87 protein-coding genes, 3 tRNA genes and 2 pseudogenes (1 of these 92 running past the window's edge) are annotated in these 115,343 nt (G+C 70.4%); 46 read left to right on the top strand and 46 right to left on the bottom strand.

Annotated features, from left to right (window positions below):
• Positions 1-235: 235 nt before the first annotated feature.
• Positions 236-469, top strand: coding sequence for a hypothetical protein (locus EDC02_RS24115; protein ID WP_123603911.1), 234 nt, complete (start codon positions 236-238; stop codon positions 467-469).
• A 67-nt stretch (positions 470-536) separates the two neighbouring features.
• Here the strand turns inward: EDC02_RS24115 and EDC02_RS24120 are convergent, their stop codons facing one another.
• The 4 genes from EDC02_RS24120 to EDC02_RS24135 all read right to left on the bottom strand — a co-directional run bounded on the left by EDC02_RS24120 (position 537) and on the right by EDC02_RS24135 (position 5,135).
• Positions 537-2,039, bottom strand: a complete 1,503-nt coding sequence (locus EDC02_RS24120) for a recombinase family protein (RefSeq protein ID WP_233606259.1) — start codon at positions 2,037-2,039, stop codon at positions 537-539.
• 114 nt (positions 2,040-2,153) lie between these two features.
• The gene (locus EDC02_RS24125; RefSeq protein ID WP_123605102.1) at positions 2,154-2,606 is read right to left on the bottom strand and encodes a SigE family RNA polymerase sigma factor; all 453 of its coding nucleotides are present in this window, start codon (positions 2,604-2,606) and stop codon (positions 2,154-2,156) included.
• Positions 2,607-3,121: 515 nt separating this feature from the next.
• Positions 3,122-3,586: a GNAT family N-acetyltransferase gene (locus EDC02_RS24130; RefSeq protein ID WP_123605103.1), complete on the bottom strand. Its 465-nt coding sequence runs from the start codon at positions 3,584-3,586 to the stop codon at positions 3,122-3,124.
• A 28-nt stretch (positions 3,587-3,614) separates the two neighbouring features.
• Positions 3,615-5,135, bottom strand: coding sequence for an LLM class flavin-dependent oxidoreductase (locus EDC02_RS24135; protein ID WP_123603913.1), 1,521 nt, complete (start codon positions 5,133-5,135; stop codon positions 3,615-3,617).
• A gap of 133 nt (positions 5,136-5,268) precedes the next feature.
• On the opposite strand from EDC02_RS24135, the gene EDC02_RS24140 reads away from it, so the two are divergent.
• The 6 genes from EDC02_RS24140 (at position 5,269) to EDC02_RS24165 (ending at position 13,376) form a co-directional block, all read left to right on the top strand.
• Positions 5,269-5,841, top strand: coding sequence for a MarR family winged helix-turn-helix transcriptional regulator (locus tag EDC02_RS24140; RefSeq protein ID WP_123603914.1), 573 nt, complete (start codon positions 5,269-5,271; stop codon positions 5,839-5,841).
• A 43-nt stretch (positions 5,842-5,884) separates the two neighbouring features.
• Positions 5,885-6,619 (top strand): VWA domain-containing protein, encoded by a 735-nt coding sequence (locus EDC02_RS24145; RefSeq protein ID WP_123603915.1) that lies wholly within the window; start codon positions 5,885-5,887, stop codon positions 6,617-6,619.
• A gap of 211 nt (positions 6,620-6,830) precedes the next feature.
• On the top strand, positions 6,831-7,049 hold the full coding sequence (locus tag EDC02_RS24150; RefSeq protein WP_148083589.1) for a hypothetical protein: 219 nt from the start codon (positions 6,831-6,833) through the stop codon (positions 7,047-7,049).
• A 149-nt stretch (positions 7,050-7,198) separates the two neighbouring features.
• A complete protein-coding gene (locus EDC02_RS24155) occupies positions 7,199-10,267 on the top strand; it encodes an AAA family ATPase (protein WP_123603917.1) in 3,069 nt (1,022 codons plus the stop codon).
• 186 nt (positions 10,268-10,453) lie between these two features.
• The gene (locus tag EDC02_RS24160) at positions 10,454-13,045 is read left to right on the top strand and encodes a caspase family protein (protein ID WP_123603918.1); all 2,592 of its coding nucleotides are present in this window, start codon (positions 10,454-10,456) and stop codon (positions 13,043-13,045) included.
• Positions 13,046-13,148: 103 nt separating this feature from the next.
• Positions 13,149-13,376 (top strand): hypothetical protein, encoded by a 228-nt coding sequence (locus EDC02_RS24165; RefSeq protein ID WP_148083590.1) that lies wholly within the window; start codon positions 13,149-13,151, stop codon positions 13,374-13,376.
• A gap of 1 nt (position 13,377) precedes the next feature.
• Here EDC02_RS24165 and EDC02_RS42430 read toward each other — a convergent pair whose 3' ends face one another.
• On the bottom strand, positions 13,378-14,025 hold the full coding sequence (locus EDC02_RS42430) for a LuxR C-terminal-related transcriptional regulator (RefSeq protein WP_199757749.1): 648 nt from the start codon (positions 14,023-14,025) through the stop codon (positions 13,378-13,380).
• Between the two features lie 319 nt (positions 14,026-14,344).
• On the opposite strand from EDC02_RS42430, the gene EDC02_RS24175 reads away from it, so the two are divergent.
• Positions 14,345-15,406, top strand: coding sequence for a hypothetical protein (locus EDC02_RS24175; protein WP_199757750.1), 1,062 nt, complete (start codon positions 14,345-14,347; stop codon positions 15,404-15,406).
• 78 nt (positions 15,407-15,484) lie between these two features.
• On the opposite strand, the gene EDC02_RS24180 is transcribed toward EDC02_RS24175, so the two are convergent.
• A tRNA-Ser gene (locus tag EDC02_RS24180) sits at positions 15,485-15,574 on the bottom strand.
• Between the two features lie 90 nt (positions 15,575-15,664).
• On the opposite strand from EDC02_RS24180, the gene deoD reads away from it, so the two are divergent.
• Positions 15,665-16,372 (top strand): purine-nucleoside phosphorylase, encoded by a 708-nt coding sequence (gene deoD / locus EDC02_RS24185; RefSeq protein ID WP_123603920.1) that lies wholly within the window; start codon positions 15,665-15,667, stop codon positions 16,370-16,372.
• A 68-nt stretch (positions 16,373-16,440) separates the two neighbouring features.
• Here deoD and EDC02_RS24190 read toward each other — a convergent pair whose 3' ends face one another.
• From EDC02_RS24190 to EDC02_RS24205, 4 genes are all read right to left on the bottom strand, one after another.
• Positions 16,441-16,914 carry a nucleoside deaminase gene (locus EDC02_RS24190; protein WP_123605106.1) on the bottom strand — a complete coding sequence of 158 codons (474 nt, stop codon included), beginning with the start codon at positions 16,912-16,914 and terminating at the stop codon, positions 16,441-16,443.
• Between the two features lie 85 nt (positions 16,915-16,999).
• A complete protein-coding gene (locus EDC02_RS24195) occupies positions 17,000-17,632 on the bottom strand; it encodes a tRNA adenosine deaminase-associated protein (RefSeq protein ID WP_123605107.1) in 633 nt (210 codons plus the stop codon).
• A gap of 176 nt (positions 17,633-17,808) precedes the next feature.
• The gene (locus EDC02_RS24200; RefSeq protein ID WP_148083591.1) at positions 17,809-18,009 is read right to left on the bottom strand and encodes a hypothetical protein; all 201 of its coding nucleotides are present in this window, start codon (positions 18,007-18,009) and stop codon (positions 17,809-17,811) included.
• A 23-nt stretch (positions 18,010-18,032) separates the two neighbouring features.
• Positions 18,033-18,365, bottom strand: coding sequence for a hypothetical protein (locus EDC02_RS24205; protein WP_123605108.1), 333 nt, complete (start codon positions 18,363-18,365; stop codon positions 18,033-18,035).
• Between the two features lie 251 nt (positions 18,366-18,616).
• On the opposite strand from EDC02_RS24205, the gene EDC02_RS24210 reads away from it, so the two are divergent.
• Positions 18,617-19,615: a prephenate dehydrogenase/arogenate dehydrogenase family protein gene (locus EDC02_RS24210; RefSeq protein WP_123605109.1), complete on the top strand. Its 999-nt coding sequence runs from the start codon at positions 18,617-18,619 to the stop codon at positions 19,613-19,615.
• 8 nt (positions 19,616-19,623) lie between these two features.
• Here EDC02_RS24210 and mtnA read toward each other — a convergent pair whose 3' ends face one another.
• Positions 19,624-20,613, bottom strand: a complete 990-nt coding sequence (gene mtnA, locus EDC02_RS24215; RefSeq protein ID WP_123603922.1) for an S-methyl-5-thioribose-1-phosphate isomerase — start codon at positions 20,611-20,613, stop codon at positions 19,624-19,626.
• A 51-nt stretch (positions 20,614-20,664) separates the two neighbouring features.
• On the opposite strand from mtnA, the gene EDC02_RS24220 reads away from it, so the two are divergent.
• Complete coding sequence (locus tag EDC02_RS24220; protein ID WP_123603923.1) at positions 20,665-21,750, top strand: PHP domain-containing protein; 1,086 nt, start codon at positions 20,665-20,667, stop codon at positions 21,748-21,750.
• A 168-nt stretch (positions 21,751-21,918) separates the two neighbouring features.
• Here the strand turns inward: EDC02_RS24220 and EDC02_RS24225 are convergent.
• A pseudogene (locus tag EDC02_RS24225) lies at positions 21,919-22,758 on the bottom strand (DMT family transporter); the annotation flags it as partial.
• A 59-nt stretch (positions 22,759-22,817) separates the two neighbouring features.
• On the opposite strand from EDC02_RS24225, the gene EDC02_RS24230 reads away from it, so the two are divergent.
• Positions 22,818-24,485: a DUF885 domain-containing protein gene (locus tag EDC02_RS24230; protein ID WP_123603924.1), complete on the top strand. Its 1,668-nt coding sequence runs from the start codon at positions 22,818-22,820 to the stop codon at positions 24,483-24,485.
• Between the two features lie 60 nt (positions 24,486-24,545).
• Here the strand turns inward: EDC02_RS24230 and EDC02_RS24235 are convergent, their stop codons facing one another.
• From EDC02_RS24235 to EDC02_RS24245, 3 genes are all read right to left on the bottom strand, one after another.
• Positions 24,546-24,953, bottom strand: coding sequence for a four-helix bundle copper-binding protein (locus EDC02_RS24235; RefSeq protein WP_123605110.1), 408 nt, complete (start codon positions 24,951-24,953; stop codon positions 24,546-24,548).
• Positions 24,954-25,062: 109 nt separating this feature from the next.
• Positions 25,063-25,809: an ATP-binding protein gene (locus tag EDC02_RS24240; protein ID WP_123603925.1), complete on the bottom strand. Its 747-nt coding sequence runs from the start codon at positions 25,807-25,809 to the stop codon at positions 25,063-25,065.
• Positions 25,806-26,171: an STAS domain-containing protein gene (locus EDC02_RS24245; RefSeq protein ID WP_123603926.1), complete on the bottom strand. Its 366-nt coding sequence runs from the start codon at positions 26,169-26,171 to the stop codon at positions 25,806-25,808. Before EDC02_RS24245 ends, EDC02_RS24240 begins: the two co-directional genes overlap by 4 nt.
• A 259-nt stretch (positions 26,172-26,430) precedes the next feature.
• On the opposite strand from EDC02_RS24245, the gene EDC02_RS24250 reads away from it, so the two are divergent.
• Positions 26,431-26,871 (top strand): DoxX family protein, encoded by a 441-nt coding sequence (locus EDC02_RS24250; RefSeq protein WP_123603927.1) that lies wholly within the window; start codon positions 26,431-26,433, stop codon positions 26,869-26,871.
• A gap of 127 nt (positions 26,872-26,998) precedes the next feature.
• Here EDC02_RS24250 and EDC02_RS24255 read toward each other — a convergent pair whose 3' ends face one another.
• Entirely contained in the window at positions 26,999-31,384 is a 4,386-nt protein-coding gene (locus EDC02_RS24255) for an ExeM/NucH family extracellular endonuclease (RefSeq protein ID WP_123603928.1), read from the bottom strand.
• A gap of 159 nt (positions 31,385-31,543) precedes the next feature.
• Complete coding sequence (locus EDC02_RS42435) at positions 31,544-31,666, bottom strand: hypothetical protein (protein ID WP_255500538.1); 123 nt, start codon at positions 31,664-31,666, stop codon at positions 31,544-31,546.
• A gap of 58 nt (positions 31,667-31,724) precedes the next feature.
• Between EDC02_RS42435 and EDC02_RS24265 the strand changes: the two genes are divergently transcribed.
• Together EDC02_RS24265 and EDC02_RS24270 are read left to right on the top strand one after the other, a co-directional pair.
• Complete coding sequence (locus EDC02_RS24265; protein ID WP_123603930.1) at positions 31,725-33,686, top strand: PhoX family phosphatase; 1,962 nt, start codon at positions 31,725-31,727, stop codon at positions 33,684-33,686.
• A 135-nt stretch (positions 33,687-33,821) separates the two neighbouring features.
• Positions 33,822-36,170 carry an esterase-like activity of phytase family protein gene (locus tag EDC02_RS24270; protein WP_123603931.1) on the top strand — a complete coding sequence of 783 codons (2,349 nt, stop codon included), beginning with the start codon at positions 33,822-33,824 and terminating at the stop codon, positions 36,168-36,170.
• 108 nt (positions 36,171-36,278) lie between these two features.
• Here the strand turns inward: EDC02_RS24270 and EDC02_RS24275 are convergent, their stop codons facing one another.
• Both EDC02_RS24275 and EDC02_RS24280 read right to left on the bottom strand, forming a co-directional pair.
• Positions 36,279-37,106 carry a helix-turn-helix transcriptional regulator gene (locus tag EDC02_RS24275; protein WP_123605111.1) on the bottom strand — a complete coding sequence of 276 codons (828 nt, stop codon included), beginning with the start codon at positions 37,104-37,106 and terminating at the stop codon, positions 36,279-36,281.
• Between the two features lie 263 nt (positions 37,107-37,369).
• A complete protein-coding gene (locus tag EDC02_RS24280; RefSeq protein WP_123603932.1) occupies positions 37,370-37,609 on the bottom strand; it encodes a DUF397 domain-containing protein in 240 nt (79 codons plus the stop codon).
• A gap of 326 nt (positions 37,610-37,935) precedes the next feature.
• Here EDC02_RS24280 and EDC02_RS24285 point away from each other — a divergent pair, with 326 nt between their 5' ends.
• From EDC02_RS24285 to EDC02_RS24295, 3 genes are all read left to right on the top strand, one after another.
• On the top strand, positions 37,936-38,202 hold the full coding sequence (locus EDC02_RS24285) for a hypothetical protein (RefSeq protein WP_123603933.1): 267 nt from the start codon (positions 37,936-37,938) through the stop codon (positions 38,200-38,202).
• A 244-nt stretch (positions 38,203-38,446) separates the two neighbouring features.
• Positions 38,447-39,595, top strand: a complete 1,149-nt coding sequence (locus EDC02_RS24290; RefSeq protein ID WP_123603934.1) for a hypothetical protein — start codon at positions 38,447-38,449, stop codon at positions 39,593-39,595.
• On the top strand, positions 39,589-40,764 hold the full coding sequence (locus EDC02_RS24295; protein ID WP_123603935.1) for a 4-hydroxybenzoate 3-monooxygenase: 1,176 nt from the start codon (positions 39,589-39,591) through the stop codon (positions 40,762-40,764). Before EDC02_RS24290 ends, EDC02_RS24295 begins: the two co-directional genes overlap by 7 nt.
• Here EDC02_RS24295 and EDC02_RS24300 read toward each other — a convergent pair.
• Complete coding sequence (locus tag EDC02_RS24300; protein WP_123603936.1) at positions 40,746-41,702, bottom strand: 50S ribosomal protein L11 methyltransferase; 957 nt, start codon at positions 41,700-41,702, stop codon at positions 40,746-40,748. The two genes, EDC02_RS24295 and EDC02_RS24300, sit on opposite strands and share 19 nt — an antisense overlap.
• Positions 41,703-41,784: 82 nt before the next feature.
• Here EDC02_RS24300 and EDC02_RS24305 point away from each other — a divergent pair, with 82 nt between their 5' ends.
• The 3 genes from EDC02_RS24305 to EDC02_RS24315 are packed head-to-tail and all read left to right on the top strand — an operon-like array spanning position 41,785 to position 44,303.
• Positions 41,785-43,014: a nucleotide disphospho-sugar-binding domain-containing protein gene (locus EDC02_RS24305; protein WP_158632281.1), complete on the top strand. Its 1,230-nt coding sequence runs from the start codon at positions 41,785-41,787 to the stop codon at positions 43,012-43,014.
• Positions 43,007-43,489, top strand: coding sequence for an NUDIX domain-containing protein (locus EDC02_RS24310; RefSeq protein WP_123603938.1), 483 nt, complete (start codon positions 43,007-43,009; stop codon positions 43,487-43,489). The genes EDC02_RS24305 and EDC02_RS24310 overlap by 8 nt, the downstream gene beginning before the upstream one ends.
• A complete protein-coding gene (locus EDC02_RS24315; protein ID WP_123603939.1) occupies positions 43,437-44,303 on the top strand; it encodes a Dam family site-specific DNA-(adenine-N6)-methyltransferase in 867 nt (288 codons plus the stop codon). Before EDC02_RS24310 ends, EDC02_RS24315 begins: the two co-directional genes overlap by 53 nt.
• On the opposite strand, the gene EDC02_RS24320 is transcribed toward EDC02_RS24315, so the two are convergent.
• Positions 44,292-45,170 carry an SDR family oxidoreductase gene (locus tag EDC02_RS24320; RefSeq protein WP_123603940.1) on the bottom strand — a complete coding sequence of 293 codons (879 nt, stop codon included), beginning with the start codon at positions 45,168-45,170 and terminating at the stop codon, positions 44,292-44,294. The genes EDC02_RS24315 and EDC02_RS24320 overlap by 12 nt on opposite strands.
• Positions 45,171-45,307: 137 nt before the next feature.
• On the opposite strand from EDC02_RS24320, the gene EDC02_RS24325 reads away from it, so the two are divergent.
• Complete coding sequence (locus tag EDC02_RS24325) at positions 45,308-45,769, top strand: helix-turn-helix domain-containing protein (RefSeq protein ID WP_123603941.1); 462 nt, start codon at positions 45,308-45,310, stop codon at positions 45,767-45,769.
• 75 nt (positions 45,770-45,844) lie between these two features.
• Here EDC02_RS24325 and EDC02_RS24330 read toward each other — a convergent pair whose 3' ends face one another.
• Positions 45,845-46,609, bottom strand: coding sequence for a DUF5995 family protein (locus EDC02_RS24330; protein ID WP_123603942.1), 765 nt, complete (start codon positions 46,607-46,609; stop codon positions 45,845-45,847).
• Between the two features lie 236 nt (positions 46,610-46,845).
• A complete protein-coding gene (locus EDC02_RS24335) occupies positions 46,846-49,947 on the bottom strand; it encodes a LuxR family transcriptional regulator (RefSeq protein ID WP_123603943.1) in 3,102 nt (1,033 codons plus the stop codon).
• Between the two features lie 157 nt (positions 49,948-50,104).
• Here EDC02_RS24335 and EDC02_RS42860 point away from each other — a divergent pair.
• A pseudogene (locus EDC02_RS42860) lies at positions 50,105-50,800 on the top strand (adenylate/guanylate cyclase domain-containing protein); the annotation flags it as partial.
• Positions 50,801-50,941: 141 nt separating this feature from the next.
• Here EDC02_RS42860 and EDC02_RS24345 read toward each other — a convergent pair.
• Positions 50,942-51,613, bottom strand: a complete 672-nt coding sequence (locus EDC02_RS24345; RefSeq protein WP_123603944.1) for a trypsin-like serine protease — start codon at positions 51,611-51,613, stop codon at positions 50,942-50,944.
• Between the two features lie 582 nt (positions 51,614-52,195).
• On the opposite strand from EDC02_RS24345, the gene EDC02_RS24350 reads away from it, so the two are divergent.
• The 3 genes from EDC02_RS24350 to EDC02_RS24360 all read left to right on the top strand — a co-directional run bounded on the left by EDC02_RS24350 (position 52,196) and on the right by EDC02_RS24360 (position 53,779).
• Positions 52,196-53,494 (top strand): multidrug effflux MFS transporter, encoded by a 1,299-nt coding sequence (locus tag EDC02_RS24350; RefSeq protein WP_123603945.1) that lies wholly within the window; start codon positions 52,196-52,198, stop codon positions 53,492-53,494.
• Between the two features lie 86 nt (positions 53,495-53,580).
• A tRNA-Ser gene (locus EDC02_RS24355) sits at positions 53,581-53,671 on the top strand.
• A 35-nt stretch (positions 53,672-53,706) separates the two neighbouring features.
• Positions 53,707-53,779: transfer RNA gene (locus EDC02_RS24360), tRNA-Arg, on the top strand.
• Positions 53,780-54,181: 402 nt separating this feature from the next.
• On the opposite strand, the gene EDC02_RS40385 is transcribed toward EDC02_RS24360, so the two are convergent.
• On the bottom strand, positions 54,182-54,388 hold the full coding sequence (locus tag EDC02_RS40385) for a hypothetical protein (protein WP_158632282.1): 207 nt from the start codon (positions 54,386-54,388) through the stop codon (positions 54,182-54,184).
• A gap of 1,704 nt (positions 54,389-56,092) precedes the next feature.
• Between EDC02_RS40385 and EDC02_RS39700 the strand changes: the two genes are divergently transcribed.
• Positions 56,093-57,307 (top strand): hypothetical protein, encoded by a 1,215-nt coding sequence (locus EDC02_RS39700; RefSeq protein ID WP_148083592.1) that lies wholly within the window; start codon positions 56,093-56,095, stop codon positions 57,305-57,307.
• 373 nt (positions 57,308-57,680) lie between these two features.
• Here the strand turns inward: EDC02_RS39700 and EDC02_RS24370 are convergent, their stop codons facing one another.
• From EDC02_RS24370 to EDC02_RS24380, 3 genes are read right to left on the bottom strand one after another with little or no spacing between them, the layout of a single operon-like run.
• Positions 57,681-60,302, bottom strand: a complete 2,622-nt coding sequence (locus EDC02_RS24370; protein WP_123603946.1) for a pPIWI_RE module domain-containing protein — start codon at positions 60,300-60,302, stop codon at positions 57,681-57,683.
• Positions 60,286-63,621, bottom strand: a complete 3,336-nt coding sequence (locus tag EDC02_RS24375) for a hypothetical protein (RefSeq protein WP_123603947.1) — start codon at positions 63,619-63,621, stop codon at positions 60,286-60,288. The genes EDC02_RS24370 and EDC02_RS24375 overlap by 17 nt, the downstream gene beginning before the upstream one ends.
• Positions 63,618-64,946, bottom strand: a complete 1,329-nt coding sequence (locus EDC02_RS24380; protein WP_148083593.1) for a hypothetical protein — start codon at positions 64,944-64,946, stop codon at positions 63,618-63,620. Before EDC02_RS24380 ends, EDC02_RS24375 begins: the two co-directional genes overlap by 4 nt.
• 379 nt (positions 64,947-65,325) lie before the next feature.
• Between EDC02_RS24380 and EDC02_RS24385 the strand changes: the two genes are divergently transcribed.
• From EDC02_RS24385 to EDC02_RS24410, 6 genes are all read left to right on the top strand, one after another.
• On the top strand, positions 65,326-66,408 hold the full coding sequence (locus EDC02_RS24385) for an ImmA/IrrE family metallo-endopeptidase (protein WP_123603949.1): 1,083 nt from the start codon (positions 65,326-65,328) through the stop codon (positions 66,406-66,408).
• Between the two features lie 752 nt (positions 66,409-67,160).
• Complete coding sequence (locus EDC02_RS24390; protein WP_123605112.1) at positions 67,161-68,318, top strand: serine/threonine-protein kinase; 1,158 nt, start codon at positions 67,161-67,163, stop codon at positions 68,316-68,318.
• A 66-nt stretch (positions 68,319-68,384) separates the two neighbouring features.
• Positions 68,385-71,348, top strand: a complete 2,964-nt coding sequence (locus tag EDC02_RS24395; RefSeq protein ID WP_233606261.1) for an SNF2-related protein — start codon at positions 68,385-68,387, stop codon at positions 71,346-71,348.
• Positions 71,345-76,849 (top strand): hypothetical protein, encoded by a 5,505-nt coding sequence (locus EDC02_RS24400; RefSeq protein ID WP_123603950.1) that lies wholly within the window; start codon positions 71,345-71,347, stop codon positions 76,847-76,849. The genes EDC02_RS24395 and EDC02_RS24400 overlap by 4 nt, the downstream gene beginning before the upstream one ends.
• Positions 76,846-83,571, top strand: coding sequence for a DEAD/DEAH box helicase (locus EDC02_RS24405; protein WP_123603951.1), 6,726 nt, complete (start codon positions 76,846-76,848; stop codon positions 83,569-83,571). The genes EDC02_RS24400 and EDC02_RS24405 overlap by 4 nt, the downstream gene beginning before the upstream one ends.
• On the top strand, positions 83,568-85,862 hold the full coding sequence (locus EDC02_RS24410; RefSeq protein ID WP_123603952.1) for a UvrD-helicase domain-containing protein: 2,295 nt from the start codon (positions 83,568-83,570) through the stop codon (positions 85,860-85,862). The genes EDC02_RS24405 and EDC02_RS24410 overlap by 4 nt, the downstream gene beginning before the upstream one ends.
• Before the next feature lie 493 nt (positions 85,863-86,355).
• Here EDC02_RS24410 and EDC02_RS39705 read toward each other — a convergent pair whose 3' ends face one another.
• From EDC02_RS39705 to EDC02_RS24425, 3 genes are all read right to left on the bottom strand, one after another.
• Positions 86,356-86,742, bottom strand: coding sequence for a hypothetical protein (locus EDC02_RS39705; protein WP_148083594.1), 387 nt, complete (start codon positions 86,740-86,742; stop codon positions 86,356-86,358).
• An 87-nt stretch (positions 86,743-86,829) separates the two neighbouring features.
• Positions 86,830-87,222, bottom strand: a complete 393-nt coding sequence (locus EDC02_RS24420) for a winged helix-turn-helix transcriptional regulator (protein ID WP_123603954.1) — start codon at positions 87,220-87,222, stop codon at positions 86,830-86,832.
• A 242-nt stretch (positions 87,223-87,464) separates the two neighbouring features.
• Positions 87,465-87,764 carry a hypothetical protein gene (locus EDC02_RS24425; protein ID WP_123603955.1) on the bottom strand — a complete coding sequence of 100 codons (300 nt, stop codon included), beginning with the start codon at positions 87,762-87,764 and terminating at the stop codon, positions 87,465-87,467.
• Positions 87,765-88,041: 277 nt separating this feature from the next.
• On the opposite strand from EDC02_RS24425, the gene EDC02_RS41845 reads away from it, so the two are divergent.
• From EDC02_RS41845 to EDC02_RS24490, 13 genes are all read left to right on the top strand, one after another.
• Entirely contained in the window at positions 88,042-88,668 is a 627-nt protein-coding gene (locus EDC02_RS41845; protein WP_233606263.1) for a hypothetical protein, read from the top strand.
• A 134-nt stretch (positions 88,669-88,802) separates the two neighbouring features.
• Positions 88,803-89,540, top strand: a complete 738-nt coding sequence (locus EDC02_RS24435) for a hypothetical protein (protein WP_370461489.1) — start codon at positions 88,803-88,805, stop codon at positions 89,538-89,540.
• Between the two features lie 5 nt (positions 89,541-89,545).
• Positions 89,546-90,232, top strand: coding sequence for an SAF domain-containing protein (locus EDC02_RS24440; RefSeq protein WP_148083595.1), 687 nt, complete (start codon positions 89,546-89,548; stop codon positions 90,230-90,232).
• Positions 90,233-90,239: 7 nt separating this feature from the next.
• Entirely contained in the window at positions 90,240-91,031 is a 792-nt protein-coding gene (locus tag EDC02_RS24445; protein WP_148083596.1) for a hypothetical protein, read from the top strand.
• The gene (locus EDC02_RS24450; RefSeq protein WP_233606264.1) at positions 91,032-92,321 is read left to right on the top strand and encodes a CpaF family protein; all 1,290 of its coding nucleotides are present in this window, start codon (positions 91,032-91,034) and stop codon (positions 92,319-92,321) included. It begins immediately after the preceding gene.
• A 4-nt stretch (positions 92,322-92,325) separates the two neighbouring features.
• On the top strand, positions 92,326-93,192 hold the full coding sequence (locus EDC02_RS24455; RefSeq protein ID WP_123603959.1) for a type II secretion system F family protein: 867 nt from the start codon (positions 92,326-92,328) through the stop codon (positions 93,190-93,192).
• Positions 93,189-94,061, top strand: coding sequence for a type II secretion system F family protein (locus tag EDC02_RS24460; protein ID WP_123603960.1), 873 nt, complete (start codon positions 93,189-93,191; stop codon positions 94,059-94,061). The genes EDC02_RS24455 and EDC02_RS24460 overlap by 4 nt, the downstream gene beginning before the upstream one ends.
• A 45-nt stretch (positions 94,062-94,106) precedes the next feature.
• On the top strand, positions 94,107-94,319 hold the full coding sequence (locus EDC02_RS24465; RefSeq protein WP_123603961.1) for a hypothetical protein: 213 nt from the start codon (positions 94,107-94,109) through the stop codon (positions 94,317-94,319).
• 29 nt (positions 94,320-94,348) lie between these two features.
• Positions 94,349-94,768, top strand: coding sequence for a TadE/TadG family type IV pilus assembly protein (locus EDC02_RS24470; protein WP_123603962.1), 420 nt, complete (start codon positions 94,349-94,351; stop codon positions 94,766-94,768).
• Positions 94,765-95,262 carry a TadE family protein gene (locus EDC02_RS24475; protein ID WP_123603963.1) on the top strand — a complete coding sequence of 166 codons (498 nt, stop codon included), beginning with the start codon at positions 94,765-94,767 and terminating at the stop codon, positions 95,260-95,262. The genes EDC02_RS24470 and EDC02_RS24475 overlap by 4 nt, the downstream gene beginning before the upstream one ends.
• Positions 95,255-95,716 carry a hypothetical protein gene (locus EDC02_RS24480; protein WP_148083597.1) on the top strand — a complete coding sequence of 154 codons (462 nt, stop codon included), beginning with the start codon at positions 95,255-95,257 and terminating at the stop codon, positions 95,714-95,716. The genes EDC02_RS24475 and EDC02_RS24480 overlap by 8 nt, the downstream gene beginning before the upstream one ends.
• Before the next feature lie 37 nt (positions 95,717-95,753).
• Positions 95,754-98,969, top strand: coding sequence for a BTAD domain-containing putative transcriptional regulator (locus EDC02_RS24485; RefSeq protein WP_123603965.1), 3,216 nt, complete (start codon positions 95,754-95,756; stop codon positions 98,967-98,969).
• On the top strand, positions 98,966-99,949 hold the full coding sequence (locus EDC02_RS24490; RefSeq protein ID WP_123603966.1) for a DUF2637 domain-containing protein: 984 nt from the start codon (positions 98,966-98,968) through the stop codon (positions 99,947-99,949). The genes EDC02_RS24485 and EDC02_RS24490 overlap by 4 nt, the downstream gene beginning before the upstream one ends.
• A gap of 707 nt (positions 99,950-100,656) precedes the next feature.
• Here EDC02_RS24490 and EDC02_RS24495 read toward each other — a convergent pair.
• The 15 genes from EDC02_RS24495 to EDC02_RS24565 form a co-directional block, all read right to left on the bottom strand.
• Positions 100,657-101,022: a hypothetical protein gene (locus EDC02_RS24495; RefSeq protein WP_123603967.1), complete on the bottom strand. Its 366-nt coding sequence runs from the start codon at positions 101,020-101,022 to the stop codon at positions 100,657-100,659.
• Complete coding sequence (locus tag EDC02_RS24500) at positions 101,019-101,483, bottom strand: DUF4262 domain-containing protein (protein WP_123603968.1); 465 nt, start codon at positions 101,481-101,483, stop codon at positions 101,019-101,021. Before EDC02_RS24500 ends, EDC02_RS24495 begins: the two co-directional genes overlap by 4 nt.
• Positions 101,484-101,840: 357 nt before the next feature.
• Entirely contained in the window at positions 101,841-102,599 is a 759-nt protein-coding gene (locus EDC02_RS41850) for a hypothetical protein (RefSeq protein WP_233606265.1), read from the bottom strand.
• 229 nt (positions 102,600-102,828) lie between these two features.
• A complete protein-coding gene (locus tag EDC02_RS24510) occupies positions 102,829-103,026 on the bottom strand; it encodes a hypothetical protein (RefSeq protein ID WP_123603969.1) in 198 nt (65 codons plus the stop codon).
• 299 nt (positions 103,027-103,325) lie between these two features.
• Entirely contained in the window at positions 103,326-104,930 is a 1,605-nt protein-coding gene (locus EDC02_RS24515) for a VWA domain-containing protein (RefSeq protein WP_123603970.1), read from the bottom strand.
• 25 nt (positions 104,931-104,955) lie between these two features.
• Entirely contained in the window at positions 104,956-106,101 is a 1,146-nt protein-coding gene (locus EDC02_RS24520) for an AAA family ATPase (protein ID WP_123603971.1), read from the bottom strand.
• Between the two features lie 218 nt (positions 106,102-106,319).
• Positions 106,320-106,931: a hypothetical protein gene (locus tag EDC02_RS24525; protein WP_123603972.1), complete on the bottom strand. Its 612-nt coding sequence runs from the start codon at positions 106,929-106,931 to the stop codon at positions 106,320-106,322.
• A gap of 34 nt (positions 106,932-106,965) precedes the next feature.
• Positions 106,966-107,280: a hypothetical protein gene (locus EDC02_RS24530; protein ID WP_123603973.1), complete on the bottom strand. Its 315-nt coding sequence runs from the start codon at positions 107,278-107,280 to the stop codon at positions 106,966-106,968.
• Positions 107,281-107,673: 393 nt separating this feature from the next.
• Entirely contained in the window at positions 107,674-108,033 is a 360-nt protein-coding gene (locus tag EDC02_RS24535) for a hypothetical protein (protein ID WP_123603974.1), read from the bottom strand.
• 124 nt (positions 108,034-108,157) lie between these two features.
• Positions 108,158-109,288: a hypothetical protein gene (locus EDC02_RS41855; protein ID WP_233606266.1), complete on the bottom strand. Its 1,131-nt coding sequence runs from the start codon at positions 109,286-109,288 to the stop codon at positions 108,158-108,160.
• Between the two features lie 240 nt (positions 109,289-109,528).
• Positions 109,529-110,206: a hypothetical protein gene (locus EDC02_RS24545; protein ID WP_123603975.1), complete on the bottom strand. Its 678-nt coding sequence runs from the start codon at positions 110,204-110,206 to the stop codon at positions 109,529-109,531.
• 430 nt (positions 110,207-110,636) lie between these two features.
• A complete protein-coding gene (locus EDC02_RS24550) occupies positions 110,637-112,829 on the bottom strand; it encodes a hypothetical protein (RefSeq protein ID WP_123603976.1) in 2,193 nt (730 codons plus the stop codon).
• Positions 112,830-112,972: 143 nt separating this feature from the next.
• On the bottom strand, positions 112,973-114,127 hold the full coding sequence (locus EDC02_RS24555) for a M23 family metallopeptidase (RefSeq protein ID WP_123603977.1): 1,155 nt from the start codon (positions 114,125-114,127) through the stop codon (positions 112,973-112,975).
• A gap of 146 nt (positions 114,128-114,273) precedes the next feature.
• The gene (locus EDC02_RS24560) at positions 114,274-114,603 is read right to left on the bottom strand and encodes a hypothetical protein (RefSeq protein WP_123603978.1); all 330 of its coding nucleotides are present in this window, start codon (positions 114,601-114,603) and stop codon (positions 114,274-114,276) included.
• 283 nt (positions 114,604-114,886) lie between these two features.
• A protein-coding gene (locus EDC02_RS24565) for a hypothetical protein (RefSeq protein ID WP_123603979.1) crosses the window boundary here: on the bottom strand, positions 114,887-115,343 show its end. 584 nt of this gene lie beyond the right edge of the window; 457 of the gene's 1,041 nt are visible here — the last part of the coding sequence; its start codon lies off the right edge, out of view; it ends in the stop codon at positions 114,887-114,889.

Raw genomic sequence — 115,343 nt, forward strand, 5'->3', positions numbered from 1 at the left:
CTGGGCTCTCCCGATCCATGTCGACCCCTGCCGGATAGGCCGTGAACAGGGGTTACGGGTAGCGCGGGTGGTAACGCCCGCGAGTCATTGTCACTCATAGGAAGGCGATCAGTCATGAACAGAACACAGCGGACCCGACGAGCGGCATTCACAGCGGAGGAAGATGGCCACAAGCCAAACACCACGTAACCCGCATCGTCGCCCACGAGGCGACCGGGGGACGCTCAACCGCGCAGTGACCCCGGATGGCGACCCCACCCCCGCCGACAACCCGCACGCCGCCACACCCGGCCATCCGGACGCCCGGGGGACGTTACCGATGGCTCGCCACCTGATCGACCCGGCGACCGAACACGAGATTCAGGCACTCGCCCGGACCGCGCCACCGATGACCCCGGACGTTGCGATCCGGATCGCCCGGATGCTGCGGTGGAACGAACGCGACACCACCACCGACCGGGCTGCCTGACATGCAAACGCCGGACGGGTCGACCCTGCTGGGATCGGCCCGCCCGGCGCTCATGTCGTCCAGCGGCCTACGCCGCGTTCTCCTCGACCTCCGGGCCAAACCGCCACGCCCATTCGAGGCGGTGAGCGCCGAACGGCTGACGGGTGCCCTTACCTGCCTGCAACAGCTTGATATCAGCCACGGTACGGATGATCTCCCGCTTCACCGCAACCTCATCACCCAGCTCAGCCCACTTCCGAGCGGCGTGCTCCCCGATCATCCCGCGCAGCACCGGCGGGATGCCGGCTTCCTGCGCCCGTGCCTCGTGCTCGGCGATCTGCGCCGACAGCCCTTTCTCCGCGCGGGCGTAGGCGATCGCGGACACCTCGCCTTCCTCACCCAGCTTGCGCCAGTCCTCCAACTCCGCGCGCAGCCGGGCGGCCTCAGCGCGGGCGTGCGCGGCCTGCTCGTCCCCGCCGGACAGGGCCGACAGCATCTCTCCGGTCTCCGGCAACGACAGCCACGCCACGACGACCCGTTGGACGTACTCGTCCAGGAACTCCGCTTTCACAGCGGCGCACCGCCTCCGCAGGCAGGAGTACACCCGCCCCTCCCAACCGTGGCGGCTGACCTGGTGGGACGAGACCGGACTGCCGCACACCCCGCAGCGGACGATGTAGGACAGCAGGTGGACGGCCCGTCCGGCACGGGTGGTCGTCCGGGACGGGTCCTCCAGCAGGCGGACGCACGCCCAGTAGAGGTCCTCGTCCACCAGCGCGGGCCAGATGCCGTCCCCGATGACCTCGCCGCGGAATACCCGCTTACCGATGTAGGCCGGGTTCATCACGTGCTTGCGGATGATCCCGCGCCGCCACGTCGACCCCTGCGGGGACGGGATGCCCTTGGCGTTCAACTCGTCCTCGATCGTGATCAGCGGAACCCCGGCAGCCACCTTCGTGAAGTTGTCCCGCACCACCCCGGCGTGGCTGTACTCGGTCACCGTCCCATCCGCCGCCACCGCCGTGCGGATCTCGGTGTCCGGCTCCTGCCGCACCAGCGCCTTCGTCCGCTGGTCGTAGATCCGCCGATAGCCGTAGGTCACCTTCCCATGCGGACGGCCCGCCTCGGCCGCGCCGACGACGCCGCGCAACACGTTGTCGCGGATCGAGTCGGCCAACCACTCCGCCTGCACGGCCTGGAAGCCGAGCATCATCCGGTCGTTCTTGTCCCGCAGGTCGAACAGCACCCCACCGACGAGCCAGAAGTTCAGGCCAACCTCGGTGCACATGTCCCGGATCTTCACGTACACCGCGAGGTCACGTTCCCGCCGGGAGATCTCCCAGATCACCAGCACGTCGCCCTTGCCCGAGCGGATCCGCTCGATCAACAACTCGAACTGCTCGCGCTCCCTCGTGGCGTGCCGGCTCGCCGACCGGTGGTTGTCGGTGAACGACCCTGCGTCGGTCCACGACCGCTTCGTGATCTCGGCAAGGTTGATCTTGCCCTGGTCGCCGACGCTCTTGCCCTGTTCCTTCTTGTCCTGACTGGCCCGCTGGTACCGCAACGCCCGCACCTCCGCGCCGCCAGCCAACAACGCGTCCTTGCTGTCAAACCGAGCCCGGTTCCCGGCCCGCGATCCCCGCCGTACCATCGGATCGTCCCCTGTTCAATCGATGCCCCTAGCTGTTAACATCGACCTTAGCATCTAACGACCCTTGGGAGTGCCGACCGAACAGCCCAGTACCTCCGCGGCCTCGATCAGGCTCAGGTCCTCCCAGTACCGCAGCACCAATGCGGCCCGTTGCCGTCGTGGCAGCTGGGAGAGCGCTCGCATGATCAGCATCCGTTGCTCTGGAGCTGGCGGCGACTCGGCCGTTGGCTCCGGCGGCGCGCTGGTCAGCCGTTCCAGTTTCCGCCAGAGCCTGCGCCGCTCGTTCAGATAGGTACGCGTGACGATCTTCCGTACGTAGGCGTTGATGGGCTCCGTCCGGTCGACGCGTTCCCACGCCAGGTACAGGCGAACGAACGCCGTCTGCGCCAGGTCTTCCGCCTCGTGCCAGTCGCCGCAGAGCAGGTACGCGGTGAAGCGCACCTGCTCCGCATGGGTCGCGACGTATTCGCTGAACCCGGCATCCTTGTCATGCGAACCGTTCGTCAACGGCAGCACTTCTCCTCAGGATCAGGGGGACCTGCGACGGATCCGGCCGCTTCGGCTCCCCCACACGGGATGTGGCCGGGCTACTTGGCGGGGCTTGCCTCCGGCGCAGCCGTAACCTCGATCGGAGGTAGCGGAACGGGAGACACCTCCGGCCCCTCGGCACATCCTCCCTCGGCACCGGAGACACCAGCGGCTCAGCCGAAGCCGGGACCGTGACGGATGGTTTGGGCTCGTTCACCGGCCCGTCGGAGGACATCGCGGCGATCGCCGGCACCGCGTAGGCCAGCGCGACCGCTACCCCCAGCAGCGCGAACACGGCAGGCTTCTTCGACAAAGTGACCTCCTTGGCGGGTCGGACCGACGGTTGCCGGTCCCTTTCCACCCTTTCCCACACGGCTACGGGCTGGGAGGTTGCACGTCGTGCCGCAATCGTCGTCGACCTGACGGGCCGGGGCCCGCACCGCCATTCCCGCTGCCGCTGACCAGCCCGAGTTGGAGGTGGGTCGTGCCTCAGGTCACGTCAGCTCGCGGGTCATGAACGCGCTGTTGGGATCATCGACATAGGCGCCGAAGGGTGGGCAAGCGACGAAGCCCGCCCTCGCGTACAACGTCCTCGCCGGGACGAAGAAGTCCATGCTTCCGGTCTCCAGCGAGATACGGCGGATGCCGCGTCGTCGCGCGTCCTCAATGAGGTGGTCGAGGACGCGCGCGGCGATGCCCTGGCCGCGTCGTCGTGGATCCGTCCGCATGCTCTTGATCTCCTCGTGCGCCGGCCCCACCTCGGCCAGGGCACCCGTGCCCACAAGTTCGCCACCTGTCCGGGCGACCCACAGGCGGACTCCCGGCGCCCGCAGCCCGGAAAGATCCAGCGCGTGTCGGCTCTCGGCAGGTGCCGTCGGCGCGAGCTCGTCGAGATGTGCCTGCAGGAAGACGCCGAGCTCCGGATCAGCGAAGTCGGCGCGCTCGATACTCAGCCGCATGACGGAGATCCTGCCGTTCCCGTGCCGGTCACCCCACACCGAACCGGGCGAGCGGCTCGACCAGCTCACGTTCCTCGTAGGACAGGTGGGACAGCAGGGTGTCGGTGAGCAGGTCGACGGCGGCCTTGACGTCGCCGATCCGGTCCGGCTCGCTGACCAGGGAGACCAGCGCCCGATCGACCCGTTCCAGCACGTCGTGGATGATGTGGTGCTCCTCCGACAGCCGGTCGACCACCGGCGCGAGCCCCGGGTCGGCCCGGCGCAGCTGCGGCAGCATGCCGATGTCCTCGATGGTGTGGTGGGTGGTCACCACCCGGCAGTACGACTCGCAGTAGGCGCCGAGGGTCCAGTTGTTCTGCCGCATGGTCATCGTGTTGATGTGCGCCCGGGCACCGCCGGCGGTCATGGTGCCGGCTGCGACCTGGTCGATCAGGTCGCGCACGGTCCGCAGCTCCTCGCGCAGATGATCGTGTACGTCGATCAGGTGCTGCCCGGCGGCCCGCTGGGCGGGACTGTAGGTCAGCGTCGGGTCGGGTGGCGGGGCGGTCGGCCGGGTCGACTCGTCCCAGACGCGTTCAGCGCTGAGGCGTACCCCGTCGTCGGGGGTGGGGGTGATGCCGGCGGCTGCGGGGGCCGGGGCGACGGGAACCGAACCCGCTGCTGCGGCACTGCGGCCGGCGGCGACCAGGTCGCGGACCGCCGGCACCACCTCGGCGGCGAACCGGCGGATCATGTCCGGGTCGTCGCTGGCCAGCAGGTAGCCGCTGAACCCCTGGTCCAGGGTCAGTCCGGTGAGCTGCTCGGCCCAGTCGGCCGGCGTACCGGTGAGGAATCCGGCACCGCTGCCGAACGTACCGCTGATGTTGTAGAGCCGGCGGACCGCGGCCGGGTCCCGCCCCGCCTGCCGGGCCGCCGCGTCGATGGCCGCGTTCATCGCGGGTAGCTGCTCCGGCGACGCGTACGGGCTGCTGGGCAGCCAACCGTCGGCGAGTCGACCGGTGACCCCGAGCATCCGCTTCTTGTACGCGCCCAGCCAGATGCCGATGGGGTGGGCGGGCGCCGGACCCGGATGCACGCCCCATACCCGGTGGTGGCGGCCGTCGACCTTGACGGTGCCGCCGTCGGCGTCCCAGACCGAGCGAATGATCTCGATGCCCTCCTCGAGTGCCTGGACGCTCTCGGCCGGGGTGAGCCGGCCGCCACCCATCGCCGCGATCGCGTCCCAGAAGGCACCGGCCCCGAGGCCCAGCTCGACCCGGCCGCCACTGAGCAGGTCGAGGCTGGCCGCGCTGCGGGCCAGCATCGCCGGCTGCCGCAGCGGCAGGTTGGCGACGTTCGGCGCGACCCGGACCCGGGTGGTGCGGGCCGCGATCACCGACAGCAGGGTCCAGGTGTCCAGGAACCGGGCCTGGTACGGGTGGTCCTGCACGGTCACCAGGTCGAGCCCGGCCTCCTCAGTCAACTGGGCCAGCGCCAGGGCCCGGTCGGCCTGCTCGGCGACCGGTGTGATGAAGGTGCCGAACAGCAGGTCGTGTCCGTAGTCAGCCATGTCGTTCGCTCCCCGCGACAGCAGTCATGCGTACGGATCACAAGATAGTCTGCCGAGCAGACGATCGTCAGTGTGACTCTTCCGACGTGAGGATGGTCGACGGGGGCAGACGAGCCGGCGATAAGCTCGGCGTATGCCTCGTCCCGGTGAACGCACGGGTCCGGGCCCGGGCCCGGGTCCGGGCACGGGCCCGGGCCGCGCCGCTGGCGGCGGCGATCTCGGCTGGGCGCTGGGCGTGGTCTTTCGGGCGTACGTCAAGAGCAGCAGCGCCGTGCTGCACGACCTGCCCGGCGGGCCGCGCGGGCATCAGGTGCTGGCGGCGGCGGTCGAGGCCACGCCGGAGAGTCAGATCTCGCTGGCCCGTCGGCTGGGCATCGACAAGACGGTGATGACCTATCTGATCGACGACCTGGAGCGCGCCGGGCTGGTCGAGCGACGGGCCAACCCGGACGACCGACGGCACAAGACCATCGTCGCGACCGACCACGGGCACCAGGTCTGGTCGGCGACCCGGGACCGACTGGAGCAGGCCGAGGGGCACCTGCTGGGGCCACTGCAGCCGACCGACCGCGAGGCGCTGCGGTCGCTGCTGTTCCAGCTGGCCGACCAGGCACAGGCCGTCGATCCGGTCGTCGACACCTGCCAGATCGTGTCCGACATCGCCACCGACGGCCAGCCGCACGAGCCAGCGGATGGTCCGCGCTAAGGTTCGTCCAGCTCGGCCCACGCCCGTCCGTCAGACCTGCGGCATGACGGACGGAGGAGCCGATCGATGCGCCGGTCAAGACAACAGCCTGCTGCCGTTCTATCTGGTCGTCGACGTCTCGGTTTCGATGGCGATGGACGGCAAGCTGGAGGCGGCGAACGAGATTGTGCCGGCGCTCGTCGACGCGCTGGCGCGGCACCCGGTCGTCGCGGCCCGGGTACGGTTCGGGCTGATCGACTTCTCCGACCACGCGGAGGTACGGCTTCCGCTCGGTGACCTGCTGGCTCCCGGGCTGGTTGCGCCGGTCCTCACCGTACGCGGCGGCACCTGCTACGAGTCGGCGTTCACGGCCACGCGGGACGAGATCGAGTCGGACATGGCACGGTTCGCGGCCAGCGGAGAGACCTCACACCGGCCGACCGTCTGGTTCGTCAGCGATGGCAGGCCCACCGACTCGCGGTCCGCCTGGCAGGCGGCGTTCGCCGAGCTGACCTCGTCCAGCGCCCGCCCGAGCGTCGTCGCATGCGGCGTGGACGAGGCGGATCCCCGGATCATCAGGTCGCTGGCCCATCCGGCGACCGGATCGGGACGGATGGCGTCGTACCTGATGGTGCCCGGCTCCGATCCGGCCCGGACGATCGCCGGGATCGCACAGGTGCTCATCGCCAGCGTCGTCAGGTCCGGCTACCGCGCGGTCGGCGACGCCGGACCGGTCCTGCCCGACGGGCCGGATCTGCCGCCCGGGGTGCAGCGGCTCGACCCGACCGGCCCCGGGTGATGGTGGCCTCGGCTGCGGGCGACGGCGGCCCGGCCCCGGCTCGGACCGGCTACGGTGATCTTGTTACGGTGATCTTGATTGTCGTCAGGCCGTCAACTGAACGGCCAAGGTCGGTTGTCCGTCAGGTTCGGATATGACACGAACTCTTGACAATGTCCGAGGGGCACACCAATTCCGGAGAACGGGGCCAATGATCGCGGCGGAGGTCTCGATGGTCGACGATCGATCCGGCGGACCGGTGCCCGATGACGGGCTACCAGCCGAAACCCGACAACGCATGATCGAACTACTCGCCGCCGAGTTCGGCACGGCGTGGCAGACCGCTGTGGCCAGCGGCGCGGACCCTGACGATCTGGCCGAGTACGTCGACGACCGCCGTCGTACCGTGGAATCGATTCCGCAGCCGGACGACCTCGACGATTGTCGTTAGCCCGGACAGCGCAGCGCAACGGCGCACCATCGCGTCCGGCCGACCGGACCGGCATTTCCCGGTGGCCGCTGGGTCAGCATCGGCCACCGAATACGATGTGACACGCGGCGGCGGCTGACAGTCCCCATTACTCGCGCCACCATGGACACATGGCGACGGCGTACGCATCTGCGCAGTTTCCGGCAGCGGGTGGATCTTTCATCGGCCGCGCCGCGGAACGCGCCCAGCTGACCGGGCTGCTGACCGAGGCGGCGGGCGGTGCCGCCGCGACGGTCTTCGTCGCCGGTGAGGCGGGCGTCGGAAAGAGCCGGCTGCTCCAGGAGTTCGCCACCGAGGCCCGCTCGGCGGGTCGCACCGTACTGCACGGCGCCTGCATCAACCTCGGTACCGGCGCGCTGCCGTACGCCCCGTTGATCGACGCCCTGCGGCGGATCGTCCGGGAACGCGGCGAGCAGCGGGTACGCGAGCTGGGCGGCCCGTCCTACGCCGAACTCAGCCGGCTGGTGTCGGACTTCACCGGAGTCGCGCCCCTCGGCGAGTCGACCGCACAGCTACGGGTGTTCGGCGCGGTGCTGCGGATGCTCGACCACTTCGGCGCGCACGCACCGACCGTACTGATCTTCGAGGACCTGCACTGGGCCGACCCATCCACCTTGGACCTGATCTCCTATCTGGCCCGGGCGCAGACCGACGAGCGGATCCTGCTGGTGCACAGCTACCGGTCGAACGACCTGGACCGGCGGCATCCGCTGCGGACGCTGCTCGCCGAGCCGGACTTCATCCGCCGGATCCACCGGCTGGAGCTGGCCCGGTTCACCCGCGCCGAGCTGGAACGGTTCCTGACCGCGTCGACCGGCGGCTCGGTGGACCGGCCGCTGCTGGACCGGTACTACGAACTGTCCGACGGAAACGCGTTCTTCGCCGAGGAACTGGTGGTCTCCGGGGTGTTGACCGATCCCGCGTCCACCCGACTGCCCAACTCGCTGAGCGAGATCATGCTGTCCCGGGTCGAACTGCTCGACGACGCCGCGGCCGACGTGCTGCGAGCCGCAGCAGCCGCCGGGCGGCGGGTCAGCCACCGGCTGCTGGCGGCCGTCTGCGACCTGCCCGATCAGCAACTGATCAAAGCGCTGCGGCAGTGCGTCGCCCAGCACGTTCTCACCATCGACGCCGCCGACGACACGTACGTCTTCCGGCATGCCCTGCTGCGCGAGGCGGTCTACCAGGAACTGCTGCCGGGTGAACGGGTCGGGCTGCACCGCGCGCTCGCCACTGCCCTCACCGCGGACCCGGGGTTCAGCCTCGCCGAGGATCTCACCGCAGCGGCCGAACTGGCCTACCACTGGTACGAGGCCAGAGCGCTACCGGAGGCGCTGACCGCCGCCGTCCGTGCCGGCGAGATGGCGGTACGGGTCCACGCGTTCCGCGAAGCCGAACAGCACTACCAGCGGGTGCTCAGCCTGTGGTCGCGGGTCGACGATCCGCAGCGACGCACCGGCCAGCCGCATTGGCGGGTGCTGGCCGCCGCCGCCGACACCGCCCGGTGGGGCGGTCGGGTCGAGCAGGCACTGGAACTGATCCGCGCCGCGATCGCCGAGGTGGACCGGGCCGCGATTGCCGAGGTGGACCGGGCCGCCGCCCCTCGCTACGCGGGTGAACTGCTCGAACGCCTCGGCAACTACCTCTGGGAAGCCGGTGAGTACGGCGATTCGCAGCAGACCTACCGGGCGGCGGCGCGGGCGCTGGCCGGGCAGCCGCCGAGCGCGGTGAGCGCTCGGGTACTGGCCGCTGTGGCGATGGCCGAGGTTCGCGAGGGCCGGTACGCCGAGGGTGCGCGGGAAGGTGCCCACGCCGTCGAGATGGCCCGGGCGGTGCCGGCCAGGGCCGAGGAGGGCCGCGCGCTCAACACCCTGGGCATGGCGTTGACCATGCTCGACCAGCCGAGCGACGGCATGGCCAAGGTACGCGAGGCACTGCGGATCGCCGAGGAGGTCGACCACCTGGAGGACCTGTTCCGGGCGTACGGCAACCTCGCGGTGGCGCTGGAGCACGTGGGGCGGCTGACCGACTCGGTCCAGGTCGCCCTCACCGGGCTGAAAGTGGCCCGCGAACGCGGGCTGGAGCAGGCCCGCGGCGCCGGCGTGCTGGCCAACAACGCCGCCGCGACGCTGGTACTGCTCGGCCGGTGGGACGAGGCGGCCGCGGTGCTGGACGACGTGCTGCGGGCCAGGCCGCTACGGGGCACCCTCTACCCCCGGCTGACCCTGGCCGAGATCCGGCTCGCTCAGGGGTCCTTCGACGCGGCCGCCGATCTGCTGGCCGACGTACAACTCGTGGACCGGCCGACCACCGACCCCCGGTTCGTCGGACCGCTGTACGCCTGTCTGGCGGAGCTCGCCCTGTGGCGGGACGACCGGGCCGGGGCGGATGACGCGGTGCGAGCCGGCCTGGCCGCGCTGGACGGCCAGGCCAACATCCTGGAGCTGACCCGGATGTACGCCGTCGGGCTACGGGCCGCCGCTGACGAGTGCGAAGTGCTGCGGACGCAACCCGAGCGCGACCCGGTCCGGTTGTCGGCGGTTGTCGCGTACGCCGAGCGGTTGGCCGACCAGGCGCAGGCCGACCAGGCGCAGGCCGACCAGGCGCAGGCCGACCAGGCCGGGGTTTCGCAGGTACGGGTGTTGCGTGACCTCTGCCTGGCCGAGCTCGCCCGGGCCCGGGGCACCGCCGACCCCGACGCCTGGGCGGCGGTGGCCCGTGGCTGGTCGATGCTCGGTCGGTCCTACCCGGCGGGCTACGCCTACTGGCGGGAAGCCGAGACCGCGCTCGACGCCGGCGACCTGGCCCGCGCCGGATCGGCCGCCCGGTCGGCCTGGCAGACGACCGAGCCGCTGCCGGCCGGGCCGCTGCGTACCGAGATCGAGGCGATGGCCCGCCGGGCCCGCATCCCCCTCGACCCTGAGCTGCCGGAGCCAGCCGACGACACCGCCGGGCCGGCAGCACGGCCGTTCGGTCTCACCGCCCGCGAGTTGGAGGTGCTGTGCCTGCTCTGCCTGGGCAGGACCAATCGGGAGATCGCCACCGAACTGTTCATCACCGAACGCACGGCGGGTGTCCACGTGTCCAACCTGCTCAAGAAGATGGCGGCCAACAACCGCAATGCCGCCGCCTCGATGGCCCATCGGCTCCGGCTCTGCACCGATCGCGATTCCGGATAGACCTCCGTACGGCGCCGTCGCGCCGAACGTACCGGTAGCTCGTCCTATCAGGTCGGAGCCGGTCGCCACCGGGCGAGCCGAATGTGACCGTACGCAAAAGATCGTAGGCACCGAGTGATGACGCCACCGGTGCCCGAGCCGTAAAGTCCACACCGGATCTGCTGGGCAACCTTTCAGGGGGTAGCGGTGACGCGGAGAGCATTGCTGGTCGGTTCTCAGACCGACGGCCTCACCGGAGTGCACAACGATGTCGAAACGATCGCGGCGGCGCTCGACGGGCGCGGGTTCACCATTTCCTGTCTCACCGGCGACGATGCCACCCGGGCCGGAATCCTCGCCGGCTACCAGAAGCTAATCGGACAGAGCACGGCGGACGATACCGTCCTGTTCTACTACAGCGGTCACGGCGGATACGCGCACGCACCGGATCCGGCCAGCGAGGAGCCGGCCACCGACGACCCGGCCAGCCAGCCGACGCCCGGGCGACGGCCGGCCGATCTGCAGTTCATTGTGCCCACCGACTACTCCCCATCCACCGAGGGCGAGTTTCTGGGCATCACCTCGGTCGAGTTGTCCGTGCTGCAGGCCCGGCTGACCGAGGTGACGCAGAACGTGGTGGTGGCCTTGGACTGCTGCCACTCCGCCCACCAGTCCCGCGACCCCGACCTGCGGGTCAAAGGCCTGGACCGGCAGTCGACCACCCGGTACGAGCAGATCAGCCGGCACCTGGCGGCGCTGCGCCGGGACGGGCTCGCGGTCGACCGGCGGGTAGCGACCGGCAACCCGTACTCGGTGCGGCTGGTGGCCTGCGCTCCCGAGCAGTTCGCCTACGAGTACCGCAACGGTGCCGGGCAGCGCACCGGAATGTTCACCGAGGCGCTGATCCAGGCACTGGCCGCCGCCGAGGACCTTCCGGTGACCTGGTTCACGCTGATGGAGACGGTACGTCGCCAGGTGCTGCGCCGGGCGTCGAACCAGCGGCCCGAGGTGGAAGGGCCGTCCCGCCGGCTGCTGTTCTCACTCCAGGAGACGGACCCGATCGCCGGCCTGCCGGTGGCCCCCATTCCCGACGGTCGGGTGGTCCTGCCCGGCGCGCCGCTGCTCGGCGTCGAGCTGCACGACGAGTTCACCGTGATGCCGGCCGAGCTGCCGGTCGACGAGGAGACCAGCGTCGGCACCGCCGTCGTCGACCGGCTCGGGGCGCTGGCGGCACAGGCCGAGCTCACCCTGCGTACCGGCTGGTCCGAGGTGCCGGCGACAGCCCGGGCGTACCGGACCCGCAGCGCCGCGCCCGCGCTGCCGGTCCGGGTGACCGAACCGGACGCCGCCGACCTCGTCGCCGCGATCCGGACCAGCACCCTGGTCCGGCTGGCCGATGCTGACGAGCCGTGCACCGTGGAGGTCCGGCCCGATCGGGCCGGCAACTACCAGATCCACGACCGGACCGGTCCGCTGCACAGCCCCCGCCCGGCCGGGCCGGGCACCGCCGCCCGGCTGCTCACCGACCTGGAACGGGTTGCCCGCGCCACCGGACTGCGGGCCCTTGGGGAAGACCCCCGGTGCGCCCTCGACACCCCGTTGACCTTCGAGTGGGGCCGGGTCGTCGACGGCGTCGAGGTGCCGATGCGGTCCGCCGGCGAGGTCGTGCACGACGGCGACCAGGTGTACGTACGGGTGCGTAACGGCGGCACCGAGACGGTCTACGTGTCGCTGCTCGACATCGGTGTCTCCGCCCGGATCGAGAATCTCACCAACTTCGCGCCGTCCGGGTTCCGGCTCGAGCCCGGCAAGGAGTACCTGGTGGGGTACGACGCCCTGAGCGGCGTACTGCGTGGTGTGCGACTGAACTGGCCGGCCGGCATCGTGCCGGCGGCCGGGCGGCCGGAGACGGTCCTGCTGATCGCCACCTCGCAGCCGCAGGACGTCGGGCTGCTCCAGCAGGACGGCATCCGCACCGCCGACCGCGCCGAGGTCCGCCGCCGCGTCCCGCGTCGCGACCAGTCGCCGCTGGAGCGGGCACTCGACCAGCTGGGCAGCGGCGGTATGCGGGAGATGTCCAACGACTTCGCCCCGGAGGTGCGCTACGCGCTGCGTACCATCGATTTCAGCCTGAGTCCGACGGCACGGCCGCCGGCCGAGTCGGTGCGGTTCCTGATCGACGAACGCCCGGACCGGTCGCGGATGCTGTTCCGGGCCCGCGGCGGCGCGGCGAGCACTGTCGCGGTCCGGCTGGACGAGGTGCTGGTGCACCGTAACCGGGCGCTGCGCAGCGCCGACATACGGGTCGACGCGGTGGTGCTCACCGGCACCACCGACGACGGCGGAGCGGTGCCGTACCGGGCGGAGACGGCGCGGTTCCGCAACGTCCGCGACGGTGAGCGGCTGCCGTTGGACCGGATGCTGGTCTACCACGGTCGGGCGGTGGACTACCTGGACCTGGCGGTCTGGGTGTCCCGGGACACCGGGGACAGTCGGGCGCTGAGCGACCTGCTGCGCGACGAACTCAACGGCCCAACTGTCCAGGCGGCCGGTGCGCAACTGATCGGGCTGGCCGTGGCCGCCCCGCAGGCCGCCGCCGCGGCCGCCGCGATCGGGGCGGGTGCCGTGGTCGTCAACCTGGCGTACCGGCTGCTGCTGGACGCGGTCGGCGACAGCATCGGCCTGTACCGCACCTCCCTGCTGGCGACCGAGGAATTCGGCGTCGGCCGGCACCCGGCCGTGGGAAATCTGCGGGCGCAGGACTTCTCGTTCTCGTACACGGTCGAAACGGTCGACTGACCAACGCCTCCGCCGGATCACCGGTACGCAGTTCTGCTAATTACGCCCGGCGCCCGGCGGTGCTGAAATATCCGTACGGACAACCGACTGAAAGGTGGAAATCATGGCTCGTAAGCGTGTGATCGTCGATGGGTCCGAGTGGGAGATCCCCGAGTCGAACCTCGACCCGATCCTCTTGAGCATCCAGACCGCCATGGAAACCGGTTCGGTGGTCAAGCTGGAGCTGCTGGACGGGGCCGACCGGCCGGTGACGGTCTACCTCAACGGCCGGACCGCGGTGACCGTGGTCGTGGACCTCGGCCTCGACCCCCGCCCGAGCGAGATGTCCTGACTCACCCGTCGCGACGGCCGGTGACGGCCAGCGCGTCCGGCGGCGGGAGCAGGCCCAGCCGTTGGGCCCGCAGCACGGTGGTCAGCCGGTCGGAGGTGCCGAACTTGCGGTACATCCGCTCCTGGTGCTTGGCCACCGTACGCGGCGACAGCAGCAGCCGGTGACCGATCGCCCGAGCGGTCAGACCGTCCGCGAGCAGCCGCAGGATCTCCTGCTCGCGGACGGTCAGCCGAGGCAACCGCACGGGCGGCACGGCCGCCCCCGGCCGGTCGGCAAAGGTGCACCCGGCCGCCGACTGCGGCCGGCTCCACGACTCGGCCAGGGTCCGGATCGCGGCGAGCTGGCCGGCGGTACGCCGGACCGGCTGCGTACCGGCCCCTGGCCGGGTACCGGACAGCCCGCTCGGCGGGGCGGTACGCGGGCCGGTGGTGCTCCACCGCCAGTGTCCGTCCCGGCGGGCCAGGTCGCCGAGGGCCAGCCCGAGCTGGACCAGGGCGCGCAGCAACACCGGGTCGCCGGCGGCGGCCGCCGTCAGCAGGGTCCGGGTGGTCGGCTCAACCGGCCCGGGAAGCACCAGGTCGAGCAGCCGGTCGGCGGGCTCGGCCCGGTGGGCGGGGTGGTCCGGCAGGGGAGGAAGCGTGGTGGTCATCGCAGCGGCTCCTGATGTGATCGGTCGACGTGCGGGTCGGACACCGGCACATCGCCAGCTTCGCCGCGCCCGGCGACCGTTCCATCGGGGGAACTACGTAGTCGCACCAGTACGCCATACATAGATCCGGCCGGGCACCCCTTATATCTGCACCGGCCGACAATTCGCCCCCACTACTACGCACTATTACGGCAACGGGCTCCGATCGCTTCTTGAGTCAGCGACGCAGCGGATAGTTTTTGACCCGTACGCATGTAGCCGATCATCTTCCACACACCTTTCTGATGATTTGGTGGCTTACCGGAAAGGACAGATACCGATGGCCAGTGCGAGCGTGGCTGTCCGGGCCGCCGGCGCGTCGTCCGGGCGTACCGCCGCGTCCGGGCGTACCGCCGCGGAAGACCACGTCCGGGACCTCGCCCGACGGGGCATCCTGGCGGACCGCGCCAGGGCGGCGTCCGACGCGGAGCGCGGGCTGCTCCGCACGGGTGGGTACACACTGGTCTGGCCGGTGGTGTTCCAGCGGCTGACCCGCCGGATCGAACTCGCCCGGGGACACCACACCTGCGCGTCGTCGGTCCACCGGCTGGAAGCCGACTGCCTGGACAAGTTCCACGACGACGTCGAGGCGGTCCTCGACGACCTGCTGGCCAACGCCAAGGTCCCGGTGGTCAACCTGGAAGGGTGGATCGCCCGGCGGATCGGCCCGGCCACCGTCGACGCGCATCGCCGCCGACGCGGCGACCGTGGCGCGTTGCAGCGACCCCGGCTGCCCGGATGGCTCAAGACCGACCTCGGCCAGGACCCGTGGCTGCTGGCCCTCGCCGTCGAGGTGCTGGTCTGGGTGGGGATCCCGGCCACGGCCGGAGTACGGGTGTGGCCGCTGTCCGCGTGGGCAGACCGCCGGGCCGCCGCCACCGGGCACTGTGGCGGCGGCGAACGGGAGGTGACGGCCGACCTCGACCGGGTGCTCGCCGCGATGCGCAAACGTCCGAAGTGGTACGCGGACTTCGTCGAACGACCACTTGGCCGCAAGCACGCCCCGGTGCTGCCGGCCGCCCGGGGCGGAACCGGTCCGGCTCGCGAGACCGACCACCTGCAGCCGAGGACGCCGGACGAGGCGGACGAGGCCCGGTTGACCGAGTTGGCGTCGGTCGCGGTGACGGCGATCGAGGCGCAGCTGCGTCGAGGCGCCGACCCCCGGTGCGCGGTGGTCGCCGTACTCCGCTCGGTGTTCGACACCGGCACGGGTGCCGAGGAGATGGACCGGCCGCCCGGTGGTGGACCGGCCGCGGACGAGCGGGTCGCCGCCCTGCTGGCCGACTCTGCGGCGATCGACCGGATCGCCAGCGCCGTCGTCGAGCTGATCGCCGACCGGTGAGGACCGGTGCGCCGAAACGCCCGGCCGGTCCTCGCGGACCTGCCGGGCGTTCAACTAGCAGGATGGTCGCCTGCTCAGTGGCGGTGGCGGCGGGATTTGAACCCGCGGAGGGCGTGAACCCTCACACGCTTTCGAGGCGTGCTCCTTAGGCCACTCGGACACACCACCGCCGAGTAGGCTACCCGAAGCGCCGGCCGGCCGTCACGGCGGTCCCGCCCGAGCGCGGGCAGCGCCGGCCGCACTGGCAGGATCATGGCTATGAGCACGCACATCGGAGCCAAGCCCGGCGACATCGCCGAGCGGGTCCTCATGCCCGGGGACCCGCTGCGCGCCAAGTGGATCGCCGAGAACTTCCTCGAGGACGCCACCTGCTACTCGAACGTGCGCGGCATGTTCGGCTTCACCGGCCGGTATGCCGGGACGCGGGTGTCGGTGCAGGGGTCGGGGATGGGCATGCCGTCGGCGTCGATCTACGCCCACGAGCTGATCAACGAGTACGGGGTGCGGACGCTGATCCGGGTCGGCTCCTGCGGCGCGCTGGCGGAGGACCTGCAACTGCGGGACGTCATCGCGGCAAACGGTTCGTCGACCGACTCGAACATGAACCGGGTGCGCTTCGCCGGGCTGGTCGACTACGCCCCGGTGGCGGACTTCGGCCTGCTGCGTACGGCGGTCGACGCTGCCCAGCGGCACGGCGTCGACCTGCGGGTCGGCCCGGTCCTGGCCGCCGACGCGTTCTACACCGACCGGCCGGACCTGTACGACACGCTGGCCGATTACGGGGTGCTGGCGGTCGAGATGGAGTCGGCGGCGCTCTACACCATCGCCGCCCGGTTCCGGGCCCGCGCGCTGACCATCCTCACCGTGAGCGACCACATCCGTACCGGCGAGAAGATGAGCGCGGACGACCGGGAGCAGACCTTCAGCGAAATGGTCCGCATCGCGCTGGACACCGCGATCGCCTGACGCCGCCAGGGATCGGCCGACGATACCTGCGGACCGCCCGGCTCGACGAAGAACGCCCGCGGTGCGGCTCAGCGGAAGAACGCCCGCAGCGCGGCGGCGCACTCGTCGGCCAGCACCCCGGCGTACACGGTCGGCCGGTGGTTGAGGCGGCGGTCGCGCACGACGTCCCACAGCGATCCGACGGCACCGGTCTTCGGCTCCCACGCGCCGAAGACCACGGTCGAGATCCGGGCCAGCACCAACGCGCCGGCGCACATGGTGCACGGCTCCAGGGTGACCACCAGAGTGCACCCGTCGAGCCGCCACCGGCCGAGCCGGGCGGCGGCCCGGCGCAGCGCGAGGATCTCGGCGTGCGCCGTCGGGTCGCCGGTCAGTTCGCGTTCGTTGTGGGCGACCGCGAGTTCGCGACCGGCCGCGTCGTAGACGACCGCACCGACCGGCACGTCGGCCGCACCGACGGATACCCCGACCGGGCCGACCGGCGCCTGTCCCGGGCCGGCGTCGGCGGTTGGCTCGCCGGCCACCGACAACGCCCGCCGCATCCAGCTCTCGTGCAGCGGGTCGCGGTGCCGCCGGGCCGTCGGCACGCCGTCGCCCCGCCCGGTCACGCCGTCGCCCCGCCCGGTCTCATGCCTCGCGCAACTCCTCGATCTCGTCGCCGCAGCCGACCGTCTGGCAGATCTCGGCGGTCATGTCGGCCGGCAGCATGCCGTCACGGGCGCACAGTGCCAGCAGCCGTCGGGCCGACAGGCCGAGGTCGGCGAGCAGGTCGGCGTCCCCGACCGGCTCCGCGTCCGGGTCGGCGGCCGGCTCATCGTCGTCGTCCTCCTCGTCAGCCAACGCGTCGACGTCGTCGGAGTCGTCCAACGGGTCGCCGATCAGGTACCCGCCGGCGCTGGAACCGGCCGGCGCGGCAGCGGCGGCGGACATCGAGCCGCCGCCGGCACCGACCACGACCGGTTCGAGGTCGACCTCGACGGCCGGGGTACGGATGTCGCCGATCAGCAGCGCGCCCAGCCGCGACTCCTCGGCGAACGCGGCGTCCGAACTGAAGATTCGCAGATCCTCGCCCTCGTCGAGGCGCAGGATCACCAGGTAGCTGTCGTCCGATTCGACGAACAGCAGTGACACCTCGGCGTCGGGATCGACCTCACGGAGCCGGTCGACCACCTCGTCGATGTCGGCGACCCCACCGAGGTCGAGCTCGGCGCCGGACCAACCGGCCGGGCCGCGTACGGCAGCGGCAGCAAAATAGGGCACGGTCCCCCCAATGGTCCCTGCGGTCACCGGGCGGCGCGGCATCCCCGCCGCCGTCGGCGACCGCCGATTCTGTCGTCAGAATGACGGTATCGGCTCAGGTCGGTCGTTGACCCCACAACGCCCCGAACAGTCACTGACCGGCAGGGACGGGTGCGCGACAGCGCGTCGGCGTTCGGTCAGTTGACCAGTCGGCGGGCCGCGATCAGCTGGCGCAGCTGCTGCCCCCGGACCTTACGGGGCCGGACCCGTTCGCGGCCGAGCTTGGCTCCGGCAAGCTCGGCGAGGATCTGCAGTCGGCGCCGATTCCGCTCGGGATCGAGCCGGTGCCCAGTGTTGGCCATGCCGCCGAGCGTGCCGACCGTCGCCGCGTTCGTCAAGCCCGGGATTCGCCCGCCGCCGGTCACCACAGTGGCCAGTCGCCGGTCGCCGCCCAGTGTGTGGCGAGCGCCACAGTCGTGATGCTCCAGCCGGCCGACATGGCGAGCGCGATGCCGGTCGCCACGCCCCGGTCGCCGACCCGGGCGAGCAGGATCGCGACGGCCCAGGCGAGTACGCCGCAGAGCAGCGTCGACAGGGCGTACCCGCGCAGGTCCTGGCCGATCAGGCCGGTCAGCAGCAGCCACAGCGCGGTGGCCAGCGCCCCGAGTGCGACGGCTCCCGGGCGTACCGGGTGCGGCTCCCGGTAGGTCGGCCGGGACGGGGCCGGTGGCCGCGCGGGCATGGCCGGAAACATCCCCGGCGGGTACGGGTGCTGGCCGCGCGGTGGACCCCAACCGGCCGCCGGCGGGTGCCAGCCGGCCGGCGTACCGGGCCAACCGGGCGGGCTGGTCGGTGCGGGTGACGGCCAGTCGATCGGCCGGTCCGGCATCTCGTCCCTCCCTCCTGCGGCGGGGCGGCGGCTCGTGACGGTCCACCGCCGTGCCAGTCAGCGTACCGACGACGGCTGCCCGATCGCGCCCTGGCTCGATGTGGCAGAGTCACCGCGTGCGAGTGGCGGTGATCGGGCTGGGGCTGATCGGCGGTTCGGCGCTACGCGCGTTCGCCGCCGCCGGACACCGGGTTTTCGGGTACGACGCCGATCCCGCGACCCGGGCCACCGCGCGTACCGCCGCCGCGCGGGCGGCACTCGGCGCGCGCTGGCAGGTCGCCCCGACGGTACGGGACGCGGTGGCCGACGCCGATCTGGTGCTGTTGGCGGTGCCGCTGCCGGCGGTGGGTCCGGTGCTCGACGAGATCGCCGCGGTCGGCTACTCCGGGCTGGTCACCGACGTCACCTCGGTCAAGGAACCGGTGCGGCGGCTGGTCGACCGGCGGCTGCACCGCCAGCACGACCGGACCGCCGGGTTCGTCGGCGGCCATCCGATGGCCGGTCGGGAGACCTCCGGGTTCACCTCCGCCGATCCGGAGCTGTTCACCGGCTGTGCCTGGGTGCTCTGCCTGGAGCCGCCGGTGACCTCGGTCGACGACTGGCTGACGGTGGCGACAGCGGTGACCGGGCTGGGCGCCCGGGTGGTACCGGCCACCGCCGAGGAGCACGACCGGGCCGTCGCGGCGATCAGTCACGTACCGCATCTGCTCGCGACGGCGCTGGCCGCCACCGCGGTGACCGACCCGCTCGCCTGGTCGTTGGCCGCGGGATCGTTCCGGGACGGCACCCGGGTAGCCGCCAGCCGACCGGAGTTGGTGGCGGCGATGTGCGGCGGCAACGCCGGGGCGGTCCGGGCCGCCCTGGACGAGGTGCTCTCCGCGCTGGCGGCGGCCCGGGCGGCGCTGGACGCGGACGATCCGGTGCAGGCTCTGGTGCCGTGGCTGGCCCCGGGCAGTTCGGCGCGGATCGGTTGGCCGCCGCAGCCGGGCCGGCCGCTGGAACTGCCGGCCCGGCCGGACGCGCTGCTGCGGCTGGGTCGGGCCGGCGGCTGGGTCACCGCCGTGGCCGACGACCGACGTACCGTGACGGCGGTCCGGCCGGCACCGGTCGACTGACCGACGGGTCAGATCCGTTCGCCCCGGTCCAGCCGGACCACCCGGCGGTCAGTGACGACGGCGGTCACCAGGTCGGCGGGCGTCACGTCGAAGGCGGGGTTGACCGCGCCGGCCCCGGCCGGTGTGGTCCGGGTAGCGGCGAAGCTGACCACCTCGGCGGACCCCCGGTCCTCGATCTCGACCTGCGCGCCGGTCGCGGTCGCCGGATCCACCGTCGATTCGGGAGCCACCACCACGAACGGCAGTCCGGCCCGGCGGGCGCCGAGCGCATGGGCGTACGTGCCGATCTTGTTGATCGTGTCGCCGTTCGCGCAGATCCGGTCGGCGCCCACGACGACCGCGTCGACCAGGCCACGGGCCATCAGGAACGGCCCGGCCCCGTCGACGGCGACCCGGAAGTCGACCCCGGCCCGGTCGAGTTCCCAGGCGGTCAGCCGGGCACCTTGCAGCAGCGGCCGGGTCTCACTGGCGATCACCGACTCCAGCCCGCCGCGCCGGTGCAGTTCCACGACGACCCCGAGCGCGGTACCTCCGGTGACCGTGGCCAGCGCACCGGTGTTGCAGTGGGTCAGCAGCCGGCACCGGGATGGGCAGAGCTGCCCGAGCAGGTCGGCCCCGAGCCGGGCCATCGCCACCGACGCCGCCTCCTCCTCGTCGCGCAGGGCCACCGCTTCGGCAAGTACGGCCGACGGGCTCTCCGCGAGCCGGGCCGCCGCCCGGTCGACGCCCCGGGCGAGGTTGACCGCGGTCGGCCGGGCGGTGCGCAGCCGGTCGACGGCGTCGGCCAGCCGGTCCGGCTGGTCGTGGTGCAGCCGCGCGGCCAGCGCCACCCCGAGGGCACCGGCCACGCCGAGCGCCGGCGCGCCGCGGACCGCCAGGGACCGGATCGCGTCGACCACCGCCTCGACGGTGGACAGCCGCAGTACGGTGGTCCGGTCGGGCAGCGCGGTCTGGTCGATGATGTCGATGGCGTCGTCGACCCAGTCGATGGTCCGCATGCGACGACCTTAGTCGGCTCCGGCCGGGCGACAGTACCGCCGAAGGGACCTATGGTGACCGGTGTGAGCGATGCCCGGGACCCGATCGCCGACCTTCGTCGGATCGCCTTCCTGCTGGAGCGGGCCAATGAGGCGACCTACCGGGTACGCGCGTTCCGGTCCGCCGCCGCGGCACTGGCCGGACTGCCCGCCGTCGAGCTGACCCAGCGGGCCGATGCCGGCACGTTGACCGAGCTCACCGGGGTCGGCGAGGTGACCGCCCGGTGCGTGGCCGAGTCGCTGGCCGGCGGGGAGCCGGTCTATCTGCGCCGGCTGCTGGCCACCGAGGGCACCGACCTGGACGAGGCGGCGGCGGCACTGCGCGCCGCGCTGCGCGGCGACTGCCACACCCACTCGGACTGGTCCGACGGCGGTTCGCCGATCGAGGAGATGGCGTTGGCCGCGGTCGAGCTGGGCCACGAGTACCTGGTGCTGACCGATCATTCGCCCCGGCTCACGGTCGCCCGCGGGTTGACTGCCGCCCGGCTGCGGCGCCAACTCGACCACGTCGCGGCGCTCAACGCCGCCCTGCCGGAGGGCTTCCGGATCCTGACCGGCATCGAGGTGGACATCCTGCCGGACGGCTCCCTCGACCAGTCCGACGAACTGCTCGACCGGCTCGACGTGGTGGTCGGCTCGGTGCACGCCAATCTGCGTGACGACCGGGCGCGAATGACCCGGCGGATGCTGACCGCGGTCGCCAACCCCCGGCTGGACATCCTCGGTCACTGCACCGGCCGGATGGTGACGTCGCGGCCGCCGGGGGTGACCGGCCCGGGCGACCGCGGCCACCGGCGACGGTCCCGGCCGCCGAGTGACTTCGACGCCGAAGCGGTCTTTGCCGCCTGCGCCGAGCACGGCAAGGCCGTCGAGATCAACTCCCGGCCGGAGCGGCAGGACCCGCCGAAGCGGCTGATCCGGCTAGCGGTCGAGACCGGCTGTCTGTTCGCCATCGACACCGACGCCCACGCGCCGGGTCAGCTCGACTGGCAGCGGTTCGGCTGCGCCCGGGCCGCGCTCTGCGGTGTCGACGTCGACCGGGTGGTCAACACCTGGTCGGCCCGGCGACTGGTCGACTGGGCCGCCGCCCATCACTGAACCGCTGTCCGGCAGCGGGCCGCCGGACAGCAATGAGCCGCTGTCCGGGACCGTGCCGCCGGGCAGCGGGCCGGAACGGGCCGGTCGGGGCAGCCCGGTGCCCTGTGCGATGGCCACTCCGGCCAACACGATCAGCGCCCCGACCGGCTGGTGCCAGACCAGCCGCTCGCCGAGGACCGACACCCCGGCGGCGACCGCGACGACCGGCACGACATAGGTGACGGTAGCCGCCGTACTGGCACCGACCAGCCGGATGTTGCGCATGTGGATCACGAAGGCCAGGCCGGTGCCGACCGCCCCGAGGACCAGCACGCTCACGATCACCGTCGGGGAGAGCCGGGTCGGCGTCGGCGGGGCCCCGGCGACGATCGGCGCGACGACGGCCAACTGGCCGGTGGCCAGGATCAGTTGGGTCGCGGCGAGCGCGACGCCGCTGTCGGACCGGCCGGCGACGAACCGCTTCTGGTACGGGATCGTCGCCCCGTAGCAGGCGGCCGCGCCGAGACACATCAACTGCCCGGCGAACTGTCCCCCGCCGACACCCTGCCAGACGCCGAGCACCACCAGCACGCCGACGAAGCCCAACCCGGTGCCGGCCAGCCGGCGGGCCGTCATCGTCTCGGTGCGGAACACCAGCGCCGCCAGCGGCAGGGCGATCAGCGGGGTGGTGGCGTTCCAGATGCCGGCGAGCAGCGACGGGATCCGCTGCTCCCCGTACCCGATGAGGGTGAACGGCAACGCGACCCCGATCGCGGCGACGACGCACTGGTGCAGCCACAGCTGCGGATCCCGGGGCAGCCGGTCACCGATCAGGGGCAACACGATCAGCAGGGTGAGCGCACCGGCGGCGACCCGGGCCAGGGTCACATGGATCGGATGCAGCTCGGCGACCCCGATCTTGATCAGCAGGAAACTGGTGCCCCAGATGCCGGCGAGCAGCAGGAAGCCGGGCAGCCAGCTGGCGAGCCGGGGACCGGGTGGTGGGCCGGCCGGGCCGGTGTTCCGCATGCCCGTACCCGCCTCTCGGATCCGCCGGCCCCGCCGGCCTGCCGCGTAGGGTCATCAGCATGGGACGTGTGGATGACATCAGCAACAGCTTTGTCGAGCGGTGGGCGCGGCTGAATCCGATCGGAGCCACCTACATCGGCGTCGACGGGTACGACGACCAGCTCGACGACCTGTCACCGGACGGGTACGCCGAACGCGCCACCCTGACCCGCGACACGTTGCGGCAGCTCGATGTCGCCGACCCGGAGTCGGAGGCCGAGCGGGTGGCCCGGGACGCGATGGCGGAGCGGCTCGGCCTGGAGCTGGCCCGCTACGAGGCGGGCGAGGAGACCAGCGAGCTGAGCGTCATCACCAGCGGTCTGCACCAGCTGCGCCAGGTCTTCGACCTGATGCCGACCGAGGGCACCGAGGCGGTGGCCAACATCGCCGCCCGGCTGGACAACTATCCGCAGGCCCTGGACCAGGTACGGGTCACCCTGCTGGACGCGGCCCGGGCCGGGCACGCGGCACCCCGGGCGCAGATGCTCAAGGTCGCCGACCAGTGCGATGTCTGGACCGACCCGGAAGCGGACGACTTCTTCCACGCCCTGGTCGGCCGGCTGGCCGCTCCGGCCACGCTCACCGCGGACCTGCGCCGCGCGGCCTCGGCGGCCACTGCGGCGACCATCGCGTTCGGCCGGTTCCTGCGTACCGAGCTGGCCCCGTTGGGGCGGGACACCGAGGCCGCCGGACGGGACCGCTACGAACTCGCCTCCCAGTACTTTCTGGGCGCACGGATCGACCTGGACGAGACGTACGCCTGGGGATTCTTCGAGTTGGACCGCATCGAGCAGGAGATGCGCCGGGTCGCCGCCGAGATCGCCGGGCACGGCGCCAGCATCGACGACGCGGTACGCGCCCTGGACGCCGACCCAGCGCGGACCATCGCCGGTGGTGCGGCGTTCCGCGACTGGATGCAGGCGTTGGCCGACAAGGCCATCGGGGACCTGCACGGCTCCCATTTCGACATCCCGCAGCAGATCCGGCGGATCGAGTGCTGCCTCGCGCCGACCAGCGACGGTGGCATCTACTACACCGGGCCGAGCGAGGACTTCTCCCGACCGGGCCGGATGTGGTGGGCGGTGCCGCACGGGCTCACCGAGTTCTCGACCTGGCGGGAGGTGACCACCGTCTTCCACGAAGGGGTGCCCGGGCATCATCTGCAGATCGGTCAGACACAGGTCCGTGCCGATCTGCTCAACCGGTGGCAGCGGCTGCTCTGCTGGTGTTCCGGGCACAGCGAGGGTTGGGCGCTGTACGCGGAGCGGCTGATGGACGAGTTGGGTTACCTCGCCGACCCCGGTGACCGGCTCGGCATGCTGGACGGTCAGGCGCTGCGGGCGGCTCGGGTGATCGTGGACATCGGCCTGCACCTGCAGTTGACCATCCCGTCGAACTCGTTCAACTTCCATCCCGGCGAGCGGTGGACTCCGGAGCTGGCGTGGCAGTTCCTGCGGGCGCACTGCCAACTGCCGGACGAAATTCTGCGGTTCGAGCTGGACCGGTATCTCGGCTGGCCGGGGCAGGCGGCGGCGTACAAGGTCGGGGAGCGGATCTGGCTGCAGGCCCGGGCCGACGCCCAGGCCCGCAAGGGTGCCGCCTTCGACCTCAAGGAGTTCCATCAGGCGGCGCTGAACCTGGGCGTACTCGGTCTCGACCCGCTGCGGACCGCACTGGCCCGGATCTGACCGCCTGCCCGACGGGCCGCGCCGATGGCCGGGCTGGGCCGATGGCCGGACGGTCCCGGCTCAGCCGAGCGCGGCCATCAGGTCCCGGCAGGCCTGCTCGCACCGACGGCAGGCCTCGGCGCAGACCTGGCAGTGCTCGTGCTCGCTGGCGTGTGCCTGACACTCCTCGCCGCACGAACGGCACGCCTGGATACATGCCTGCAGCATCACCCGGGTGGTGTTCGCGTCGTAGCCGGTGTGTCGGGAGAGCACCCGGCCGGTGGTGGCACAGATGTCTGCGCAGTCGAGATTGGTGCGGATGCATTTGACCAAATCGGCGACCATGTCCTCACTCAGGCACGCGTCGGCGCAGGCGGTGCAGGCCTGAGCGCAGTCGAAGCAGGCGTCGATGCAGTCGGCGAGTGCCCGCTGGTCGACGTGTCCCAGATCGAGCGGATAGGTTTCCAGCATCTCGGTTGCTTGCGTCATCGTGACCTCCACAGGTGTGACCGTTGAGGTCGGGTACCCGCTGCCCGGCCCAACTAACACCGGCCCAACTAACACCGGCCCGGCCGACACCGGTCGGGCGCCGGCCCGGTCAGTCGGGCAGCCGCAGTGCCGCCCACACCGTCTTGCCGTCGGCGAATCCGGCGTACCCCCAGTCGCTGGCGAGCGCCTCGATGATGGCCAGCCCTCGGCCACGGCCGGGTGCCGGCCCGGGCCGGGGCCCGGTGGCCGGTCGGGGCAGCTCGGCAGCGCGGTCCCGGACGCTGATCCGGATCGCTCCGGCCTGCCGGGTGGTGGTGACGTCCAGCTCGGTGCCGGCGTGTTCGACCGCGTTGCTGACCAGCTCGGAGCCGATCACCATCGCCTCGTCGACCAGAGTGGTCAGCTGCCACGAGCGGCAGGCACCGCCGATCAGCCGGCGGGCCTGTCCCGGTGAGTGCGGGTGCGGGGGCAGGTACTCGTGCCACCGGTACGGCGACCTCGGAGCGGATTCGACCAGTTTGGTGGCGTCGATCACGCTGTCCTGCACACTCACCAGACCGCTGATGCTGTGCCGGGCGAGCCGGCCGGTGGGTGAGTCGGGCCGGGCGCACAGGTGCACCACCGGACGGTGGCTGGCGTCGCCGCCCTGGACGATGGCGAAGACCCGCAGCCCGATCGGGCTGGCCACGGTCACCTCGTCCAGCTCGACGAGCAGCGCCAACGGCTCCTCCAGCAGGCAGCGGCGCAGCACCGGGGCGAGCCGGACCAGTTCGGTGTCGGTCAACGCACCGGTCAGCCGGACCCGGGTGACACCGTTGGCGAAGTCACGCGTCACCAGCCAGGTGAGGGTGTTCACCCGTGGTTCCCGTTGTCCGGTCTACCACCGTAGACGGTTCCGGTGTGGTCCTGCGGCGCGATGCCCAGCAACGGCGCGACTCCGGTCACCCGCAGCACCCGGGCGACGATCGGCCGCGGGTTGCGGACGATCAGGATCTGGCCCTGGCCGGCGGCCGCATGGTGCGCGTCGACGAGTTCCTTGACCGCACTCGAATCGATCAGTGTGACGGCCTCCAGGTCGACGACGATCCAGGTCGCCTGCTGCCGGTCGACCGCCCGAACGGCGGTGCTGAGCTCTCCGGTGGCGGTCATGTCCAGCTCGCCGGAGGCTTCGATGACGCAGTGCCCGGCTTCGGGTGACGACACCCGGATCTCGTGCATGCTGGCTCCGTCTGGCGGGTCGCGACTCCGACCTGCGGTGGCGCCCGTGGGCCCGCGCGGCGGAGTTGGGCTGCTCGAAGCGCCCAGCCTACGCGACGCCACCCGAATGCTGGGGACAGACCGGGAGACCGCCGACCCAGGTTAGCGGATAACCTAGTCGGCCCTCACACTAAGTGAGAAATCGTTGACTGGATTTTATTTCGGTCGATACGATCCGGGCGCCGTGGGACCAGTGTTCCCAAGTTCACGAGGAGTCCCCATGCCCGTATTCACCCGCCTGCCGGAGATCGTCCCCACACTGTTCCGCGTGGTGGTCGGTCTGCTGTTCACGCTGCGCGGTGCCGCCTCGATCTTCGGGATCTTCGGCGGCTTCCGGGGCACCGGCGAGGCACTGGAGATCGGCGTCTGGCCCGGCTGGTGGGCCGCGCTGATCCAGCTTGTCGGCGGCCTGTTGGTCCTCACCGGACTCGGTACCCGGGTGGCCGCCGTCATCTGCTCCGGATCGATGGCGTACGCCTACTTCGTGGTCCATCAGCCGGATGCGCTGCTCCCGCAGAACAACGGCGGCGAGCTCGCCGCGCTGTTCTGCTGGGCGTTTCTGCTGGTGGCCGCGCTGGGGCCAGGCCGGTACTCGCTCGACGCCATGCTGGCTCGACGCCGTACGGCCGCCGTTGCCGCCCCGGAGCCGGCGACCGTCTGACCACACGGCGGTAGCCGGAACCCGGCAAGACCGGTACGGCCCGGCGGACCAGTCAAGGTCCGCCGGGCCGTACCGTTTCTCAGGGCGCTTCTCAGCACTGCTTCTCAGTGCTGTCGAACCGGGCGGCTCACAACCGGGCGCACTGCCCGGACACCGGGCCCTGCACCGTGTTTACCCGGTCCTCGTCGACCGGCATCGGGCTGTTGCCCTGGCAGTGCAGCGGGCCACGAATCGTGTTCCCCGCAACGACCACCGGCAACTCGTCGTGCTTGTTGTTGACCAGCCGGACCGGACCGGAGATGTCAGCGCCGTCCAGCCGCAGACCGCCGTCACCGCCAGTCACCTCCAGCGGGCCTCGGATGGTCATCCCGGTCAGCGTCACCGCCCCGGTCGCCCGCAGCAGGGCCAGCGGCCCGGAGACGCTCGTACCGGTGAAGCTCACCGCCGCCGGACGGTTCGCGGTGAGCGGACCGTTGACCGCACCGTCGGTGGCGATCAGCGTCGCCCCCGGGCGGACCGTGACCGGACCGTTGACCGTCGCCGACTCCAGGCAGTAGGTCATCTCCGCCTTGACGATCAGCCCACCGTCGTGCGTGCCGGTGACCGTCACGTCGCAGGTCGGTTCGGGCTGGCCGATCGCCGACCGCGACTCGGGGTCCGCGGTGATCGGCGAGTTCTCGGCGAAGTACGCGACCAGCATGGTCAGGTCGTTGTCACCGGTGGTGGAGGTGTCGGTGCCGTCGGCCAGGGTGGTGAAGTTGTCGCCACCCGCCGCCAGGAACGAGTTGACCGTGACCCGGTAGGTCCCGGTCGGCGACACCGGCTGACCGTTGAGGGTCATCGAGGTGATCCGCTCGCCCTGCGGCAACGTCGGGTCGTACGTGTAGAAGAAGCCCTCCGACACGCCGAGCCACAGCAGCGGACGCGACGCCCCGGCCGGCTGCCACTGCTCCTCCAGCACCTGCTTGACCTGGGCACCGGTGTAGGTCCGGGTGACCATGTCGTTGGCGAACGGCTGGGTCGAGAACGCCTCCGCGTAGGTGATCACCCCGTCCTCGCCGTACAGCAGGTCGGCGCGCAGCCCACCCGGGTTCATGAAGGCGATCTGCGCACCACCCCGACCCGGCTCCCGGGTCCCGGCGAGCTGAACGTCGGCGATGAAGTTGCCGAGCACCGACTCCTTGCCCCGGTCCTCGTTGCCGTTGGTGTATGCCCGGGTGATGTCGGCGGTGACCGAACCCAGCGGCTGCTGGCCGAGCACGTCGGCGTTGGCCTTCGCCGCCGCCACGATGTCGGCGACCTCCTGGTTCACCGGCGCGCCGACCACGTCGACGATCTCGACGGTGTCCGTCTCGACCGTCCCCGCCTCGGCGTCCACCTGCAGCACCACCCGGCCGAGCTTCTTGCCGTAGTCCTCGGCCTGCAGCACCGGCCGGGTCTCGTCGGTGCCGGGCACCGGCACCTCGAAGGCGTACGGCTGGTGGGTGTGCCCGCTGAAGATGACGTCGATCTCCGGCACGGTCCGGGTGAACGGGCCGAACACCGGGTCGTTCATCAGCGCCTCGGGCGAGTCGATGTGCTCGGTGGCCGCGCCCTCGTGGGTGAGCAGCACCACCACGTCCGCCTCGCCGTTGCTCTCGTCGCCGTCCTTGAGCGCGGTGGCGACCAGGTCGGCCTCGGGTGCCGGCGGGCGGAAGGTGAGCCCGGCGATGCCGTCCGGGCTCACCAGCGAGCCGGTCTGCTCGGTGACCACACCGATGTAGCCGACCCGGATCCCGCCGATCTCCTGCACGTGGTAAGCCGGCAGCGCCCGCTCGTCGTCGCGGTACACGTTGGCACCCAGGTACGGGAAGTCCGAACGCGGGATGACCCGGTCGGTCAGGTCCACCATGCCCTTGTCGAACTCGTGATTACCGACCGCAGCCACGTCGAGACCGGCCGCGTTGAGCGCGTCGAGGGTCGGATTGTCGTCGTCGATCGCCGAGATGAACGTCGACGCTCCGATGTTGTCTCCGCCGGAGACGAACACCGTGTTCGGATTGGCCGCCCGGTACTGGTCGACCAGCCCGGCCACCTGGGCCGCACCGCCGACCGGTTGGCCGTCGACCGTACCGACGGATTCGAGCCGGCCGTGGAAGTCGTTGATCCCCAGCAGCTGCAGCTCGACCGGACCGTCGGCGCCGGTGTCCAGCCCGATGATCATCGGGTTGTGGTCGCTGGCCCGGAACGGACCCGGGTCGAAGAAGGTCGGGAAGCCGTTGTACTGGAAGGCGTACGACTCGACCGCGTTGATCTGCCAGACGTCGGCCCCGGTGACCCGGGTGGCCAGCGACGGCGAGGCCAGCGCGTGGTCCAGCGAACCCGACTCACCGGCGAACACGTAGGTGCTGCGTCCGGTGTCGTTCAGGTTGACGTAGTCGGCGTCGTAGAGGGCCCGCATCGGGTCCTCCTGGGTGTACGAGTTGAAGTCGCCGAGCAGCAGCACGTTGTCGCTGCCGCTGTCGGCGACCAGCCCGTCGACGAAATCGGCCAGCGCGGCGGCCTGCCGGGTCCGGTCACCGTTGTACGCGCCCTGTCCGTCACCGGTGTCGACGTTGTCGCCGGTCGGCGGCGTCGAGGTGCTCTTGGACTTGAAGTGGTTGGCCACCACGGTGAAGGTCAGCTCGTCGGCGGTGAAGGTCTGCGCGATCGGCTCCCGCGCGTTGAACCAGACGCTCTCGTCGTCGACCGACCGGGACGGCCCGACCGGGGTCACCGCAGCCGGCTTGAAGATGATCGCGTTGCTGATGAAGTCCTGCTGGGCGGTGCCCGGCAGGTCCGCCGGGGAGCGGACGTAGTCCCAGGTACCGGCACCGTCGGCGGCGTTCAGCGCGCCGACCAGCCGGATCAGGGCCTTCTCCGGCTCGCCCGGCGCGAACCGCACCGAGTTCTCGATCTCCTGCAGGCCGACCACGTGCGCGTCCAGCGCGGTGATCGCCGCGACGATCTTCGCCTCCTGCTTGGCCAGCGCGGCCTCGTCCGCCGCACCACGCGCGTCGCCGCCGAAGTGGACGAAGTAGTTCAGCACGTTGAAGCTGGCCACCCGGATGTCGCCACCGACGGACGCCGGGGCGGCGGTACGCGGGTTGGTCGCCTTGAACGTGGTCCGCTCGGCGGCCGGCGTGTCCGCGTCGACCGGCAGGGTGGGCTGCAGCCGCCACTCGTCGAAGCCGTACGACAGCACGCTCGGCCCGAACGCCTCGACCGAGTCGCCGACCCGCAGCGGCTGGTCCGGCGAGACGTACGGCGGGGCGATGCCGGCGCTGGCCAGGTTGGTGGTCCGGGCGTCGTCGACCAGGATCCGGTTGAGCAGGTTGTCGGTGGCGATCTGCTCGGCCTGGGCGCTGCCCGGCTGCGCCACGTCGGTCGGGATGACCGCCGGGGTGTCACCGGCGGTGAGTACGACCTCGCCGTACCGGTTGGTGTTGTAGACCTCGGCGACGGCGTAGTCGCCGACCGGGGCCACCAGCATCGACTCGACGGACTCCCGGTCGCCGGCGGCCAGCGGCAGGGTCAGCGCGACCGGCGCGGGCAGCGGGTTGTCCCGGTCGCAGACCTGCACGTCGGGCCGCGCGCCGATGCTCACCTGGGTCAGTCCGAAGTACTCCCCGGCGTTGCCGGTGACCCGTACGCGGTCGCCGATGGTGACACCCGGGTGGTTGGCCGGTTCGCCGGTCAGGTAGACGAAGAGGCCGTCGCTGGCGGTGCCGGCGGCAACCGTACGGGACCCACCGGTGCCGGCGGTCTGCAGGTAGACGCCGTTGTAGCCGCCGACGCGGTGGTCGGCGACGACGATGCCTTCGACGGTGACCTCGGTGCCGGCCAGCGGCGTGCTGTCACCGGTGCCCTGCACCTCGGCGATGCTGTGCGTCACCGCGACGTCGCAGCCCAGCTCGGGGTCAGGGTCCGGGTCGCCGCCACCGGCCCCGTTGCGGACGCCGAAGGTGTCGGCGGCCGGCTGCTGCCAGTCGCCGTCGACCTTCTGCAGCGAGTGCCCGACCGGGGTGTCGGAGGTCTCGGCGACGCCGATGTCGACGCTGGTCGCACCGTCCGCCGGGCCACCGGCCGCAGTCAGGGTGCCTTCGTAGCTGAGGAACTCGACGACGGCGCCGGCCGGGTCGACCAGGGCCACCCCGTCCGGGGACCCGTTCTGGATCCCGTTGGCGGGGTATCCGGCGACGGCGACACCGGCGGCGGCGACCGTGCCGCCGAGCGTACGGGTGTCGTAGACGGTGCCGTTGGATCCGTTGTAGAGGACGATCTGCCAACCGGTCAGGTCGAAGTCGACCGGTGCCTCGATCTCGATCGCCTCGCCGGTGTCGGTGCCGGCGTTGTCGTAGTGGATCTCGCTGATGAACGGGTCACCGGCGGCTGGTGCGGCCATGGCGGCGGCGCTGCCGGGCACGCTGAGCGCGCCGGCCCCCACGACCGCGGTGATGATTTTCCAGGTGGCTATGCGTCTGTGCTGGCGCATGTAGGCGTTCCTCCGGTCAGAGGGTGAGTCCAGTAAATCTAGGAGACGCGGGTTTCGAAGCACAGACGGGTCGGTGGTGACCCGTTAAACATTCGGGTCCCGTTACCCCTTCGTGACAAGGGACGGTTCGGCGACGCCCCAGGTCAGGACATCGATCGTTCATCTCGACGTCGCCGTCAGGTCGCACACGCGTTCGCGGGCGGTCCCGGTCCGCTGCATACCGTCCCGGGTGCCGGCGACGCCGTCCAGCCCGGACCCGTCCCTGGCAGATCCGGTCCGCACGCCGCACACGGTATGGCACCGGACCGGGCGGCCCGCTTCCGACCGAGCGAGGATCGACATGTCAATCGACCATGACAGCCACGTCCACACCGACCCGGACGACATCAGCTCGAACCCTTCCGGCAACCGTCCGTTCCACGAGGTGCTCGCCGCCCGTGCCGGCCGCCGCGACATCGTCCGCGGCGGTACGGTGATCGCCGCCGCGGCCTTCCTCGGTGCGGCCGGCGGCGCTCTCGGCACCGACACGCCGGCCAGCGCCGGTGGCCACGGGCACGGGCGTGGCAAGGGCAGGCCCGGCCGACGTGGTCTGCTCGGTTTCGACCCGGTACCGCCGAGCACCGACGACGCCATCACCGTCCCGCCGGGCTACACCGCCGACGTGCTCATCCCGTGGGGCACCCCGCTGCGCAGCCGGGGTCCGGCCTGGCGCAAGGACGCCACGAACACCGCCGGTGACCAGGCCGAGCAGGTGGGCAGCCACCACGACGGCATGCACTTCTTCCCGCTGGGGCGCGGCCCGCTGGGTAGCCGTCGCGGCCTGCTGGTGCTCAACCACGAGTACGTCGACCGGACCCTGCTCTACCCCGACGGCGACGCGGAGATGACCCGGGAAAAGGTCGACAAGGCGCTCGCCGGCCACGGGGTCAGCGTCGTCGAGGTGGAGCTGTCGCGGGGCCGGTGGCGCAACGTCGACTCGCGGTTCAACCGCCGGGTGACCGGCACCACCCCGGTCGCCTTCTCCGGACCGGTGTCCGGCCGGCACCCGGCGCTGCGCGCGAACAACCCACCGATGGGTACGTTGAACAACTGCTCGCACGGGGCCACCCCGTGGGGCACCTACGTGACCTGTGAGGAGAACTGGAACGGGTACTTCGGCACCGAGGATCCGCAGTGGTCGCCGACGCCGGAGCAGGCCCGGTACGGGGTCAACGCCGCCGGGTTCGGCTACCGTTGGCACCTGGCCGACCCGCGCTTCGACGTGGCGCGCAACCCGAACGAGTTGCACCGCTTCGGGTGGATGGTCGAGATCGACCCAATGAACCCGCGGTCCACCCCGGTGAAGCGGACCGCACTCGGCCGGTTCAAGCACGAAGGTGCCACCTTCTGGGAGTCGCGCGGTCGGGTCGTCGTCTACAGCGGCGACGACCAGGACGGCGAGTACCTCTACAAGTTCGTCGGTGACGGTCCGTGGCGGATGCAGCGGGCGCTGGGCCGCAGCCCGTTGGACCACGGCACGCTCTACGTCGCCCGGTTCGACGACGACGGCAAGGGCGTCTGGCTGCCACTGGAGCACGGAAAAGGTCCACTCACCAGGGCGAACGGCTGGCAGGACCAGGCCGACGTGCTGCTGCGGACCCGGGAGGCCGCCGACGCGGTCGGCGCCACCGCGCTGGACCGCCCGGAGTGGGTGGCGGTCAACCCGAAGAACAACGACGTCTACCTGACCCTGACCAACGGCACCGGCTGGCCCGGTGAGGTGAACCCGCGCACCCCCAACCCGTACGGGCACATCGTCCGCTGGCGGGAACGCGGCTGCGACAACACCGCTACCAGCTTCGAGTGGGACGTGTTCATGCTGGCCGGTGACCCGGCGTACGACCCGCAGGTGCGGCTCGACGAGACGAACATCTTCGGCTCGCCGGACGGGATCTGGTTCGACGGCGACGGGCGGCTGTGGATTCAGACCGACGTGTCGAACTCGACGCAGAACCGGCCGGACCGGGGACACGACAACATCGGCAACAACGCGATGCTGGCCGCCGACCCGCGTACCGGGGAGATCCGGCGGTTCCTGGTCGGCCCGCGCGGCGCGGAGATCACCGGGGTGGTCACCACCCCGGACCAGCGGACCATGTTCATCAACGTGCAGCATCCGGGCGAGTCCACGACGTACTGGGGCAGCCCGACGCCGGAGGACCCGCGAGCGGTGAGCAACTGGCCCGACTTCGACCCGGCTGGCCGGCCCCGGTCGGCGACCGTGGTCATCCGCAAGGCCGACGGCGGGGTCATCGGCAGCTGACCGCCCCTGTCCACCCCTGCTCATCATTCGAGCCCGACGTACGGGCTCCGGGAGCCGCGGCCGATCTCGCCGACCGGTCGCGGCTCCCGTCGTATCCCGCCAGGACTACCCCCTCGACCGCATCGGAGCCCAGGCATGCGTACCCGAAGAAACCCGGCGGTGCTCGCCACCGCCACCACCGCCGCTGTCCTCTGCGCCGCCGTCGCGCTGACCGTTGCGCCCCCCGGTGGCGCGGCGGCCGGTCACCGTCCCGTCGGAGGCGGATCCGCCGTCTTCGACCGCACCGCCACCTACCCGGTGTTCCACAACCGACCGGCCGGCGAGGACCCGACGGCCGAGACCGTCGCGGAGATCTCCACGGTCAGCCCGGACGGTCGGACGATGATCTACACCGACGCCGCCGGGCGGCGGGTCGGGTTCCTCGACATCACCGACCCGCGCAACCCCCGCAGTCTCGGCACCCTCTCGCTGGCCACGCTCGGCAACGCCGAGGACGAGCCGACCTCGGTCGCGGTGGTCGGCCGGTACGTGCTGATCGTCGTCAACACCAGCGTCAGCTACACCGCGCCGTCCGGCCGACTCGACGTGGTCGACCTGGCCAGCCGTACCCGGGTGCGCAGCATCCCACTCGGCGGCCAGCCCGACGCCATCGAGGTCAGCGACAACGGCCGTTACGCGGCGATCGCGATCGAGAACGAGCGGGACGAGGATGCCACCCCGCTCGGCGGCGACGAAGGCGACCTGCCGCAGCCGCCGGCCGGGTTCCTGCAGATCGTCGACCTGACCGGTCGCCACCCGGCAACCTGGTCGACCCGTACGGTGTCGCTGACCGCGGCCGATGGCAGCGCGCTGCCCGGTCTGGTCGCCGCCGGGCTGGACACGCCGGCCGACCCGGAGCCGGAGTACGTGTCGATCAACGGTCGTGACCAGGTCGCGGTGACCCTGCAGGAGAACAACGGGGTGGTGCTGGTCGACCTGCGCAGCGGGCGGATCACCAAGGCGTTCAGCGCCGGGACCGCCACGGTGACCGGCATCGACACCGCCGACGACGGGGTCATCGACCTGACCGGCGCGTTCACCGGCCTACCCCGGGAACCGGACGCGGTGGCCTGGATCGACGACCGCTACCTGGCGACCGCGAACGAAGGGGACTGGAAGGGCGGCACCCGGGGCTGGTCGATCTTCGACAGCCGGACCGGCCGGGTGGTCTGGGACGCCGGTAACTCCTTCGAACACCTGGCGGTGCGCCACGGGCTGCACAACGACAACCGGGCCGACAACAAGGGCACCGAACCGGAGGGCATCGCGGTCGCCACGTTCGGCCGCACCCGGTACGCCTTCATCGGCTCCGAACGGAGCAACTTCGTCGCCGTCTACGACCTGACCAGACCGACCAGGCCGGTGCTGCGCCAGGTGCTGGCGACGACCAACGGCCCGGAGGGGCTGCTGCCGATCCCGTCCCGCGGCCTGCTCGCGGTCTCCAGTGAGGTCGACGACGCCGAGGCCGGGGTACGCGCTGCGGTGAACCTGTTCCGGCTGGGTACGGGCACCCCGTCGTTCCCGACGCTGGTCTCGCAGACCAGCGGCTGGGGCCCCGACCGGGCGCCGATCGGCTGGGGCGGGCTCGGCGCGCTCACCGCCGTTCCCGGCAAGCGACACCAGCTGTACGCGGCGAGCGACGCCCTCTACTCGCCGACCCGGATCTACACCATCGACACCCGACGCAGCCCGGCGCGGATCGTCGACGATCTGGTGGTCCGTGACGCGTCCGGCGAGCCGGCCGGCTACGACGCCGAAGGCCTGTTCGCCCGGCCGCAGGGCGGCTTCTGGCTGGTGTCGGAGGGTGCGACCGGTGCCGCCAACCAGCTGGTCCGGCTGGACCGCTCGGGGGTGACCCGACAGGTCGTGTCCCTGCCCGACGAGGTGGCCACCGGGCTCGGCAGCCAAGGGCTGGAGGGGGTGACCGCGCTGACCGACCGGCGTGGCCGGGAGCAGGTGTGGGTGGTGTTGCAGCGGGGCGTGGCCGGTGATCCGGCCGGGGTGGTCCGGCTCGGCCGCTACGACGTACGCGGCGGCACCTGGGCCTGGTTCGGATACCAGCTGGAGAGCACCGATGTCGCCGGCGACTGGATCGGCCTGTCCGAGATCACCTCGGTCGGCGACGGCCGGCTCGCGGTGATCGAGCGGGACAAGCTCAGCGGGCCGGCCGCCCGGGTCAAGCGGATCTACACGGTCGACGTACCGACCGGCGACCCGGCCCCCGGCCGGTTGCCGGTGCTGCCGAAGCGGCTCGCCTACGACGTGCTGCCCGACCTGCGGGCCGGCAACGGGTGGACGCAGGAGAAGCTGGAAGGGCTCACCGTCGGCGGGGACCGGCAGGTGTACGTGGTCACCGACAACGACGGGGCCCAGGACGCCACCGGCGAGACGGTGTTCCTCCGGCTCGGCTCGGCCGACCGGGTGTTCGGTCGGGGTCGACGCTAGTCCGGCCCCGGGTCGCCGGCGGGTCCGGCACCGGGTCGCGGGCGTGGCACCTACGGTCGCGCCCGCGACACCGGGCTGTCGACCCAGCCCAGATCAGGGTCTGTCGGCTCAGGTCAGGTCACGCAGGATCTGGTGGAGCAGGTCCTGGGTACGGGCGGGCGGGTCGGCCTCGACGCAGAGCCGCTCCATCGCGGCGGCGTAGTGGTCGACGTCCTCCCGCTTGTCCAGGTAGATCGCGCTGGTCAGTTGTTCGATGTAGATGATGTCGGGCAGGTCCTGGTCGGCGAAGCGCAGGATGGTGAAGGCTCCGCCGGCGGCCGCGTGCCCGCCGGCGTCGAACGGCACGACCTGCAGCCGTACGTTCGGTAGCTTGGTCGCCTCGATCAGGGCGCTGATCTGGTCGCGCATCACGGCCTGGCCGCCGATCGGCCGCCGCAGCACCGCTTCGTCGATCACCGCCCACAGGTTCGGTGGCTGCGGCCGACGGAGCAGATCCTGACGCTCCATCCGCAGCTCGACCCGGCGTTCCACTTCGTCGGCCGGGGCCCGACCGTGTCCGAGTAGGACCACCGCACGGGCGTAGTCGCGGGTCTGCAGCAGGCCGGGTACGAACTGGACCTCGTAGCTGCGGATCATCTTGGCGGCCGCCTCCAGCCCCAGGTAGGACTGGAACCAGCTGGGCAGGATGTCGCCGTACCGGTGCCACCAGCCGGGCGTGTTCGCCTGCCGGGCGAGCCCGAGCAGCGCTGTGCGTTCCCGCGAGTCGGTCACCCCGTAGAGGGTGAGCAGGTCGGTGACGTCGCGTTCCTTGAAGCCGACCCGGCCGAGCTCCATCCGGCTGATCTTCGATTCGGAGGCGCGGATGTGCCAGCCGGCTGCCTCCCGGCTCACTCCCTGGCTCTCCCGGAGCCGCCGCAACTGCGCGCCGAGCAGCATCCGCAGCACGGTCGGCCCAGTCGCCGATCCGCCATCTGGCTGGGCCGTCATCGTCACCCACCGACCTCCGGACACCGTCACGTCGTATGGCAGCTACTCTTGGCGAGTAAGCATGCCATGACCTGAGGGTGATCCCTAAGGCCCCGTCGGTCCGGTCCGACCAGTGGACACCGCCGGCCCGGACGGTCGTCACCGATTACACCCAGGGATCGGTAGCCGTTCCGGATCGGCCCAGCGGATCAGGCCCCCCGGCGGGATCGATCCTAGCGAATCAGGTCGTCGAAGTCACCGTCCCGGGCGCCAAGGATGAACGCCTCGATCTCGGCACGGGTGTAGATCAGCGCCGGACCGTCCGGGAAGCGGGAGTTACGCAGAGCAATCCCGCTGCCACCGGGCAGCCGGGCAAGCTCGACGCAGTTCCCGCTGGGGTTGCTGCGGCCACTCTTGCGCCAGGCGAGGGTCGGCAGGTCGGTAATTGGAACGTCACTATCCGGCTTATGCATACATACAATCCAAATCGGACATTGTCGCAACAGACGTAGGACTCCAGGGTCAGCCGCGCCTCGTCGCGGAAGGGTCAAATGCACGTGCATCTGCTCTTGCGCCTGCAAGGTATTGCGAGCATGATAGCGCACGTGAACTTGTATCCGGCGGTTTACCCACCGTGATGAATAATCGGACATTCGATGACATCACCCCCGATAAGGCCAGGGGCGGCGTAGACGATGATGCACGCAGAGTCACCAATCTGCGGGCCGGTCAGCTGCCTCCGGCGTCATCCGACGGCAGCAGCCACGAGACACACCGCGCGCAGCGAGACAGGAGGGCGATGAGCATGCCGGCTCCCATCCTCAACCCCAACCAACGCGACCCCCGGGACGTCTACCCGACCGACCGGTACCAGCCGTCCGACCCGGTCTGGGTCTACCGCGGCGGCACCTGGTGCGCCGGGATCGTCGAGACCGCCTCAGCCGGCGCGGCGACCGTCACCTACCGCCCCACCGGCTCGCGTGGCACCGGGGTGGACACCATCACCGCGCCGTACGTGCTGCCACGGGCCGAGACCGACCCGATGCTGGACCGGGTGCACCGTTGACGGTCGCCCGCCCACCGGACGGCCCCGACCGCCCCGCCGGTCGCCCGACTCAATATCGCGCCGCTGACGTGCACAAAGTCACCACTCAGTAGGCGAAAAACTACACAGGGATTGACAGCAATCAGAGCAGCCGCGAGAATTTGCGAGCATTGTGGATCACCGGCGGCGCGGTGAATAGGCCACTCCGCCGGCACGGTATTGCGACACCGTACCCATGCCCGGAAGCCACCAGAAGGGCTGCCCTGTGTCTGATGGCGCACTATGCCTACCCTATCCGGAGCTGCTGCCGGCGAACCGGCACCGACTCCGCGCGGCGATCGCCGACGGCCCCCACACCTCGGCCCCGGAGCCGCTCGACAGCGTTACGTCGGGCGGCCGGGTCGACCCAGCATCCGTCGACTACCAGGAAGTCGACTACCAGGAACATGACCGCTACTTCCAGATCCGCCGTACCCGCCAAACGCCGGAATCGGCGTTTCTCCACGCCTTGGCAATAGCGCATTTGGCAGTTCGAGAAAACGTCGACGAAAATGGGCTTTCCCAGCTCAGCGACGGTTACATCGCCCAGCTGTGGCTCGGGCTGGAAAGCCTGTACCGGTACGCGGGCCACGACATCGGCAACCAGCCGACCGGCGTTTTCGACCAGCCCGTCGAACGCCCGCTGCGCCACCCGCAGTCGGACGGTACGGACCCGGATGACTCCGACGCCGCCGCCGACCGTTGGCTGATCGGTCACCAGTTCTTCTTCACCCTGATGCAGGGGGCGATCACCGGGCTGAACTGCTTCCTCGGTGCCAGCGCCGACGGCGACGAGGCCGAGGCGCGCGCCGCGCTGCGGGTCGCCACGGCGTTCATGCGCAGTTCGGCGGCGGCCTTCCGATTCACCTCGGACTTCTCACCGGTCGACTACGAGCGACTGATCCGTCCGGCGATGGCACCACCTGCGGTGCGGGCCGGCTTCAGTGGACTGCAGACCCGCGACCACGCCCACCTCATGGCGCTGTTCACCGAGGTCCGCGCGATGCGGTCCAAGATCGGCCCGGCCCGATTGGGTAGCGCCTTCGACGAGTTCGTCGAAGCGACCGTCGAGGCGTACGAGGCGCACCAACTGATCTGCGCCCGGTTCGGCGGCGATGTGCTGCCCAGCCTGCGGATGGCCGCCCGGTCGGCGGGGCGCAGCACGTCTCCGGGGGTGCAGGTGGTACGGCAGATGATGCGGGCCCGGCTGTTCGCGCTGCACGGCAGCCACCGGGACCGGACCGACGGGGGCGGGACACCCGGTGGGCCCGAGTGCGGGACGCCGGACACCGGTCCGGGTGGCCACGGAGGCGGAACGCCCGGCGCGGACGCCGGTGGGCAGGTCGACCAGCCGGCCGGCGGTGACCGGTGCTGAACGAGCGTACCCAGGTCGGCGTCATCGGCGCCGGACCGGCCGGGATGCTGCTGGCGGTGCTGCTGCGCCGGGCCGGGGTGGACTGCGTGGTGCTGGAGCGTCGGGACCGCGAGTACGTCGCCAACCGTGCCCGGGGCGCCACCGTGGAGCACCGGGTGGTCGACCTGCTGCGCCGGCACGACCTGGCCGGCAACCTGCTGCGGACCGGCGCGGTCGAGGACGCGGTGGAGTTCCGGCTCGGCGGGCGGCGCTACCCGGTCCGCTACGAGCCGCTGGCGGGCGGCCGCAGCCACTACATCTACCCGCAGCAGTTCCTGGTCCGCGATCTGGTCGACGCCTACCTCGCCGACGGCGGTGACCTGCGGTTCGAGACCGCGGCGGAGGCGATCGACGACCTGACCGGGCAGCCCCGCATCCGGCTCGCCGACGGCCGTGAGCTGCGCTGCGACGTGGTGGCCGGCTGCGACGGCGAGTACGGCGTCGCCCGGCGGGCCATCCCCGCCGGGGCGCTGCGTTGCGCCGACTACCAGTACGACTACGCCTGGCTGTCGGTGCTCGCCGAAGCCCCGCCGTCCAGCGACTGCGTGATCAACGCCCTGCACGAGTCCGGGGCCTGCGTACATGTCCGCCGGACGCCGACGGTCAGCCGGTTCTACCTGCAGTGCGGGCGGGACGAGACCCGGGCGGACTGGCCGGACGAGCGGATCTGGAAGGAGGTCCGGATCCGGCTGGCCCTGGACGAGCCGTGGACGCTGCACACCGGGCCGGTCACCGACACCGGCACCGTCCGGATGCGCAGCCTGGTCTGCGACCCGATGCGGTACGGGTCGTTGTTCCTCGCCGGCGACGCCGCGCACATCGTTCCGCCGGTCGGTGGCAAGGGCTTCAACCTGGCCCTGGCCGACGCGCAGGAGCTGGCGCTGGGGCTGATCGAGCGGTTCACCACCGGCGACCACCGCCGGTCGGACGCCTACTCGCAGCACCGGCTGGCCCGCATCTGGCGGGCCCAGGAGTTCGTGCACTGGATGATGGACCTGGTGAACACCCCCGGGTACGGCACGGCCGACGCGGCGTTTCTGCACCGGGTGCAGGCGGCGCGGCTGACCCGGTTGGTCGACTCACCGGCCTACCTGGCCGCGTTCCTGGAGGACTACGTCGGGTGGTGGTGACTGAGGACGTTCGTCGCCCGCCACGTCGCACCGGTGCCGAAGACCAGTTCCTGCCCCGGGCCGACGTGGCGCGGGCCGGCCAGCGGGCTGTACGACTCGCTGGTCCACAGCGGCACTCCGGCGTACCGCAGCTGCTGGGTCCAGATCACCCCGGTCAGCCGCCCGGCGGCGGTCGCGGTGAGCCGTACCCGGTCGGGGAATCCGTCGAACGACGACGCCTGGTAGTCCACCGTCACCCAGTCCTCGGCGGCGGTGAGCAGCCGCACGTCGCCTCGCGGGAAGCGCAGCGCGCCGGACCGGGTCGGCGACCGCCAGGCCGGGACGACCCCCTTGGCCGGCCGGGCGGCGCGCATCGCGACCCCGTCGCGGACCGCGTCCACCAGCGGCTGGAAGTCCCAGCCGTACGCGCCCTGCAGCGTCTCGGTGGCCTGGGCCAGGTCGACCAGCTCGGTCGGCAGGTCCCAGTCCAGCCGGTCGCAGCCGGTGGCCAGGTAGCGCACCTCGCCGGGCAGCACCCGGCAGTCGGCCGTGCCGAACCGGCGACGCAGCTCGACGACCAGCCGGGAGCGCTCCTCGTCCAGCAACGGGTTGTTGGTGTGGATCATGCCGAGCAGCACGTCGAACCGGCCGCCGAGGTCCTCCGGGTCGAGATCGGCGAGGTCGGACTCGACGAAGGCGATCCGGTCGGCGACCCCGTTGTGCCGGGCGATCCGCTCGGCCATGCCGACATGGTGCCGGTCGACCGCGACCACCTCGGCGGCGCCCGCGTCGGCGGCGATCAGCGCGAGCAGTCCGCTGCCGGTGCCGGCGTCGAGCACCCGGTCACCGGGCCGCACCGCGCTGCGGACCGCGCGCTGCACGTTGTGCCCGCGGTCGATGCTCAGTAGCAGTCGCAGGTGCAGCTCCGGCGTGAACGGGATGTCCGTCGGCCCAGCCATCGGTGAACTCCCTCTCGCGAAACCGGATCAATCACGATAAATTATCCATTGTCGACTCATGTGTCAACCGGAAGGTTCCTCGGTGCGCGTCCTGTTCACCAGCCCGCCCGGAGTCGGGCATCTCTTCCCCACCGTGCCGCTGGCCTGGGCGTTGCGGGCCGCCGGCCACGACGTACTGGTCGGCACCGCCGCCGAAGGACTGGCCGGCGCGGCCCAGGCCGGTCTGCCGGCGGTGGACGTCGCCCCCGGCGCCCCGATCGCCGCCGTGTTCGGCACCGGCACCGGCACCACCGCCGAACTGGCCGCCCGGATGCGCGAGCGGGGCCGGCGGATCGCCGCTGCCGGCAGCCGTACCGACCCGTTGCTGCTGGAGACCTTCGGGCGGGTCTCCGACCTGATGGCGGACGGCACGCTGACATTGGCTCGCTGGTGGCGGCCGGATCTGGTGGTGCACTCCCGGCTCCATCCGGCCGGGCTGCTGGCCGCCCGCGCGCTGCGGGTGCCCGCCGTCGAGCACGGATTCAACCTGTTCCGCGAGGAGGCGCTGGCCGCCCGGTTCCTGCCGTACCTGGCGGCGGCGTACGAGCGCAACGGCGTACCGCTGGAACTGCCCGACCGGGTGGTCCTGCACCTGGCGCCGGCGGAGCTGATGATCGGCGACGGCGACGGATGGTCGATGCGGTACGTACCGTACAACGCCGGCGGTGCGCTGCCGGACTGGCTGCGCCTGCCCACCGCGCGCCCCCGGGTGCTGATCACCCTCGGCACCGTGGTGCCGGCGCTGGCCGGGTTGACCGGTCTGCGCCGCACCATCGACGCCGCCGGGCAGACCGACGCGGACTTCGTGCTGGCCCTCGGCGCCGACGCCGACGTGGCCGCGCTCGGGCCGCTGCCGGGCAACGTCCGGCCCGCCGGCTGGCTGCCGCTGCACCAGGTGCTCGCCGGCTGCTCCGCCGTGGTGCACCACGGCGGCTCCGGGACGATGATGGGCGCGATCTGCTCCGGGGTACGGCAGCTGGTCCTGCCGCACGGCGCCGACCAGTTCGGCAACGCCGACCTGGTCCGACGGCACCGGCTGGGCCTGGGCTGCGCACCCGAGGAGGTGACCCCGCAGCTGCTCGCCGAACTGCTGGCCGAGGACGGTCCGGCCAGCGGGGTGGCGGACGCGGCCGAGCTGATGTCGAGGCTGCCGGCACCGGCCGAGATCGCCACCCGACTCGCACATCCGGGTGGAATCGACCGCCACGCCGATGAGCTTGCGGCACTGACTCCCGCCGCCGGCGGTTCGGCCGCACACTGGACCGATGGGTGACGTCGCCGCGGTGCTACTGGTCGATCCGGCGGGTTCCGTCCTGCTGCAGCTGCGGGACGGCAACGCGCCGAGCCATCCGCACGCCTGGTGCGTGCCGGGTGGGCACTGCGAGCCCGGGGAGACACCGGAGCAGACGGCGCTGCGCGAACTCGCCGAGGAGACCGGGTTGCGGCCCGAGCACGGGTTGCGGTTGTTCTGCCGCCGGCAGCTGAACCCACAGCGTACGGCGCATTACTACTTCGGCTCGACCCGTGCCCGGCAGTGCGACGTCCGGCTCGGCGAGGGTGCCGCGATGGAGTTTCTCCGGCCGGACCAGATCAGCGACGGCCGGCCGTTCGCTCCCGGCTCGGCGAGCCTGCTCGCCGAGTTCCTCGCCTCGCCGCACTACGCCTGGCGGGTCACCGCCCCGTATGATCCGCTCCATGATCCGGACCGGCGCCAGGTCCGCGCGCTCCACCACCAGGGCGGACGGTAGGTCGTTCCTCAAGTGGGCGGGCGGGAAGACCCGGTACGCCGCCGCCCTCGTCGCCGCCGCGCCGCCGTTCACCGGCAGCTACCGGGAGCCGTTCCTCGGCAGCGGGGCGGTCTTCTTCGAGCTGGCGCCGCAGCGGGCGGTGCTCAGTGACGCCAACCCGGAGTTGATCGTCTGTTTCCGGGAGGTCGCCCGCGACCCCGAAACGGTGATGCGGCTGCTGGACGAGCAACCGAACACGCCGGAGCACTTCGCGGCGGTCCGCCGCCGCTCGCCAGCGGACTGTTCCGATCTGGAACGCGCGGTCCGGGTGATCTACCTGAACAAGACGGCGTTCCGTGGGCTGTGGCGGGTCAACCGGCGGGGCGAGTTCAACGCACCGTACGGCGCCTACGACCGGCCGTACTACAACCGGCGGGTGCTGCTGGACGCCGCGCACGCGCTGGCCGGCGCCGAGCTGCGGGTGGCCGACTTCGCCGAGCAGCTCGACGAGGCCGCCGCCGGCGACTGGGTCTACCTGGACCCGCCGTACGTCCCGCTCGGCGGCTGGGCGGACTTTCGGCGGTACACCTCGACGCAGTTCGGGCCGGCCGATCACGTGCGGCTGCGGGACGCGATGGTACGGGCCAGCCGGCGCGGCGTCCGACTGACCCTGACCAACAGCGACACGCCGTTCGTGCGGGAGCTGTTCGGCGCGGATTTCCTGATCGCCCGGATGGCGACCCGCCGGGACATCAACCTGCAGTCGGCGAAGCGGGGCAGCTGGGATCTGCTCGTCACCAACTACCAGCTGCCGGACGGCGAATCAGCCCGGTAGGCCGGCGAGGGTGGCCCGGACAGCTTCGCCGAGCGACGTGGTGGGCCGGCCGATCAGCCGGGCGAGGTCGCCGCTGTCGGTGGTCAGGTCGCCCCGGGAGATGCCGACGTCGGAGGCGGCCAGCATGCTGGCGAACGCCTCCGGTACCCCGGCGTCGGTCAGCGCCTTGGCGTACACGTCGGCCGGAAGATCCTGGTAGCCGACCTCCCGCCCGCTGTGCCGGCTGATCTCGGCAGCCAGCTCGGCCAGGGTGAACGGCTCGTCGCCGCCGAGCTCGTAGACAGTGCCGGTGGCGACGGCGGGTGCCGGGGCGGTCAGCACCGCGGCGGCGGCGGCGGCGAAGTCGGCCCGGGTCGCGGCGGCGACCCGACCCGAACCGGCGGCGCCCAGCACGCTGCCGGTGGCGAGCGCCTGCGGCAGCACCGATCCGGTGTAGTTCTCCAGGTACCAGCCGTTGCGCAGCAGTACGTACGGCAGGCCGCTGTCCCGGATCATCTGTTCGGTGGCGAGGTGTTCGGCGGCCAACGGGACGCTGCTGGTGTCCGCCTTGAGGATGCTGGTGTACGCGATCAGGTCGACTCCGGCCGCCGTCGCCGCCGCCACGGCGTTGCGGTGCTGGTCGATCCGCCGGCCGACCTCGCTGCCGCTGATCAGCAGCAGCTTGCTGGTCCCGGCCAGGGCCGGCCCGAGGGTCTGCGGCTGGTCGTAGTCGCCGTGCCGGACCTGTACGCCGCGCGCGGCGAGGTCGTCGGCCTTGTCCGGATTCCGTACGACGGCGACGATCTGCGCCGGTGACAGTCCGCCGTCCAGCAACTCGTCGACGACCAACCGACCCAGCTGGCCGGCGGCACCGGTGACAGTGATCATGTCAGCTCCCTACGTCCCTGTGGGGCGGCCCCCACGATCGCCCTTGCCCACCAGCCTGCACTAACTTTTTGAAAGCGCAAGCGAACTGGTAAGTGCTGTGGTCTATTCGACACATCACTGGGAGATACCCTGGAAACATGGCCAGCCGGTCCGCGCCCGCGCCCGCGCCGCACACCGAACCCTGCCCGCCGACCGACCACCCGCCAACCGACGACCTGACGGCCGACGACCCGACGGCCGACCTGGTGACCGACGTCTTCGCCCGCGACTGCCCATCACGAGCCATCCTAGACCACATAACAGGCAAATGGGGCACACTGGCGCTGGCTGCCTTGTTCGCCGGCAACTACCGGTTCAACGCGCTGCGCCGCCGGGTCGACGGCATCAGCGAGAAGATGCTGGCTCAGACCCTGCAAGCGCTGGAGCGCGACGGGATGGTCGTCCGGGACGTCCAGGCCACCATCCCGCCCCGCGTCGAGTACAGCCTCACCCCGCTCGGCCGCGCCGTCGCCGGCAAGCTGGCCGACCTGATCGAGCTGGTCGAACGCGAGATGCCGACGGTGCTCGCGGCCCGGGACAGCTTCGACCGGACCGCCTGACCACGGTGCCCGCCAACAGCGGGTACCACCGGCAGCGGGCCGGCCGGCAGCCGGCCGGGCGTCACTGGAGCAGCGTCACTGCAGCAGGCTGCCCACCGGCGAGAGCAACGCCCAGCCCAGGAAGGCGGTATGCCGGTCCATCCGCAACCGCTCACTCTCCAACGTCGTCGGGTCGTCCCGCATCGGCCACATCCGGGCCGCATCCCGCCAGGCGATGTCCCGGGTAAACTCCACCAACCGGTTCTGGTACCAGTCGTCGACCTGCCCGTTGAGCCGGTCGAGGCAGATCTGCCAGCTGCTCAGGTAGCTGCGCCGCAGCTGCGGGATCCGGTCGAAGAAGATCTCGTTGATGTAGAGGTAGTCGCGGTGCTGCTCGGCGTTGTCCGGGCCCGACCCGAGCTTGGCCCAGGTGCTCATCAGGGCGAACGGTAGGTCGTAGTTGATGTGCGCGTTCACCCCGGCGGCGGCCGACGGCAACGACCGTACGCTCTCGTCGCGCAGCCGGCTGAACAGCACCTCCCAGGCCGCCGGGGTGTCACCCCGGTTGCCCCAGCAGCGCAGCGCCGCGAAGTACCGCTCCGCGAACTCGATGTCCAGCAGGGTGAGGAAGGCAGGGTCGGCGAACTCACCGGCCTGCAGCCGCTCGTCGATGGTGCTGGTGATCACCCAGTAGAGATGGTTGAAGTCGGCCACCGGATTGTCGCTGTCACTCGGCGTGGCTGCCTCGAGCAGCTTCTGCAGCGCCGCCAAATCCTCGACCACGCCAGCGACGTCGGTCGGCCGGTGGTTGAGGACCTCGATGATCTGGTCGTGCACGTGACCCCAGCGGAGTTCTGGCATCGGACACCTCCAGTCTGCAGTGCTCCCTCGCCCCGGGCGGGCGGTCGTCACCGAAACGGTCGGTCCCTACAGTGGCAGCCGCTGCCAACCTGCAGGTATCGGCGCAACGACGGGTGTCTCACTGGCCGATCCCGCCGCCCCGGTGTGCGGTTTTCCGGCGGAGACGTCAACCGGCCGGGGTGGACCGACCGGTCGGCGGCCGCTACGCACCGGACTGGCAGGTTTACAGTCGGGTATCAGGCACGCGGCTGGTTACGCATGAACACCCGAGTCGCCTCCACCCGCGTCCTGACCTGCAGCTTGTTGAGGATGTTCGACACGTGCACACCGACCGTACGCTCGCTGATGAACAGCGCCTCGGCCGTAGCCCGGTTGGTCCGTCCCTCCGCGACCAGTTCGAGCACCTGACGCTCCCGGTCGGTCAGCACCGCCAACTCGTCCGGACCACCCGGGGTGAGCACCTGGCCGGCCCGCTCGACCATCGAGGTCCGCTTCGCGCGATCGTTGACCAAGGCCCGCGCCACCCGTTCGCCGACCGTCGGCGGACTGGTCAGACCCGCCCGCAGGGTGACCCGTTCCTGGCTGTCCACCTCGGGCATCGGCTCCGGCTCACCCGCGCTCAGCGTCACTCGGGCGCGGCGTGCCAGGGCCTGGATCTCCTCAGTGAACGGACGGGCACCGAGCCGGCGGGCGGTCCGGTACGCCGCCTGCAGCGCCCGGGTCGCGTCCGCGTTTCGGGTACGGATCGCGTACAGCGCCTCGGCCTGACGCAACCGGGCGTACGCCGCCGGGTACGGATGGCACCGCCGCTCCCAGACCTCGGCGGCCCGCGACCAGAGCGCCGGGTCCGACCGGCCGTCGATCCGGCTGATCTCCGCGGTGCAGAGCTCCCGGTAGCCGATCACCGCGTCGCGTACCGGCGCCGCGGTGTCCGTGTTGCTGCTGCGCTCCATCCGTCCGACCACCTTGACCAGGCGTTGCACCGCCTGCGGGTCGATCGGTGTCCCACTGGACCGGGCCTCCGCCTCGGCCCGCAGCCCGTGCCAGACCAGCGGCGCCTGCAACCAGACGTCACCCGAGTGCCGCTCGGCCAGGTCGATCCCCTGCTGCACCGCCTCCCGCGCCTCGGCGTGCCGGCCACGCCACATGGCCAGTCCGGCGCGCAACGTCAGCAACGGCAGCATGTGCCGTACCCCGCCACCGGCGGCCAGCAGGGTCTCGATCGCCTCCAGGTCGGCCTCCGCACCGTCGAGGTGACCGAAGCCCACATGGATCCGGCAGCGGGCCAGCAACAGCTCGACCGCGTCGGCCCCGGACGGCCGGTGCCGCAGCGCGGCCGTGATCACCTCCTCGGCCTCGCTCCACCGGCCGAGCCGGAACAGCCCGTTGGCGGCGGCGGAGAGCAACCGGGTGCCGTAGGTACGGGCCAGCCCGACCCGCTCGGCGCGCTCCGCACCGTGGCGGGCGACCGCGACACCCTCCTCCAACTCGTTGAGGTGTCCACTGAGCAGCTCGGCGAGCTGCAGGTCGGCGACCGCGACGTCCGCCGGACCGCCGGACAGCTCGGCGGTACGCCGCGCCTGCCGAACCGCTTCCTTGCCCGCCGCCGGGTCGTTGAGGTAAGCCTGGCTGTAGCCGAGGGTCACCCCGGCCAGCACCATCGCCGAGGCGCAGTCGGGCACCCCGACGGCCAGGTCCAGCGCGTTCTGGGCCCGCCGGCCGGCGTCGGCGTACCGGCAGAGTTGCAGCAGCAGATCGGCGGAGTGCGCGGCGGCGGCGACCCGCTCACCGGCACTGGCGTCGGCCGCCGCCAGCGTCCGGTCGTACTCGCGCTCCGCCTCGGCCAGCTGACCGACCGCCGTCAGGTACCGCGCCCGCAGGGTGTACAGCCAGGACGGCGGCGGACCGAACAGGTTGGTGGCCAGCTGCTCCAGCAGGGCCAGCGCACGCTCGTGCTCGCCGCTGCGGTGCGCCGCCTCCGCCGCGCGTCGGCCCAGCGTGGTCGCGTCGAACTCGACCAGCCAGGCCGGCGGGACCTGGTTCGCCAGGTCGACCGCGCTGGCCCAGTGCTCGAACGCCTCGGCGAAGCCGTACAGTCGCTCCGCCTCCTCGGCGGCGGCGACCACGGCCGGCAACGCCCGGGTGGTCTCGCCCGCCTCCCGCCAGTGGTACGCCAACCGGGCGTGCTGCAGGTCACCGGTGGGGCCGGCGGCGATCGCCTCGGCGTACCGCCGGTGCCACCGGACCCGCTCCCCCGGCAACAACCGCGGCTCCAGGACCTCGCGGATCAGCGGGTAGCGGAACCGGTACCCGTCCGGCTCGGACAGCAGCACCCGTTGGCCGACCGCCTCGCGTACCGCCTGCAGCAGCCGGTCCTCGCCGAGCTGGGCGACCCGGGCCAGCAGGTCGTGGGCGACCGGCTCGACGCCGGCGGCGACCGCGTGCGACACGAGCTGGGCGTCGGCCGGCAGGGCGTCGACGTGGGCCAGGGTGATCTCGCTCAGGGTCTCCGACAAGCCGTCCCGGCCGTCCCGGGCGTCCCGGACCAGCTCCTCGGCGAGGAACGGCACCCCGCCGCTGCGCCGCCACACCGACTCGGCCAGGTCGGGCTCCGGGTCGCCGCCGAGCAGCTCCGCGACGAGTTGGGCGGTCTCCGCCCGGTCCAGCGGCTCCAACTCCAACACGTGGACCGCGCCGGAACGCGACCGGGACCGGCGCAGCTCCAACAGCATGCGGCGAATCGGGTCGTCGCCCCGCAGCGTCTCGGTCCGCGCGGCGCCGAGCAGCAGCAGCCGGACGTCCCCCAGCCCGGCGAGGAGGTAGAGCAGCAGATGCCGGGTGGTCAGGTCGGCCCACTGCAGATCGTCCATGACCAGCACCAGGGTCCGTCCGGCGGCGACCGCGCCGAGTCCACGGGTGAGCCGTTCCAGCAGGTCACCGGCTCCGTCGGGATGCCGGGCCTCGCCGTCCAGTACCGAGATCAACTCGTGGGCGGCGGCGCCGGACAGGATGCCGGCCCGGCCGGCCGCCGGCTGATAGCGCCGCAGAGCCTGCCGAAGTGGGTGCAGCGGTGACGAATCCCCAATGTCCAGACATGCCCCGGACAACACCAGCGCACCGGCAGTACGTAGCCGGTCGCTGGCCGCGCTCAGCAGCCGCGACTTGCCGATGCCGCTCTCGCCCATGACGAAGACCGCGGCCGTGTTCCCCCGCTCGACCCTACGTAGCGACTCATGCAAGACCTGCAGCTGAGCCTGCCGCCCGACGAAGGGAACTTCGTCGGAGCTGGGGGCCAGCGACCTGCCATCGCGTGACTGTGTCAATCCGATCACCGACATAAAGGGTGGGAGTATCTGACATACGTCGTTCTACAGATCCTAGGGCTGCGCTGGGCTGCGACCGTTTCAGCCATCCGTCCCGTACGTCGGTCCACACGGACCGGATCAGGTCCACCCGGGAGCGGACTGAAGCACCACCACCGCGCAGGAGGCGATCATGAGGACGCTCCGCCGCAACTCCCGCCGCCCCACCGGCCCGACCCACGCGGCCGGCCCGATCTGCCGTACAGCCGCAAAATCGACCCACCGTTACTGTGACAACTGCGGAGCGCGACGGAAACCGCCATCTGGCTGGTCCGTTCCGGCCGCCCGGACCCGCCGCCGCACGGTAAGCGTGCTCTTCGTTGACATGGTCGGCTTCACCGCCCTGTCCAGTCGGCTCACTCCGGAGGAGGTCCGCGACGTGCAGCTGCGCTACTTCCACGCGGTACGGACCGTGATACGACGGTGGGACGGCGTGGTGGAGAAGTACATCGGGGACGCGGTGATGGCGGTCTTCGGCCTCGCCGGCAACAACGATGATCACGGTGGTGGTGGTGACGGTGGCGCGTACCCGGCGGTGCGGGCTGCTCTCGAACTCGCCGACGCGGTACGCCGTACCGACTTTCCCGACGGCGCGCGGGTACGGATCCGGGTCGGGGTAGCCACCGGAACAGCGGCCGTCGACACCGCCGGTGCGGTCGACGGCGGAGTCGGATTCCTCACCGGCGACGTGATCAACGTAGCCGCGCGGCTGCAGGCGCATGCCGCCCCAGGCGATGTCGCCGTGGCCGCGGAAACCTACCGCGCCGCCGGCACGAGACTCAGGTTCCACCAGCAACCACCGATGTCGATCGCCGGCCGCAGCGAGCCGGTACAGGTGTGGCGGCCGGCGCCGGTTCGGCGGCCGCTGCGGGCAGCGGCCGCCGAACCGGCGAATCAGGTGGTACGCGAGGCGCCCACCGGCCCCCCGCGTACCGAACGGCCGGCGCCGGCCGCTCCGGTCATCGCAGACTCAGACCCCGGTCACCGAGCGAATCCAGCTCCGGCTGGACGCCACCGAGGCGTAGTTCTGGTACGTCGACCCGTTGCCGGTCGAGCAGACACCCACCTGCTGCCCGTTGTAGAACTGCGGACCGCCGGAGTCGCCCCGCCAGGCCACGCCGTTCACCCCGGTGCTGCGGATCGCCGGGCCGCCGTACGCGTCAGACGCGCCGTTGGTCGTGGTCCGCACCGAGGCGACCTTGAGCTGCGCCGAGGCATCACAGTTGCTGCAGGTCCGGCCCCAGCCGTAGATGGTGTTCGTCGAGCCGACCGGTGGGTTGCTGGACGCCAACGTGACATAGCTGGTGGAGACCGCCGAGCTCAGGTAGAGCAGGCCGAGGTCGTACCGGCCGTACGTGGCGCTGACCGTGCTGGTCGCGCCGCCCGAGGAACGGTAGACGCTGCCCACCCGCACCGACATCGACCCGCCGAGACAGTGCCGCGCGGTCAGCACCCACCGTGAGGCGATGATCGAGCCGGAACAGGCGAACGAGCCGTTCTGGAAGACGGCGGCCGCCCACGGTGCCGAGGAAACCGTGCCGCCACCGATGATCTGTTGCGGTGCCGCAGCCGCAGCGGACGGGGCCACGAACGCGGCGGCCAGTGCGGTCGCGGCGATGGCCAGGGTGAGTCGGATACGCAAGGCTGGCTCCTTAACCGAAGGGGTTGCCCCGGGTGATTCCGGGCCGGTCGGGCCGGCGCCCCACGACGGGTTCCGTCGGTGGACACCTGCTGTCCGGCGACGCCGGGCAGGCGCCGCACCGGCGACGCGAGTCGCGCATCGGTGATGCCAGAGATTAGGCTTCGGCGGTTTCCGCGACAAGACTCCGGGCCGATTATTTCGGATGGCGTCCTACGGAAGCGACCTGCCGTACGAAGATATGACGTACGCAATATACATTGTCGCCTGTCACCGTCGTCACGGTGATCAGGTGGACCCGGGTGACCGGGTGCACCCCGGGTGGGCCGGCGGGCCGGCTCCCGCCTCGGACACCGCCGGCATCGGCCCTGCACACGTGCGGTGGACCACATCCGGGCCGGCGAGCGCACCGTTCGCGCCGCTGTGACGCGCCACACCGTTCGCCGTAACGGGAATGGCAGACGCGACGGCTAGCTTGTGAGATTGGCTGCGCGCCTGCACAGCGGCAGCCCTGGCGTACCAGACGGGTCGCGACGACCCGCGCCCCACCGCGCGCCGACGACGCGCCCCCGCGGAAGAGGAACCATGACAGCGCTCGCCCAACGGCCCGGCGGGTCCGCACCAGTCACCGTCGTGGAGCCGACTCCCGGTGAGTTGCTCAGCTCATGGCAGCGGATCCGACTGATCCTGGTGCTCGGCACGCTCATCGCGGTCGGCCCGTTGACCATCGACATGTACCTGCCGGCACTACCGGCGATCAGCGACGACCTGCAGACCACCGCAGCCGGCGTCCAGTTGACGCTGACCGGCACCCTCGCCGGGCTGGCCATCGGCCAGTTGATCATCGGGCCGCTGTCGGACGTGTGGGGTCGACGCCGACCACTGCTGGTCGGCACCGCTCTGCACGTGCTCGCCTCGGTGCTGTGCGCCGTGGCGCCGAACATCGCCGTGCTCGGCACGCTGCGGATCGTCCAGGGCTTCGGAGCCGCCGCCGCGGCGGTGATCGCGATGGCCGTCGTCCGGGACATGTTCAGCGGGATCGCCTTCGCCCGCGTACTGTCCCGACTGCTGCTGGTCATGGGCGTCGCGCCGGTCCTCGCGCCGACCCTCGGCAGCGCGCTGCTCAACTGGACGCACTGGCGAGGGGTGTTCGCCGCGCTCGCGGTGCTGGGGCTCGCCCTGATCGCGGTGACCGCCCTCGGGCTGCCCGAGACGCTGCCGCCGCACCGCCGTCGTCCGGCCCGGGTGCTGGACACCCTCCGGGTGTACGGAAGCCTGTTCCGGGACCGGATCTTCGTCGGCCTGGTGCTCGTCGCCGGGTTCTCGATGGCGTCGCTGTTCGCGTACGTCGCGGGCTCGTCGTTCGTCCTGCAGGACCAGTACGGGCTCGACGAGCAGCAGTTCGGCATCGCCTTCGGGGCCGGCGCGGTCGGCATGATCACCGCCACCCAGCTCAACGTACGGCTGCTCCGCCGTTACTCACCGCAGCAGATCCTGCGGACCTCACTGATCGCCGGGCTGGTGTGCGGGCTGGTCCTGCTCGGCTTCGCGGCGACGAACGTCGGCGGGCTACCCGGCGTCCTGATCCCGCTGTGGGCGGTCCTCGCCGCAGCCGGGTTCGCCCTGCCGAACGCTCCCGCGCTGGCCCTGGCCGGCCATGGGGAAGCTGCCGGGACCGCGTCCGCGATGCTCGGGGCGGTGCAGTTCGGTGTCGGCGCGCTCGCCGCGCCGGTCGTCGGACTGCTCGGCACCGGCAGTATCGCGATGGCGACGGTGATCACGGGAGGTGTCCTGGCCGCGCTGATCGTGCTCCTGGTCGTCGTACGGCCCGGCCGCCTGCCCGTTCCCGACCGGACGACGCCGGCACCGGTCACGCCGCACTGACGTCGGCTGCGGCCCGGGGAGGCGCTTTGCCCCGAGAGCGGCGTGCCCTGTATCCTCGATCGGCGGTGGTCTGGAGCGGCCGCCGGGGAGACTTCGCCTAGTCTGGTCTATGGCGCCGCACTGCTAATGCGGTTGGGGTCTTAAAGCCCCTCCCGGGTTCGAATCCCGGAGTCTCCGCGCTTCGGCGAGGCGTGTATGCTTGCCAGGCACCTGCGCCCGTAGCTCAACGGATAGAGCATCTGACTACGGATCAGAAGGTTAGGGGTTCGAGTCCCTTCGGGCGCGCAAGATCATCAGGGGTCTGACCTGCCGAAACGGCAGTCGGATCCCTTCGCCTTTCCATCCCTTGTGGTCGGTTGGGTGCTCGGTGGGTGCTCGTACGACGAGCATCCCTCACGTCCGGCCCGGTCCGGCGGCGACCCGTCCTGTCCCGATGGGTTTTGATCATGGTTACCCGCGTCGGGCCGAAAATCCAGATAGTGGGACGTGCTTCCGTGGGCGAGGTTGTGTTTGCCGAAAAGTACATCCGTGCTGGTCAGAGGCTATTCCGGCAGTCGGGGCGATCATGTCTGCCCCTGGTGTCGGTGTCCCCCGAGTCCTCGTTGTTGGTGGCTGCGCGAGGATGTTGACTCATGCTGCTGCGCCTGGCGTATCTGGGTCACGAACGCGTTCGCGTTGCTGCGGCTGCTACCGGGCAGCGACCGCGACAAGGACACCGAGATCCTCGTCCTGCGGCAACAGCTCGCGGTATTGCAGCGCCAGCTCGGCGGGCAGCGGGCCCGGTTCGAACCGGCTGATCGGGCGTGGCTGGCCGCGCTGCTCAGCACGCTGTCCAGGCCTGCGTTGCAGAATCTGCGGCTGCTGGTGCGCCCGGAAACGGTGTTGCGCTGGCATCGTGACCTGTACGCCCGCCGCCACGCAAACAGGTCCCGACCCCGGCGTCGGGGCCGACCACCCACTGTCCGCTCGATCCGCACGCTGGTGCTGCGCCTCGTGGCGGAGAACCCTTCCTGTGTCCGGGACCGCCCGCCGGGACGCCGTTGCTCGCCTGCCACAGCGCGTTGTCGGATGTGGTGGTTGTGGTCCGCGCGGAGAACACGGCTACTGCGAGGGCGTTTGCCTGCGTTGATGTCCTGGATGTGTTTGGCCAGGCGTTGAGGATTCCTGCCGGACCGTCCGTGGGTGGGTGTCAACGCCGCGCTTGGCGTCCGCACACCTTCCAACAGGCCGTCGAATCGCTACGGGGCGGCCGGAGCGCGCGTGCTACTGGAACCCGGTGAATGAGAGCCGCGTCCTCGTAGCGCGGCGATGAGGTGATCGACCGATGGTCCTGCCGCACCGCGCAGGTGTTCCTGGAACGGACGGTGGCTTCCGACAGCCGCCGCGCTACGTGGCTTGACATGGCTGCGGCGGCACGGACGTCGGCCACGGCGGCGCGCAGACGCACACCAAACCTGCACCATCGGCTCCACAGGCAGCTCCGCCCCTGCCGCTCGCGTCGTTGTCGGATCCGCCGCTGCTGTCGTCTCATTCTCGGGCACCCAGGCAGGGTGCGGCCAGAACCGCAGATCCCACCACCGGCCGGACCGAACCTGTGGACAACGGTCACGTTATCCACAGGTCGAGCCCGAGCGTTGCGATCAGGAAGACGCGGTCGACTGCCCGCGCAAAGACCGACCCGCTGCCAGCTGGCTGCCGCTACTGCCGGCGTACCGGCACAAGCGCAGAGTCAAGTGCGGCTGGCAGTGCAAACCGCGCACCGGGTTCGGTCTCATCAGGCGAGCGGACACCTCAACGGACCACGCGGCACCCTATTCCGCCAGCGGCTTTAGGCTGGCGACGTTGCGTGACGGACGCTCCTGAACCAGCCGCATCTCCGGCTCCTGGTCATGCCGAGATGAGTACGTCCTACGGGGAGCACTGCCATCGCCACTACTGACTTTCACGTAGCTCTCGCTGGCGAACCGTGCGGCCGCGTTAATCATCAAATCTCGGACGCCGCTAGGGGCGCGCAAGGCTAACCCGAAGCAACCTATTGACCAAGCGACGCCACGACTCTCTGGAGGCATCCTTGGCCCTGAGGTCGGGCTTCCCAGATACCGTATTTCCAAGACTCCCGCATCAGACTTATGGGTACGCACGAAACTGCCTTAAGTCAGATGTCTATCCGGGTTGATTCTAATTGGCAAGAGCGAGGTTTGGTAACTTATCTCTCGAACGGCCTTCGGCTCAAGTCGTATGCCAGGAAGGACCCCTCTGCCCAAGGCGGCGGATTTTCGTGATCTGAAGTCCTTCATCTGGCATCTTCTTGGAAACGAAACGAATAAACTTTACGTCATGTGGATCTAATAGTTGGCTTAGCTAGGTCGTGTCGGGCGTCGCTTATGTGAGCGGTTGTGGTCGCGTTTTTCCTGCGGCGCCTGGATGTGGCATTGGCGCGAGGTTTGGACTCTGCGGGACAGGGAACACTGGGCGCATCTTCAGCCGAGATAATGTCAACCGAACAGACGAAATTTTCCGGGGGAATGTCAGGTGGACAAAGCATCGCATCGCACCAAGTCGAAAGAAGGTGAAGCCCCGCGTGGTAGCGGAGGCATCGTGCGCCGCGAACTGTTCGAAGTGCTGGTGATGGCCTTGACTTTGCTTATCACGGCGGCCGCACTTGGCTGGCTTGGTGTGGAAAACCTTGCAACCGCATTAACCTATGCAGGTTGGCTGACGGGCGCGCTACTTATTCTCGCGGCAGCCTTTCTCCTGCTCGCCACTTTTGCTATATGGGACTATCTTAGGCTCAGGAAGTTTGCTAGGGCTGAACTTTTCGTTCTACTAGGCTGCGTCGTTGCGCTGATTGCAAACACATCGCTCTTCGTCATCGCAATTAAGAGATTTGGTGGCGGACTGGCTTCTTTTCTTTGGGGAGCACTTGCAATCGTATCAGCTTGGGCTGCCTGGAAGGTCTACCGACACTGCATCCAAGTTCCCGTACCACAGAAGGTCGGGTTCGCTGTGGCGGTCGCGACTATCATAACCTTGGCGAACTTTGGATATTCTCGAATATTCGAGCCATCGGCTGCTTCTCCCAGGGTCCAAGTTATGGCGGAATTTGGAGACCCAACCAGACTGGCAACCGGTGGCGCTCGGATGCCCGTGAGTCTGTCTGTTGAGAACGCCGGCGAAGTGGACGTCCACGTTTTTGGTGCAGTCTATTCCGTTCTGGGAAGGAAGGCATCCCTGACTCCAAGAGGAATCGACCAAAACCAGGCACACGACTCGCTAAAGAAAGCCTTGGAGGGGCGCGACGAGTTCTCCTCTCAGGTGACAATTAATGGGTACGAGTTGGTTCAAGCGGATCTCTGGGTTCCCTTCAATTCGTTGCTGGTGAGGGGCACTAAGATAAAGGTGGAGAAGGTTGTCTGGATATCCGCAGAGGCTGACTTTGACGAAGTTGCCCTTTTGGCCGAGGCGTTCATAGCACGAAAAGACCGAATGATCATTGAGGATTCGGATCAAGGACCTCGCCTTTCAGAGGCGAGCGCCGGGCTGCCAGAGTGGGTTTCTGGTGGCAAAGAATATCCGTACAGGGTTAATCGTGTGCGCATCATCGAAGGTGACGCGGTGGCGCGGTTGTCATCTGAGAGTCGCTATCTCACTATGTGGTGGGTGCTGCGCAGTCCGGACCCTTACCTAGAGGTGAATATTGCGAGCAAAGAAACAGATTCTCGACCGAGCGGTTCAGTTCTTCATGATTTGCGCAAAAGATACGGTTTCTTCAATATAAGTACGGAGTGGACCGAGAAGGCTATGCCTGAATGACGGGCCGGACGAGTACTGGTTCGAGTGCGAGGTCTGCGAGGGCACGGGGGCCGCAAACGTCCCAGACGGACTCGATGAGTCTCTCAGCGTCAGCGCCGAGTCCCGGCTGCGGAGGCACCGGAGCATGCCAACTGGGCGGGCGGCGATGACCGCAGGGGCAGCACCAAGATGCCTCGCGCGGTGGGGACGGATGCTGCACCTGCAGGAGGCGGCCGGCCTGCGAACCAAGGTGTTGGGCGGGCCCGCGCCGGTCCATGCTCCATCGCCACCACCTTAGGCTTAGCCGGACGCGCCAGCGTCGTAAATGCTGCAGCGACTGATGGCCATCGAGTTGCCCGTCCGGTGCGGTCGACCGCTAGCCAGCCGCTTCCCGTCACAAGTATTCGGCTGCGAGCTTGCACAAGTGTATGGGCGCCGGATGTAGCGTGGCCTGTTCGGTGTGCAGGTAGCTGCGTCGCAGCAGTTGGGTGAGGTCGGCGAACGCGTCCGGCGTATCGGTGGCTTGCAGGAAGACGGGAAGGATCTCGAGCGGGGTTTCGTTGGATGCCCGGAAGCGGTGGTTGGCGAGCACGTCGGGGTCGATCTTGGTTGCGGTGAGGGGGGTCTGCATCTGTTCGGCGCGGGGGTTGATCGAGTAGTAGACGTGGTCGTCGAAGGTGTAGAGGCCGTCACCGCGCGGGCTGTGCGTGTCGTAGTCGGGTGGGAATCCCAGTGCCACCTCCTGGGTTGTGTTCCGGTCTCGGACGCGGATGATCCTCAGGCCTGGGCATTGCTGGGGTGTGAGGAACGGCGGGGGTGGCTGGTCGTCGTCGAAGGTGTGCCCAGGGAGCACGAGCCTGTTGCCGGCGATGTTCTTGTCCTGGATCCAGTTCCATCCCCATTTGCGGAACCCGTATGCTTTGACGAAGACGGCGCGGTCGTGCTCGTCGATGACGGAGGTTTCGTCGACACCGAGGACGTTGGAGAGAAACCGCGATAGGATCGCCTGCTGGTGTTTTCCTGCCGGTATGCGTCCTTTTCCGGCGGCCAGGGCTTGGGGCAGGTCGCTGTAGGGCATGGGCGGCACGGGCGTGTCGCTGGTCGTGGCGAGGTGGGCGGTGGGCTCGCCTTCGGGGGGCATGCGTACGACGAGCGGCACGCACGCGCCGTCGAGGTGGTGTAGCCATACCCCGACCAGTTCCGTGCCGGCCAGCGCCTCGTCCAATTGTGGGCGGCCGAGACGGCCGAGTTGGCGCAGGGCGTCGAGGACGGATGCGGAGGCGCGGTGGATGGTGCCCTTGGTGAAGATCGTGCCGGGGTACGGGGTGGGAGTCTTCTTCGGATTCGCTGGAGGGTTGGTCGGCGGCTTGAACCTGATGGCGGGTTTCATGCACTGTAGCCGCCGTCCGCTGCGGGCGAATGCCTTCTTCAAGGCGGGCTTGGGGTCGATGGTGCGGGTGCGGGCGAAGTGGTCGGGGCCGTGGAGTTCGAAGATCGCTGCGACGCGCTGGCTCGCGGGGCCGATCTGGTTCTGTACGTGGTTGGCGTGACTGCCTCGGAGGGTGGCGACTGAGCGGTCCTTGCCGGGGCGTTCGATGCCGGCCCCTAGGGCGCCGACCTCGCGTAGGTGGACGGTGAGGTTGAGGTCTCCGGTGAAGCGGATGGTGGCGGGGTCAGCGGGGTCTGGGTGGGGTTCGAGTCCCTGGTGCAGTTGCAGGGCGGCGAGTATGGCCTGGCGGGTGTCGTCGGACTGCGTCCACAGTTCCAGGGCGTAGGCTTCGGCGGTGTCGTGGGTGGGCGTGATGTGCCTGGCGGGTCGCGTTCCGACGCGTCGGGCTTCGGGCAACGGCTGGATCCCCAGCGGCTGAAGGATATTCGCGAGCTGTTCACGGACGTGCATGTGATCGGCGGGGACGAAGCCGGTTTTGGCTCCGTGTCGCAGCGACCGTGCCTTGCGCTTACCGTCCTCGTCGGGCTTGAACTGATCCAGAACGTCGAAGTCTTCTGCGTCGCTCTTGGTGCCTTCGGAGTAGAGGATGTAGGCGTGGATCCTGCCTTCCTCGTGGGCGGCCCGGGGGTCAGCGAACACCTTTTCCGGCGATGGAAATGTTAGGTGGGTAAGACGTCCCAGCGTGCTGGCCAGTCCGGGGGTCCACTGCCAGGTCTTTTGGCCTCCATTGACGTACCGGTGCTGCGCCTTGGCGGCCAGCAGCGTATGCGCTCCGCGTTCGTCGAGGAATCCGTCGGGGGCATGCAGCAGGATGGTGGCACCGGCGGGACCGTCGCCGCGTTGGGGGATGTAGGCCACGGGCTGCAAGGGAAAGCGGCTGCTGGTCAGGTCCGCGTGGATGCTGGGCAGCCCTCGGTGGGGAATCGTCTCGACGTGAAATTCGATCTTGGCTGTGGCCAGGCCGCCGCCGGTCTGGGGAACCTTGGAGAAGGGCAGCAGCACGAGGCTGCGGTGGTTGTTTGGGCTGGGTGGGCCGAGTAGTGACTCGCGTGGCTTGCCGACCAGGTGGAGCCCGTGCTCGCGTACGTACTGGGCTAGGAGGGTGGGGAGCAGGTCGTACATGTACTCCGACGGGGCTGCCGTGCCGTTGGGACGCTGGGCGTGGCCGAAGGCATTGATTGGAGTGTCGTCGAACCGCAGGTCGGCCGGATCGAAGGCGTCCCACCAGTCGGTGGTGCTGTCGGGGGCGACGGCAGTGCTGGCCCAGGCTCCGATGGCGACGGTGAGGATGGCGGGGTCGACATCGGTGAATGCCACGATGAACCGGTCGTCGGCGAGGTCCCAGTTGACGTGGATGACGGCGGGGTCGATGCCGAGGAGAAGGCCGACGAGGCTGCGGGTGGGCAGTGAGAAGCCGGGCTTGATCTCCGGCCTGGCGTGGTACTCCCGGGTTAGCAAATCCAGCCACGGTTTCGGAAAACTGGCGACCTTGCAGTGGACGTCCCAGCGGGCGTCGGGGGCGAGCGTGAATGCGGTCAGCTGCATCCGGTCACTGATCTTGGCCACGTGGCTGCTTCCTTCGGGATCCGAGTGGCTGGCTGGTCTGTACGAGGTGGCACATCAGTTCCCACACGGCTACGTTGACGGCGTGTCGATGGTGTTCCTCGGCGGCGGCGGTGGCCTTTGGTGGGCTCAGGAGGCGGGTCAGGAACGCGTCGGTGGCTACGACGAGGCTGGTGCGTTTGGTGTCGGGCGCATCGTCGTCGGTCGACAGCCGTTCGGCGAACGCGGCGTCGCACAGCCATACGGTGGTGCGTTGGTTGCCGCGGATCGTGCGTCCGATCGTCTGGCTCATGGGGACGAGGTTGTTGGCCACGAACGCCGGCCGGTAGTCCTCGTCGAGGGTCCGGAAGACCACCGGGTGGCCGATGAGGTCGTACCACAGGTCGCGTGCGGCGTAGCGCATCTGCCGGGTGTAGGCGCCGACGTCGCCGGGTAGGGCTTCGAAGGGATGCTGCAGGTGCCGCATTGCCATCTGGTTGACCAGGGACAGCGGGAATCCGAGGTCGAACGGCGGCGGGTGGGACCGTGTGAGGTAGATGACGGCACCGAGGGCGGCGGTGTCGCTGGCGTTGAGGATGTTGTAGCCGCGTTGGATGGACATCTCGGCGGCGACGAGGATGTCGTCGTCGCTGTGTCCGAAGCGGGCGATCAGCCGGCGTTGGATGCCGCCGTCCTGGGGGCCGGAGGCGTCGGGGACCACGTACCGCGCCGACAGGGCCGTCTTGTGGTTGATGTGCTCGGCGACCAGTCGCGCGTCACGGCCCGAGAGGGTGACCAGCAGGATCTGCCGCCGGTCGTCGGGCAGGGTGGCCCGGAGGTCGTCGATGCGGCTGCGGTGGCGGCCGGGGGTGACGTCGAACAGGTAGGAGACTATCTGACGTAGTGCGTCGGCCCTGGCTGGCCCGGCGCGGCCGGACACGAAGATCGGGTCGTTGGCCGGGGTTCGACCGGGCTGGACCAGCATGCTCGAGGTCCGCAGTGCCTTCCGGTCGTGTTCCTGCTGGCGGAGTACGAGGCTGGGGGTCTGCGGGATGTGGTAGAACGACGATCCGGGGATCCAGCTTGTGGCCGAAGTGATGATCACATGCGGGCCGGCGACTCCCTCGCATTCCAGCAGGTCGTGGGCGTGGTGTAGCAGCCATCGACCGACGCCGTGGACCCACACGATCTGCAGTGAGGCGCCGCCGCTGCGGCTGGCCGCCCACCTCAGCGCGAGCAGGTTGCCGATCGGGGCTTCGGGTACCAGCGGCCGGTAGTCGCGCGGGGGTTGGGCGAGCATGAACATCTCGTCGTCGGGCAGGCGCAGCGGCTCGCGCACCGACGGGTAGAGCCCAACCATGCGGAAGAAGGTCATGGTGATGCGGCCGGACCAGATCGCCGCCTCGATGACCAGGTGCAGCAGGTCGCGGTCGAGGTCGATGCGCTGCCGGCTGGTGTGCTGGGGGGACAGGCTCGCGTTGATCCAGGAGTCGATCGTTTCCCGGACGAGGTCGTCGTCGCGGGGCAGTCTGGTCATGTGCTCGATGGCCGCTTCGAGGTCGTGGCCATGGCGGACCAGCGGCTGTTCGGCGAGCGCCTGCAGTTGGCGTTCATAGAAGGCTTCAGCCGCGTCCTCAGCCGCCTTGTCGCCGTCGGCGTACGTCGCTAGCCCGTGCAGCGTGCGGGCCACCTGGCGAAACAGCGAGTGGGCGGTGAACGTCGTGTCGCCCAGCAGCGTCTGCAGGGCCTGGCCGGAGTCGGCCAGCGCGAGTTGGTTGAGGCTGAACACGGCCTGTTGGTGGATGAGCAGCAGCCGGTGCCACTCCTGGACTGAGCGGTGGACCACCGCCGCCATCTCGCCGTTGGCCAGTCCCTGGTTGGTGCAGTCCACCATCCGGTGGGTCCAGCCGCTGTCGCTGGAAACCAGTTGTTCGGTCTGGACGAACTTCTGGTCGAAGACCTGCTGGACCGCGTCCGCCTCGTCGATGATCATGAGATCGATGTGGTGCTGGACCGCTTCGAGCCACCGCATGGACTCCGATGCGGGCTCCGCCCGGCTGGCCACGAGGCACTGCGGGGTGGTCACCCACACCTGGGCCGCGGCGATCTCGCGAAGTGCCTTCTGCGCCGGGCACACCGTCAACAGGGGGCAGTCGTGGATGCGGGTCTGCTTGGTGTCGACGGTTCGTAGCCGACTCCGGCAGGGAAACTCCTCGGGGCGCAGCGGAGTCCAAGTGGCCTGGTTGGTGACCCGCAGCGGTTCCAGCAGGCACGAGGCGTTGGCGTACTCGGCCGCCGGGTCCGGGGGGTATTGGCCGGAAGGGAACAGCTCGGCGGCTTGGTCGATGTGCGTCGTCCAGTATCGGCCGATGTGTTCTGACCTCGCGCTGCGGCCGATGAGGGGCACCGCGTCGATGCCGAGGTTTCGTAGGGCGGAGACCTTCTGGTAGACGTCGCCGACCGAGCCGACCACCAGGCAGATCCGGTCGCCGTGTTCGCGGACCCGGTTGACGGTCAGGAGGTCGGCCAGGGTCGTCTTGCCGGAGTTCATCAGCCCGACCCAGTGCTCCAGACCGTTGATGGTGAACTGCTGGGGCTGGTCCACCAGCCGGCCGGAAGCTGTGTCGACGACGCTGGGGCGCATCTCGGCGACCCACTTGGTGTAGTGCCCCTGGCGCAGGTCCGGCCGCTCGCGCAGTTGCTCGTCGACGGCGTGGGCGGTCGTGACGATGTCCTTGTCGACGTCGACCGTCCACGGCTGGCGGCTTCGGCCTGCGACGGTGGGCAGCGCAGCCAGCGGAGGCGCCGGCGGCAGGTGGTCGGGAAACTGCACGATCTCCCTGTGGTCGTCGACGTAGAAGGCGTACCGGCCGCCCGCTGGCGCCGGTGGGTGCTGGTCGCGTGCCGGGCGGTAGGCCAGTGGGTCGGCCATCGCCGCGGCGTAGAACCGGTCGCGCTCCGCGACGACCGACGTAGCCTTCGGCTCGAAGACCGTGCTGTCGTTGACGCGCCGGTTGGGGTCGTCGACGCGCTCGAACGCGCGGATGGCCGCTGGTAGCCCGACGTACTTGTTGAGGGTGCTGCGCCAGTAGGCGCGGCGGGCGGTGTCGCGCATGCGGTGGCGCACCCGCCGGATAGTCGCTACGAGGTCGTCCGCCACCGCGACGTAGCCCGACAAGATGGCCGGCAACGCGCCGATCGGTTCCCCCGGGAAACTGGCGGCCATGAATGCCAGGCCGAGTTCCGCCTGGCAGAACTCCGCACTGGTCAGGACGGTCTCGGGAAAACTTGCGGCCTCCAGCCGACCCTGGAGGTCCTCGCACCAGCTGGTGGTGTCCCTCACGCGGTCAACTCCTTGGCACGGACCTTTACCGAGTCGATCAGGACGTCTTCCCTGACGACGGTGACGCCGGCGCTTCCAGGCCGGCCATCCAGTTCGCTCTTCAGCTCCTTGAGGTACTGGCCCTGGTCGGCCCGGTGCTTCGGTATGGCCAGGAACCGCTTGTCACACGGGAAGCCCGCGGGCCATTCGAATCGCCGACCGAGCAGACGCGCGCTGAGCTGGTCTTTCGCGTCGACCGCCCAGACCTCGCAGACGCTGACCTCGCCGCGGCCGTCGCGACGTAGGAACTCGATGAGGATGTCGACCATGTCCAACCGGGGGTAGGCCACGACCTCGACGCGTCCGTCGAGGGTGGGGTCCTTGCTGAGCGTGTCCATGATCCGAACTTCGACCAGGCCGGGGTCGTGGATGAACCGGCGTGTCGCCCGGTGATGTTCGTAGAACCGGCGGATGGTCTTGACCGACTTGGGCTCCGGGATGCCGCCGGTGCAGCCCGGCGTGCCGCAGGGTTCGCCGCCGGCCACCGGGTTGCCGCAGCCCGGGCAGGTCAGATACCTGTACGTCCCGCTCGCGGGTGTACTGGTATAGGCGTGCTCGATCAGTCGGCGAACGTAGGTCTGTCCGCTGTTGTCGGCCTCCGGCAGCTGCTGCTCCAGACGGAACAGGTCGGCGTCGCTGAGCACCGGACGGTCGATCAGCAGCCGGCGCAGCGCCGCATAGACAACCTCCACCTGCTGGTCGTCGGTCCCGCCGTTGGCCGCCGCGGCGGCCCTGATCGCCTTGAAGACCTGGTTTTCCACCCATTCGGCCTCGACATCGGCGCTCGAGGCGAGACGGGCGGCCTGCTCCGCGAACATCGAGAGCTCGTCGCCGACCAGTAGCTCGTGCTGTAGGTCGCTGTCCGACAGCGCCAGATCCACATCCCAGGTAATCAATGGACGTGTGCACCACGCCATGAGCTCCAGGTCGCTGGCCGGTCCCTCGCCGCCCTGGCCGAGGCACCGCCACCACACCCGGCTGAAGCCTACGCGCCACGACGCCGGCAGCAGCCCCAGGTCGGCCGCCCCCGATCGTGGATGATTACGCGACCGGATCATCTGCGCCAGGCCGCCGCAGAGCATGGTGACGGTGAGGTAGTCGTCGGCCAGCGTGGGCGACGAGGATCTGGCCTTGGACGCGTCCGCGGTCATGTCAATGGGGTTCATCGAATCCTGCACTGTCGGGCCGAAGTAGGAAGCAGGGCAGAGCAGCAGCCGCCCTCCATGGGACTTCTGGTTTTTCGCCCTCAAGTGAGGGACAATATCGCGAAGAGTCGACGACCACAACGAGGACCCCCGATGGAGGATTTCGACTGTCGCGACCAGGCGGCACCCGCACTGGCTGGACCCCTGGACAGGAAGCCTCGCGCCCGCGGCAGGCTCGACCGGGGGTCGACGCCGCAGTGGTCCGGCCTGCCGGAGCGCCGGCGTCTGCGGGCAACCGGGCCAAATCAAGACGGACCCGAACCGCACCCTTTGGGCGAGCCCTTGCGTTCAGGCGGTCTCGGCCGGGTGTGAACCGACGCGGCCGTGGAACAGCCTCGGGCGTGTGGCCGACGCGCCGGTACCGTTGAAGGGGCGTGGGCTGCCGTGGCCGCAGCCTGGGGCGGCGGTGTCGTCGCCAGCCCAACGACGTCACACGGGGTAACTGATCAACAATGAGCCGATGCTGACACCGTCCCGCCTGAAGCTCGCCCGTCACCGACGGGGCTTGACGCGTGAGCAGCTGTCCAAGCTGGCCAGCATTACGACTCGCAGCCTGCTCGCCTACGAGAACGGGACGCAGCGCCCGTCCCCCGACAACCTCGACCGTCTGGCCGACGCACTCGACATGCCGACCGCCTTCCTGCAGGGCGGCGACGTTGACGAGATCCCCGTCGAAGCGATCAGCTTCCGCGCACTTAGCAAGATCACAGCCGGGAAGCGGGACATGGCCCGCAGCGCCGGCCGCATCGCACTCATGCTCGCCCAGTGGATCGACCAGCGGCGGGCGCTGCCGAGGCCGGACGTCCCCAACCTAGTCGGCGCTGACCCCGAAAAGGCCGCGGAGACACTCCGCAACCGGTGGGAACTGCCTGCGGGCGGCATCGACTGCATGATCAACCTTCTGGAAGGCCGTGGCGTACGCGTGTTCTGCGTCGCCATGGACTGCCACGAAGTCGACGCCTACTCCTTCGTCTGGAACGCGACGCCCTTCGTGTTCCTGAACACCACCAAGACCGCAGAGCGCACGCGCTTCGACGCCGCCCACGAACTCGGCCACCTTGTGCTTCACGCCGGCTCCCGACCCGCGCGCGGACCCCAGACCGAACGCGAAGCCGACCGCTTCGCCGGCGCACTCCTCATGCCCGGCGCCAGCATCTTGGCCTCCGGACTTCGAAACGCCAGCGCCCAGCACATCATCGCCTCCCGGAACCGGTGGCAAGTCTCGGCGATGGCCCTGGCGCATCGGCTCCACGAACTGTCGCTCCTGACCGACTGGGGATACCGAGCGGTGTGCATCGACCTCGCCCGCCTCGGCTACCGCAGCGGCGAGCCAGGGGGAATCGCACCAGAACACTCCCAAGTCGTAATGGACGCCCTTCAAACGACACGGCCAGACACGTCGCTCGTCGCTCAGGCCGCCCACGATCTACACCTCACGGTCGGAGAGCTCGAAAAGTACATTCGTGGACTCCTCCCGGAGGGCAGTTTCGCCACGCATCGACGGACACCACCCAGCCGCCCGACTCTGACGCTGCTGCCGTGAGGCAGGCCCCGATCGGGATATAGGAGGCGCCGGCGGCGCACTGGGCAACCGAAGGCGGCGAATCCTCACGACAGCTTGCATTGAAAAGAACCCAGCTCGCGTGAAAGCCCCGGCTGGCCGGGATCGGGGTGTATCTGCTGCACGGGCAGTTCCTGCCCGTCTCCCGCACCGCTTCGGGCCCGAGCCTCGGCATCGCCTCCGTGGGCACGCCCGGCGCGGCGCCGGTGTTGCTGAGATGGAGATCGCGGGATCGGGAGCTGATTCACGAGTCCGGTACCGTTGGCCGACCGGACTCACCCCCATACGTCGACACAGACCAGGCGGTCTACGCCGCGATCGTGCCCCGACCCGCGCGGCGGCACGAGAGCAGTCGATCTGAAGGAGCTCCGGAAGGTCCCGCACCTGGCGGACGCCGACCTCGAGCGTATAGACAAGGTAGTCCACTGCCTGCGCAACCGTCCGTCCCTTCGGCTGCTGGTACGCCGCGACTCCCTGCGGTTGATGATCGACACACCTGGTGGGTAGGCGCCCCTGCGCGGCGCCGCCGCATTGCGGCGCGCCCAGGTTATCCGTACCAGCCGCCGCTTCATGCCGATCACGAACCGCAGGGAGTCGCGGCCTATGAACAGTCACGAGTCGTGGTTCGGTCAGGGCACCGACAGTGGGCAGGGCTCGTACGAGGGGCACCGATGGGGCAGACTGGCGCCGACGCGAATCCGGGTTGGACTCGTGTGGAAAGGCAGGATCTCATCATGGAGGACATTCCCGCCCAGATTGGCCGCTACGCCGTGGTGCGTCGCCTCGGGTCGGGCGGCATGGGAGAGGTCTTCCTCGCGTACTCGCTGGCCGGCTCGCCGGTGGCGGTGAAGGTGATCCGCAGCGACCGGCTGGACGAGGGCACTCGGGCTCGGTTCGAGCGGGAGGCCTTGATCGCTCGGACGGTGATCGGTACCAACCGGGTCGCGCGTTTCCTGGACGCGGACCCGTACGCGCAACGGCCGTGGCTCGCGATGGAGTACATCGCGGGAGCCACTCTGCTCGACCACGTGGATGCGGACGGTGCGTTGTCGTTGCCGCTGGTGGCCAGCCTCGGCGCGCTGCTGGCCGAAGGGTTAGCGGCGGTCCACGACGTGAATCTGCTGCACCGGGACCTGAAGCCGCAGAACATCATCCTCGGCGCAGACGGGCCGATGATCATCGACTTCGGCCTCGCGGCGCTCGTGGACGCCTCACAGGACTCGCTGTCCCATCCAGGGATGATCATCGGAACGGTCCGGTGCATGCCGCCAGAACAGGCCGGCGGCAATCCGCGTGTCGGGCCGGCCGCGGACGTCTACGCGCTTGGCACTGTGCTGCTGTACGCGGCAACCGGCCACTATCCGTACGACGGCCCCAGGTGGCAGGCCATCGCCGCCCAGGTCACCAACCCTCAGGTGGCTCCGGACCTGAGCGGGGTGCCGGCTGGGCTCGTGCCGCTGCTGAGTTCGATGCTGGCGCATGAGCCGCAGGACCGGCCGACGGTCGCGGACGTAGCTGCGGCGTGCACGGGCCTGCTCGGCGACGCGGGGCTGACACCGGCCAACGCCCGGCTGGCTCTGGTAGCACGTACGACGGGCCGCAACGCGGCGAGTGATACGCGCCGGCTGTCGCCGTCGATCGAGGCGCGGCTGGCGGAGTGGGTCGTCGACGACGTGGATGAGAGCCCGCTCGACACCCCACCGTCCCTGCCCGCATCCGAGCCGCCGCCCGAGGGAGATGCGCAGCCGCCCCGGACGGATTGGCCGCCGGAGCGGTCGGGTCCGTCGTCGGGCCGTGCTTCCACACCGCGGCGCCGCGCGGGACGGTTGTCCGCTTCCAGCCGGGTGGCCGATGACCTGCGCAGGCAGTACGCGGTACAGATCAATTTGTGATGAGGGTGTACGGCTTGTGGGTGGGATGTCGAAAGGGCCGGAGTGCGGGAAGGGGTCGGAGCCGGGGTGAGTGTCGAAACCGAGGTCGTGGAGCGGGACGAGGGGGCGTCGGCAGGTTACCCACCGGGTGCGCAGGTGCTGGTCCGCGACGAGCTGTGGCTCGTCCGGAAGATCACGAAGACCAGCCGCGACGGGTGGATGGTCGAGGTCATCGGCGTGTCGCCCTTCGTCCGTGGGACCGAGGCGGTGTTCTTCGATCAGCTTGACGATATCCGGGTCCTCGACCCGCGTCGGACGGAGCTGGTCGCCGACGATTCGTCGAACCACCGTCGCGCCCGCCTGTACCTGGAGGCCGTGTTCCGAAAGACCCCGCTGCCGCAGACGGAGCGAGGGCTGGCGTTGGCGGACGGGTTCCTCATGGACCATCAGGTGCACCAGCTTCGGCCGGCTGAGCTAGCCCTGTCGATGGAGAACCCGCAGCCGCGCATCCTCATCGCAGACGTCGTAGGACTGGGCAAGACGCTGGAGATCGGTATCCTGCTGGCCGAGCTCATTCGCCGCGGCCGCGGGGAGCGTATCCTGGTCGTCACGCCGCAGCATGTCCTGGAGCAGTTCCAGCGCGAGCTGTGGGCCCGGTTCGCCATCCCGCTGGTGCGGCTGGATTCGACGGGTATCCAGCGGATGCAACGGGAGATCCCGGCGGGCCGCAACCCGTTCGCCTATTTCAAGCGTGCGATCATCTCGATCGACACGTTGAAAAGCGCCACCTACGCCCCGCATCTGGAGCGCACCGACTGGGATGTCGTCGTCATTGACGAGTCGCACAACCTGGTCAACCGGGGCACCAAGAACAACGACCTGGCCCGGCTGCTCGCCCGCCGAACGGACGCGCTGGTGCTGGCCTCTGCCACCCCGCACAACGGCCGGGCGGCCTCGTTCGCCGAGCTGATCCGCATGCTTGACGAGGCGGCGATCGCGGATCCGACAAAGTACGACGTGGACAGGCTGCGTCACCTGTACATCCGCCGGACCAAGACATCGCCGGAGGTGCGCGACGGTCTGCGCGGTGCCTGGGCGGACCGGGGCCCGTCCCAGCCGATCCCTGCCCAGGCGACCGATAGCGAGGCGGCAGTTCTCAAGGAACTGGGTAGCCGCTGGATTCCCGCCGACGAGGGTGGTCAGTCCGTCAGCACGTCGCAGCTCATCCCGTACCGGTTGCTCAAGTCCTTCCTGTCGTCGCACCGCGCCCTGCTGGCGACGATCGAGACCCGCCTGCGGACGCTCGGGGATCCGCTTCGTCACAAGCCGGCTGAGTCTGTGGCCCGCAATGCGGAGAGGGAGGCACTGCTGATGCTGCGTGACCTCGCAGGGCGTGTCCGAGACGACGAGGCTGCCAAGTTCCGCGCGCTCGTGGACGAGCTGCGCGAGATGGGTGTGGGCCCCGGCTCGGACGTTCGCGTCGTCGTGTTCTCGGAGAGCATCCCCACGTTGACCTGGTTGGCCGCATCCGTTCCGGAAGCATTGGGCTTCAGCCGCAGATCGGGCCCAGATGGACGACGGCCGTGGCTGCGGTACGGCGGGGTGGTGCAGGTCATGCACCGCGATTCCACGGTTGACGAGGAACAGAACAGCATCGTCGAGCGGTTCGGGCTCCGTGACGATCCCGTGCGGTTGCTGTTCACCGGTGACATCGCGTCAGAGGGCGTCAACCTGCACCAGCAGTGCCACCGGCTGATCCACTACGACCTTCCCTGGTCCTTGATCCGCATTGAGCAGCGCAATGGTCGGATCGACCGCTACGGCCAGGAACACGAGCCACAGTTCCGGGCGCTGATCCTCACCTGCGACCTGCCGTGGCGCACCGATGAGGAGACCGGCCACCCGCGAACCCTGGACGACCGTCTGGTCGGGGAGAAGCTGCTGGTACGGGAGGCGGAGGCACACAAGATCGAGGGGTCCGCCGAGGCGGTCACCGGCCTGTATCGGGCGCAAGAGGAAGAGGACCGGCTGATTCAGGACCTGATCGCCGGACGCACCGTGGAGCAGTCCATCGGCCGGTCGCGTCAGAGCGGGTCGGCCTTCCTAGCCGGCCTGCTGGGCCAGGTGGGCGCCGTTGCGGAACATTCCGAGGTCCGGACGGCCACCGTGCTGTCCCTGTTCCGGTCCACGGATGACTACTTCGAGGAGGCGCTGCGGCAGGTATGCCGGCCGAACCCGGAAGACCACCTGTCGCTGCGGCGCGATGATGACGGCACGATCGCCTTCGAGCCGCCGGCGGATCTACTCCACCGGTTGCGGTCGCTGCCCAGGTCATACCTGGACGAGCAGCGGATCCTGCCGACGAAGAGTGAGCCAGGCCGGATACGGATCACCTTCGCCAAGCCGCTCGCTGAGGCCCGCCTGCTTGCGGCGCGGGAAACGTCGAAATCCCAGTGGCCCAATGTCTCCTACGTCACCGACGTGCATCCGGTGCTGGACTGGCTGACCGACAAGGTGCTCGTGGAGGTCGGCCGGCATCAGGCGCCGGTGATGGCCGCGACGACTGAGGAACCGGTGTTCCTCATCCAGGGCGTGTGCTCCAACGCGCTGGGTCGCCCCACGCTGGTCAGGTGGATGGCGGTGGCCGGTCTGGCTGACCGCCCGCGGGTCGAGGAGGTGACGCCGGCGCTGCTGCACCGTTGGGGCGTCGGCCCGCAGATGCCGGGCCGCGCCCAGCCGCGTGACCTGCCGGGGCTGACCAAGCTCGTCCCGGCTGCCGTCGACCAGGCCCGCCGGTACGTGGCCGAACGCAGCGGCGCATACCGGCAGGAGGTGTCGAAGCTGCTGGCCCCGTACCGAAGCCGGATCGGCACATGGCACCAGGAGGCCCTGTTCGCCGCGCCCCGAGGCGCAGCCAAGCAGGCTGTCGACGAGACGGCCGAACGCCTGCGTCACCTGGTGGAGGCGTTGGAGACCGTTGGCGAACCGATGCTGCGCGTGCTGGCGGTCCTTGAACCGTCCGACCGAGCGGCGGGAGGCGGAAACCTGTGAGCAGCGTCTTCGACTCGATCATCAATCGTGGCGAGTACCTGTCCGCCCACTACTTCGCCGATCAGCTCGGCGCCGAGCTTAAGAAGCGACTGTTGGCCACGTGGGCGGTTCGAGAGGGCGACGAGTACGACAACCGGGCGACGCCCCGGCAGATGGTGCGGGCACTGCGCCGCGAGTACCTGACACCTAATGTCCGTGGCTACCTCGCCGCCGGGCCCCAGGCCGACCCGTACGACCTGTTTGACCTGGGCACCTACAACGGCCCCGAGTGGCGCAATGGCCTGGTGGAGTGGCACCAGAATGTGCTGCGCGCGCTCGGCTACGAACCCGCTCCCACCGAGCTGACAGTCCATCGGGCCGGCCGCGAACACGCCGTGCCGGTCGCCTATTACGGCCCCGGGATCGTGGCGCTGGACTGCGGATGGGCCGCGGACGGCGACGCCGCGTTCGACCCGGCCGGCGCCGGCCGGCTCCTGTCGCCGGTGCGGGTCAACGCCAGCGAACGCTACGAAACCGGGGCGGCCCTCGCGTCGTGGCTGTTCCACGCCAACATCGGCAGTCCGGACGGCCCGCCACCACGCTTCGTCCTCCTGCTGCACGGTGGCGTCATCGTGCTCGCCGACCGCAACTCGTGGGCCGAAGGCCGCTACCTCGCCGCTAACCTCGACGCCGCGCTCGAGCGCAACGACCGCGCCCAGTCCGGTGAGTTGGCCACGCTCGCAGCCTTGTTCTGCCGCGAGATGCTCTGCCCCGGCGAGAATGACACTGCCCCGGCGATGGACGCCCTACTCAAGGGATCCACCGTCAACGCCGTCGGGGTGTCCAAGGAGCTGCGCCACGGCGTGCAACGCGCCGTGGAAATCATCGCCGGCGAGGTCCTTCGGCGGATGGCAGAGCCCGTCAACGACGTCACGCCGGCAGACATCGAGGAACCGCGCCTGCCGTTCGCCCGGGAACTGACCCGCGACTGCCTGCGATACCTCTACCGGATCCTGTTCCTGCTCTACGCCGAGGCCCGTCCCGAGCTGGGCATCCTGCCCGCCGACGACGGCAACTACGAGGCCGGTTACTCAGTGGCACGGCTACGGGAACTGGTCGCCCGCGACGAGGAACTGATGGAGGAGGAGGCGAGGAACAGCTTCCACCTCTACCACTCCCTCGACCTACTCTTCAACAAGGTCAACCTCGGTCACCGCCGCTACGGCACCGAGCCCGACGACGACCAGCCCGGCGACGACGAGCAGACCCGGCAGGAGAAAGCCGAGCGGCGCAGCGAAGACATCGGCCTGCGATTCGACCCACTGCGCAGCGAGCTGTTCGACCCGGACTCCATCCGGCTCATCGGCCAGCGGGTGCTCGACCCGCGGTGCGACGACGAGACGGCGCCGCGCTGGCTCGACCTGCGCCTGCGCAACTCAGCCCTGCACCGCGTCCTGCGCCTGCTCACGATGAAGAAAGCCCGGCCAGGCACACTGGGCGGCTTCGTGTCCTACCGAAACCTCGGCATCAACGAGCTCGGCGCCGTGTACGAGGGGCTGATGTCCTACACCGGCATCATCGCGGGTGAGGAGTTGTGCGAGGTCGCCAGAGGCGGTGATCCCGACGAGGGCTCGTGGCTCATCGCGGCCCGCCGGCAGAACGATTACCCAGACGAGACACTGGTCCACTATGATGAAGAGGACGCCCGCGACGGCCTCCGCGGTGTCAAGAAATACGAACAGGGCTCCTTTGTCTACCGCCTCTCCGGCCGGGAACGCGAGACATCGGCCTCGTACTACACCCCCGAGTCGCTCACCACGGTGACGGTGGAGCTGGCGCTCAAGGAGCTACTCGGCCAAGGCGCCGACAGCGACGCCGACAAGACACGCGCCGCCAGGCTGCTGTCGTACAAAATCTGCGAGCCGGCACTCGGCTCCGGCGCCTTCCTCAACGAGGCGATCAACCAGCTCGCCGAGGAGTATCTGCGCCGACGGCAGAAGGAACTGGACCGCTCGATCCCCGCCGGCGACGTGCTGACCGAGAAGCAGAAGGTCAAGGCATACATCGCCCTGCACAACGCGTACGGCGTCGACCTGAACGCCACGGGACGCGAACTGGCCGAGGTTTCGTTGTGGCTGAACACCATGCACCCGGGCATGCAGGCGCCGTGGTTCGGCCTGCACCTGCGCCGCGGCAACTCGCTCATCGGCGCCCGCCGCGCCATCTACCACGCCCACGACGTCTGCTCGCCAGACAAGGCCTGGCTGAAAGCCAAGGGCAGCCTGCCACCGACACCGCTACCGCTGCACCGTGGCGGGCGACCGCAGCCGCTACCCGACGACGCAGTGCACCAGTTCCTGCTGCCCTCGCCGGGATGGGCAGCGATCACCCACTCCACCGAGGCGAAGAAGCTCGCGAAGAACGAGGTCGACCGGCTGGCCGCCTGGCGACGCGGACTCCTCCAACGCCCGACCCGCAGCATCGCCCACCTCAACGCCGACGGCACCCCCAAGATCGACCGCCGCACCGGCAAACCGCGGCAGGAGACCGCATCGCAGTTCACCAGGTTGCGCGACGCCGCCCGGCGCGCAGAGTTCCTGTGGTCGTGTGTGGTCAAGAGGATGGAGCTGTCCGAGCGGGAGATCGCCCGCCGGATCGACGTCTGGGGCGCAGACCCGGCCAACCCGGAGTACGCCTTCCTCCGTCGTCCAGAGCAGGCCGTGCCGAAGGAGAAGGTTTACGCCGAGCTGTTCGAGGCAGCGGGCACCCCGTACCGGCGACTCAAGACGGTGATGGACGCCTGGTGCGCGCTGTGGTTCTGGCCCACCGACCGCGTCGGCCTGCTCGACGGCACGCATCCCGAGTACGCGGCTGCCGTCGCTGAGATCGGCGTAGAGGCCCTCACCGAGCTACTTGGCGGCATCGGTGACGCCGAGGCGCCGGTAGACCCCGCTCCCACCGGGCAAGACGGAGGCCAAGCGCCGGCCGCGGCGGACGAGCAGCCGCCAGCGGCGCCCGCGCCGGTCTTCTTCCGCACGATGACACTCTTCCCTGTCAACGGTGAGCAGATGACGCTGGACGAGACGGAGTGGGAGACCGCCGCCGCGACGCCGGCCGCCACGCCCGAGCCGAAACCGAAGAAGGCACCGAAGCCGAAGCAGTTGGCACGCCGCCCGGTCATCCCGCTGAAGAACCTCGACGACTGGCTTGACTTTCTAGAAGCCATGCTCGGCGCGGCAGACATCCCTGACGGCACCCTCATCGACAAGTACGACGACCTCGACCAGATGAAGGAGTTCGAGGAAAACCTCGTCCTCTTCATGGGTATGGACAACGCCGACCCAGAGGCACGGTTTCCCTGGCTGCGGACGGTCCGGGAGCTCGCCGACCGGCACGCGTTCCTGCACTGGGAGCTGGACTTCGCGCTGATCTTCGCGGAGAACGGCGGCTTCGACCTTCAGGTCGGCAACCCGCCGTGGGTCCGGCCACGCTGGAACGAGGACGCCGTCTTGGCCGAGTTCGAACCCTGGTTCGAGCTGGAGGAAAAGCCCAATCAGGAGGAGAAGGACCACCGCCGGCATGAGTTACTGGAGCGCGCGGAGGTCCGCGGGTACGTGCTGCGCGAGCTGACCGCGACCAGCGGGCAGGTCGCCTTCTTCGGATCTGCCCAGGTGTACCCGCTGCTCGTCGGCACGCAGCCGGACCTGTACCGGGCGTTTATGTGCCAGGTGTGGGCGCATCAGTCGGCCGGCGGCACGGTGGGCCTTCTGCACCCCGACAGCCACTTCACCGGCGACAAGGAGGGGCCGCTGCGGGGGGAGGCGTACCGGCGGCTGCGCATCCACGGAGACTTCGTCAACGCAGGGCAGCGCTTCTTCCCCGAGCCGGTGGGACACACGGCGCACTTCGGCGTCCACATATACAGCCGGCCCCGAGAAATCAGGTTCGACCACCTGTCCTGGCTGGTGTCCACCGACGCGCTTCGGCACTCTCGGGACCACGACGGATCGGGGGACGTGCCGGGTGTCAGGTACAAGAACCGGGAGTTCGACGAGCGGCCGCACCGCAGCCGCGTCGTCACGGTCACCGAGGACATTCTGGCGGTGTGGCGCAGGCTGCTGGACGAGGAGGACCGGCCGCTGTCCCAGGCTCGGCTGCTCTTCCCGGTCAGCACCGCCGAGGCGGCCGCGATCGAGGCACTGGCCGCGTACCCGCTTCGGCTGGCCGAACTGCTGCCACAGATCACCCGCGGCTACGACGAATCAGGTGCGAAAAAGACGAACCTGATCGAGTACAACCGCGTCGATACGGCGACCGGGCGCGAGTACCAGCCGGCGACGTGGGGAGAGGTCGTCCTGAAGGGCATCCAGGTGAGCACGGCCACGCCGATCTTCAAACGGCACGATGCCAACAGCAACGAACCCTACGGCTACGACCTGGTCAGCCTGCCGTCCGACTTCGTGCCCGACACCGAGTACGGCTGCGTGCCGGGCCGAGACGCGGCGTTCCGGGAGGCACAGGATCGGTGGGTGGACCACCGGGAGCTGCGGCGTCTGCGCACGGACGCGGTTGAGGTGACCCGGGCGCGAGCGCGCCTTGCCGCGACACTCGGGGTGCCGGAGGTTGAGGTCGAGGACGAGCAGGTCGATGTGCTGCTGGTCGAGCAGGCTCGCCGGCCGTACGTCGACTTCTACCGCCTGGCGTGGCGGCGGCAGGTGGCACCGAACACGGAGCGCGCCTTGTACTCGGCGCTAATCCCACCCGGGCCGACGCACATCCATGCCGTTCACAGCATGGTCATGCCGAGCATTCACCAGACCGTGCTGGTGGCCGGATTCTGGACGTCTCTCCCGCTCGACTACTTCCTTCGCGCTACGGGAAGGGGCGACCTCCAAGTCGCTGGAGCGAAGGTACTGCCCGCTCCGTCCGTAGCTCATCCGCTCGCCTCGGCGCTCTTGCTGCGTACCCTGCGCTTGAACTGCCTGACCAGTGTGTACGCGGATCTGTGGGCGGAGCTGTTCGACCCCGCGTGGCTCGACGGCGAGACCTGGGTCTGCGAGTGGCCCGGCCTGCCGCCGCTGAACAACGTCGCGCCGGACTGGCGGCCCGAAACACCGCTGCGGACCGAGCGCGCCCGCCGGTCTACGCTGGTCGAGATCGACGCCTTGGCCGCCGTCTGGCTCGGGATGAGCGCCGACGCGCTCGTGGCCGCATACCGTGGGCGGTTCCCGGTGCTGCAGAAGTACGAGGCTGTCACGTGGTTCGACGCCGACGGGTGGAAGCTCGCCGGCAACGCCCGCACCTTTGGCCAGCGGCAGACCAAGCAGACATGGGCGCAGTTCGAGGCGTACTGGAAGGACCCGGAGAACGCTCCGCCGCCCGACGGCTACACGCCGCCGTTCTACAAGGCAGAGCGGGAGGCTGAGATGCGGGCGGCGCACGCCGTCTTCCAGGCTCGGCTGGACGCCGCGGTCGCCTGGGGCGAGTGGGATCACGGGGCAGCGGAGGTGAACGCGTCGTGAGACCGACGCTGCAGGCGCGGGCGCTGAAGGAGAGCCTGCTGCAGTATCTGTCGACCACGTATGCGTTGGCTGACGAGGGCGCACGGGAGGCCCTGCACCGCTTCCTCGGCGACGAGACGTCGGGCATGTTCCGCGGCCCGTACCTGCGGATCCGCACGCCGTTCACGCTCGCCGGACCGGGTTGGGAGCGGCATCTGCAGTGGCGGCGCGAGGGCTGGACGCCGTACGCCCACCAGGCGGCGGCGTTCGCCCGACTGACCTCCGCCAACGAGCACACACCGCAGCCGACGCTGATCACGACCGGCACGGGCTCTGGCAAGACCGAGTCGTTCCTCTACCCGGTGCTGGACCACTGCCGGCGGGAGCGCGCCGCCGGCAGGGCCGGCATCAAGGCGGTCCTGCTGTACCCGATGAACGCGTTGGCAACCGACCAGGCCCAGCGGATCAACGAGTTGCTCATCGGCAACCAGGACAAGCTCGGCCGCGTCTCGGCCGGGCTGTACATCGGCGATCGGGCGGCCCTGCGCTACGACCGGGTCCGTACCACGCGCTCGGATATGCAGCTCACGCCGCCCGACATTTTGATCACCAACTACAAGATGCTGGACCTGCTGCTGCAGCGCGACGACGACCGGCCGCTGTGGCACGACGCTGACATCCGGTACGTCGTGGTCGACGAGTTCCACACCTACGATGGCGCGCAGGGCACCGACGTAGCGATGCTACTGCGCCGCCTCGCGGCCGCAGTCGGGACGCCGGACGAACGGCGACCGCTCGGCGACATCTGCCCGGTGGCGACATCAGCCACGCTGGCGTCGGCCACCGACGAAGAGGCAATCGCACGTCTGCTTGCCGTGGCGACGGACGTCTTCGGCGCCGAGTTCACCCACGACTCGATCGTCGGGGAGGACCGGTTGTCGGTCGACGAGTTCATCCCAATGGACGACCTCCGTCAGGCGCTGCCGTTGCCGTCACCGGACGAGATCCTGGCGCTGCCCGATCCCGCCGCCAGCGACGACGCGCTGCTGGATCTCATCGAGGCGGTCACGGCAGTCCGGGATCCGGACCGGGCGCTGCTGGGTAGCAACCTGAAGCGGCACCTGTTCACCAGGGCCGTACTCATGGCGTTCAGCGGCGACCTTCGAATCAGCGCCGAGGTGCTCGACACGATGTGGAGGGCCGGCGCCTCCGGCTGGGCCGCTACGATCGCGCGGCAGCCGGAGAAGGCCGCCGAGGCGCTGGCGCGGTTCGTGGCGTTGCTCTCCCACGCCCGCGACCCAGACGCGAAGCCCGGCGAGGTGCGGCCGTTCGTTCACGTCGAGGTCCACCAGTGGGCCCGCGCGGTGACCCGCCTGCTGCGCGGCGTGCTGCCGTGGCCGCGTGCGGAGTTCCGCTGGGACGTCGCCGGCACCGACAACAGCGTGGCGCGGGGTGGAAACCCGGTCGTGCCGGCCACCACGGCCACGGCCGGTCAGTCCGCGAACCTGTTCCTTCCCGCGGTCTACTGCCGGTCGTGCGGCCGGTCGGGCTGGGCCGTGTTCTCGCCCGAGAGCGACGACGGCGATGTCCAGTTCGACACTTTCAAGATCCGTCGGGCGGCGGCCGGCCAGGACAAGGTACGTGTTCGGTACCTCATCGCCGGCACCGACCGGGAGGCGCGGGAAGGGTCAGGGCCGACGGTCATGCCGGTCAGCGCCCGTCGCGGCGTGAGCGGCTCGTCGGCAACGCAGGGTGTGGCCGGTACGTTGCTGGTGCTGGACGCCGTACGGCAGCGGCTGCGGCCGCCGGACCCGGCCGGCGACTACGACACTGTGACCGGGGAGCCCCGGCTGACGGCGCGGGACTCGGCGTTTGTGCTGGCGAACGTCGGCTCGACGGCGAACACTGCGGCGCGGGAGGACTGGTGTCCCGCCTGCGGGGAGCGCAACGCGATCCGGTTCCTCGGCACGGGCGCAGCCGCGGTGGCGGCGGCGGCGATCACGCAGCTGTTCACCGGTGGCGAGTTGGACAGGGAGGCGGGCGAGGCCAAGACGTTGATGTTCAACGACTCGGTGCAGGACGCCGCCCACCGGGCCGGGTTCGTGGCCAACCGCTCGTACACCTTCTCGTTGCGGGCTCTGCTCACCGCGCACCTGAACGAGCGCGGCGGCACGGCCCTGAATGATCTGATCGCCGACGTCGTCGCGGCCACCACGGATCCCGCGACGCTGGCGGCCGTCGTGCCGCCGGACTTGCATGGCCTACGCGGGGTTGACCGGCTGTTGTCCGGTCGTGGTCGGGGCGGTGACCTGGCGACCTGGAAGCTGGTCGGGCAGCGGCTGGCGTTTGAGACGCTGATGGAGTTCGGGTTCCGCTCCCGCAACGGTCGCACGCTGGAGTTGACCCGTACCGCCGCCGCGCACGTGCGCATCCCCGATCCGGCCGCCGCGGTCGCACTGGTCCGGGAGATCCACGCCGAGCTGGACCGCGACGGGCTGCCGGTGGTGGCCCAGGACGACACCCGCTACCTGGCCTTCCTGCGCGTCTTCCTGGAGCGGCTGCGCACGCGCGGTGCGGTCGCGCACACGTGGCTGGACCAGTACATCAACGAGGCGGGAACTAGCCGCTACTTCATCTGGGGGCGGCGGCCGGTCGGGATGCGGGCGTTCCCGAGCCGGGTCGCTGCCCCGGTGTTCCTGCTCGCCGCGCCGAAGGCGGGCAGTGAGTTCGACATCGCGGGCGGGCGGCTGTCTTGGTACGAGCGCTGGGCGGGTCGTTGCCTGGCGCTGCCGCGCGAGCTGGCGGGAGAGTTCTGGGGTCTGCTGCTGCCCAAGCTCACCTCGGCTGGTTTGCTGTCGGTGCGCACGCCCAACGACACCTCCGGGCGGGTCTACGGGTTGCGGCCCGGCAATGTCGAGGCGTTGCTGCTCGACGACAAGGAGGTGTCGCAGTCGTTCGTGCGCTGCCCGGTCTGCTCCTGGGAGCAGACCGTCCACCCGTCGCTGCTGGATCAGTGGCGTGACCAGCCGTGTCCGTCGTACCGGTGCCGCACCGGTCGTGTGGTCGCCGGGGACCGTCCGGACGGCCTGGGCCGCCACCACCGCGACCGGGACTACACACGGGACTACTACCGAGGGCTGTACCGCCGGGCGGGCACCTATCAGATCGTGACGGCCGAGCACACCGGCCTGCTCACCCGGCCGCAGAGGGAACGCGTCGAGGTGGCATTCAAACGCAACCTGGGCGACCGTGACGCCCGGTACAACGACCCCAACGTGCTGTCCTGCACGCCTACCCTGGAGATGGGCATCGACATCGGTGACCTCTCGGCGGTGGTGCTGGCGGCGCTGCCGCGCCGGCCCGCTAGCTACGCCCAGCAGACCGGCCGGGCCGGCCGCCGCACCGGCAACGCGTTCCTGCTGACCATTCCTGACCGTCGGCGGCGAGACCTGTACTTCTTGGACCGGCCCAGGGATCTCATGGCCGGCGCGATCGTGCCGCCCGGCTGTTACCTGTCGGCGGTGGAGATCCTCCGTCGCCAGTACGTCGCCCATCTGCTCGACCTGGCGGCCGCCGAGAAGCTGGTCCGCGCCGACGGGATCGTGCTGCGGCCGCTGCCGCGCCGGGCGCCCGCGCTGTTCGGCCCGTCCGGATACCTCGCCGACCTCGTCCAGGTCGCCACGACGCAGGGCGCAACGCTGGTCGAGGGCTTCCTCCGGCTGTTTCCCACCGGAATCAGTGAGCACGTCAAGGACGAGCTGAGGGCTTTCGCCACCCGCGGGCTGGCCTCCGCCGTCGAGGAGGCCGAGCGCGAGTGGCAGCGGATGGAAAAGCTCCTTCGCACCCGGCTGCGGGCAATTGACGAGGCGTACGCCGAACTGCACGACACGGACCCGGAGCAGGCGCGGGAGAAGGCCGAGTTGGACGCCGAGCGGCGCGTCGTGGGCAAGCGGCTGCTGCTGCGGGGCGACACGTCGGCTCAGGCCACACTGTGCGACCTCGGCCTGCTCCCGAACTACGCGCTGATCGACACGACCACCACGTTCTCGGCCACCGTGTACGGCGAGGACGGGGTCGTCGACCCCCGGACCGGACGTCCACGCATCACCGCCGAGAACATGACGTACCAACGTCCGCGCCGCTTCGCCCTGTCGGAGCTGGCCCCAGGTAACACGTTCTACGCCCAAGGCTACCGGCACGAGATCACCGGTCTGGAGCTGATGACCGGCGGGCGGCCGGACTGGCACAGCTGGCGTGTCTGCCCGGCGTGTGGATACGTGCGCACCGAGCACGCCGCCAACGACCGGTCACCGTGCCCTCGCTGCCACAGCACCCAGATCGCCGATGACGGCTCCTGCCTTTTCCACGTGGTGGAGCCCGTGACGGTGACGTCCCGCGACCGGCGGGAGGACGCGCGCATCCGTGACGACCAGGACGAGCGCGACCGCCGTTTCTACACCGTCATCGACGCGGTCGACTTTCCCGAGGACGCCATCGCTCGCGGGTCGTGGCGGCACGTCCGTCAGACCTTCGGCGTCGACTATTGCCGGCAGGCGATGATCCGCCGCGTCAACGTCGGGCCGGCCCGATTCGACGCCCCGCCCCGGGACACTTTCGCCGGGCACACCGTGCGGCTCAACCCGTTCCACGTGTGCACGGGATGCGGGGCGGCCACCGCCGACGGCAAGCCGGTCTTCGACCACGACACCGATGCGCTGACCTCCTCGGCGGCGCGTCACCCGAAGCTCAAGCACCACCGGCCCTGGTGCCCGCTGCGGCGCGGACGGCGCGGTGGTGTCACCCAGGAGCCGGTACTGCTGGCCCATCAGCTACGTACCGAGGCGATCCGTGTGCTGCTGCCGGCCGCGACAGCGGACGTCGACGCCAAGGTGCACTCCTTCCGGGCGGCCCTGCGGATGGGCATCGACCTGCACTTCGGTGGGGATCCCCAGCACCTCGACACCACTATCGCCTCCATGCCGGACCAGGCCAGCGGTGAACGCCGCTGGTTCCTGGTGGTGTTCGACGAATTGCCCGGCGGCACCGGCTACCTCGACCGGCTGACCAAGCCGGACGCCTTCAAGGACACCCTGGCTAGGGCATACGAGGCGCTGCGCAGCTGCCCGTGTGCTGAGGAACAGCGCCGGGCGTGCCACCGGTGCCTGCACCGCTACACACCCGAAGCGCTGCAGGACGTCGTGTCCCGGCGCACGGCTATAGCGATGATCGAATCGCTGCTGTTCACTGCCGCCGGCACCGACGGGTGGGACACCGAGGAAGTCACCCACACCGGGCTGATCGGACTGGACCAGCAGGTCGAGTCCGACCTGGAGGCGCGTTTCCTCGCGGCCCTGCGGGAGTGGGCCACGGTGACCGACGACGTCGCCCTCGATGAGGACGGGCACGCCAGCGGACATCTGCGATTCACGTCAGGCGCCGACGTCGTGCACTGGCGGCTCACCGCCCAGCAGCAGGTCAGCGGCACCCGCACCGACTTCACGTTCACCCGCGTGGACGGGCCGACGCAGAGTGTGAAGGTCTACCTGGAGGGCTACCGGTACCACGCCACCCGCGAACACAACCGCATCGCCACCGACGCCGCACAACGCACCCGCCTGCGCGCCGACGGCCACGCCGTCTTCCAGATCACCTGGGCCGACATCGACCTCTTCGAGGGCCGCACCACCAATGCAGATCCCGTCTGGCCGCCCTATGCCGGGATGGCACAGGAACAAGCCAAAACGGCCTACGAGCAGTACGGCGGGCAGCGGGTGGACCTACCCAGGGCGGTGTTCGCCAACCCGATCGACACCATGATCGCCTATCTGCGCGATCCCGACGCCGGCCGCTGGGCCCGCCGGGCGAACGCGCTGGTAACCGGGCTGCTCGCCACGCCTGGCACGGTCCCGATCATCGCTACCGGAAAGCGTCACGTGCTCGCCGCGGCGCTCCGCGCCGAACTGGCCCGACACGGAACGGACGCCGGCCACGAAGCGGACGGCCAGCACGCGTTGGTCCACCTCTACCGGGCGCACGACCCGACCGGCCTGCCGATCATCGTCGCGCTCGACACTACCGAACCCGACCGGCTGCGGTGGTCCGCGCTGGTGGTGCTCGACGACGCCGAGGCCGTGCTGGACACCGACGCGCACAAACAGCGCTGGCGAGCGTGGCTGTACTGGACCAACATCACCCAGTTCCTGCCTTACAGTGGCGGGGACGGTGTCCAGCTGGCGGCCAGCCGGGCCGGAGAGTTCGAGGTCGAGACGCTGGCCATCTGCGGCGGACCCGGCGAGATCGACACGTTAAGCGGGCACCACCGGGTGTCGGAGGCCGCAGCGAAGCCGACCGTACCGGCCCCGACCACCGTCGGCGCTGACGCCATGCAGCCGCGGCGCGACACGACCTGGGACGAGGACATCCTCGAGATCCTCCGTGAGGAGCCGGACGAATCGGCTGACCTGCTGCGCCTCGCCGAAGAGCTCGCCGCCCGGGGCAAGCGGGCACCGGTTTTCGGCTACGAGCTGGGCTCAGGCCGCTGGCTCGCGGATTTCGGCTGGGCCGACTCCGACGTCAAAATCGCTGTCGTGCACCACGACGCCACGGCCGACAGCGACGAGGCACGCCGCCGCGACGAGGCGTACATCGACGCAGGCTGGACGGTGCGCACGGCAGGGGACTGGCTGGCCCACCTCGACGAACTGATCGCCCGGCTGCCTGACACGGAAGGCTCCACCCGATGACCGCACGGCTCAGCCTCTACCGCAAGGCCGAACAGGAGCTTTACAAGCTCGACCGTGTGGTGAAAGCGCAGTTCTACGACTTTTGCCACATCTTCCGGCAGAACCCGGAGCAACCCGGCCTCGACCTCAAGAAGCTCAAGGGCGACTCCAGGACCTACCGCGCGAAAATCAACCAGTCGTACCGGGCCCTACTCGCTCCCGTGGGCGTCGACGCCGACGGCACGCAGAGCTGGCTCGTCGTGGCCGTCCGGCATCGCAAGGACGTCTACGACGAACTTCAGGTCGCTGTCAACCGAGTCACCGGCGAGATTGAGTTCGTCGACCTCGCCGTCGTCGGCGACAGCGCCCTACGCCGTGCCGGCATCACGCTTACGACAGCCGAGCCGGACATCGACCCGGCGACGAAGCCGACCCCGGAGGCGCCAGCGACTCCGCCCGCGCGGCCGCTGCTGGCCGGCTACGACGCCGACCAACTCCGGGAACTCGGAGTCGCCGACCAGATCGTCGACCTGGCCCTCGCCGTGACCAACGACGCCGAGCTGGACGAGCTGCTCGAGGGCGCCCCGCCCCTGTCCAAGGACATTTTGTACGGCCTCGCGGCCGGGATGGGCATCGACGCGGTCCGCGAGGAGATCACCGCGCCTGTTCAGCTCGACCAGGAACCAGACCCGGCAGACCTGGCCGCCGCGTTCGCCCGTACCAAAGTCACCACCGTCGACAAGCACGTGCAAGCGGCGATCGAGGAGGGCGACTTCCGGGCCTGGCGGGTCTACCTTCACCCCGCGCAGGAAAAGATCATCGGACGGCAGTACGGCGGTCCCACCCGCGTTTCCGGCGGTCCCGGCACCGGCAAGACCGTCGTCGCACTACACCGGGTCAAGCACCTCGCCGAAGCGCTGCCGCCCGGCACCGACAAGCCCATCCTCGTGACGACCTTCACCGCCAACCTTGCCAACGACCTCCGACTCCGACTGGCATCCCTAATCGAGCCGCACCTGTTGACCCGGGTCGACGTCACGCACATCGACCAGCTGGCCGCCCGGGCCGTCGGCGAGAACACCACCCAGCGGACCCGCAAGCGACGCATCAACGACCACGCAGCCGTCACGGAGATGCGGCAACTGCTGCTCGAACTCGACGAACACCGCTGGGACGCAGACTTCCTTGTCGAAGAATGGGAGCAGGTGATCCTTGGCCAAGCGGTGCAGAGCCGCTCGGACTACTTCCAGGTGCGCCGGGCCGGCCGCGGTCGTGCCCTCTCCCGTCCCGAGCGCAGCCAGGTCTGGAAGCTGATCGAACAGCTCACTGCCCGACTGAACAAACTCGGCGTCGAGACCTGGGGCCAAGCCGCAGAGCGCGCCGCCCGGTACGAGATGGAGCGCGCCGCGACGATCGAGGCTCGCCGGACCGCCGGGTCATCGACCAACGACGGTTCCAGCTCCGGGCACCTCAGCTACCGATACCGGCACATCGTCGTCGATGAGGCGCAGGACCTACGGGCAGCGCACTGGAAGATGCTGCGCGCCATGGCAGATCCGAACCTGCCCGACGACATCTTCATCGCTGGGGACACCCACCAGCGGATCTACAATCACCAGGTCTCCCTCGGCGCCTTGGGCATCCACATCCGCGGACGGTCCGCCCGGCTGACCCTCAGCTACCGCACCACCCGGGAGATCCTCGTCCGCGCGCTGCTCATCGCCGACGACAAAAGCATCAGCTACGACGACCTCGACGACGGCACGGACACGCTAGCCGGCTACCGGTCGATCCTGCACGGCCCACCGCCAGCCTTCGCCGGCTACGGCACCTGGGAGGACGAACTAGCAGGGCTGGCCACCACGCTGGCGCACTGGCGAGCCGAACTGTCTACCAGCGAGAACGGCGTATCCCTGGACCCGGGCGGGCACATCGCGGTCTGCGTCACGGACCACGAGCGGGTCAGCCAGGTGATGGACTACCTGACCGCCAAGGCAGGCATGACCTGCGCCGAGCTGACCAAAGACGGCCCGGTGGGCGACGGCGCCATCCACGTCGGTACCATGCACCGCTTCAAGGGACTCGAGTACCAGCGGCTCGCGATCGTCGGCGCTAGCGAGGGCGTCCTCCCCCGCGCTGGCGCCGAGCGATACCGTAAGGAGGACCCGGTGCGGTACGAGCGCGAGTTGCGCAAAGCGCGGTCCCTGCTGTTCGTTGCCGCCACCCGCGCCCGTGACGCCCTCGCCCTAAGCTGGCACAACGCGCCGAGCCCGCTGCTTGCTGCGGTACCGGTACCGAGCGACCGGGACTGATGCGATGTTGAACAGTTCGGTCCCGTCCGCCGTTGGTCGTGTCCACCGGCCGTTGCGGCCGATGAGGCGAGGGTGGACATCTCTCCACCTCCGGCGGCGTAGTCGCATGTACCGTGCCATAACTCATCGCACCGACTGTGAGCCGGGAGTTCTCGGTCCGGGCTGATGATCTCTGGTATGACTGTGCGGCTGCTGTATCTGGGAATGATCAGCCTGTTCAAGACTCTGGGCATGCTGGTCCGCAGCGACAGGGCGCTGCTGGTAGAGGTCCTCTCGTAGAAGTGCGAGCCGATGACCGCAACCGGGTCGGTGAGCGACCTCGCTGACGCGGTAACGGCAGTTGGCGGACTACCACGTCAAGAGTCCCGCCCTGGTCGTGCAGACGCCGGAAGGCGGCTGCGGACTTCTTCGGAAGGAGCAGATCGTTGCTAAGCCCGCCGCGCTGCGGTCCGCCGTGGCGTGTTTCGCTCGTCAGTGGGGACGCGCGATTGTGTTACCGGCCGCCGAGTGTGAGGGCGGCGCGGGTGCCGGGTGTGGCGTCAACCGCGTCGGCGGCGGCATTAAGTTGCCGGGCGAGCGCGCGGGCTTGCTCCGGGGTGAGGGCGATCTCGGGGTCAGGGGATCGCAGTTCGACCCGGACGTGCGGCTCGTCCAGGACGGGCGGACCGGCACGCCGGACGGCGGGCATGTCGAAGTAGTCCGGCCACACGGCGAGCTGAACGTCGTGCCCGCCGTCGTGGGCGTTGACGAGCGCGGTCGTGCCGCGGTGGTGTCGGGTTCCGGGAACGTCTTCCTCAACGGAGCAGGTGGTGCACCAGGGCGGGCATGTCGGCAGAGCAGGTGATCGTTCAGCGTCATGGCCAGGCTGCCGGTTGTTCACGTAGTAATCCCTTCCCTCATCGAGTGCCGACACTGCGGTTTCCCACTGGTCTTGGCCAGTGCGTGGTGCCGTTGGCGGGTAGCTAGGTCATCCCTCGTCGTCTGGCTTTCCGTCGTCCTCGGCTTTCTCGATGTCCGCTGGCTTCTCGTCGTCGTCCGCCGTGTGGCCGTCGGGCTGGTCAAGGCGTGGCACGATCTGAATGATGACGCGGATCTGGGCGAGACGGACTCGGCCTGCTTCCGTGATGGTGTAGACGTTGTGGCCGTTGGCTCCCGGGCCAGGGCTGATCATTTTGCGCCGTACCAGGCGGTGGCGTGTGCGGGTCAACTCAGACTCGCTGAGGTAGCGGCCACTCCATGCTGCCATCTCGCGGCCCAACTCGGTGTAGCGCAGGGACTTGTGCTCCAGGCAGAACAGGGCTGCCGCGTCCCATAGGTTGTGAGCTAGATTGTCGATCTTGGCGAGGTCGTCGTACTCCACTCGTCTCCACCCCGTTGTAGCCCCCCAACGACAACGATGCGCCGCTTGTCAAGCGAATCGTCGGGCATCTAACAGTGCAAGTTGCAAACATCAACGAGTATCCACCGCTCCGTCAAGCGCCTTCTAGGCAATCGCAGGCACTTTTCACCGTTGGATCCGATATGCACCGAAATGCAGGGTAGTTCGGGTGATCCCCCATCATCCGTTCGGCTGATTAACGGCAATGCTTCCGGCCGTCTGGGTCACGGTTCCCGGCAAAGATCAGCAACGATGGCTGCGACATCGCGTCCCAGGTCCGTCAACGACAGCGTCTCCTGGCGTGGCGGCTCGTGCGGGGTGTCGCTGCCGGCCAGCGCGGCGAGGACGCCCACGCCGGCGAGACGGCGAATGGCGAGTTCGAGCGCTTCCTGCTCGGCGAGGGCTGAGGTGGTAGGCGTCGGTTGCCGTCCGTGATGCAGCGAGTCCAGCACCTCGACCACGTACGGCGTCCTCACCAGGTCCACGGCGCTGCGCAAGGCGTGCTGTTCATCCTGCGGGTTCATCGCTGGCTGGCTCTCCTGTCAACAGCGGAAATCGGTGGCTGTCGTTGCCGTTTGGTGCAGTGTAGAGCCCGATTCGGTGGCTGTGACCTACGAGGCGCAAGACCAAATCCGGTGTGGCCAGAAGGTTCTCTCGCGCGGTTACCTAGGGCTACGCACAACTTGTTCGTGCGACGTGCACGCGCGGCTTGTTCGTACTAACTCGGCGTAGCGCCTCTCTGGCTACCTCGGGTAGGACGGAAGGGTCGCGCCAGATTGGGGGAGGTTGCAGGTGCAAACCTTGACGCGCAACGCGAAGCGGGATGCCGACGACGGCGTGCTGTCGTGTTCGTTCGGGCGTCCTGGCGCGGATCGCCGGGTCGGTACTTCCCGACGTTGGCGGTGGGTCGCCGGGCTCGGCGTGTTGTTGCTGGGGTTGGCCGGCTGCGACAGCTCGGTGCCGACGGGTCAGGGTTCGTCGGCGCCGTCGTTGTCGGCTCCTGCGCAGAGCACGCGAGGGTCCGCGGAGCAGCAGGCGCTCGCCGCGTACGAGGGTATGTGGCAGGCGTACGCGGCGGCGGGGTTGACGGCGGACCCTGACGAGCCGGATCTGGCCCGCTACGCGTCGGGGCAGGCGTTGACGACGCTGAGGGACGGCCTGGCCCAGTACCGCGAGGACGACCAGTTTCTGAAGGGTGACCTGGTCACCCATCCGCAGGTCACGGATGCATCGCCAGATCCGGACCCGACGTCGGTGACGGTTACCGACTGCCTCGATGACACCAAGTTTCTTGTGTACAAGCGTTCCGGCGAGCTCGTTGACGATGCTCCGGGTGGCCGCCGGTACACGAAAGCCACCGTGACCAATCTGGGCGCGGAGGGCTGGAAGGTGACCAGTTTCGGAGTACAGGCGGTGAACACATGTTAAGCCTGCGAAGGTCGGCAATCGCAACCGCTGTCGCGGCCCTGCTGCTCATCACGTTGCCTCCCCATGCGGCGCATGCCGGAGGCGGCATCGGCAACGTGGACTGCCAGCAGAATCCCAGCGCGGCGGAGTGCAGTGTGGACGTCGGTGCCCCCGGTGCCCCCGGTGCCCCCGGCGGTCCCGGCAACGGTGGGAGCGGCGGCTCTAACGACAACGTTTCGGGCGGTGGTTCCGGCGACGGCGACGACAGCGGCCAGTCCTGCTACTACGAGCGGGTGGACCCGCAGCCGCAGCTCCCGGCGGGTGCCGGTGAGGGTGCCTGGTACGCGCAGGTCTGCGTATTCGGCGACGGCGGTTCATCGCGGTCGTTGCCGGTGTGGATGGGCACGGCTCCGCAGGTCGATCTCGAGGAGTTGGCGCGTAGTGCGCGGGCGAGGTTGCGGCTGCCGGTGCCGGCGATCCGCACGAACCCGGACGCGGAGAGGGCCGACGTGTTGGTGACCGTGCCGGTGTGGTTCTGGGTCGATGACTCGTCGTGGGGTTCGCGGTCGGCGACCGCGTCGGTGCCGGGTGTCTCGGTCACCGCGACGGCTACTCCGGAGAAGGTGGTGTGGCAGTTGGGGGACGGCAGGTCGATCACGTGTGGGCAGGGCACCTCTTGGGCTGCGGGGAGTGATCCGAGGAAGGCGTCGCCGACGTGTGGGCACACCTACGACCTGCCGGCTCCCGTCACCCTGACCGTGACCGCCACGGTGACGTGGACGGTCGCCTGGGCCGGTGGTGGGCGGTCCGGGACGGTGCCGAACCTCATCACGACCGCGGCGACGACGGTGCGCGTCGTGGAAGCTCCCGCGGTCAACACCGGGTTGCGGTGAGCGCGATGGCTGTCACCGCGGTCACCGCCACGCCGGGGCGTTCCGGCGCCGCGTCGGCCACCGGGACCGGATCGGAGCCGCCACGTGGGCCGGTGCTTCGCCGGCGGGTCAGTCCGCTGCGGGTGCTGCTCGCGGTCCTGCTGATCCTCGGCTTCGCGTTGGCCGGCGCGGTCGTGGCCGACAGGATCGACACCCGCCTCCCGGTCCTGGCCACCGCCCGTGGGATCAACGCGGGCCAGGTCATCACCGAGGCCGACCTCACGGTGGTGCGGGTCGCCGCCGACAGCACGGTGGCCACGGTGTCCGAGACCGACCGCGGTGCTGTGGTGGGCAGGACCGCGGCGGTTCCGCTTGTGGCCGGTGCCCTGTTGTCCCCGGGGCAGCTCGGCGCGGCGGCGTGGCCGCCGGCGGGCCAGGCACTGGTCGCTGTGGGTGTGAAGCCGGGCCGGCTGCCATCGGGCGTCACCGCTGGCAGTCACGTCCTGGTGCTGATCGTGCCGAGCTCCGCGGACGTTGGGACGGGCGGCGCTGCGCAGGTGGTGCAGGCGGAGGCCACGGTGTGGTCGCTCGAAGAGGCGAAGGACCAGTCCGGTGACATGGCTGTGTCGTTGTTGATCGCCGAGGTGGACGGTCGCCGGCTGGCGGCCGTGGTCGGTGACGTGACCCTGGTGCAGCTCGGTGTGGGGCGGTGAGCGAGCAATGCTGATTGCAGTCGGCTACGGCAAGGGTTCGCCTGGTGCGACGACCCTCGGGTTGGGACTTGCCGCGGTGTGGCCGCGGCCGGACGTCACGTTGGTGGAATGCGATCCGGCGGGTGGTGACCTGTGGGCGCGCTTCGGCCACCACCCCGAGCCGGGGCTGTCCGCGCTCGCGGCGAGCAGCTGGGAGGGCCCGATCCCGGGGTTCTTCCGGCAGCGCCTGAGCGTGGGCGCCGATGCCGTGTTGGCGATCCCCGGCGACGGCGCGGCCGCGTCGGTGCTGACCTTGGTCGATCGTGGGCTCGACGCGCTGCGGCAGGCGTCGACGACGGCGACCGTGATCGTCGACGTCGGTCGGGTCGACATCCGCAGCCCGGCCCTGCCGCTGGTCGCCGCCGCCGACCATGTGCTGCTGCTGTCCGCGTCTCCCCTGGCCCAGCAGGCCCAGGTCGGCGCACGGCTTCCATGGTTGTCGAACGCCCTGTCCGGTGAACTGTGGCTCGTCGGGGTCGGCGGGCACCGCACCGCTGAGGTGTCCCACGACCTGGGGTTGCCGGTCATCGGCACGGTGCCGTACAGCCGCTGGGGGGCCGGTGTGCTGTCGGGACAGTTGCGTATCCCGAACTGGCGGCGTCTGAAGCTGGCGCGGGCGGTCCGGCGTATCGCGGTCGCGTTGTGTGCGTTCGAACCTGAACCTGATCCGCGACCCGCCCGGATGGTGGTGTGGCCGGCCGCGGGCAGGGGCGTGGTGCCGCCGGCACCGACGCTCGCCGGCCGGTGGGGGGGCGGCTAAGTGACCAGCACCGTACGGTGGAGGGAGTCGCCGCACCGGGAGGCCGTCGCCGCGCTACGTGCCGAGGTTTCCCGGCGGCTGACCGGTACGGAGATGTCGGCGGCCGAACGGGACACGGTCGTCGGCGCTCTGGTAGCCGAGGTGCTCGACCGGCACGCCCGAGACAGCCTCGCTGGCGGGCGGATGCCGCTGGATCCGCCGGCGGAGAGGGCTGTCGCCGCCGAGCTGCGTGAGTCGTTCAGCGCGCTGGGGCCGTTCGAGTCGTTGTTGCGCGATCCGCGGGTGACGAACGTGTTCGTCAACGGGCCGGTGGTGTGGGTGGTGCACTCCGACGGCAGCAAGCACCAGGTGCCGCCGCTGTTCGCCTCCCGGCAGGAGATGATCGAACGGGTCCGTGACATCGCCGCCCGCTCGGGTGCGGACGAACGCCGGTTCGACCGTGGGATGCCCAGGGTCAGCGTCCGGCTGCCGGACGGGTCGCGGCTGTTCGCGACGCTGCTGGCGCGGGAACCGTCGGTGTCGATCCGCCGGTACGCGCTGCTGAACGCGTCGCTTGATGAGTTGGCGGCCAGGCATCAGCTCATGGACCCGGTGGTGCGGGACCTGCTGACGGCGATGGTCCGGGCCCGCAAGAACATGATCATCTGTGGTGGCCCGTACACGGGTAAGACGACGTTCCTGCGGGCCGCGGCGAAGGCGATCGGGCCGGGTGAGCGGATCATCACGATCGAGGACACCGACGAGTTGGCTCTCGACCAGGACCCGGACCACCCGGACTGCGTGGCGTTACAGGCGCGTGAGCCGAACATGGAGGGCGAGGGCGGCGTCGACCTCGCAGAGCTGGTCCGGTACGCCCTGCGGATGTCCCCGGACCGGGTGTTCCTCGGTGAGGCGCGCGGCGGGGAGGTCGTCCCGTTGCTCAACTGTATGAGTCAGGGCACCGACGGGAGCATGGCGACCATCCATACCTCCAGCTCGAGGCAGGCGTTCACGAAGCTGATGGTGTACGCGGCGCAGTCCGAGGAGCGGCTGCCGTTCGAGGCGACCGCGCCGCTGGTCGGGGTGGCGGTCAACTTCGTGGTCCACCTGGCCTGGTCGGCGAACGGTCACCGCCGGGTGGTGTCGAGCATCCGTGAGGTGGTGCACGCCGAGGGCGCCGAGGTGATCTCGAACGAGATCTGGCGGCCGGGCCCCGACGGCGCGGCCGTGCCGGGCGCGCCGATCCGCGCGGAGACCGTCGACGAGCTGGCCGCGGCCGGGTTCAACCCCGACCTGCTGCGGGGCTGGTGACGCGATGCGTGCCCTGTTCGCGGTGCTGGGCGCCGGGTTCGCCCTGGCCGTGCTGCTGCTGATCTCCGGGCTGCGGGCCCGCCCGAAGCGGCCCCGGGCCCTCCAGGTCCGGCGGGAGAGTGTGGGGATCTCCGCGGTGCGTCTGGCTGGTGTGCTCGCCGTCGCGGCCGTCGCCGGGGTGGCGACCCGGTGGCCGGTCGCCGCGATCCTGGCCGGGATCGCCGCCTACACCCTGCCGGCGGTGATCGGACCGGACCGCGCCCACAGACGCGACCTCGCCCGGGTGGAGGCGATCGCCGCGTGGGCCGAGAACCTGTCCGGCACGCTGCGTTCGGCCGCCGGCCTGGAACAGACCATCGCCGAGACCGCGGCCGTCGCCCCGGCGGAGATCCGCGCCGAACTCGTCACGCTGGGTGCCGCGCCGCGCGCCGGGATCCGGCTCCCGGCAGCGCTCCGCGGCTTCGCCCGCGACATGGCGGACCCGACCGCGGATCTGGTCGCGAACGTGCTGCTGCAGGCGGCCGAGCACGAGGCCCGTGACATCTCCGGCAGCCTCGACGGGGTGGGCCGCGCGGCGCGCCGGCAGGCGTCGGCGCGGTTGCGGATCGCCACCGGCCGGGCCCGGACCCGCACCTCGGTGCGGATCATCATCACGGTCGTCCTGGGCAGCGCCGTCGGCCTGGTGATGTTCGCCCGGGACTTCCTCAGCCCGTACGACACCGCGCTCGGGCAGTTGATCCTCGCCGTCCTCGGCGCCGGATTCGCCGCCTGTCTGCTGTGGATGGTGCGTATCGGTCGGGTGCCGGACATGCCGCGTATCCTCACCGGCGGCGACGACCCCGCCCTCGTCGTGCAGGTGGCGCCGCGATGATCCAGCTGATCGTCATCGGCGCGCTGCTCGGCGCCGCCCTCGCCTGGCTGGTCACCGCCGTGGCGCCGAGACGGCTGTCGGTGGCCGAAGCGCTCGACGCCGTGCGGCGTCCGCCCGCGCCGCCGCTGGCCGGTGTGGCACGCGCCCAGCACGCCGTGGCGGCGCCGCTGTACCAGCTGCGGCTGCCCCGGGCGCAGACCCTGCTCGACCTGGCGGTCCTGGAACGCGACCCGACCAGCTTCCTGGTCACCCAGCTCGGCCTGGCCGCGTTGGGGCTGGTCGCGCCCACCGCCACCGTGGCCGGGCTCAACCTCATGGGCGCCGGCATCGGCTGGGGTGTCCCGCTGGGGCTCAGTGTGCTGCTGGCCGCGGGCGGTTACGTCGTCGCCGAACTGTCGGTGCGTGAGGAGGCCGACCAGCGGCGGCTGCTGATGCGCCACACCATCGCCGCCCTGCTGGACGTCATCCCCACGGCACTCGCCGCCGGGGCCGGGATCGAGCAGGCGATGACCAGCACCTCCCGTAACGCCTCCGGGTGGGCGGCGCAACGCATCCGCGACGCGCTCGCCCACGCCCGCGACAACCACATTCCCATCGCCCAGGCGCTGCGGGAACTCGGCGAGCAGACCGGCGTCGTCGAGCTCGAACAACTCGCCGGCAGCCTGCACCTGGCAGCGGGTGAAGGCAGCCGCATCCGCGAGGCCCTCATCCAGCGCGGCGCCAGCCTGTCCGACCGGCTCATCGCCGATCTGGAGGCCAGGGCCGAATCCGCGACCGAACGCATGTCGGTGCCACTGATGGCGCTGACCAGCCTGTTCCTGCTCGCCCTCATCTACGCCGCCATGGCCGCGTTCCAGTCCGGAGCGTGAATCCGCCAACCCGGCCCCATCCACGACAAGGGAGGAACGTTTCCCATGGGCAGCACACTGCGGGCGCTCGCCGCCCGTCTCACCCCCACCCGCACCCTCGGCCAGCGAGCCGAACGGCTGCGGGCGGAACCCGACCGGGGCAGCCACGCCGTCGAGTACGCCATCGGCATCGGTCTCGGCGCGGCGATCATCCTGGCCCTCTACGCCTCTTACCGCAGCGGCGTCGCCAGCGTCGTCTCCGGCTGGGTCTTCCAGTAGCCCCACGGCATCGACGGGAGGTCTACCGCATGCGACTCACACGCCCACCGGGTGCCGCCAGGACGAGGGCCGCGCCCTGGCGGCGCCGCGGGCGCGACGACCGCGGCTCCACCGCGGTCGAGTTCGCCATCGGCGCCCCGGTGATCGTCGGTCTGCTCCTGCTGCTCGTGCAGGCGTTCTTCTTCGGCATGGGCAGCCTGGCCGCGCACGCCGCCGCCGACCACGGCGTGCAGACAGCCCGGGTGCACGGCGGCAGCGCCGCCGCCGGCCAGGCCGAGGCCGCCGAACTGCTCGACCAGCTCGGCGGCTGGTTCGTCGACGACCCGACGGTGACGGTGCACCGCGGCCCGCAAACCACGACGGTCACCATCAGCGGGACCGTGCACGGCCTGCCCGTTCCGGTCACCGCCACCGTGCGGGCACCGACCGAACAGGTCACCACCCCATGACCGGCGTACCCCTGACCACCCGCGCCGCCGCCACCCCCGCACGGCGGCGGCTACGCGGCGACCGGGGCACCGTCGCGGTGGAACTGGCCATCGGGGTACCCATGCTGGTGCTGGTGGTGCTGATCGCCGCCGCCGCGTTCGTCATGGGCCGGGCGAACCTCGACGTCAACGCCGCGGCCGGCGCGGCCGCCCGGGCCGCGTCGCTGGCGCGCAGCGCGACCACGGCGACCAGCGCCGCCGTCAGCGCCGCCACGGCCAACCTCGCCGACCGATGCGCCGGGCTCACCATCGACGTCGACACCGGCGGGTTCCGCCGCGGCGGGCAGGTCCGGGTCACCGTGTCGTGCACCGTGACGACCCGCGGGCTCACCGGGATCGGACTGCCCGGCAGCACCACCTTCACGGCCACCGCGACCAGCCCCATCGACGTGTTCCGGCACATCGCTCTCGACACGGCCAGCGGCACGTACCCGGAGGACACCGATCATGCCTGACCAGCCCACGCCACGACAGGACACCCCCGCCCGACCACGGCGACAGCGACAGCCGCCGCGCGGCGACTCCGGAGCGGTGACCATACAGGTGCTGTACATCGCGGTGATCGGGCTGCTGTTCGCCGCCGCCCTCTACGGCGGCGCCACCATCCTCGCGGCCCGGTCACACGGATACAGCCTCGCCCAGTCCGCCGCCCGCGCCGGCGCACAACACATCGACCTCGCGCACTACCGCGCCACCGGACAGATACGCCTCGACCCCGGCCCCGCCGCGCAAGCCGCCAAGCAGTACCTCGCCGCCGCGGGCGCCACCGGAACCGTCGACACGGTCACCCTGGCCGAGATCACCGTGACCGCCACCAGCACCCAGGCCACCCCGGCGCTGCGGTCCTTCGGCTACGACACCGTCACCGTGACCTCCACCGCCTCGGCCACCGCCACCGCCACCGTCTGAACAACCCCGCACCAGCCACGACACAGGGAGGACAGCGATGCTGCTGACGCACCGGCTGGGCCGGACCGCCGTCCGCGCCGGCAGCGGCCTCGCCCTGCTCACCGTGACCGCCGGAGTCCCCACCGGCCTGGTGTTCTTCATCGGCTGGCCCCTTCCCCACGACCTGCCCACCACCTGGGATCAGATCGCGGCGATCCTCACCGGCGGGTTCCCCGACACCGCCGTGGTCGGCCTGCTCGCGGTCGCACTGTGGCTGGTCTGGGCATCGTTCTGTCACGCCCTCGCCGTCGAAGTGGCCGCCGCCCGCCGGGGAAAGTCGGCACGACGGATCCGGCTGATCTCCCCGATGCAGGCCCTGGCCGCGCTGCTGGTCGCCGGACTCGCCGCCGGCCCCGCCGCCGCGTCCGTCGCCATCGTCACGCCGACACCAGCCCTCGCCCCCTACCTCGTCGAACCCGCCGCATCGCAGACCGGCCAGCCGGTTACCCCCCTCGCCGCCCGGACCGGCGACCACCACCCGGCGCCGTTCGTCGACGCCACCCCCCGGACACCGCCCGCTGCTCCGCCCGCCTCACCGACCAGCCTCGACGGTGTGCCCACCGACCTGCCCCGGTTCGCCCTCGCCGCGCACACCGGACCACTGACGGTCACCGCCGCCGGCACCCCGTACACCGTCATCGTGCAACGCGGCGACACCCTGTGGGACCTCGCACAGGCATGGCTGGGCGACCCGCACCGCTGGACAGAGATCTACCAGCTCAACTCCGACCGCTACGACGGCAACGGCCGCATCCACCCCGGCGAGGGCCGCATGCACGGCGGCGACCACATAGAGCCGACCTGGCAGCTGGTCCTGCCCGACGACGCGACCCCGCCCCCCACCGCGAAACCAGACACATACATCCCCCCGGCCACCACCGAGCCGGCCACCCCACCACCCGCCGGCACCACCCCGACGTCGCCGCCCACCACCCCACACACCCCGACGCCGGCGGCCACCGCCCAACCACCCACCCCGGCCGAACCCACCATCGCGCCAGGTGACGACGGCGTGGTCGGCGACAACCCGAACCAGGCGAACCCGTCAGCCACCACGTCACCGACGCCGACCAGCGGCAACGCCACGACCAGCCCATCGGCGACGGCGACAGCCGACCCCGCACCGCCACGGACGGACCGGCCGCCGCCAGGGGTGTCACTGACCGGAGACAGCTGGGTCGACCTCGGCCTCGCGCTCGCCATCGCCGCCGCCGCCACCGTGGTGTGGCGGCTACGCCGCCGCCGCTACACACCCCGCCCACCCAGCGCCCACACCCGGACAGACGACCCGGACCTGACGCCGCTACCCGACATCGTGACCAAAGTCCGCCGTGGCCTCCGCACCGCCACCCCGGACACCGACGACAGCCTGCACGACCTGCTCGACCACACCGTCGACACCGACGAGGACGACAACCCCATCGACGAAGACCCGTCCACCGACAACGATCAGACCGACGACGACCTCGCCGCCGACGGTCAGGCCGACGAGCCAGAGCCGGCCGAACCGACGCCGCTGAACCTGCCCGCCCTCGGCAACCCGATGCTCACCGCGTGGCCACCCGCCGGTCTGGGCCTGACCGGCCCCGGAGCCGAGGCCGCGGCGCGCGGCTTCCTCACCACCGCGCTCGCCGCCGGCAGCATCGACGACCCCCACGGGCGCAGCAGCGTCGTACTGCCCGCCGCCACCCTCGCCACCCTGCTCGGCGCCGCCGCCGTCAACGTGCCCGACACACCCCGGCTCACCGTGACCGGAAACCTCACCGAGACCCTCGAACTGCTGGAAGAACAGACACTGCACCGCACCCGCCTGCTGTACGGGCACGAGGTCGACACCGTCACGCAACTACGCGACGCCGACCCACACGAGGAACCACTGCCACCGATCCTGCTGCTCGCCGACGCCACCGTCCCACACGAACGGGCCCGCATCGCCGCCCTACTCGCCCAGGGACAACGCCTGGACATCCACGGAGTCCTACTCGGAACGTGGCCCGACGGCAACACCGTCGTCGTGGCCGGCGACGGCACCACCAGCCCCGCCGAAGGCGAAGGCTCGCGGCACGGCAGCCACCCCGCCGACATCGGCCGCCTCACCGTCATCACCGCCGCCGAGACAGCCGCGCTGCTAACCACCCTCGCCGAATCCCACACCGGCCTACCCCAGCCGCCGGCACCCGCCGAACAGCAGCCCCACATCCATGCCACCACCACCGGGCCCGCGACGCCCACAGACCACCACAAGCCCGCTACCGGTCCCGCCCCGGACCCCGACACCGCCACCAGCCCTGATCAGCTTCCCGGCGTCACACCAGGCCCGGACACCACCCGGGCCCCGACGGTCGAGGCGCACACGACCAGTCCGAACAGCGCCGCAGCGGCAGCCGCCCGGCCCGACGGCGACGACGACGGCCAGGACCTGGACGACCACGAAACCGATGACGTCACCGACGGACCCGGCGTCGTCGCGGTGCAGGTCCTCGGCCGGCCGACCATCGTCGGCGCCGACCCCGACCAGCCGCTGCGCGCCAAGGCCCTGGAACTGCTGGTGTACCTGATCGCCCGCGACGGCGGCGCCACCGTCGACGCCATGAAAGAGGACCTGGTACCCGACGCCACCGTCTCCAAGGCACCCCACCGCATCCACACCTACGTCTACGCCCTGCGCCTGGCCCTCAAACGCACCGGCGGAAGGGCCACCTACATCACCCACCCACGCCACCGGTACCTCCTCAACCGCGACACCCTCGACGTCGACCTGTGGCGCATGCGCGAGGCGCTGGCCGATGCCGGCACCGCCACCGGCGACGCCCGGATCGCGGCGCTACGACGAGCGGTCGCCACCTACCACGGCCCGTTCGCCGACGGAACCCGCTACGAGTGGGCCGAACCGTACCGGGAGGCCATACGCCGACAGGCCCTCGACGCCCACCTCACCCTCGCCGACGCGCTACGCGACCAACCGGACGAGGCCCTCACCGTGCTCGACGCCGCCATCGCCCACGACCCCTACGCCGAACAGCTCTACCAGGCGGCGATGCGCCGCCACGCCGACCTCAACGACATCGACGCGATCACCGCCCGGCTCACGGAGCTGACCCGCCGCCTGGAAGAACTCGACGTCGAACCCACCGACGACACCAGCGAACTCGCCGCCACCCTCACCGACGACATACGTCGCCGCGCCCGCCGCGCCCCAGGCACCGCCCCATGACCACAGCGATCCCGCCCACCGACGCCCGACCGCGGCAAACCGAACCTCCGACCGACACACCGGCCACCGTCCGCAGCCTCAAACGCATTCGTTGGGCGGTCCGAGCCACCCTGATCCTCGGTGTGGTCGCCTCCGTAGCCGCAAACGTCCTACACGCCCAACCCCACCCGATCAGCCAGACCATCGCCGCCTGGCCACCCGTGGCGCTACTGCTCACCGTCGAACTGATCTCCCGCGTCCCAGTCCACCGCAAACTCCTGGCCGCCGCACGGCTGATCGCCACCACCGCCATCGCCGGCATCGCCGCATGGGTGTCCTACTGGCACATGGCCGGCGTCGCCTCCCGCTACGGCGAGACCGGCCTATCGGCCTACCTACTACCCATCTCAGTAGACGGTCTCATCGTCGTCGCCAGCATCAGCCTGGTCGAACTATCGGCACGGCTCCAACTCGCCCAACCCACCCCAGCGGCGACGCCACCCACACCACACACGGAAAAAGCGGAGCCACCACCCGCAAAGCAGAAGGCAGCGACGGCGCTCGTCAACCGGCCCGACAACCTTACGAACAGTGCACTGGCAGCCGACATCGCCAACGGCGACCCACCACCGGCGGATCCCGCCGACCACACACCGAACGACCAGCCCAACCCCGCAGGCAACCCCGACACGGCTACACACGACCCCGACAGCGAACAGAATTCCGCCGACGCTGACACCGACGAACCACATCACGGGAACGACAGCGAAAGCCCAGGCGACGAGGCCCGACAGCGGCGACGCCGCGGCACCACTAGAAGAGCCGTCATCGACGCCTACCGTGAAGACCCCACCCAGCATCCGACCGCCATCGCGGAGACGGTCGGCACGTCCGAACGCACGGTACGCCGCTACCTCGACGAGTTCCGCACCATCCCTGGCAAGAACTCCCCGAACGGCACCAACGGGGCGCAGCACACCCACAACGGCAACGCGCGGTAACCCACACACGCGACGAAAAACCCGCTGGACGGCCGGGCGGTGATCTGAGCCGTCCCTACATCGCGACAGGACGTGCCGCGGAAAAACCCCGTCCGGAAACGCAAAAGGAGCCAGGGCTCTTTTCTCTCGCCGCATGGGCCCCATCGACTTGGATCGCAGCCAGTGCAGGGCCCGTCGCCGCGGGACGCAGACTGAACTCCGCGTGGCGTGCACTTGCAGCCGTACTTACCTCTGTACTCGGACCTGCACGCCGACCGGTGTTCCTGACGTGAGTAGTCGATGCGGAGGTGCTTCCCGCATGGCGGTTGGGGCGGACCCGGCTCGTGCGTGGGTGCCAGACGCCGACCGGGTTGGCTCTGCGACGATTCAGGCTCGGCTCCAGCACGGATCGAGTCGTGCTTCAAGCCCGATTCCATAGGCGCAGGTCGGCAGCGGCGGCTTTCAGGATGATTTGCCGGTGGCGGCCCATGACCGGGTTGGCTGTGAGGCGGGTTGAGGTCTGTGCGGTGTCCCTCCTGACGGATGGGCAGGAGGTGGCCCGCCGTGGGGCGCGGGCCACCTCCCGGGTGTGGAACGGGTCGGTCGCCGCTGGGTGCCACGGGCGGGGCGGTCGGTGGATCGAGACCGAGCGGTGGCCGCCGCGAAGGCGTGGTGTCGGTCAGCTCCGCGAGACGCCCGTGGAAGCGGATGGAGCGGGGGGTGTCTGCCTACAGGGGTGGAGTGGCCGGGCGCATGGCCAGAACGCCGAGTTCGGCGAGTGTGGCGGTGAGGGTGCGTGCCTGGTCGATGGCGGTTTGCCGTTGGTCGTGCAGGGTCAGCGAGATCGTGGCCAGTGCGGTGGTGATCAGCTCCTCGTCGTCGGTGAGGCCGCCGTGGCCGTGGGCGGTGTCGAGGATGTCGTTGAGGTCCTGCTGGTGTGCGCGGATCAGGGAGTCGGCGAAGGCGGCGGTCGCGGCGGCGGTGATGAGGGCGACGACGGGTGGGGCGTGCACGTGGTGGTGGAGTGCGGTCCAGTTGACGGTGGCGCCGATCTCGGCGGCGAGGTCGTCGACGGCCTGGGTAATTTCGTTCATGGCTGGTGGGGGCGGCCGAGCAGGGGTTGGACCCAGGTGGGGTATCCGTAGCCGTCGTCCCAGGGGAACCGGCCGTGCCGGTTGGGCCAGACGATCTGCTGCAGGCGGACGCGGTGGCTGCCGTAGAGGGCGAAGGCGGTGCCGGGGTGCAGGGCGTCGGTGGCGGGGCCGGAGACGATGACCGTGTCGTAGTCGGCGATCAGGTCGCTGACGTGTTGGCCGTGGGTGAAGCGTTCGGCGCGGTCGTAGACCCTCCCGGCGGCGGTGTTCAGGATTGCGTGGGCGATGTAGGGGTCGAGACCGGCGATGACCAGTTCCGGGTAGCCGTGGCGGGTGAGGCCGACGGTGTAGGCGAACGGACCCCCGTCGCCGTCGTTGTCGGGGAGGACGGCGGTCACGGCCCAGCCGAACTTGTCGATCTGCTGCTGTTGGTTGCGCAGGATGGGGTCGAGGGACGGCATCGCGGTGTTCCTTTCATTTGTTGGTCTGCTGGCGAGGATGGAGACGGTGTCGCCGGGCAGGAGCGGGGTCCGTCGGGTCCGTTGATGTGCTGGTGGATCCGGATGCGGTACCGGCGGCCGTATGCGTCGTGGAGGTGATGTCAGTGGCCTTTGTCGAGGAACGGACCCGGTGGCGCCATGTCGGTTCGCCGGTGGGCGGCGGGTGTTCGTCGGGCGGCATGACGACGCGGGCGTGGTGGTTGCCTTGGCGCGGTTCAGGCGGTGTCCGGCAGCGCGGTCGAGGGTGAGGGTTGTGCTGTGCGATGGGGACACGCGGGAAGGTCGGGCGTGTATGTGCTGCCCGGGAGGGCACGGCGGTTATGGTCTCGGTGGTTCATTGGCGGTGTCGGCCTGTGCGGATTCCGGTTGCTCGCCCGGCGGGTCGACTTCGATGAATCCCCATAGTCGGCCGATGACTTGCAGTGCTTGGCTGGTGTAGCCGTCGGCGAAGCCGCGGCAGATCGCGGGTTGCGCGTTCGGGTAGAGGTAGTGCGGCAGGGTGGAGTGGCAGACGACGTAGGTCCCTGCGGCGAGTGTCTCGGCGAGCAGGTCCCGTAGCCGGCCCTCCTGTAGATGCATCGGGTTGCCGGGCTTGAAGATGCAGGTGGCGCATTGCCGCGACAGCATGCGGCTTTTGCCGAGCACGGGGTCGCCGACGCTGGCGCCTGGCACGACCGGGCTGCCGCGCTCAGGTGTGTCGTCGGTCGTGCGCCGTCGCTGTGCGGCGGGTCGGGCGGGACTCTCGTAGTCGGCCGAGGTCGGGCGGTGGCAGGACTTGCAGTAGGAGGTGGTGTCGTCGCAGGAGGTCGCCGCGCCACAGCAGTGGGTCATTCGCACCGGTCCCAGGACGTCGTCGACGCGGTAGGGGTAGCCGTCTGCGTCGATCGGGTACGGCTGGATGATCTGCGTGGTGCTGCTCGCGCGTGGGCCCTGCGGGCAGGTGAGGTTGTCGGTGTCGTAGACGGTGGCGTGCTGGTAGTCCTCCCAGCGTCCGGTGGTGGCGTTCCAGTAGCGCAGGGCGGGCAGGTGGTCGTCGGGGTGTGGCGGGGTGGTGGCCTGGATGATGTGGGCGGTCACGTCGTTTCCTTGGGATAGCAGGGCCTGGTGGGACCGGTGGCAGGCGGGATGCGTGTCAGGAGCGGCGGCTGGAGCGCTGTTCGCGGAGCGCTCGTCGTTCGCGTTGGGTTGGCTGCGCGGGTTGGTCGACCCGTCGGGCTGCCCGCTGGGGCGGTCGCCGCGTTCGGTGTGTGCGGGGTGGAGTCAAGCCGTGTGCCGTTGCACCTACCGGGTCGGCTGCGGTTCCTGTTCAGCGGTCGGGCAGGTCAGCGACCTGGTCGTCATCCTCGACGGGGCTCAGCGTGATCGTGCGGCGCCAGTGTCGGACCGTGTCGATTTCGCACGCGTCCTCGATCTCCGAACAGGTGAACTCCACTGTGGCGTCGAGCGTCTCTGGGTCCTGCTCGCCGAGTTGGACGAGCGCGGCGATCAGGTTGCGGGCGTTCACCGCGAGTTCCGCATGATCGACTCGGCGTTGGCGGTCAGGAGACGGGCCACCGGTGGAGGATCCGGGAGCAGGTTGGTGGACATGGTGGGTGTTCCATTTCTCGCGGCAGGGGGTTGGTAGGAGGGGTTGGGGCCGTTGACGGCCACCCGTGGCCCGCTGGCGGCGGGCCGGTTGCGGTGTGGCCGTCGACGGCGCGTTGGGCAGGTGTTGGGTGGATCTGATGGCTCGGTGTCGCCGGGGCCGTCTGGCTGCTTGTGGTTCTTGATGGTCTTGGTGCGTCGCGGCCGGGGCGGTGGTGGTCAGGCGTTTTCGAGCGTGGTGATCGCGGCGGCGGAGATCTGTGCGATCGCGTCGACCGGGCTTGCCACGGTCAGGGTGGTGGTGTGGTGGAAGGTGTGGCCGGACAGGTCTGCGGGGTGGAGCCACAGCACGGTGCATCCGGTGCGGTGCAGGGTGGTGATGAGTTTCTGTCCGGCTTCGATGTCGGCGAGGTGGCCGTCGGAGACGACGGCGAGCATCCGCAGGGGGCCGCGCTGGCGTAGGTCGAGGATCTGGTCGGCGAGTTTGACCGCGTCGGCGAATGCGGTGGTGCCGCCACCGGGGCTGATGTTCAGGACCTGGGTGGGGCGTTGCCTCGGCGGCACGAGCAGGGTGGCGGTGCTACCGAAGGCGATGGTGGCGGTGGTGGCGTGGTTGCGGTGGGCGGCGGTGGACAGGATCCAGCCGGCGGAGGACAGCGGTGCGGCGTAGGAGCGCATCGAGCCGGAGGTGTCGACGAGCACCGCGATGCGCAGGGTGGGTTTGGGTGGGGGCAGGGTGGCGCGTTGCTGCCAGGGCGCGGCGGTGGGGGTGGCGCCGGCGGCGCGTTGGGCGGCGGCGGTGATGGCGTGGCGGACGCGCAGTCGGCCGGGTGGTATCGGCGAGGGTTTCGTGTCGGGTTCGGGTTGGTGGCTGCGGGCGGCGTGGAGTCGGGCGGCGAGTTGCTGGGCGGCCTGCTGTTCGTCGGCGGTCGGGTTGCGGCGCTGCCAGGTGGCGGGTGCGGTGTGCCGGCCGGCGGTCAGCTGTGCGGTGAACTCGGCGGGGCTGATGCCGGCGACGGCGGCGAGGTAGTCGGCCAGTGCCTTGGCGAGATGCCCGGGGAACCGGCCGGGGTCTGGTACCGGGATGTGGTGGTGCTGCTGTGGGTCGATGCCGAGGGCCTGGCACCATTGCCAGCCCAGGTCGATCATGGTGGTGGCGTCGTCGTCGGCGACGGTGTGGGCGGTTTTCCAGATTTCCCGTAGCCGTTTGAGTCGTTTGGTTCCGAGTACGGTGAGGACCGCTCCCCGGATGGTGCGGACGTCCTTGCTCGTGATGATGCGGGCGTCGACGCGGGCGAGGAGCAGCCCGGCGAGGTGGCCTGCGTGCCAGGGGTCGTCGACGGGTGTCTCGTCGGCGGTGATGAGGGTGTTGACGGTGTGGCGGAGCCAGCGGCGGTCGGCGCGGCGTCGGCCGCGTTGGCGGCCTTCGGCCCGGGATTCCTCGAGCAGTTCGGCGGCGGCGGCCACGATCGGCGGGGTATCTGGGGTTGTCCGGGCGGTCCAATGGCTGTGGGCGGCGTGGGCGGCCTCGTGGACGAGCAGCCCGTAGCCGGTGGGGACCAGCTTCTTGTGGGCGGCGCGGGCGGGGTTGGTGATGTCGGGGGTGTCGCCGATGTGGGTGGCGTCGACCTCGATGCGTCGCTCGGTGGGGTAGAAGCAGGCGGGGGCGCCGCCGCCGGCGCCGGGGGCGACGGTCACGGTCAGGTCGGTGCGTCCGGTCAGGACCTTGATGTGTCTGGTCCAGGCTTTGGACCAGGCGTCCCAGTCGGTGTCGACCGGGGTGGGGCTGCCGGTGGGCCGGAGGTGACCACTGGGGTGCGGCATCTTGGAGGGCTCCTTCCGTTGGTGGTTAGTGCTGTGGGCCGAGGCTGAGGGTGGTGACGGTGGTGCCGAAGTGGGTGGTCAGCGCTGTGATGACGGCGTCGCGGTCGTGGTCGGGGGCGCGGCCGGCGAGGTTGGACACCGCGGTGGCGAGGCTGAGGGTTTTGTGGAGGCGGGCGAAGCCGAGGAGTTCGCGTAGTTGTGGCGCCCAGGTGACGGTGCCGGCGGCGAGTTCGGTGTTGAGGTCGATCGCGGCGGCCACGGCGGGTGCGGCGACGCCGAGTCTGCGGGCCAGGTCCCAGTCGGTGGTGACTTCGATGTGTACCCCGAACCGGCTGGCGAGGGCTTCGGTGAGGACGGCGCCGTGGACGCCGGGGTTGTGGCCGGCGATGACGTAGAAGCCGTCGGCGGCGTCGACGCGTTCGTTGCGGTAGGCGGTGAGGTGGATGACGCGGCGGCCGTCCATCGCCGGGTAGAGCACGGACAGCACGCGGGGTGGGATGAGGGTGGCGTCGTCGACCAGCAGCGGCCGGCCTTCGCGCATCGCTTGCACGAGGGGCCCGTGGACGTACTCGTAGCCGCCGTCGGGCAGTGGGATGAAGTTGCCGACGAAGTCCTCCACGACGGTGTCGCCGGTGCCGGCGACGGTGAGCAGGTCGTCGAAGGCGGCTTCGACCATGGCGGTCTTGCCGGTGCCGGGTGGCCCGTACAGCAGCACCGGCATCTGCGCGGCCCGTAGCCGGCGCAGCACCTCGATGTCGGTCCCGCCGGCGAGCTTGCGGGGCCAGTACAGCTCTCCGTTCGGGCGGGTGACGGGCTTACGTCGGCTGGACCGGCCGGCCCGGCCACCGCCGGAGGTGCCGCGCGGTGCCGGCGGCGGAAGGGTGCCGGCGGCGGCGACGCCGGCCGGGGTGATCTGGAAGCGGTGCGGGTTGGTGTGGTGGGTGGCGTAGCCGGCGGCGGCCATCTTCTTGAGCACTTCGAACACCGCCCCGGAGGAGGGTGCGCCGATCGCCCGGGTGATCTGCCCGACCTTGAGCGGGCTGTCGGGGTTGTCGGCCAAGTACTGCGCGACGCGCGGATACAGGTGGCCCATCCGGCGACCGGGACCAGCGGCGGGTGTGGGGGTGGGGTTCGCGCCGGGGTTGGCCGGCTGCGGTGACGTCGGGTTCATCAGGGGGTGACTCCTGTCGCGACAGGGCCCGCGCACCCGTCTCCGGGTGCGCGGGCGGTGAACGAACGACCGCACGTGCGGAGACGGGGTGGCAGCGCCGAGCCCGATTGATGGCTGGGCGGTGCACACGCCGCGTTCAGGGGACAGAGGAGGTTGGTGCCCGTGCCGTTAGCGGGTGCCGTGTGTCGGCGTCTTGCGGGCGAGGCCGGCTGTGAGGGTTAGTGGTTGCGGACCAGGTGGACGAGGCGGTGCAGTCCGGTGACGATCCGGCGGTGACGGCTGCCGGCGGGCGGGTGCGTCCAGTGGTCCACGCGGGGGGTGTCCGTACCGCGTACCCGGATAACCCGGTGCAGTCCCAGGTCGGTGTCGACGGCGGCCACGACACGAATCTCGCGACGCTGGCCGGCTGGGGCCTTGGCCAGGTCGCCGTACCGGTAGCCGGGCCGGATCGGTCCTGCCCACGCCTCGAACACGAGGCCGACGCCGACGCAGGTGCGCCCGTTGGTGTGCAGCCAGCCGTCCAACCAGCGGCGGCCGGTGTGGCTGGTCAGATCGGTGGCGAGGCGGTGCAGGATGACCGGTACGGGCAGCGGCATGCCGGGGCGTCGCGGGTCGGGTGTAGTCCAGAGGCCGGGCTCGGTGATGCTGGGGTCGACCTCGATCATGGCGGCGCCGTCGGCCTGGTGGTCGAACAGGCCGAACAGGACCGGTGGCTGGTCCCAGCCGTACCGGTGCGTGGTGGCCTCGGTGTGGGCCAGGATCGTGGTGATCGCCGTGCACGTGTCTGGCCGTAGTCGCTCGATCGTGGTGGTGGTGCGGTGGATGGTCACGTGGTTGGTCCCTTCCTGTGAGACGGCGGAGTGGTCATCTGGTGTGGATGGCGTTGGTCGTGGGCTGGTGGCGGTGGTTGTCGCCGGCCCGCGACGTCGGGTCGGTAGGGGGTGCGGCCTCCAGCCCGGGGTGCCTAACGTGGGCGCGGCTGCTGCGGCCTCGCCGGTCATGCGGCCGGTGTGCGGGCAGGTTCGGCATCGGGGCGACGCGCTGCACGTCGGCCCTCGACCGCGGCACGTCCTGCTCGTCGCCCGTGTCGGCGAGCAGTGCGGCGTTGAGCAGCGGGATCTGTACCTGCGGTGGGGTGGTCGCCGTGCAGGTGACGTCCCACCGTGCCGTCGGCGGCAAGCGCGGCGAGCCCGTCCGCGCGGGCCGGTGCGTTCGATGGTCGCGGGCAGGTCCGACGCTGCCGCCACGGTGTAGCTGACGACGTCGGCCTCGACGGTCGGCGCGTGGCGGGCCGGTCATCGCGAATCCTTCCGAAAGGTCGGCTTTCATTGACCACGACGAATGGAATAGTGCCTTCGGGTGCGTCAGCAAGTCGTGTTCGCCGTGGGCGTTGCGCCTACGCCGTCGCTGCCCGGGGCGGGGTTCGTGGTGGGTCACGGCTGCGGCGGGGCGGTGCCCGCCGGTGGTGCGCGGTGTCGCGTGGGCTTGGCCTGTGATCGGCCCGCTCGCGGTGATTGGCGTTGCCGGCGCGGCCGGCCGGCACCACCAGATGTGGTGCCGTCCGGCCGTGTGTCACTGCGGGGCGATGGTGTTGCGGTAGGCGCTCAGGGTCTCGATGAGCCGTTGGTGCGCGTCGGCGTGCCGGGCGGCGAGCAGGTCGAGGTCCCCTCCTGTGGATCGCAGTTCTCCGCTGGGGTTGCAGGCCGCGCCAGCGTCGAGCGTGGCGGTGACACGGTTGAGGATGCCGGCGGTGGAAGCGATCCGCCGGCGCAGGTTCTGCTCGAGGTCCGACAGTCGCAGCGCGGCGTCGAGGATGAGGGCGACCATGTGCCCTTGGGCGCTGTCCTCGGTGTGGCGGCGGCGCAGGGTGTGGAGATCGGTTTCCGGCCCGAGCACGTGGGCGATCAGGTTGGTGGCGGCGGGAGTCAGCATGTGGGTTCTCCAAACTGGTGGCGGTACTGGGCAACGTGCCCCGGCGGGTGGCGGATGGGCGGAGCGGGTGCCGGTCGTGACGCCGGCCCGGGTCATGCGAGCGTCGGCGCGCCGGTGGAGGTGGCTAGGCGGCCAGACCGGCCACGGTGCGCAAGTGTGAGGTGGTGCGACGCTCGGCGGCGGTGTCGTAGGCGTCGCGGTACACGGCGATCGCCTCCTGCCGCCGGAGCTGGCCGAGGTCTTCCCAGTGGGGCGTGTGCCCGCCGGTGGCCTCGCGGTAGAGGTCGGCGGCGTCGTTCGTGTCGGGTTCGGACAGTTGGGGTAGCAGGTCCAGGACGCGGGGGTCGCCGTCGTCGATGCCGGCGAGCAGCGTGCGGGCCGTCGTGGTCACGTCACCGGTGGCGCGGCCACCGACGGTGTCCTGTGCCCACCAGTCGGCTGCGTTCGTCCCGTCGCGGTTGCCGGCCGCGGCGAGGTCGGTGAGCACCGCGTTCCACGAGCCGGCGGATGCCGCCGTCTGACCGGTGGTGGCGGGCGGCGGCGAGGAGGGATGCTCGCTGCTGGCACGCATCCGGGTGTCGGCCGCCGTGGGGTCGGTGGACAGGACGTGGGCGCCGCCGTGGTCGGCGACCCAGGCCAGCCATCGGCTGGCGTAGCCGCCGACGGGTGGGAGGGCTGGGCACGGCGTGGGGTGGCTGGTGGCGTGCCGGTGCAGCCAGGCGGCGAGGGCGCGGCAGCGGTCCGGGTCGAGGTGACCGGGGACGAGGCCGCTGACCTGGTACGGCAGCGGGTGACCGGCGTAGGCCAGTGCGACGACGTGGTGCTGGACGGTGGTGGCGTCGAGCCAGCAGCCACGTCCGGCGGGCACCGCGATCGGTGTCCCGGCCGGGTCCGGGCCGCCGGTGCGCCAGCCGCAGCCGCCGGTGGCCGCGGTGGCGGCGCAGTCGATCAGCCCGCGGCTGTCGGCGATGACCGGCCCGCCAGCTGGCAGGGTGATCCCGATCGCGGTGCCGGTCGTGCGGCAGGGGTGCCGCATCGGCCGGGCGAGCAGGCCCGCCACGGCGGGTGCGGCGGTGGTGTCCGGGTCGATTGGCCAGGCCCGGCCCGGCTGGCCGAGGAGGGTGGTGGGGCACAGCGGCCTCCCGTCTGCGTGCCGGAACGTGGGCACCGTGCCGCGCCGGGGCGTGGACGCGGTGGCGGGGCGGGCGATGGCCGGTTGCCCGCATTCGGGGCAGGAGAGTGCAGGAGTGGGCATCGGCGGGGTTCCTTCCCGACAAGGGGTGTCGCTGGGGGCGGAGGCCCGCCGGCCGGGCGCGGTGCGCGCTGCCACACAGCGGCGCGGATCCGTACCCGGCGGGCGGGCCCGCCGCCACGACAGCGGTGGCTGGGAGCTCTGGTGCTGGTCAGGTGGGCTGTTGGCCGGCCGCCGCGAGGCGGGCGCACGCTGCGGTGTGGACGGCACCGCCGCCGGCGGCTGCGGTGTGGTGTTCGGTGCTCAGTCCCGTGTCGGCAGCAGGTCGGCGGCGGTGACCCGCCGTGGGTGGCGGTACAGCGGGGTGTCGGCGGCTTCGGCGTCGCTGACGTCACCGGTGAAGGGTTTGTTGGCTTTCAGTAGACGTGTAGCGGCTTTGCGCAGTGCGTCCGCCGATGCTGTGGTCGAGTGCTCGATCTCCCATAGCCCTTGAACGAGGGTGCGGCGGATGTGTTCGAGGTGGTCGTGTTTCTTCTGCAGCCGCGCCCAGATGCGCCCTTGGGCGAGGGCGACGTCGTCGAGGTCCTGGCTGCGGGTGTCGGCGGGGATCAGCGCGATCGCGGCGTCGAGTAGGCGGTGGGCGTCGATGCGTTCGTGGTCGGCGCGAATCCGCTCCCGGATGGCGATGTCGTGGTAGTGCTCGACGACGTCGGCGGTGGTGGGTCCCTCTTTCCGGGGGACACCGTCCCAGCCGTGTTCGTACCAGGCGCTCAGCCAGTCGAGCAGTTCGCGGACCTGCGCCCGGGTCGCCAGCACTGATCGGGATGAGGACTGGAAGTAGGTGCGGTGTCCGACGGCCAGGACGAGGTCATCGGACAGGGGCGGATGGTGGCGGGGGCCGACGGTCAGCAATGTGTTGCCGACGTTGTGTAGCTCGAACCTGTTGGTACTGGCGCGGCTGGGAATCCGTTCGGTGGCCATCGTGGTCCTCTCTCTGGGCTGGGTGGGCGCCCGCGCTGGCCGGGTCGGGCCACACGGGTGCGAACAAACGAGGTGTTGGCGGCGCGGCGGGCCGGGATTCGGCCGCTGGAGCGGCCGGATGGGCGTCAGGCAACGGTTGGTGCGGACTGTCGGCGGGCAGGTGCTGCCATAGCCGCACCGGTTCCTTGAGTGGTCGGGTGTCGCGGCGCGGAACCGTGATCAGCGGGATCTGCGCGACCGCGGTCCGCCGCGGTGTTGATGCTGGGTACGCGTCCCGTGGGGTCTGCGGTGAGACGGCGGAACCACCACGGCGGCGTGGTCGATCGCGGTCACGGCACGGGCTCTGGCGTAGGGCGGCACGGCGGTGGTGTCGCACGGTTCGCCGGTGAGCCGTTCGCGGTCGATCCGCGCGGGTCCCTTGTGGGTGGTGTCAGTGGGTGGGCGGCTGGTCGGGGTCGGATGGTGTGGGCTGGTCGGTGGTGGCCGTAGGGGTGGTGGGGGTGCCGCCGGTGGCGATACGGCCCAGTTCGAGGCCCTGGTCGGCGGTCAGCATCGGCAGGTCGTCGACCGGCAGCCCGGCTTCCCGGCCGCGCTCGCGGTGCGCGGCGCGTAGCCGCGTGCGGATCTGGTCGTCGCTCATCTGCCGGTCGAGGGGGATGCCGTCGCCGGCCGCCTGCTTGATCAGCTGGTCGCGGTCGAGGCGTTCGTACAGCGACTCGGCGATGATGTGGGCGAGAAGTTGTCCCAGTTTGGCCTTGTGCCCGGTCGCGTCGGTGGCGGTGCGCGGGTCGGTGGTGGTGCGCGGGTCGGTGGCGGCGGCGAGGTGCTTCCAGGTGGTGCCGGTCCACCACTGCCACAGGTGGCCGCGTGGGTGCGGGTCCTCCCGCTGGAGCAGTTGACCGAGCTGCGTGCGCGCGCCGTGGCCGCGCGGGGCGGGCCACACCGGCCGCAGCCGCACCATGGTGCCGTCGGCGGCGACCAGTCGGGTCAGCACGGCGCCGTCGGTGATGGCCTGGCGTGCCGCCTGCCCGACCCGATGCTCGGTGATCAGGGCGGCGAGGACCTGCGTGTCGGATGCCGGCCGGCCGTGCTGCCGGCAGCCGGACAGGTAGGTGGTCCAGTGGTCGCGGCCGAACGCGGCGCTGCGGGGCGACAGGTGGAAGCCGTCCTCGCCGCTGTGGGCCTCGGCGACCGGTGTGTCGTCCAGCGCCAGGGTGGCCAGGGATGTCGGCGGGGTGCCGGGGAGTGCTCGCACGTCGGTGACGCGCAGCCGGTCGTGCGGCACTCTCAGGCCGGTGTGGGGCAGTTCAACGAACTGCTGCTGGGCACCGGGGGCGGGCAGGACCCCGATGATGTTCTCGCAGTCGTGCGGGTCGACCGCCTGCCAGGTCCAGGAACCGCCCATCACGGTGTACTGGCCGTCGGGGTCCGGTTCGATCCGGGTCACCGCGTCCGGGTCACCGCTGACCGCCGTCTCGTCGACCACGATGGTGTCGCCGGCGAACCGCATCGTGGCCATCGACTCGTCCACCTCACGGTCGGCGTCGTCGGGTCTGCGGCCCCGGTCGATCAGCCAGGTCCGGTGGCGTTCGCGTTGCAGCTGCTGGTCGGCGACGATCGCCTCGGCCACCTGGCGGGTGCAGGTGAACACCGCGAAACCGTTCCAGCTGCCGGTCAGGACACCGACGAACCCGACCGGTAGGCGCGTCTGCCCGGATGGGGCGGGGATCGCGGCCCAGTCCCCCGCGAACACGCCGACGCCGCCGACGCGAAGCCGGTCCGGATGCAGATACGACAGGTTCCGGCCGGTGACGCCACCGGCGGCGGCGAGCAGCCTGCGGCAGTGATCGACGGTCCGGTCGGCCCGTGCGGCGGCGACGGCGGCCCGCCAGGTGTCGAGGACCTCGGACCGGCGGGCGGGGGTCAGCCGTGACCAGGCCGACGCACCGAGCACGTCGGCGAGGTCCGTCGGTGCCGAACCCTGAGACTCGGGAGCACCGGCATCGGGCAGGGCAGGCGGGGCGGCGGGGTCACCGGTCAGGACCCGCAACGCCGTGACCTGAGCCTGGGCGCGGGCGCCGTCGAGGACGCCCTGCGCCCAGGTGTCGGCGAGGATCAGTCCGTGGGTGGTGCCGGCGTCGCGCACGGCCGCGAACAGTTCAGACGGTCGGGGTCGCCCGGTGTCGGGCACCGGCTGTGCCGGATCGGTGAGGCGGTGCAGGGTAAACGGCTCGCGCAGGTTGGCACGGTTGTGGACGGTGACCGTCGCGTGCGTGGGATCGATGACGTAGACCCAGCTGACATGTTCGACCGCTGCCCGCAAGGGCAGCACCTCTACCTGGCGGTCGGCGTCGAGGTCGCCGGCCATGCCGATGCCGGGTACCGGCTGCTCACCGGCGAACGTGATCGCGGTTTCCGCCGTGACACCGTCGTCCAGGTACGACCACTGGTGCGCGAGTAGCCGGTCGACCAGCGTGACGGCGTCGTGGGAGCAGGTGTGCGACCAGATCCGGTCCAGGATCGCCGGGATGTGGCCGGGACCACCGTCGAACTGGACGTAGCGGACACGGACGGTTGAGGGCTGGTCGGGGTCGAGGACTCCGACGAGGCAGTCAGTACTCACTGTCGCTCCTTCTGCGGGTTGGTGTGGGATTGGCCGGATGGGTGTGCCGGCTCGGGTGGATACGGTGCCGTCGGGGTGGCGTGGAACCGTTCTTGCCGGTACCGGTCTCGCCGGCTGTCCGTGCGGGTGGTTGGCCCGGGGTGTCAGTCGCCTGATGGCGGCTCGCACGGCGGTGGCGTGGTGAACCGGCCCAGCGGTGCGCAGACCCGCCGCATGAACGCCACGGGGTCGACGGCCGTGGCCGGGCTGTGGTCGCCGAGGTGAACCTCGTAGTGCAGGTGCGGGCCGGAGGAGTGTCCGGAGCTACCGGCGACGCCGATGACCTGCCCGGCCACTACGTGCTGGCCCTCGACGACGGCGGGGCGGGTGAGCATGTGGCAGTAGCGGGTGACGATGACCCCGCCCGGTCCGCCGGGGTTGGGGTGCTCGATGTCGACGTACCAGCCGCAGCCGCGGGTCAGGTCCGGGTCTCCGTCTCGGTCGCAGCCCCAGTCGCCGCCGGTACGTACGTCGATGGCGTTGCACCGCACCCGGCTGACCACGCCGCTGGCGGCGGCGTGGATCGGGGTGCCGGTGGCGACACCGAAGTCGACCCCGTCGTGCGAGGGACGCTGCGCGGTGCGGAAGCCGCTGCCGACCTCGGCGATGACCGGCTGGGTCCAGCCGAGCGGGCCGACGGTGGCGCCGCAGTCGCCGAGCTGCCCGGCCAGGCCGGTGAGCGCGCCGACCAGGGTGGTCGCGTCGTGTTCCCACTTGGCGTAGGCGTCTGGGTAGGCGCTGCGCTGCACGGCCTGCGCAGCGTCGGTGAGCGGCATGGCCTGCCAGGCGTCCACGCCCGACAGCGCCTGGTAGAACGTGGTGCTGGCGTGGACCGGGTCCATCACCTGCTCGGCGGTGCCCCAGCCTTGACTCGGCCGCTGCTGGAACAGTCCGAGCGAGTCGTGGTCGTTGCCGGCGCCCAAGTGCGGCAGGTTGACCAGGTGGGATTCCTGCATCGCGGTCGCGACCGCGATGACCCATCCGCGTGGGGGCACACCGAGCCGGATGCCGACGGTCACGATCGTCGCCGCGTTGCCTACCTGCTCGCTGCTCCAGTCCCCGATCGGGTCGAACCCTGCGGCGGGCGGGTTCAGGTCCATCGCGGGGTTCGACGGCGACGCGCTGGGGTCGGCCGGCAGGTAACAGCCGGCAGGCACGCCGGCACCGCCACCGACGAACACGGCGCTGAACAGCCCCGAGCACAGCAGCAGCCCCGAGCAGACGGCGATCACGAGCCACGTCAGGACGCGGCCGGTCATCGCCGTCTCCCCGGGGCGACGCTCGGCCGTTGGGGCTGGTGAAACACTTCAGTGAGTGGTGACATGGGTCGTCCTTTGCGGGATGCGGGCTGGGCGGAGATCGGCTTCCCGGTGCCTTGGCGGGTGCGTCCACGAGGACCGGGGTTTCAGCCGGGGGTGGCGTTTCCGTGGGGGGACTCCGGATCGGCCAGCAGCGCGGGTTCACCGCTGAGCTGACTGGCGAGGTCGTAGGCCTGTCGTGCGGTGAGGGCGGGCAGGTGGTCGATGGGCACGCCGGCGGCGCGGGCGCGGGCGGCGTTGCTGGCGCGGATCGCGTCGCGCAGTTCGCGCTCGCCCATGCCGGGCCGCACGGGGACGCCACCAGCGGCGGCCACATCCAGCAGCTCCGCCGTGTCCATGTCGGTAAGCACGCCGTCGGCGAGCATGTACCGCAGCTGGAGGCGCGTAATGCGGTCCTTGTCGTCGTTCCCGCTCATGGCCGCGGTCCGGCCGGGATAGCGGGCTGAGGGTGCTCGGGGGCGCCGTCAGGCAGCGCGGCGGTGATGCCTGCGGGGCGGGTGGCCGGCCGCCGGTGGCGGTCGGGTGTGCGGTGATCGATGTCGGCTGATGGCATGGCGGGTAGTGCCTCCGTCCGGTGTGGGTGTGTTGGCGGGAGCCGCCGAGGCCGTCGCACGCATGGGTTTCGGCGCCGTGCGGTGCGGTCGGGTTCTCGGCGCGAGGACGTGCGGGGTTTGGGCCCGAGGACGCCGTCGGGGGATGTCAGCGGGCGAGGACGGCAACTTTCTCGCCGTGCAGCAGCGGGGCACCGTCAGGGCCTTTGATGTAGGCGTGGATCCAGATCCGGTACGGGTTGCCGTCCTTGTCGTGCAGACGCCGCCAGTGGCCTTTGACGACGAACCGGACCCGGTAGTGCCACTTCGCTTCGCCGTCGCCTTGTTCGCCGACCGAGCTGGTGCGGCGCAGCATCACAACGCGGGTGTCGTGCGTGATGCAGGCGCGGGCGGCGCGACGCCGTGCCGGCCGGTCCAGCGGCGGGGTGGCGGCCACGGTGATGGGTTGGGCCTGGATGCACCAGAAGGCGTACAGGATGGCGGTGGCGACCTGGGTCCGCATGCCGTCGTCGGTGATCACGTACCGGCCGTCGGGCGTGCTCTGCCAGTTCAGGTCAGCGTCGTCGATCACCGGCGGTGCCGGTGCGGCGGATACCGGCCGGGCG

Source organism: Micromonospora sp. Llam0, assembly GCF_003751085.1.
GTDB lineage: Bacteria > Actinomycetota > Actinomycetes > Mycobacteriales > Micromonosporaceae > Micromonospora_E.

What these genes read in the sequence shown, in the direction of transcription:
- EDC02_RS24130 (WP_123605103.1), bottom strand. Translation starts at nt 3,586, where the DNA reads ATGCGGCTGAGTATCGAGCGCGCCGACTTCGCTGATCCGGAGCTCGGC.
- EDC02_RS24135 (WP_123603913.1), bottom strand. Translation starts at nt 5,135, where the DNA reads ATGGCTGACTACGGACACGACCTGCTGTTCGGCACCTTCATCACACCG.
- EDC02_RS24140 (WP_123603914.1), top strand. Translation starts at nt 5,269, where the DNA reads ATGCCTCGTCCCGGTGAACGCACGGGTCCGGGCCCGGGCCCGGGTCCG.
- EDC02_RS24145 (WP_123603915.1), top strand. Translation starts at nt 5,885, where the DNA reads ATGACGGACGGAGGAGCCGATCGATGCGCCGGTCAAGACAACAGCCTG.
- EDC02_RS24150 (WP_148083589.1), top strand. Translation starts at nt 6,831, where the DNA reads ATGGTCGACGATCGATCCGGCGGACCGGTGCCCGATGACGGGCTACCA.
- EDC02_RS24155 (WP_123603917.1), top strand. Translation starts at nt 7,199, where the DNA reads ATGGCGACGGCGTACGCATCTGCGCAGTTTCCGGCAGCGGGTGGATCT.
- EDC02_RS24165 (WP_148083590.1), top strand. Translation starts at nt 13,149, where the DNA reads ATGGCTCGTAAGCGTGTGATCGTCGATGGGTCCGAGTGGGAGATCCCC.
- EDC02_RS42430 (WP_199757749.1), bottom strand. Translation starts at nt 14,025, where the DNA reads ATGACCACCACGCTTCCTCCCCTGCCGGACCACCCCGCCCACCGGGCC.
- EDC02_RS24175 (WP_199757750.1), top strand. Translation starts at nt 14,345, where the DNA reads ATGGCCAGTGCGAGCGTGGCTGTCCGGGCCGCCGGCGCGTCGTCCGGG.
- deoD (WP_123603920.1), top strand. Translation starts at nt 15,665, where the DNA reads ATGAGCACGCACATCGGAGCCAAGCCCGGCGACATCGCCGAGCGGGTC.
- EDC02_RS24190 (WP_123605106.1), bottom strand. Translation starts at nt 16,914, where the DNA reads ATGCGGCGGGCGTTGTCGGTGGCCGGCGAGCCAACCGCCGACGCCGGC.
- EDC02_RS24205 (WP_123605108.1), bottom strand. Translation starts at nt 18,365, where the DNA reads ATGTTTCCGGCCATGCCCGCGCGGCCACCGGCCCCGTCCCGGCCGACC.
- mtnA (WP_123603922.1), bottom strand. Translation starts at nt 20,613, where the DNA reads ATGCGGACCATCGACTGGGTCGACGACGCCATCGACATCATCGACCAG.
- EDC02_RS24220 (WP_123603923.1), top strand. Translation starts at nt 20,665, where the DNA reads ATGGTGACCGGTGTGAGCGATGCCCGGGACCCGATCGCCGACCTTCGT.
- EDC02_RS24230 (WP_123603924.1), top strand. Translation starts at nt 22,818, where the DNA reads ATGGGACGTGTGGATGACATCAGCAACAGCTTTGTCGAGCGGTGGGCG.
- EDC02_RS24235 (WP_123605110.1), bottom strand. Translation starts at nt 24,953, where the DNA reads ATGACGCAAGCAACCGAGATGCTGGAAACCTATCCGCTCGATCTGGGA.
- EDC02_RS24245 (WP_123603926.1), bottom strand. Translation starts at nt 26,171, where the DNA reads ATGCACGAGATCCGGGTGTCGTCACCCGAAGCCGGGCACTGCGTCATC.
- EDC02_RS24250 (WP_123603927.1), top strand. Translation starts at nt 26,431, where the DNA reads ATGCCCGTATTCACCCGCCTGCCGGAGATCGTCCCCACACTGTTCCGC.
- EDC02_RS24255 (WP_123603928.1), bottom strand. Translation starts at nt 31,384, where the DNA reads ATGCGCCAGCACAGACGCATAGCCACCTGGAAAATCATCACCGCGGTC.
- EDC02_RS24265 (WP_123603930.1), top strand. Translation starts at nt 31,725, where the DNA reads ATGTCAATCGACCATGACAGCCACGTCCACACCGACCCGGACGACATC.
- EDC02_RS24270 (WP_123603931.1), top strand. Translation starts at nt 33,822, where the DNA reads ATGCGTACCCGAAGAAACCCGGCGGTGCTCGCCACCGCCACCACCGCC.
- EDC02_RS24275 (WP_123605111.1), bottom strand. Translation starts at nt 37,106, where the DNA reads ATGCTGCTCGGCGCGCAGTTGCGGCGGCTCCGGGAGAGCCAGGGAGTG.
- EDC02_RS24280 (WP_123603932.1), bottom strand. Translation starts at nt 37,609, where the DNA reads ATGCATAAGCCGGATAGTGACGTTCCAATTACCGACCTGCCGACCCTC.
- EDC02_RS24285 (WP_123603933.1), top strand. Translation starts at nt 37,936, where the DNA reads ATGAGCATGCCGGCTCCCATCCTCAACCCCAACCAACGCGACCCCCGG.
- EDC02_RS24300 (WP_123603936.1), bottom strand. Translation starts at nt 41,702, where the DNA reads ATGGCTGGGCCGACGGACATCCCGTTCACGCCGGAGCTGCACCTGCGA.
- EDC02_RS24310 (WP_123603938.1), top strand. Translation starts at nt 43,007, where the DNA reads ATGGGTGACGTCGCCGCGGTGCTACTGGTCGATCCGGCGGGTTCCGTC.
- EDC02_RS24315 (WP_123603939.1), top strand. Translation starts at nt 43,437, where the DNA reads ATGATCCGGACCGGCGCCAGGTCCGCGCGCTCCACCACCAGGGCGGAC.
- EDC02_RS24320 (WP_123603940.1), bottom strand. Translation starts at nt 45,170, where the DNA reads ATGATCACTGTCACCGGTGCCGCCGGCCAGCTGGGTCGGTTGGTCGTC.
- EDC02_RS24325 (WP_123603941.1), top strand. Translation starts at nt 45,308, where the DNA reads ATGGCCAGCCGGTCCGCGCCCGCGCCCGCGCCGCACACCGAACCCTGC.
- EDC02_RS24330 (WP_123603942.1), bottom strand. Translation starts at nt 46,609, where the DNA reads ATGCCAGAACTCCGCTGGGGTCACGTGCACGACCAGATCATCGAGGTC.
- EDC02_RS24335 (WP_123603943.1), bottom strand. Translation starts at nt 49,947, where the DNA reads ATGTCGGTGATCGGATTGACACAGTCACGCGATGGCAGGTCGCTGGCC.
- EDC02_RS24350 (WP_123603945.1), top strand. Translation starts at nt 52,196, where the DNA reads ATGACAGCGCTCGCCCAACGGCCCGGCGGGTCCGCACCAGTCACCGTC.
- EDC02_RS40385 (WP_158632282.1), bottom strand. Translation starts at nt 54,388, where the DNA reads ATGCCAGCGCAACACCGTTTCCGGGCGCACCAGCAGCCGCAGATTCTG.
- EDC02_RS24385 (WP_123603949.1), top strand. Translation starts at nt 65,326, where the DNA reads ATGCTGACACCGTCCCGCCTGAAGCTCGCCCGTCACCGACGGGGCTTG.
- EDC02_RS24390 (WP_123605112.1), top strand. Translation starts at nt 67,161, where the DNA reads ATGGAGGACATTCCCGCCCAGATTGGCCGCTACGCCGTGGTGCGTCGC.
- EDC02_RS24410 (WP_123603952.1), top strand. Translation starts at nt 83,568, where the DNA reads ATGACCGCACGGCTCAGCCTCTACCGCAAGGCCGAACAGGAGCTTTAC.
- EDC02_RS24425 (WP_123603955.1), bottom strand. Translation starts at nt 87,764, where the DNA reads ATGAACCCGCAGGATGAACAGCACGCCTTGCGCAGCGCCGTGGACCTG.
- EDC02_RS24440 (WP_148083595.1), top strand. Translation starts at nt 89,546, where the DNA reads ATGGCTGTCACCGCGGTCACCGCCACGCCGGGGCGTTCCGGCGCCGCG.
- EDC02_RS24445 (WP_148083596.1), top strand. Translation starts at nt 90,240, where the DNA reads ATGCTGATTGCAGTCGGCTACGGCAAGGGTTCGCCTGGTGCGACGACC.
- EDC02_RS24455 (WP_123603959.1), top strand. Translation starts at nt 92,326, where the DNA reads ATGCGTGCCCTGTTCGCGGTGCTGGGCGCCGGGTTCGCCCTGGCCGTG.
- EDC02_RS24460 (WP_123603960.1), top strand. Translation starts at nt 93,189, where the DNA reads ATGATCCAGCTGATCGTCATCGGCGCGCTGCTCGGCGCCGCCCTCGCC.
- EDC02_RS24465 (WP_123603961.1), top strand. Translation starts at nt 94,107, where the DNA reads ATGGGCAGCACACTGCGGGCGCTCGCCGCCCGTCTCACCCCCACCCGC.
- EDC02_RS24470 (WP_123603962.1), top strand. Translation starts at nt 94,349, where the DNA reads ATGCGACTCACACGCCCACCGGGTGCCGCCAGGACGAGGGCCGCGCCC.
- EDC02_RS24475 (WP_123603963.1), top strand. Translation starts at nt 94,765, where the DNA reads ATGACCGGCGTACCCCTGACCACCCGCGCCGCCGCCACCCCCGCACGG.
- EDC02_RS24480 (WP_148083597.1), top strand. Translation starts at nt 95,255, where the DNA reads ATGCCTGACCAGCCCACGCCACGACAGGACACCCCCGCCCGACCACGG.
- EDC02_RS24485 (WP_123603965.1), top strand. Translation starts at nt 95,754, where the DNA reads ATGCTGCTGACGCACCGGCTGGGCCGGACCGCCGTCCGCGCCGGCAGC.
- EDC02_RS24490 (WP_123603966.1), top strand. Translation starts at nt 98,966, where the DNA reads ATGACCACAGCGATCCCGCCCACCGACGCCCGACCGCGGCAAACCGAA.
- EDC02_RS24495 (WP_123603967.1), bottom strand. Translation starts at nt 101,022, where the DNA reads ATGAACGAAATTACCCAGGCCGTCGACGACCTCGCCGCCGAGATCGGC.
- EDC02_RS24500 (WP_123603968.1), bottom strand. Translation starts at nt 101,483, where the DNA reads ATGCCGTCCCTCGACCCCATCCTGCGCAACCAACAGCAGCAGATCGAC.
- EDC02_RS24515 (WP_123603970.1), bottom strand. Translation starts at nt 104,930, where the DNA reads ATGCCGCACCCCAGTGGTCACCTCCGGCCCACCGGCAGCCCCACCCCG.
- EDC02_RS24520 (WP_123603971.1), bottom strand. Translation starts at nt 106,101, where the DNA reads ATGAACCCGACGTCACCGCAGCCGGCCAACCCCGGCGCGAACCCCACC.
- EDC02_RS24535 (WP_123603974.1), bottom strand. Translation starts at nt 108,033, where the DNA reads ATGCTGACTCCCGCCGCCACCAACCTGATCGCCCACGTGCTCGGGCCG.
- EDC02_RS41855 (WP_233606266.1), bottom strand. Translation starts at nt 109,288, where the DNA reads ATGCCCACTCCTGCACTCTCCTGCCCCGAATGCGGGCAACCGGCCATC.
- EDC02_RS24545 (WP_123603975.1), bottom strand. Translation starts at nt 110,206, where the DNA reads ATGGCCACCGAACGGATTCCCAGCCGCGCCAGTACCAACAGGTTCGAG.
- EDC02_RS24555 (WP_123603977.1), bottom strand. Translation starts at nt 114,127, where the DNA reads ATGACCGGCCGCGTCCTGACGTGGCTCGTGATCGCCGTCTGCTCGGGG.
- EDC02_RS24560 (WP_123603978.1), bottom strand. Translation starts at nt 114,603, where the DNA reads ATGAGCGGGAACGACGACAAGGACCGCATTACGCGCCTCCAGCTGCGG.